General features: G+C 73.0%; 106 protein-coding genes and 1 pseudogene (2 of these 107 running past the window's edge). 53 read left to right on the top strand and 54 right to left on the bottom strand.

The genetic code is table 11. The annotated features are described in order from the left end of the window. Together AB0F89_RS19735 and AB0F89_RS19730 are read right to left on the bottom strand one after the other, a co-directional pair. A protein-coding gene (locus AB0F89_RS19735) for a TetR/AcrR family transcriptional regulator (RefSeq protein ID WP_367138249.1) crosses the window boundary here: on the bottom strand, nt 1-197 show its beginning. 391 nt of this gene lie to the left of the window's left edge; only the first 197 of its 588 coding nucleotides appear in the window; its start codon is at nt 195-197; its stop codon lies beyond the left edge, outside the window. A gap of 183 nt (nt 198-380) precedes the next feature. Beyond that, nucleotides 381-1,379, bottom strand: coding sequence for a carotenoid oxygenase family protein (locus AB0F89_RS19730; RefSeq protein ID WP_367138247.1), 999 nt, complete (start codon nt 1,377-1,379; stop codon nt 381-383). Between the two features lie 112 nt (nt 1,380-1,491). Here AB0F89_RS19730 and AB0F89_RS19725 point away from each other — a divergent pair, with 112 nt between their 5' ends. Both AB0F89_RS19725 and AB0F89_RS19720 read left to right on the top strand, forming a co-directional pair. Beyond that, nucleotides 1,492-2,592: a sensor histidine kinase gene (locus AB0F89_RS19725; RefSeq protein WP_367138245.1), complete on the top strand. Its 1,101-nt coding sequence runs from the start codon at nt 1,492-1,494 to the stop codon at nt 2,590-2,592. Further along, entirely contained in the window at nt 2,589-3,248 is a 660-nt protein-coding gene (locus tag AB0F89_RS19720) for a response regulator (protein WP_367138243.1), read from the top strand. Before AB0F89_RS19725 ends, AB0F89_RS19720 begins: the two co-directional genes overlap by 4 nt. A 30-nt stretch (nt 3,249-3,278) precedes the next feature. On the opposite strand, the gene AB0F89_RS19715 is transcribed toward AB0F89_RS19720, so the two are convergent. The 6 genes from AB0F89_RS19715 to AB0F89_RS19690 form a co-directional block, all read right to left on the bottom strand. Continuing rightward, nucleotides 3,279-3,614, bottom strand: a complete 336-nt coding sequence (locus AB0F89_RS19715; RefSeq protein ID WP_367138241.1) for a DUF6223 family protein — start codon at nt 3,612-3,614, stop codon at nt 3,279-3,281. Nucleotides 3,615-3,816: 202 nt separating this feature from the next. Then, entirely contained in the window at nt 3,817-5,355 is a 1,539-nt protein-coding gene (locus AB0F89_RS19710) for an acyl-CoA carboxylase subunit beta (RefSeq protein WP_367138934.1), read from the bottom strand. Between the two features lie 65 nt (nt 5,356-5,420). After that, nucleotides 5,421-6,443, bottom strand: a complete 1,023-nt coding sequence (locus AB0F89_RS19705) for an SDR family NAD(P)-dependent oxidoreductase (protein ID WP_367138239.1) — start codon at nt 6,441-6,443, stop codon at nt 5,421-5,423. Between the two features lie 34 nt (nt 6,444-6,477). Then, a complete protein-coding gene (locus AB0F89_RS19700) occupies nt 6,478-6,975 on the bottom strand; it encodes a flavin reductase family protein (protein WP_367138237.1) in 498 nt (165 codons plus the stop codon). Between the two features lie 5 nt (nt 6,976-6,980). Then, a complete protein-coding gene (locus tag AB0F89_RS19695) occupies nt 6,981-7,439 on the bottom strand; it encodes an acyl-CoA thioesterase (protein WP_367138235.1) in 459 nt (152 codons plus the stop codon). A 1-nt stretch (nt 7,440) separates the two neighbouring features. Beyond that, nucleotides 7,441-13,212: an SDR family NAD(P)-dependent oxidoreductase gene (locus AB0F89_RS19690; RefSeq protein WP_367138233.1), complete on the bottom strand. Its 5,772-nt coding sequence runs from the start codon at nt 13,210-13,212 to the stop codon at nt 7,441-7,443. Between the two features lie 449 nt (nt 13,213-13,661). Here AB0F89_RS19690 and AB0F89_RS19685 point away from each other — a divergent pair, with 449 nt between their 5' ends. The 5 genes from AB0F89_RS19685 to AB0F89_RS19665 all read left to right on the top strand — a co-directional run bounded on the left by AB0F89_RS19685 (nt 13,662) and on the right by AB0F89_RS19665 (nt 18,805). Continuing rightward, the gene (locus AB0F89_RS19685) at nt 13,662-14,645 is read left to right on the top strand and encodes a hypothetical protein (RefSeq protein WP_367138231.1); all 984 of its coding nucleotides are present in this window, start codon (nt 13,662-13,664) and stop codon (nt 14,643-14,645) included. 25 nt (nt 14,646-14,670) lie between these two features. Beyond that, complete coding sequence (locus tag AB0F89_RS19680) at nt 14,671-15,735, top strand: cobalamin-independent methionine synthase II family protein (RefSeq protein WP_367138229.1); 1,065 nt, start codon at nt 14,671-14,673, stop codon at nt 15,733-15,735. Nucleotides 15,736-16,005: 270 nt separating this feature from the next. Continuing rightward, nucleotides 16,006-17,325, top strand: a complete 1,320-nt coding sequence (locus AB0F89_RS19675; RefSeq protein ID WP_367138227.1) for an ABC1 kinase family protein — start codon at nt 16,006-16,008, stop codon at nt 17,323-17,325. Between the two features lie 8 nt (nt 17,326-17,333). Beyond that, on the top strand, nt 17,334-17,939 hold the full coding sequence (locus AB0F89_RS19670; RefSeq protein ID WP_367138225.1) for a carboxymuconolactone decarboxylase family protein: 606 nt from the start codon (nt 17,334-17,336) through the stop codon (nt 17,937-17,939). Beyond that, nucleotides 17,936-18,805, top strand: coding sequence for an SDR family oxidoreductase (locus AB0F89_RS19665; protein ID WP_367138223.1), 870 nt, complete (start codon nt 17,936-17,938; stop codon nt 18,803-18,805). The genes AB0F89_RS19670 and AB0F89_RS19665 overlap by 4 nt, the downstream gene beginning before the upstream one ends. Before the next feature lie 75 nt (nt 18,806-18,880). Here the strand turns inward: AB0F89_RS19665 and AB0F89_RS19660 are convergent, their stop codons facing one another. Then, on the bottom strand, nt 18,881-20,428 hold the full coding sequence (locus AB0F89_RS19660) for a GMC family oxidoreductase (RefSeq protein ID WP_367138220.1): 1,548 nt from the start codon (nt 20,426-20,428) through the stop codon (nt 18,881-18,883). Between the two features lie 261 nt (nt 20,429-20,689). Here AB0F89_RS19660 and AB0F89_RS19655 point away from each other — a divergent pair, with 261 nt between their 5' ends. The 3 genes from AB0F89_RS19655 (at nt 20,690) to AB0F89_RS19645 (ending at nt 24,363) form a co-directional block, all read left to right on the top strand. Continuing rightward, a complete protein-coding gene (locus AB0F89_RS19655) occupies nt 20,690-21,685 on the top strand; it encodes a DUF1702 family protein (RefSeq protein ID WP_367138218.1) in 996 nt (331 codons plus the stop codon). Next, nucleotides 21,682-23,049 (top strand): cytochrome P450, encoded by a 1,368-nt coding sequence (locus tag AB0F89_RS19650; RefSeq protein WP_367138216.1) that lies wholly within the window; start codon nt 21,682-21,684, stop codon nt 23,047-23,049. The genes AB0F89_RS19655 and AB0F89_RS19650 overlap by 4 nt, the downstream gene beginning before the upstream one ends. A 228-nt stretch (nt 23,050-23,277) precedes the next feature. After that, entirely contained in the window at nt 23,278-24,363 is a 1,086-nt protein-coding gene (locus AB0F89_RS19645) for a carboxymuconolactone decarboxylase family protein (protein ID WP_367138214.1), read from the top strand. Nucleotides 24,364-24,458: 95 nt separating this feature from the next. Here AB0F89_RS19645 and AB0F89_RS19640 read toward each other — a convergent pair whose 3' ends face one another. The 3 genes from AB0F89_RS19640 to AB0F89_RS19630 all read right to left on the bottom strand — a co-directional run bounded on the left by AB0F89_RS19640 (nt 24,459) and on the right by AB0F89_RS19630 (nt 26,398). Next, a complete protein-coding gene (locus tag AB0F89_RS19640; RefSeq protein ID WP_367138212.1) occupies nt 24,459-24,707 on the bottom strand; it encodes a hypothetical protein in 249 nt (82 codons plus the stop codon). After that, nucleotides 24,707-25,480, bottom strand: coding sequence for a helix-turn-helix transcriptional regulator (locus AB0F89_RS19635; RefSeq protein WP_367138210.1), 774 nt, complete (start codon nt 25,478-25,480; stop codon nt 24,707-24,709). The genes AB0F89_RS19640 and AB0F89_RS19635 overlap by 1 nt, the downstream gene beginning before the upstream one ends. Nucleotides 25,481-25,651: 171 nt before the next feature. Beyond that, a complete protein-coding gene (locus tag AB0F89_RS19630; RefSeq protein ID WP_367138208.1) occupies nt 25,652-26,398 on the bottom strand; it encodes a helix-turn-helix domain-containing protein in 747 nt (248 codons plus the stop codon). Between the two features lie 1,450 nt (nt 26,399-27,848). Here AB0F89_RS19630 and AB0F89_RS19625 point away from each other — a divergent pair. Next, on the top strand, nt 27,849-28,052 hold the full coding sequence (locus AB0F89_RS19625) for a hypothetical protein (RefSeq protein ID WP_367138206.1): 204 nt from the start codon (nt 27,849-27,851) through the stop codon (nt 28,050-28,052). A 384-nt stretch (nt 28,053-28,436) separates the two neighbouring features. Beyond that, on the top strand, nt 28,437-29,120 hold the full coding sequence (locus tag AB0F89_RS19620; protein ID WP_367138204.1) for a TetR/AcrR family transcriptional regulator: 684 nt from the start codon (nt 28,437-28,439) through the stop codon (nt 29,118-29,120). An 84-nt stretch (nt 29,121-29,204) separates the two neighbouring features. Here AB0F89_RS19620 and AB0F89_RS19615 read toward each other — a convergent pair whose 3' ends face one another. The 4 genes from AB0F89_RS19615 to AB0F89_RS19600 form a co-directional block, all read right to left on the bottom strand. Next, on the bottom strand, nt 29,205-29,945 hold the full coding sequence (locus AB0F89_RS19615; protein WP_367138202.1) for an SDR family NAD(P)-dependent oxidoreductase: 741 nt from the start codon (nt 29,943-29,945) through the stop codon (nt 29,205-29,207). A gap of 319 nt (nt 29,946-30,264) precedes the next feature. Continuing rightward, a complete protein-coding gene (locus tag AB0F89_RS19610; protein WP_367138200.1) occupies nt 30,265-30,966 on the bottom strand; it encodes a DUF899 domain-containing protein in 702 nt (233 codons plus the stop codon). Between the two features lie 197 nt (nt 30,967-31,163). Beyond that, nucleotides 31,164-32,705 (bottom strand): AMP-binding protein, encoded by a 1,542-nt coding sequence (locus tag AB0F89_RS19605; RefSeq protein WP_367138198.1) that lies wholly within the window; start codon nt 32,703-32,705, stop codon nt 31,164-31,166. Next, entirely contained in the window at nt 32,702-33,526 is an 825-nt protein-coding gene (locus tag AB0F89_RS19600) for a p-hydroxycinnamoyl CoA hydratase/lyase (RefSeq protein ID WP_367138196.1), read from the bottom strand. Before AB0F89_RS19600 ends, AB0F89_RS19605 begins: the two co-directional genes overlap by 4 nt. An 870-nt stretch (nt 33,527-34,396) precedes the next feature. Here AB0F89_RS19600 and AB0F89_RS19595 point away from each other — a divergent pair. Genes AB0F89_RS19595 through AB0F89_RS19585 form a run of 3 tightly spaced genes read left to right on the top strand, consistent with a single transcriptional unit; the run spans nt 34,397 to nt 37,649 of the window. Further along, nucleotides 34,397-34,669 carry a hypothetical protein gene (locus AB0F89_RS19595; protein ID WP_367138194.1) on the top strand — a complete coding sequence of 91 codons (273 nt, stop codon included), beginning with the start codon at nt 34,397-34,399 and terminating at the stop codon, nt 34,667-34,669. Then, nucleotides 34,666-36,624, top strand: a complete 1,959-nt coding sequence (locus tag AB0F89_RS19590; RefSeq protein WP_367138192.1) for a CRTAC1 family protein — start codon at nt 34,666-34,668, stop codon at nt 36,622-36,624. Before AB0F89_RS19595 ends, AB0F89_RS19590 begins: the two co-directional genes overlap by 4 nt. 5 nt (nt 36,625-36,629) lie before the next feature. Continuing rightward, complete coding sequence (locus AB0F89_RS19585) at nt 36,630-37,649, top strand: enediyne biosynthesis protein (protein ID WP_367138190.1); 1,020 nt, start codon at nt 36,630-36,632, stop codon at nt 37,647-37,649. A gap of 713 nt (nt 37,650-38,362) precedes the next feature. On the opposite strand, the gene AB0F89_RS19580 is transcribed toward AB0F89_RS19585, so the two are convergent. Continuing rightward, entirely contained in the window at nt 38,363-39,133 is a 771-nt protein-coding gene (locus tag AB0F89_RS19580) for a helix-turn-helix domain-containing protein (protein WP_367138932.1), read from the bottom strand. A gap of 1,080 nt (nt 39,134-40,213) precedes the next feature. On the opposite strand from AB0F89_RS19580, the gene AB0F89_RS19575 reads away from it, so the two are divergent. The 3 genes from AB0F89_RS19575 (at nt 40,214) to AB0F89_RS19565 (ending at nt 43,079) form a co-directional block, all read left to right on the top strand. Beyond that, nucleotides 40,214-40,861: a winged helix-turn-helix transcriptional regulator gene (locus tag AB0F89_RS19575; protein WP_367138188.1), complete on the top strand. Its 648-nt coding sequence runs from the start codon at nt 40,214-40,216 to the stop codon at nt 40,859-40,861. A 429-nt stretch (nt 40,862-41,290) separates the two neighbouring features. Next, nucleotides 41,291-41,854 (top strand): hypothetical protein, encoded by a 564-nt coding sequence (locus AB0F89_RS19570; RefSeq protein WP_367138186.1) that lies wholly within the window; start codon nt 41,291-41,293, stop codon nt 41,852-41,854. 4 nt (nt 41,855-41,858) lie between these two features. Then, nucleotides 41,859-43,079 carry a DUF6239 family natural product biosynthesis protein gene (locus AB0F89_RS19565; RefSeq protein ID WP_367138184.1) on the top strand — a complete coding sequence of 407 codons (1,221 nt, stop codon included), beginning with the start codon at nt 41,859-41,861 and terminating at the stop codon, nt 43,077-43,079. 41 nt (nt 43,080-43,120) lie between these two features. On the opposite strand, the gene AB0F89_RS19560 is transcribed toward AB0F89_RS19565, so the two are convergent. Further along, nucleotides 43,121-44,248, bottom strand: coding sequence for a winged helix DNA-binding domain-containing protein (locus AB0F89_RS19560; protein ID WP_367138182.1), 1,128 nt, complete (start codon nt 44,246-44,248; stop codon nt 43,121-43,123). Nucleotides 44,249-44,390: 142 nt separating this feature from the next. Between AB0F89_RS19560 and AB0F89_RS19555 the strand changes: the two genes are divergently transcribed. After that, nucleotides 44,391-44,729 carry a VOC family protein gene (locus tag AB0F89_RS19555; protein ID WP_367138180.1) on the top strand — a complete coding sequence of 113 codons (339 nt, stop codon included), beginning with the start codon at nt 44,391-44,393 and terminating at the stop codon, nt 44,727-44,729. Nucleotides 44,730-44,773: 44 nt separating this feature from the next. On the opposite strand, the gene AB0F89_RS19550 is transcribed toward AB0F89_RS19555, so the two are convergent. The 3 genes from AB0F89_RS19550 to AB0F89_RS19540 all read right to left on the bottom strand — a co-directional run bounded on the left by AB0F89_RS19550 (nt 44,774) and on the right by AB0F89_RS19540 (nt 47,336). Beyond that, nucleotides 44,774-45,190 carry an RbsD/FucU family protein gene (locus AB0F89_RS19550; RefSeq protein WP_367138178.1) on the bottom strand — a complete coding sequence of 139 codons (417 nt, stop codon included), beginning with the start codon at nt 45,188-45,190 and terminating at the stop codon, nt 44,774-44,776. Nucleotides 45,191-45,236: 46 nt separating this feature from the next. Continuing rightward, nucleotides 45,237-46,700, bottom strand: a complete 1,464-nt coding sequence (locus AB0F89_RS19545; protein ID WP_367138176.1) for a family 43 glycosylhydrolase — start codon at nt 46,698-46,700, stop codon at nt 45,237-45,239. 348 nt (nt 46,701-47,048) lie between these two features. Then, nucleotides 47,049-47,336, bottom strand: a complete 288-nt coding sequence (locus AB0F89_RS19540) for a hypothetical protein (RefSeq protein ID WP_367138174.1) — start codon at nt 47,334-47,336, stop codon at nt 47,049-47,051. 309 nt (nt 47,337-47,645) lie between these two features. Between AB0F89_RS19540 and AB0F89_RS19535 the strand changes: the two genes are divergently transcribed. From AB0F89_RS19535 to AB0F89_RS19515, 5 genes are all read left to right on the top strand, one after another. Next, entirely contained in the window at nt 47,646-48,566 is a 921-nt protein-coding gene (locus AB0F89_RS19535; RefSeq protein ID WP_367138930.1) for an arabinan endo-1,5-alpha-L-arabinosidase, read from the top strand. A gap of 198 nt (nt 48,567-48,764) precedes the next feature. Next, the gene (locus AB0F89_RS19530; protein ID WP_367138172.1) at nt 48,765-50,030 is read left to right on the top strand and encodes an ABC transporter substrate-binding protein; all 1,266 of its coding nucleotides are present in this window, start codon (nt 48,765-48,767) and stop codon (nt 50,028-50,030) included. Further along, entirely contained in the window at nt 50,027-50,998 is a 972-nt protein-coding gene (locus tag AB0F89_RS19525) for a carbohydrate ABC transporter permease (protein ID WP_367138170.1), read from the top strand. The genes AB0F89_RS19530 and AB0F89_RS19525 overlap by 4 nt, the downstream gene beginning before the upstream one ends. After that, nucleotides 50,995-51,819 carry a carbohydrate ABC transporter permease gene (locus AB0F89_RS19520; RefSeq protein WP_367138168.1) on the top strand — a complete coding sequence of 275 codons (825 nt, stop codon included), beginning with the start codon at nt 50,995-50,997 and terminating at the stop codon, nt 51,817-51,819. Before AB0F89_RS19525 ends, AB0F89_RS19520 begins: the two co-directional genes overlap by 4 nt. After that, complete coding sequence (locus AB0F89_RS19515) at nt 51,816-52,385, top strand: hypothetical protein (RefSeq protein WP_367138166.1); 570 nt, start codon at nt 51,816-51,818, stop codon at nt 52,383-52,385. Before AB0F89_RS19520 ends, AB0F89_RS19515 begins: the two co-directional genes overlap by 4 nt. A gap of 606 nt (nt 52,386-52,991) precedes the next feature. Here the strand turns inward: AB0F89_RS19515 and AB0F89_RS19510 are convergent. Continuing rightward, nucleotides 52,992-53,978, bottom strand: a complete 987-nt coding sequence (locus AB0F89_RS19510; RefSeq protein ID WP_367138164.1) for a LacI family DNA-binding transcriptional regulator — start codon at nt 53,976-53,978, stop codon at nt 52,992-52,994. 122 nt (nt 53,979-54,100) lie between these two features. Here AB0F89_RS19510 and AB0F89_RS19505 point away from each other — a divergent pair, with 122 nt between their 5' ends. Then, entirely contained in the window at nt 54,101-55,279 is a 1,179-nt protein-coding gene (locus tag AB0F89_RS19505; RefSeq protein ID WP_367138162.1) for an MFS transporter, read from the top strand. Here AB0F89_RS19505 and AB0F89_RS19500 read toward each other — a convergent pair. The 3 genes from AB0F89_RS19500 to AB0F89_RS19490 form a co-directional block, all read right to left on the bottom strand. Further along, complete coding sequence (locus AB0F89_RS19500; protein ID WP_367138160.1) at nt 55,240-55,425, bottom strand: hypothetical protein; 186 nt, start codon at nt 55,423-55,425, stop codon at nt 55,240-55,242. The two genes, AB0F89_RS19505 and AB0F89_RS19500, sit on opposite strands and share 40 nt — an antisense overlap. Nucleotides 55,426-55,432: 7 nt before the next feature. Beyond that, nucleotides 55,433-55,822, bottom strand: a complete 390-nt coding sequence (locus AB0F89_RS19495; protein WP_367138158.1) for a DoxX family protein — start codon at nt 55,820-55,822, stop codon at nt 55,433-55,435. Between the two features lie 79 nt (nt 55,823-55,901). Continuing rightward, entirely contained in the window at nt 55,902-59,114 is a 3,213-nt protein-coding gene (locus AB0F89_RS19490) for a BTAD domain-containing putative transcriptional regulator (protein ID WP_367138156.1), read from the bottom strand. A 117-nt stretch (nt 59,115-59,231) separates the two neighbouring features. On the opposite strand from AB0F89_RS19490, the gene AB0F89_RS19485 reads away from it, so the two are divergent. Continuing rightward, nucleotides 59,232-60,110, top strand: a complete 879-nt coding sequence (locus AB0F89_RS19485) for an alpha/beta fold hydrolase (protein WP_367138154.1) — start codon at nt 59,232-59,234, stop codon at nt 60,108-60,110. Nucleotides 60,111-60,198: 88 nt separating this feature from the next. Then, nucleotides 60,199-61,407: an FAD-binding protein gene (locus AB0F89_RS19480; protein WP_367138152.1), complete on the top strand. Its 1,209-nt coding sequence runs from the start codon at nt 60,199-60,201 to the stop codon at nt 61,405-61,407. Here the strand turns inward: AB0F89_RS19480 and AB0F89_RS19475 are convergent. Together AB0F89_RS19475 and AB0F89_RS19470 are read right to left on the bottom strand one after the other, a co-directional pair. Then, nucleotides 61,395-62,411, bottom strand: coding sequence for a TerC/Alx family metal homeostasis membrane protein (locus tag AB0F89_RS19475; protein WP_367138150.1), 1,017 nt, complete (start codon nt 62,409-62,411; stop codon nt 61,395-61,397). The two genes, AB0F89_RS19480 and AB0F89_RS19475, sit on opposite strands and share 13 nt — an antisense overlap. Nucleotides 62,412-62,413: 2 nt before the next feature. After that, nucleotides 62,414-62,641: a hypothetical protein gene (locus tag AB0F89_RS19470; protein WP_367138148.1), complete on the bottom strand. Its 228-nt coding sequence runs from the start codon at nt 62,639-62,641 to the stop codon at nt 62,414-62,416. Here AB0F89_RS19470 and AB0F89_RS19465 point away from each other — a divergent pair. Continuing rightward, nucleotides 62,640-63,008, top strand: coding sequence for an STAS domain-containing protein (locus AB0F89_RS19465; RefSeq protein WP_367138146.1), 369 nt, complete (start codon nt 62,640-62,642; stop codon nt 63,006-63,008). The two genes, AB0F89_RS19470 and AB0F89_RS19465, sit on opposite strands and share 2 nt — an antisense overlap. Before the next feature lie 531 nt (nt 63,009-63,539). Next, complete coding sequence (locus AB0F89_RS19460) at nt 63,540-64,076, top strand: hypothetical protein (RefSeq protein ID WP_367138144.1); 537 nt, start codon at nt 63,540-63,542, stop codon at nt 64,074-64,076. Nucleotides 64,077-64,128: 52 nt separating this feature from the next. Here the strand turns inward: AB0F89_RS19460 and AB0F89_RS19455 are convergent, their stop codons facing one another. From AB0F89_RS19455 to AB0F89_RS19435, 5 genes are all read right to left on the bottom strand, one after another. Further along, nucleotides 64,129-67,419, bottom strand: coding sequence for a discoidin domain-containing protein (locus tag AB0F89_RS19455; protein ID WP_367138142.1), 3,291 nt, complete (start codon nt 67,417-67,419; stop codon nt 64,129-64,131). Continuing rightward, entirely contained in the window at nt 67,398-68,828 is a 1,431-nt protein-coding gene (locus tag AB0F89_RS19450) for a glycoside hydrolase family 43 protein (protein ID WP_367138140.1), read from the bottom strand. Before AB0F89_RS19450 ends, AB0F89_RS19455 begins: the two co-directional genes overlap by 22 nt. A gap of 31 nt (nt 68,829-68,859) precedes the next feature. Further along, nucleotides 68,860-71,370, bottom strand: a complete 2,511-nt coding sequence (locus tag AB0F89_RS19445; protein ID WP_367138137.1) for a beta-L-arabinofuranosidase domain-containing protein — start codon at nt 71,368-71,370, stop codon at nt 68,860-68,862. A 68-nt stretch (nt 71,371-71,438) separates the two neighbouring features. Then, entirely contained in the window at nt 71,439-72,281 is an 843-nt protein-coding gene (locus AB0F89_RS19440; RefSeq protein ID WP_367138135.1) for a hypothetical protein, read from the bottom strand. Nucleotides 72,282-72,533: 252 nt separating this feature from the next. Next, nucleotides 72,534-74,471: a glycoside hydrolase family 127 protein gene (locus AB0F89_RS19435; RefSeq protein WP_367138133.1), complete on the bottom strand. Its 1,938-nt coding sequence runs from the start codon at nt 74,469-74,471 to the stop codon at nt 72,534-72,536. 170 nt (nt 74,472-74,641) lie between these two features. Between AB0F89_RS19435 and AB0F89_RS19430 the strand changes: the two genes are divergently transcribed. After that, nucleotides 74,642-75,649, top strand: coding sequence for a LacI family DNA-binding transcriptional regulator (locus tag AB0F89_RS19430; RefSeq protein WP_367138131.1), 1,008 nt, complete (start codon nt 74,642-74,644; stop codon nt 75,647-75,649). Nucleotides 75,650-75,765: 116 nt separating this feature from the next. On the opposite strand, the gene AB0F89_RS19425 is transcribed toward AB0F89_RS19430, so the two are convergent. From AB0F89_RS19425 to AB0F89_RS19405, 5 genes are all read right to left on the bottom strand, one after another. Further along, a complete protein-coding gene (locus AB0F89_RS19425; protein WP_367138129.1) occupies nt 75,766-78,060 on the bottom strand; it encodes a heavy metal translocating P-type ATPase in 2,295 nt (764 codons plus the stop codon). Continuing rightward, entirely contained in the window at nt 78,053-78,988 is a 936-nt protein-coding gene (locus AB0F89_RS19420) for a hypothetical protein (protein ID WP_367138127.1), read from the bottom strand. Before AB0F89_RS19420 ends, AB0F89_RS19425 begins: the two co-directional genes overlap by 8 nt. 110 nt (nt 78,989-79,098) lie before the next feature. Further along, complete coding sequence (locus AB0F89_RS19415) at nt 79,099-79,305, bottom strand: heavy-metal-associated domain-containing protein (RefSeq protein WP_367138125.1); 207 nt, start codon at nt 79,303-79,305, stop codon at nt 79,099-79,101. A 26-nt stretch (nt 79,306-79,331) separates the two neighbouring features. Continuing rightward, complete coding sequence (locus tag AB0F89_RS19410) at nt 79,332-79,613, bottom strand: metal-sensitive transcriptional regulator (RefSeq protein ID WP_367138123.1); 282 nt, start codon at nt 79,611-79,613, stop codon at nt 79,332-79,334. A 198-nt stretch (nt 79,614-79,811) separates the two neighbouring features. After that, nucleotides 79,812-80,003, bottom strand: coding sequence for a hypothetical protein (locus tag AB0F89_RS19405; RefSeq protein WP_367138121.1), 192 nt, complete (start codon nt 80,001-80,003; stop codon nt 79,812-79,814). A 206-nt stretch (nt 80,004-80,209) separates the two neighbouring features. Here AB0F89_RS19405 and AB0F89_RS19400 point away from each other — a divergent pair, with 206 nt between their 5' ends. The 5 genes from AB0F89_RS19400 to AB0F89_RS19380 all read left to right on the top strand — a co-directional run bounded on the left by AB0F89_RS19400 (nt 80,210) and on the right by AB0F89_RS19380 (nt 83,643). Next, nucleotides 80,210-80,887, top strand: a complete 678-nt coding sequence (locus AB0F89_RS19400; protein ID WP_367138119.1) for a response regulator — start codon at nt 80,210-80,212, stop codon at nt 80,885-80,887. Beyond that, nucleotides 80,887-82,284 carry an ATP-binding protein gene (locus AB0F89_RS19395; protein WP_367138117.1) on the top strand — a complete coding sequence of 466 codons (1,398 nt, stop codon included), beginning with the start codon at nt 80,887-80,889 and terminating at the stop codon, nt 82,282-82,284. Before AB0F89_RS19400 ends, AB0F89_RS19395 begins: the two co-directional genes overlap by 1 nt. Continuing rightward, entirely contained in the window at nt 82,281-82,493 is a 213-nt protein-coding gene (locus AB0F89_RS19390; protein ID WP_367138115.1) for a hypothetical protein, read from the top strand. The genes AB0F89_RS19395 and AB0F89_RS19390 overlap by 4 nt, the downstream gene beginning before the upstream one ends. 71 nt (nt 82,494-82,564) lie before the next feature. Beyond that, on the top strand, nt 82,565-82,789 hold the full coding sequence (locus tag AB0F89_RS19385) for a hypothetical protein (protein WP_367138113.1): 225 nt from the start codon (nt 82,565-82,567) through the stop codon (nt 82,787-82,789). A gap of 50 nt (nt 82,790-82,839) precedes the next feature. Further along, complete coding sequence (locus AB0F89_RS19380) at nt 82,840-83,643, top strand: alpha/beta hydrolase (RefSeq protein ID WP_367138111.1); 804 nt, start codon at nt 82,840-82,842, stop codon at nt 83,641-83,643. A 4-nt stretch (nt 83,644-83,647) separates the two neighbouring features. Here AB0F89_RS19380 and AB0F89_RS19375 read toward each other — a convergent pair whose 3' ends face one another. Continuing rightward, nucleotides 83,648-83,866: a hypothetical protein gene (locus AB0F89_RS19375; RefSeq protein WP_367138109.1), complete on the bottom strand. Its 219-nt coding sequence runs from the start codon at nt 83,864-83,866 to the stop codon at nt 83,648-83,650. Nucleotides 83,867-84,089: 223 nt separating this feature from the next. Here AB0F89_RS19375 and AB0F89_RS19370 point away from each other — a divergent pair, with 223 nt between their 5' ends. Continuing rightward, nucleotides 84,090-84,959 carry a cellulose-binding protein gene (locus AB0F89_RS19370; RefSeq protein ID WP_367138107.1) on the top strand — a complete coding sequence of 290 codons (870 nt, stop codon included), beginning with the start codon at nt 84,090-84,092 and terminating at the stop codon, nt 84,957-84,959. A 65-nt stretch (nt 84,960-85,024) separates the two neighbouring features. Here AB0F89_RS19370 and AB0F89_RS19365 read toward each other — a convergent pair whose 3' ends face one another. Next, entirely contained in the window at nt 85,025-85,411 is a 387-nt protein-coding gene (locus tag AB0F89_RS19365) for a VOC family protein (protein WP_367138105.1), read from the bottom strand. After that, the gene (locus AB0F89_RS19360; protein ID WP_367138104.1) at nt 85,408-85,710 is read right to left on the bottom strand and encodes an ArsR/SmtB family transcription factor; all 303 of its coding nucleotides are present in this window, start codon (nt 85,708-85,710) and stop codon (nt 85,408-85,410) included. Before AB0F89_RS19360 ends, AB0F89_RS19365 begins: the two co-directional genes overlap by 4 nt. Before the next feature lie 112 nt (nt 85,711-85,822). Here AB0F89_RS19360 and AB0F89_RS19355 point away from each other — a divergent pair, with 112 nt between their 5' ends. Together AB0F89_RS19355 and AB0F89_RS19350 are read left to right on the top strand one after the other, a co-directional pair. Next, nucleotides 85,823-86,983, top strand: a complete 1,161-nt coding sequence (locus AB0F89_RS19355; RefSeq protein ID WP_367138102.1) for a glycoside hydrolase family 6 protein — start codon at nt 85,823-85,825, stop codon at nt 86,981-86,983. Nucleotides 86,984-87,070: 87 nt separating this feature from the next. Next, nucleotides 87,071-87,433, top strand: a complete 363-nt coding sequence (locus tag AB0F89_RS19350; protein WP_367138100.1) for a DUF2203 domain-containing protein — start codon at nt 87,071-87,073, stop codon at nt 87,431-87,433. Nucleotides 87,434-87,684: 251 nt separating this feature from the next. Here the strand turns inward: AB0F89_RS19350 and AB0F89_RS19345 are convergent, their stop codons facing one another. The 5 genes from AB0F89_RS19345 to AB0F89_RS19325 form a co-directional block, all read right to left on the bottom strand. Next, nucleotides 87,685-89,256: a S8 family serine peptidase gene (locus AB0F89_RS19345; protein ID WP_367138098.1), complete on the bottom strand. Its 1,572-nt coding sequence runs from the start codon at nt 89,254-89,256 to the stop codon at nt 87,685-87,687. Nucleotides 89,257-89,453: 197 nt separating this feature from the next. Beyond that, complete coding sequence (locus tag AB0F89_RS19340) at nt 89,454-90,095, bottom strand: hypothetical protein (RefSeq protein ID WP_367138096.1); 642 nt, start codon at nt 90,093-90,095, stop codon at nt 89,454-89,456. Beyond that, complete coding sequence (locus tag AB0F89_RS19335) at nt 90,079-90,519, bottom strand: DUF4383 domain-containing protein (protein ID WP_367138094.1); 441 nt, start codon at nt 90,517-90,519, stop codon at nt 90,079-90,081. Before AB0F89_RS19335 ends, AB0F89_RS19340 begins: the two co-directional genes overlap by 17 nt. 4 nt (nt 90,520-90,523) lie before the next feature. Next, a complete protein-coding gene (locus AB0F89_RS19330) occupies nt 90,524-91,111 on the bottom strand; it encodes an STAS domain-containing protein (RefSeq protein WP_367138092.1) in 588 nt (195 codons plus the stop codon). A gap of 10 nt (nt 91,112-91,121) precedes the next feature. Then, nucleotides 91,122-92,081, bottom strand: a complete 960-nt coding sequence (locus tag AB0F89_RS19325) for a Ppx/GppA phosphatase family protein (RefSeq protein WP_367138090.1) — start codon at nt 92,079-92,081, stop codon at nt 91,122-91,124. 100 nt (nt 92,082-92,181) lie between these two features. Here AB0F89_RS19325 and AB0F89_RS19320 point away from each other — a divergent pair, with 100 nt between their 5' ends. Then, nucleotides 92,182-92,988: an SDR family NAD(P)-dependent oxidoreductase gene (locus AB0F89_RS19320; RefSeq protein WP_367138088.1), complete on the top strand. Its 807-nt coding sequence runs from the start codon at nt 92,182-92,184 to the stop codon at nt 92,986-92,988. A 72-nt stretch (nt 92,989-93,060) separates the two neighbouring features. Here AB0F89_RS19320 and AB0F89_RS19315 read toward each other — a convergent pair whose 3' ends face one another. Continuing rightward, entirely contained in the window at nt 93,061-93,246 is a 186-nt protein-coding gene (locus tag AB0F89_RS19315) for a hypothetical protein (RefSeq protein ID WP_367138086.1), read from the bottom strand. A 51-nt stretch (nt 93,247-93,297) separates the two neighbouring features. On the opposite strand from AB0F89_RS19315, the gene AB0F89_RS19310 reads away from it, so the two are divergent. From AB0F89_RS19310 to AB0F89_RS19285, 6 genes are all read left to right on the top strand, one after another. Next, nucleotides 93,298-93,669 (top strand): hypothetical protein, encoded by a 372-nt coding sequence (locus tag AB0F89_RS19310; protein ID WP_367138084.1) that lies wholly within the window; start codon nt 93,298-93,300, stop codon nt 93,667-93,669. Nucleotides 93,670-93,679: 10 nt separating this feature from the next. After that, nucleotides 93,680-94,186: a GNAT family N-acetyltransferase gene (locus tag AB0F89_RS19305; protein ID WP_367138082.1), complete on the top strand. Its 507-nt coding sequence runs from the start codon at nt 93,680-93,682 to the stop codon at nt 94,184-94,186. Nucleotides 94,187-94,219: 33 nt separating this feature from the next. After that, entirely contained in the window at nt 94,220-95,140 is a 921-nt protein-coding gene (locus AB0F89_RS19300; RefSeq protein WP_367138080.1) for an anti-sigma factor RsbA family regulatory protein, read from the top strand. Between the two features lie 82 nt (nt 95,141-95,222). Continuing rightward, entirely contained in the window at nt 95,223-95,963 is a 741-nt protein-coding gene (locus AB0F89_RS19295; RefSeq protein ID WP_367138078.1) for an alpha/beta fold hydrolase, read from the top strand. A 61-nt stretch (nt 95,964-96,024) separates the two neighbouring features. After that, a complete protein-coding gene (locus AB0F89_RS19290; RefSeq protein ID WP_367138076.1) occupies nt 96,025-96,675 on the top strand; it encodes an HAD family hydrolase in 651 nt (216 codons plus the stop codon). An 8-nt stretch (nt 96,676-96,683) separates the two neighbouring features. Continuing rightward, entirely contained in the window at nt 96,684-97,643 is a 960-nt protein-coding gene (locus AB0F89_RS19285; protein WP_367138074.1) for an LLM class F420-dependent oxidoreductase, read from the top strand. A 17-nt stretch (nt 97,644-97,660) separates the two neighbouring features. On the opposite strand, the gene AB0F89_RS19280 is transcribed toward AB0F89_RS19285, so the two are convergent. Beyond that, a complete protein-coding gene (locus AB0F89_RS19280; protein WP_367138073.1) occupies nt 97,661-99,079 on the bottom strand; it encodes a serine/threonine-protein kinase in 1,419 nt (472 codons plus the stop codon). 229 nt (nt 99,080-99,308) lie between these two features. Next, nucleotides 99,309-100,616 (bottom strand): PucR family transcriptional regulator, encoded by a 1,308-nt coding sequence (locus AB0F89_RS19275; RefSeq protein ID WP_367138071.1) that lies wholly within the window; start codon nt 100,614-100,616, stop codon nt 99,309-99,311. A 96-nt stretch (nt 100,617-100,712) separates the two neighbouring features. Between AB0F89_RS19275 and AB0F89_RS19270 the strand changes: the two are divergent. From AB0F89_RS19270 to AB0F89_RS19260, 3 genes and pseudogenes are all read left to right on the top strand, one after another. Beyond that, nucleotides 100,713-100,967, top strand: a pseudogene (locus AB0F89_RS19270) (aminotransferase class III-fold pyridoxal phosphate-dependent enzyme); the annotation flags it as partial. A 104-nt stretch (nt 100,968-101,071) separates the two neighbouring features. Beyond that, nucleotides 101,072-102,505 carry an aldehyde dehydrogenase family protein gene (locus AB0F89_RS19265; protein ID WP_367138069.1) on the top strand — a complete coding sequence of 478 codons (1,434 nt, stop codon included), beginning with the start codon at nt 101,072-101,074 and terminating at the stop codon, nt 102,503-102,505. Nucleotides 102,506-102,571: 66 nt separating this feature from the next. Continuing rightward, on the top strand, nt 102,572-103,222 hold the full coding sequence (locus tag AB0F89_RS19260; protein WP_367138067.1) for a hypothetical protein: 651 nt from the start codon (nt 102,572-102,574) through the stop codon (nt 103,220-103,222). Nucleotides 103,223-103,235: 13 nt separating this feature from the next. Here AB0F89_RS19260 and AB0F89_RS19255 read toward each other — a convergent pair whose 3' ends face one another. Then, a complete protein-coding gene (locus tag AB0F89_RS19255) occupies nt 103,236-103,820 on the bottom strand; it encodes a hypothetical protein (RefSeq protein ID WP_367138065.1) in 585 nt (194 codons plus the stop codon). A gap of 147 nt (nt 103,821-103,967) precedes the next feature. Between AB0F89_RS19255 and AB0F89_RS19250 the strand changes: the two genes are divergently transcribed. The 3 genes from AB0F89_RS19250 to AB0F89_RS19240 all read left to right on the top strand — a co-directional run bounded on the left by AB0F89_RS19250 (nt 103,968) and on the right by AB0F89_RS19240 (nt 106,551). Next, nucleotides 103,968-104,705, top strand: coding sequence for a hypothetical protein (locus AB0F89_RS19250; RefSeq protein WP_367138063.1), 738 nt, complete (start codon nt 103,968-103,970; stop codon nt 104,703-104,705). Nucleotides 104,706-105,034: 329 nt separating this feature from the next. Further along, nucleotides 105,035-105,694, top strand: coding sequence for a winged helix-turn-helix domain-containing protein (locus AB0F89_RS19245; protein ID WP_367138061.1), 660 nt, complete (start codon nt 105,035-105,037; stop codon nt 105,692-105,694). Between the two features lie 341 nt (nt 105,695-106,035). Continuing rightward, the gene (locus AB0F89_RS19240) at nt 106,036-106,551 is read left to right on the top strand and encodes a lytic polysaccharide monooxygenase auxiliary activity family 9 protein (protein WP_367138060.1); all 516 of its coding nucleotides are present in this window, start codon (nt 106,036-106,038) and stop codon (nt 106,549-106,551) included. Nucleotides 106,552-106,705: 154 nt separating this feature from the next. On the opposite strand, the gene AB0F89_RS19235 is transcribed toward AB0F89_RS19240, so the two are convergent. The 3 genes from AB0F89_RS19235 to AB0F89_RS19225 form a co-directional block, all read right to left on the bottom strand. Beyond that, entirely contained in the window at nt 106,706-107,434 is a 729-nt protein-coding gene (locus tag AB0F89_RS19235; protein WP_367138058.1) for an SDR family NAD(P)-dependent oxidoreductase, read from the bottom strand. A gap of 341 nt (nt 107,435-107,775) precedes the next feature. Beyond that, nucleotides 107,776-108,444, bottom strand: coding sequence for a UdgX family uracil-DNA binding protein (locus tag AB0F89_RS19230; RefSeq protein ID WP_367138056.1), 669 nt, complete (start codon nt 108,442-108,444; stop codon nt 107,776-107,778). Beyond that, on the bottom strand, nt 108,428-108,610 hold the full coding sequence (locus AB0F89_RS19225) for a CsbD family protein (RefSeq protein ID WP_367138054.1): 183 nt from the start codon (nt 108,608-108,610) through the stop codon (nt 108,428-108,430). The genes AB0F89_RS19230 and AB0F89_RS19225 overlap by 17 nt, the downstream gene beginning before the upstream one ends. A gap of 74 nt (nt 108,611-108,684) precedes the next feature. Between AB0F89_RS19225 and AB0F89_RS19220 the strand changes: the two genes are divergently transcribed. Next, a complete protein-coding gene (locus AB0F89_RS19220; RefSeq protein WP_367138053.1) occupies nt 108,685-109,044 on the top strand; it encodes a VOC family protein in 360 nt (119 codons plus the stop codon). Between the two features lie 241 nt (nt 109,045-109,285). Continuing rightward, nucleotides 109,286-109,789 carry an ANTAR domain-containing protein gene (locus AB0F89_RS19215; protein ID WP_367138051.1) on the top strand — a complete coding sequence of 168 codons (504 nt, stop codon included), beginning with the start codon at nt 109,286-109,288 and terminating at the stop codon, nt 109,787-109,789. Here AB0F89_RS19215 and treZ read toward each other — a convergent pair. Next, nucleotides 109,752-111,494, bottom strand: a complete 1,743-nt coding sequence (gene treZ, locus AB0F89_RS19210) for a malto-oligosyltrehalose trehalohydrolase (protein WP_367138049.1) — start codon at nt 111,492-111,494, stop codon at nt 109,752-109,754. The two genes, AB0F89_RS19215 and treZ, sit on opposite strands and share 38 nt — an antisense overlap. A 36-nt stretch (nt 111,495-111,530) precedes the next feature. Further along, nucleotides 111,531-112,231, bottom strand: partial view of a malto-oligosyltrehalose synthase gene (gene treY / locus AB0F89_RS19205; RefSeq protein ID WP_367138047.1) — the end only. Its footprint extends 1,546 nt past the window's final position; only the last 701 of its 2,247 coding nucleotides appear in the window; its start codon lies off the right edge, out of view; it ends in the stop codon at nt 111,531-111,533.

Below are 112,231 nucleotides of genomic sequence, written 5' to 3'. Positions count from 1 at the left end.
AAGTCGTAGTCGGCTTGCTCGATGTAGGCGCCGATCAGCTGGTCCTTGGAGGAGAACAGCCGGTAGAGGGTGGTCGGCGCGACACCGGCCTCGGCCGCGACGAGGTCGACACCCGTGGCTCGGATGCCCTTCTTGTAGAACAGGTCTCCGGCCACCTGGAGTACGTGGGACCGGGTCTCGGCAGCAGTTCGTTGCACGGTTCCCTCGTCGTTGCCATGTTAGGGGTGGTTCCCTATGGTACCCCTGCGGCGGAGTCCTCGCCATTGCCCGTTCACGCAGGTCAGAGGGGCCGAAGGGCGACGCGCCCGTCGAGGGCGGGTCGCTCGCCACCGGTCACCAAGGTAGGCGCGAGCGGGAACGGCCGGCAACCGGGCCCGGCCCTAGGCGGCGCGGTGGCCGGGGAGCCAGGCGGCCTGGCGCGAGGCGGGCACCGCGAACGGCAGCTCCACCACCGCGACCGGCCGGCCCGCCAGGTCGGCCGCGTCCAGCACCAGCACCCGGTCGCCGGCCGTGGCGACCACCCAGCCCTCGCCCTCCTCCTCGCCGCGCGGCACGAACACCGGCTGGCCGGGCACGACGCCGACCTCCCGCCGCCACGTGCAGCCGAACGCCACGTCGTGGCGGACGATCGCGGTGCCCGCCGCGCCGAAGACGTGGCGGTGCCGGCGGCCGGTCAGGCGGTCGTCCACGCGGGCGACGTCCATCGCGGGCAGGTCGATCCGGCGCACGCCGCCGGTGGCGAGGTCGAGCACGTGCCGGCGCAGCACGCCCGGCGCCCAGATGGCGTCCACGACCACGCGGCCGAGGTCTTCGTAGGCGTTGACCAGCGACAGGACCTCGCCCTCGCCGACCTCGAACCAGTGCGGCCGGCCGTAGGCGAGCAGGCCGATCCGGGCTGGGCCGGTGGCGGGACCGGAGTACGGGTCGCGCAGGCCGACCAGGTCGGCCGCGCGGCTGTAGCGGGGCGCCGAGTCGAAGACCACGACGAAGCGCTCCGTGACCCCGACCGCGCGCATCCGGGGCGCGCCGTCCAGCGGGAACGGCTCGGCGCGCAGCACCTCGCCGTCCGGGCCGAGCTGGACGTGCTCGGCGTACCCGAGGTCGGGGTGCGACATGGCCGTGTGCCAGACCTCGCCGTCGAACACCGGGCGGGCCATCGTGGCGCCGGCGGGCCGGTCGGCGGGCGCGAGCGCGGCCGGCCGGGCGCCGCGGTACCACCGCGCGCCGTCCGGCCCGAGCTGGACGCCCGAGACGCCGTACCTGCCGGACCATACGAGCGCACCGTCCACCGCGCCGGGCAGCGCACCCCGCACCACCAGCGCCTCCGCGACTTCCCGCACCGACGCGACCACGCCCATCACCCCGTCCAAGCGTTCCATAACACTGTCTTACTACTATTTATAGCGGCGTTATGGAACGCCGTCAAGGCGAGCCCCCCGGTGGTGGGGCGGCTCACGATCGACTCACCACCGGCGGGCTAGGCTGCGGCGCATGGCGAGGGGGCGGACCGCGGACGCGGCGCTGGCGCCCGGCGTCGGCCTGGTCGCCCTGGTCGGCCTGCTGGTGCAGTCGCACGGCGTCGACACGGCCGCCGAGTGGGCCGCGCTGCCGGTCGTGCTGCTCTCCTCCGCCGCGCTGTGGTGGCGGAGGCGGCGCCCGGTGCCGGTCGGCGTGCTGGCGCTGGCCGCCATCGCCGGGTACGGGGCGCTGCTGCACCAGCCCGGCCCGATCATGCTGGTCTTCGTCGTGGCGCTGTACACGCTGGTGGACGAGGGCCACCTGGCGGTCGCCATCGGGCTCGGCGCGGCGTCGGTGGTCGCGTTCGCCCTGGCCGACGACTTCGACCCGGCCGGCGACTCGATGAACGGGGCGACGCTGCTGCACGCGGGCTGGCTCGTCGCGGTGATCGTCGGCGTGACGCGCAACCGCCGCGCCTACCTCGCCGAGGCGCGGGCGCGGGCGGCGGCGGCCGAGCGGCGGGTGGAGGAGGAGGCGCGGCGGCGGGCCACCGAGGAGCGGTTGCGCATCGCCCGCGAGCTGCACGACGTGGTCGGGCACCACCTGTCGCTGATCAACGTGCAGGCCAGTGCCGCGCTGCACCGCCCGGACCCGGACCGGACCGAGCAGGCGCTGACCGCGATCAAGCAGACGAGCAAGGAGACGCTGCGCGAGTTGCGCACCGCGCTGGGCGTGCTGCGGCAGCAGGACGGTGCGAGGCCCGGCCTGGACCGCCTGGCCGACCTCGTCACGACGGCCGGGCGGTCCGGGCTGGCGATCCGCACCGAGCTGGCCGAGACCCGCCCCCTGCCGCCGGAGGTGGACCTGGCGGCGTACCGGATCGTGCAGGAGGCGCTGACCAACGTGGCGCGGCACGCCGGCGCGACCACCGCCGTGGTCCGGGTCCGACCCGAGCGGGAGGACGTCGTGGTGGAGGTCGAGGACGACGGCGCGGGCGAGCCGGGCGAGCCGGGCAACGGCATCCTCGGGATGCGCGAGCGGGCCCAGGCGCTGGGCGGCTCGCTGACCGCGGGCCGCGGCCCGGGCGGCGGCTTCCGGGTGCGGGCGCGGCTGCCGCTGGGGGCGCGGGCGTGATCCGGGTGCTGCTCGCCGACGACCAGAACCTGGTCCGCGCCGGCTTCCGCTCGATCCTGGACGGCGAGGACGGCATCGGCGTGGTCGGCGAGGCGGGTGACGGGGCGGAGGCCGTGCGGCTGGCCCGGCGGCTGCGGCCGGACGTCGTGCTGATGGACGTCCGGATGCCCGCGCTGGACGGCCTGGCCGCCACCAGGGAGATCACCGCGAGCACGGACGCCCGGGTCGTCATCCTGACCACGTTCGACCTGGACGACTACGTCCACGGCGCGCTGCGCGCGGGCGCGAGCGGGTTCCTGGTGAAGGACACCGAGCCGGCCGAGCTGATCCACGGCGTCCGGGTGGTGGCCCGCGGTGACGCGCTGATCGCGCCGGCGATCACCCGGCGCCTGATCGCCGAGTTCGCCGCACGGGCCGCCCACCCGGACCCGGGACCGCGGTTGAGCGCGCTCACCGAGCGGGAGCGCGAGGTGATGGCCCTGGTCGCGGCGGGCCTGTCGAACGACGAGATCGCGGCCCGGCTGGTGCTGAGCCCGGCCACCGCCAAGACCCACGTCAGCCGGATCATGACCAAGACCGGGGTCCGCGACCGGGCGCAGCTGGTGATCCTCGCCTACGAGTCGGGCCTGACCCTGCCGGGCTGGCTCGCCGGCTGACCGGGGCGGCCACCCGGCCACGCCACACCGTCAGCCCGCCACCCGGCGCGACCGGGTCAGCGCCAGCCCACCCAGGACCACCGCCACCAGGCCCACCACCAGCGCCACGTAAGCGCCGCCGCGACCGTTCCCCGTGCCGATCCCGCTGTCCGAAGTGGCCACGACCACCGCGCCGAGCGCCATGCCCACCACCCCCGCCCCCAGGGCCAGCACCGGCCCGAGCCGACCGGAGCCGAACCGGCCGCGGGGTCGGGCCAGGGCCAGCCCGCCGACCACGAGGCCGACCAGGCCCAGCACGCCGGCGGTGGTGGCCGTGGCCCGACCGGCGCTGAAGTAGAGGACGTCGACGGCGGCGAGTGCCTGCATGGGGGTTCCTTAGCTCGGAAACGGTTGCGGCCGCAGCGTAGGGACGCGACCGGCCCCGCGTCGTCATGCCGGAGTTGCCGCGATCCCCCGCCCGCCTACCACCGGGGTGGTACGCGCGCCGCCCGCCGTACCGCCCCGGTTGGCGCCGCACGACGAACGGCGCCCCGCCCGAGGAGGACGGAGCGCCGTTGTCCCGCGACGACTACAGCGGCACGTTGCCGTGCTTGCGCGCCGGCGCCGGGCGGCGCTTGTTGCGCAGCATCGCCAACCCCCGCGCCACCGCCGACCGGGTGTGCGACGGGTCGATCACGTCGTCGACCAGCCCCCGCTCGGCCGCGTAGTACGGGTGCACCAGCTGCTCCGAGTACTCGACCAGCAGCTCCGCCCGCAGCGCGTCCGGGTCCGCCGCCGCGGCCAGCTCCTTGCGGAAGATGACGTTCACCGCGCCCTCGGCGCCCATCACCGCGATCTCGTTCGTCGGCCACGCCAGCGACAGGTCCGTCCCGATGGAGCGGGAGTCCATCACGATGTACGCGCCGCCGTACGCCTTGCGCACGATCACCTGGATGCGGGGCACGGTCGCCTCGCAGTAGGCGTACAGCAGCTTCGCGCCGTGCCGGATCACGCCCGCGTGCTCCTGCGCCGTCCCCGGCAGGAAGCCGGGCACGTCCACCAGGGACACCAGCGGGATGCCGAACGCGTCGCAGAACCGCACGAACCGCGCGGCCTTCTGGGACGCCTCGATGTCCAGCACGCCCGCGGACACCACCGGCTGGTTGCCGACCAGACCGACGACCGCGCCGTCGATCCGGCCGAACGCCACCACGACGTTGCGCGCCCACCTCTCGTGGACCTCCAGGAACTCCCCGTCGTCCACCAACTCCTCGACCAGCCCGCGCATGTCGTAGGGCTTGTTCGGCTCCACGGGCACGATCGAGGCGAACTCGGGCCGCACGTCGTCCACCGCGCCCACGGGCTCGTGGGCGGGCGGCGGCTCCAGGTTGTTCGACGGCAGCATCGACACCAGGTAGCGGACGTCCTCCAGGCACGACTCCTCGTCGTCGTGCACGAACGACGCCACGCCCGACAGCTCGCCGTGCACCGACGCGCCGCCCAGCTCGTCGTGGCTGACCTTCTCCCCCGACACGGCCTGCACCACGTCCGGGCCGGTCAGGTACATCTGGGCGGTGCCGCGGACCATGAACGTGAAGTCCGCCAGCGCGGGCGAGTACGCGGCGCCGCCCGCGGACGGCCCGAGCACCACCGCGATCTGCGGGATGACGCCGGACGCGGCCACCTGGCGGCGGAAGATGCCGCCGTAGCCGTCCAGCGCCATCACGCCCTCCTGGATGCGCGCGCCGCCGCTGTCGTTGAGGGCGATGATGGGCGAGCCGGTGTCGACGGCCATGTCCATCACCTTGTGGATCTTCGCCGCGTGCGCCTGGCCGAGCGAGCCGCCGAAGATGGTGAAGTCCTGCGCGTAGACGTACACCCGCCGCCCGTCGATGGTGCCCGAGCCCGCCACCACGCCGTCGGTGTGCGGGCGGTGGTCGGACACCTTCAACCCGTGCGCCTGGTGCCGCCGGTACAGCTCGACCTCGGTGAAGGAACCCTTGTCCAGCAACAGGTCCAGCCGCTCGCGGGCGGTGCGCTTGCCCAGCGCCCGCTGCCGCGCTTCCGCCTCGGTGTTGGCCACCGCGCGGTCGCGCAGGTCGTCGTTGCGCTCCCGGAGCAGCGCCATGGTGCGGGCGGGCGGCTCGGGCCGGAAGCCCGGGCGCCCGTCGACGTGGTCGATCTCTGATGTGGTCACAGCCGGCCTGCCTGGCGTTCGGTCACCGCTCCGGTGTCGGCGAGCCACCGCACGGTGTCGGCCACCGTGTCGGTGAAGGGTCGGGGCTTGAGGTCGAGCGTGCTCGCGGCCGGGTCGACCCGGACCGCCGCGCCGACCGTGGCGATGGCCCCGTACTCGGCGGGGATGTGCCACGGCCAGGCGGGCTGCACCAGGTCGACGAACCGGCCGACGGGCGTCATCATCGCGGCGGGCAGGAAGACCGCCGGCAGCGAGCGCCCGGTGACCTCCCTGATCCCGTCCAGGTACTCCGAGGTGGTGAGGTAGTGCCCGGGGCCGAAGTGCCTGCCCTCAGAACCCGGCGCGGCGGCGTCCGGGGACAGCAGCGCCAGGTGCAGCGCCGCCGTGTCCCGCACGTCGCCGATCTGCAGGCCGCCGCTCGGCCACATCGGCATGATCCCGCGCAACGTGTTGCGCAGCCGCTCGTTCTGGTCGCCGAGCTTGGGGTCGTGCGGCCCGAGGAGGGCCGGCGGGTAGCTGACCACCACCGGCGCCCCCTCCTCCTGGTGCCGCCTCGCGATGGCTTCCGAGGCGGCCTTGGTGGCCGCGTACGGCTCGCGGGTCGTGCCGACCGGCGACTGCTCGCGGATCACCCGCACACCGGGCCCGAACAGGGCCGCGATGCTGGAGACGTGGACCACGCGCCCCGCCCCGGCACGGCGCGCGGCGCCGAGCACCACGTCCGTGCCGCGGGCGTTGGTGCGCAGCATCTCCGCCCGCCTGCGCCGGTCGAACGAGTACACCGAGGCGGCGTGGACCACGGCGTCCGCGCCGCGCACCGCCGCGGTGACCGACCGCTCGTCGGTCACGTCCCCGACGACGACGTCGATCGCGTCGGGCGGCACCTCCAGGGGTCGCGTGGCGGCTTCCACCGCGTTCGCGTCCCGGACCAGCAACCGGACCCGGTGGCCGGCGCGCACGATCTCCGCCACCGTGTGCGAGCCGACGAAACCGGTACCCCCGGTGACGGTGACCAGCATGTGCACTCCTTCCCAGAGCGAGCGGACTCGGACGTCAGACCCGGTGGAAGGCGCTGCCGTAGAACAACAACGCCTCCGTGCCCGCGCCCCGGCTGCAGCCGAGCACCTGACCGACGAAGATCGTGTGGTCCCCGCCGTCGTGCACCGACACCAGCTCGCACTCCAGCCACGCCAGCGAGCCGTTCAGCAGCGGCGCGCCGCTGCGCGGTCCCTCCAGCCAGTCCACCGCGTCGAACTGCTCCGGCCCGAGCGGCCTGCGCTTGTCGGCGAAGTACTTCGCGGTATCCCGCTGGTCGGCGCCCATGATCGACACGCCGAACCGCTTGGTGCTGCCGATCGCGTCGTGCATCACCGCCGAGCGGGCGATGCACACGAGCACGAGCGGCGGGTCGAGCGAAACCGACGTGAACGCGTTGGCCGTCATGCCGTGGGCGTGCTCGCCGCCGACCGTCAGCACCGTGACCCCGGTGGCGAACAGGGACATCGCGTCCCTCAGCGTGGTCTCCTCCATCGTGGGCGCCGCTTCGTACATGTCCGTCATCCCCCCAGCCCGGCGCGGGCGAGCACCGGGGCCTCGGCGTAGGGCGCGAGCGCCTTGCGCAGGTCGTCGGGCACCCGGGAGGGCACCGTGTTGGTGTTCGGGCCGCGCATGCACGCGATCCGCTGCCTGCCCTTGGCGACCAGGACCTCCTGACCGCCGGTGACCTTGACGTAGTCGAAGCTGAACTGGATCTGCGTCTGGGTCAGCTCCTCCAGCCGCATCCGCACCGACAGCTCGTCGAAGAGGGTGATCTCCGAGAAGAACTCGCACTCCACCTTGAGGGTGAACAGCTTGAGGTCGTCCTGGAGGTCGGCCAGCACGCTCGGCGCGTTCTCCTTGAGGAACATCTCGCGGCACCGGCCCTGCCAGCGCAGGTAGTTCACGTAGTACACGTTGCCGACGAGGTTGGTCTCCTCGAAACCGACGGTGTGGCGGATCTCGTAGTAGTCGGACACGTCAGGCCTCCTTGCCCACGAGCACCGCGAACACCACCGGCTCGGGCCGGTCGTTGACGGTGGTCACCCAGGTGGCGACCTTGGCGTCGCCGGTCGACAGCACCGCCCAGCCGTCCGGGTGGACCCGGTCGACCGTCAGCGCCTGCGAGGTGGAACCGGTCTTGCGCAGGCACTCCAGCGCGCTCCACACCCGGGTCCCGGCGATGGCCGCCGTTTCGCCCACCTCGGTGGTGAGCAGGTCCCGCACGGCGATCAGGTCGTCGCCGAGCAGGCCGGTCCAGTCGTCCTCGGAGCGGGCCACGGCCGACTCGACGTCCACGCCGATCGTGCCGCTGCCCGCGGCCACCGCGAACGTGACGCCGGCGCCGTGCGAGGCGGACACCTCGACGCCGTCGACCTCGGGCTTGCCGTCGGGCCGGTAGCGCACGTCGACCGGCCGGTCCAGCGCCCGGCTGAGCGCGAGCGCGGTCTGCGCCCGGCGCTCGGGCGTGACGTCGGTCGGGTCGGGCTCGACCACGACCGCGCGGCTGCCGCCCAGGACCCGCTCCAGCGAGCGCTCCAGGTAGGAGCCGAGCATGGTCGGCGTCCACGGCCCGGCGCCGTCCTTCTTGCGCACGGCCCGCAGCACCAGGCCCTCCCACCGCTCGACGAGCCGACCGTCGGGGTCGCGCACGTCGAGGTCGTAGGTGTAGCTGTCGCCGTCCTGGAACCGCTCGCGGGCGTCCAGCACCACGTACTCGGCGAGCTGGTCGACCGGCGCGGCCAGGTACAGCCGCTCCACGCTCTGCGGCAGCAGCGTGGCGTCGGGGACGCAGCACTGGATGGCGTGCATCATCACGTCCCGCGTGCCCGGGTCCGCCAGCACCCGGTCCTGCGGCAGGAACGGGGCGAACCAGGAGGCGACGGACGCCGTGGCGACCTCGGCCACCGCGTGCCGGGCGCTCGCCCGCCGGTAGCCCTGCAGCCGCTGGAACCGCTTGCCCTGGAACAGGACGCTGCCGTACAGCTCGGTCACCGGGTCGACCGGCACCAGCGGCAGCACCGGGGCGCCGTCGACCACGTCGCCGGGGATCTCCGGCCGCGGGAACCGCAGCCTGGCCCGGAAGTGGTCGGCGGAGAAGCCGGTGTCCTCGGCCCGGATCGCCACGTCCACGGTCTCGGCGTCGCGGGCCAGCGCGGCGATCCGCACGGTCAGCGAGCCGCCCGGCCGCACCACGACCGGCCGCAGGAACTCGACGTCCTCCAGCAGCGGCGGGCCGTCGTTGCCGGTGAGGGCGGTGGCCACCTGGGTCATCGCCTCCATGCCGATGACGGCCGGGAACAGCAGGTCGCCCTCCAGCAGGTGGTCGCCCAGGTACGGGTCGGCGCCGTCGGACAGGTCGGCCTCGGTGACCAGCTCGACCGCCGGGTAGTGGACCAGGACCCGGTCCACGAACCGGGCCAGCGGCAGCTCGGTGCGCGCCAGCTCCAGCGTCGGCAGGCCCGCGGCGCGGCCGGAGACCACCAGCACGGGGCCGACGGTCGGGTCGGCCAGCACCTCGCGGAGCACCGCGATGCCCGCATCGGTGGAGATCGGCGTGATGCCGTCGCGCATCAGCGCCTCGACCACGCCCAGCCGCTCGCCCATGCCCGCGCCGGACCAGACCGACCACTCCAGCGCCAGGACCCGCGCCCGCGGGTGCTTCACGCCGAAGTCGGCGGTGAGCTCCGACATCCAGTCGTTGGCGGTGGAGTAGTGCGCCTCGCCGCGCAGACCGGCCCGGCCGATGATGCTGCCGAACGTGACCAGCAGCTTGATCCGCTCCGGGTCGACGGCGTCGAGCACCGCGTTCAGCCCCTTGATCTTCGGCGCCAGCGTGGCCCGGAAGTCCTCTTCGGACAGACCGGTCAACGCCTTGGGCTCGTTGCGGCCCGCGCCGTGCAGCACGGCGGTCACCTCGCCCAGCTCGGCGCGGAACTTCGCCACCGCGACGGCGATCTGCTCGGCGGACGTCACGTCGGCCCGCTCGTAGCGGTGCTTGATGCCCGCCGCGGTCATCCGGGCCAGGTTGGCCGCCAGCTCGGGGTCGGCGGCCGGGTCGGCCCGGCCGATCAGCGCCAGGGACGCGCCCGAGTCGGTGGCCATCGCGATGGCGCACTCGGCCGTGATGCCCTTGCCGCCACCGGTCACCAGCAGCACGTCGCCCGCGTCCAGCGGGGCGCCGCCCGCGGAGTCGGGGTCGACCTGGCCGGACACCGCCCGCAGCACCGGCACGCTCCGGACGCCGTCGGCGTCGTAGCGGGCCTGCGAGAAGTCGGTGGTCGCCGCGACCTCGGCCGCGACCCGGCGCACCGCGTCGGTGTCGTCGGCCAGGTCGACCAGCGTCACCGGGATGTGCGGCGCCTCCAGGTGCAGCGTGCGGGCCAGGCCCGACGCGCCGAGCTTGTGCTGCACGACCGCGAGCCTGCGGCCGGACGCCAGCACGTCCCGCGCCGCCTCCAGGAACAGGCCGACGTGCGCGTCACCGCCCTCCGGGGGCAGCAGCAGGAGCACGCCGTCGCCGGGCAGGCCCGCCTTCAGCGGCTCGGCCAGCGGGTGGCCCTCGGGCGCGTGGACCGTCCACTCGCCCACCGGACCGGGCTTCGCGCCGACCAGCTCGCGCTCGACGTGCTCGACCTGGAACGGCCGCACCCACGGCGCCACACCCGGCACCTCGCCGTTGTCGCGCTCCTCGGCGTGCGCCGTGTCGGCCAGGCTGTCGATCAGGTCGGCCAGCTCGCCCATCCGCACGGTGGCGAAGTTGGTCGTGCCCTCCAGCGCCGGGCGGCCGAGCGTGCGGGTGACCTCGTTGACCAGCTGGCCGACCGTGATGGAGCTGAGGTGCAGGTCGTCCAGCGGGTGCGTGGTCGCGGTGATGGCCTCCAGCGGCAGCTCCACGCGCTGCGCGGCCAGCCGGCGCAGCAGTTCGAGCGTGGACTCGCCGTCGGCGCCCGCCGCGGGCCGGGCCTTCCCGGTGGACGCGGCCGGGCTGCCGGTCCCCTGCTCGGCGAGCAGGTTCGAGTCGAGGGCGGGAGCCGTCTCGCAGGGGCTGGCCAGGAACGTCATCGCGCCGTCCAGCGGCAGGTCGCGGGCGACCCGGTCGCCGAACAGGGCGTCCGTGCGGATCGGCGCGCCGAGCACGTGGGCGGCGGCGACGACGGTCAGCAGGGACGTGAGCGACGCGCTGTCGGTGTCGACGGACAGCACGGGCTTGTCCGGCGCGATCTCCTCCAGCAGGCCGGAGAGGACGCGGCCGGGGCCCACCTCGACCACCAGGTCGGTGGTGGCGGCGGCCTTGGCGGCGGCCTCGTGGAACCGGACCGGGAGGGTGATCTGGTCGCGCAGCAGCTCGCGCAGGTCGGCGCCCGCCTCCAGCACGTCACCGGTGACGGTGGAGTGCACCGGGCGGATCAGCCTGCCGAAGTCGAAGTCGACCAGCCGCTCGGCCATCGCCTCGCCCGCCGGCGACACCAGCGGCGAGTGGAACGCGTGCGAGACGTTGATGCGGGTGGCCTGCACGCCCTCGGCGCGCGCCACCGCGCACACCCGGTCGACGGCCTCGGCCGGGCCGGACAGCACGGTCTGCGCCGGGCCGTTGTAGCCGGCGATCACGACGTCCTCGCCCGCCGCCAGCTCCAGCGCCCGCCGCGGGTCGGTCGCCAGGCCGGCCATCGCGCCGCCGCCCTTGCTCGCGCTCGCCATGACGCGACCGCGCTCGGCTGCCAGCGACAGCACCCGGCTGGCGTTGATCGCGCCGCCCCAGTGCACCGCGGTCAGCTCGCCCAGGCTGTGCCCGACCGCCGTCTGCGCCTCGATGCCCAGCTCGCGCAGCACCTTCAGCGCGGCCAGCGAGCCGGCCACGATGCGCGGCTGCGCGACCTCGGTGGCGACCTGGTCGCCCTCGGTCGGCAGGCCGGCGCCGTCGAAGACCTCCTCGGCGACGGCGAACCGGCGGCGGATCGCGCCGACGCCGCCGCGCCCGGAGCCCTGGCCCGGGAACAGGAACGCCAACCGCGGCGCGTCGGCCCGGTCGTCCAGGAACACGCCGTCGGCGGCGTCGAAGGTGTTGACGCCCTCGGCCACCGCGGCGACCAGCTTCGCGACCTTGCGCTCGGCCTCCTCCGGGGTGCGGGCCACGACGGCGCCGCGCAGCGACGCGCCGGTGAGCCGGGCGGCCAGCGCCGAGGCCAGGTCGCCGAGCTCGGCGAACGCCAGCTTCGGCAGCAGCGCGGCCACCTCGGCCAGCCGGTCCTTCAGCGTCGTGCGGTCCGCCGCGTCGAACAGCAGCACCTCGGCGTCCTGGCGACCGGCGACCAGCGCCCTGGTCCGGACGTCGATCTCCTCGCGGCGGGAGGCGTCGGGCGCGGCCTCCAGCGCGATGTGGGTGTTGATGCCGCCGAAGCCCATCGCCGACACGCCGGCGCGGACCGGGCGGTCCTCCGGCCACAGCTCGGCCTCCAGCGGCACGTACATCACCGCGTCGTCGGAGGTCAGCTTCGGGTGCGGGTCGTAGTGGCCCGTGCCCGGCGGGATGACCTGGTGGTGCACGGCGAGGGCCGCCTTGATCAGACCGGCGACCCCCGCCGCTGCCTTGGTGTGCCCGAAGTTGCCCTTGACGGTGCTCAGCGCGGCGGGCCGGGCGTTCGGGTCGGCGGCGCGGCGGGCCGAGGACAGCGCCTCGATCTCGGTCTCGTCGCCCAGCGCCGTGCCGGTGCCGTGGCCCTCGAAGTAGGACACCGACTCCAGGCCGTAGCCCGCGCGGCCGTAGGCGCGGTGCAGGGCCAGGCGGTGGCCTTCGGCCTCGGGGCGGGTGATGCCGCCCTTGCCGTCGGACGAGACGCCCCAGCCGGCGATCGTCGCGTAGATGCGCAGGTTCTTCGCCAGCGCGTCCTCCTCGCGCATCAGCACCAGGGAGCCCGCGCCCTCGCCCGGCCAGAAGCCGTTCGAGTTCTTGTCGTAGACCTTCATCACGTCCTTGGCCAGCGCGCCGGTCTTGGCGAAGCCGATGACCTCGAACGGGTCGATCGAGAGGTCCACGCCGCCCGCGATGGCCACGTCCATGTCGCCCTCGACCAGCGACTTGGCGGCCGTGGCGACGGACAGCAGCGACGAGGAGCACGCGCCGTCGACGGTGTAGCCGCCGCCGCGCAGGTCGAAGTAGTTGCAGATGCGGCCCGCGATCGTGTTCGCCAGGCCACCGGCCAGGGTGTCCTCGTTGATCTCCGGGAACGGCGCCTTGTAGTCCACTTCCAGCTCGCGCAGGAAGCCCGCGATCTCGTCCTCGGGCCAGCCCTTGCCGGCCAGCGCCGCGGCCACCGTGCGCCGCACGTACGGCCAGCGCAGCCGCATCACGTTGGCGCGGGAGAACTCGCCGGTGAGGCTGTTGCCCAGCACCACGCCGGTGGTCCGCTTCGGCAGGCCCTCGCCGTCCGGGAAGCCCGCGTCGGCCAGCGCCTGGGCGGTCACGTCGAGCGCCAGCCAGTGCGTCATGTCCGTGGAGCGGAACGTGCTGCCGGCCACGCGGTAGCGCACCCGGTCGAACTCGAAGTCGCGCAGCACGGCCGCCTTCGTGGAGTAGAAGCGGTCCGGTGCTTCGGGGTCTGGGGAGTAGTAGTCCGCCTGGTTCATCCGCTCGTCGGGCAGCCTGCGGAAGGCCCGACGACCGGCCAGGACGTTTTCCCACAGTTCCCCGGTGGAACCGGCATCGGGGTAGCGCAGGCCGATGCCGACGATTGCGATCCGCTCACTGCTCATGCTTTCACCGTCTTTGAGGACATCGGGGGTTCGGGTCTCGTGCCACTGAAAACGCCGTTATGGAAAAGTGCGACAAATACTCGTGCGGCACCTTCCAAAAATGTGCGCAACGTAAGACTGCACGACCGTACGGCGACATTGCTTCTCCGATTTTGCCCTCTGACCTGCGCTTTTTCCATAACAGCGTGATTCGAATTCCCCCCGGTCACGACATCGCTCGGCACACCGACAGGGGTCGCGCGCTACGGGAAGCCGAAGGTCGTGGGCCGCCGCGCCGGGACCGGCACAACGCCCGGCGAATGACCTGACGACCGTTCGGCCCAACAACTCCGCACAGTCGAAGAAGTAATCCCGCGGGTGTCCTGGGATGCTTTGCAGGCCCCTCGGGAGCACGTGCTCGAAAAAGGGGCTGCACCCAGCCGACCTCCATTGCCCCGGAGAGGGATCAGATGGCGCGACCCGACACCACGCGGCTCCGGCGAGCGGAGCCCGCGACCGCCCTCGGTGGCACGTCCCTGTTCGTCAACGGCCACTTCCCGCGCCGGCGCGGGCTCATCGTCCTGATCGCCTCGATCGCCGGCTTCCTGCTGACCGTGGTGTGGTCGGCGCACTTCGTCGACTCCGTCATCGGCGACAACGTCGCCAACACGCTCCTGGGCCACAACGCCAAGGAGACGCCGATCGAGGGCATCGCGGCGGGCATCGCGTTCGCCTTCGCCAGCGGCATCGCGGGCACGTTCACCGCGTGCAACATCGCCGCGTTCGGCGCCGTCGCGCCGATGCTCGGCTCCGCCGGGTCGCGCTGGTCGCGGCTGGTGGCCGCGCTCAAGCCCATCGGGTGGCTGGCGGTCGGCATGATCCCGGTGTCCGCGCTGTACGGCGTGCTGGTCGGCGTCATCGGCACCCGGATGCCGCAGTTCTCCACCGCGGCGACCGTGCCGGGCACGCTGAACGGCCGCAGCATCCAGTCGCTGGTGGTGTTCGGCATCATCGGCCTGGTCATGTTCTACCTGGGCCTGGCCGCGCTCGGCCTGGTGCGCGACCCGTTCCGCAAGGTCTCCCAGCGGTTCCCCAACGCCCCCATGGTGTTCATGGGCGTGTTGATCGGCGGGTTCCTCATCGGTCGCCCGTTCGGGCTATTCCGGCAGATGTTCCGTGACGCGGCGGAGAGCCACAACCCCCTGTACGGGGCCGCCGCGTTCACCCTTCAGTCGGTAGGCAACATCGTGATCATCGCAATACTGTTCCTCGCACTGGCGTACTTCGCCGGGGGCCGTTTGCAGCGGTGGATCTCGGCCAACCCGACCCGGATCACCGTCGTGACGGCCGTCGCGCTGATCGTCGCCGGGGTCTTCACCTTCATGTACTGGGACATCAGGCTGCTGGCCCGGCGGGAGATCATCCCGTGGTACCCGACGGCGCCCTGGGCCTGATCGCGACGAGGGGAACAGGGACACCATGGGCATCCCGACCGAGCCGATCGGCAGCGTGCCACGTCCGGCGGAACTGGTGCAGGGCTTCCAGGACCACGCCGAGGGCCGCATCGACGCGGCCGAGCTGCGGGCGCTGACCGACCGGGCGCTGGCGGACACCGTCAGCCGGTTCGAGGCCACCGGCTCGCCGGTGGTCACCGACGGCGAGCAGGACAAGCCGAGCTTCCTCACCTACCCGGTGGCGGGCATCGCGGACCTCGCCGGCGGCGGGGCCGTGGTGCCGTTCGCCGACGGCCACACCCGGCAGCTGCCCGTGCTGACGAGCGGGCCGTTCCGCTACGCCGCGCACGCCGTCGACCTGCTGCGCACCGCGCAGGGGCTGACGTCGCTGCCGGTGAAGCAGCCGGTGATCGCGCCCTCGGCGCTGAGCCTGCTCTACCCGGCCGGCGGCATCGACGGCTACTCGCGGGACGAGTTCGTCGCCGACCTCGTCGACGAGACCGCCGCCGACATCCGCGCCTGCCTGGACGCGGGCGCGGCCGTGGTGCAGCTCGACTTCACCGAGGGCAGGCTGTCGCTCAAGCTCGACCCGTCGGGCGGGCTGCTGCGCGACTTCGTGGCGCTCAACAACGCGGTGCTGGAGCGCTTCTCCCCGGAGGAGCGCGCCCGCATCGGCCTGCACACCTGCCCCGGCGGCGACCAGGACTCCACGCACAGCGCCGACGTGGACTACGCCGACCTGCTGCCCGACCTGTTCCGGGTGCGGGTGGGCCGGTTCTACGTCCAGCTGGCCAGTGAGCCCGACCGCCGCCGGGTGCTCGGCATCATCAAGGAGCACCTGCCCGCCGACGCGCGGGTGTTCGTCGGGGTGACCGACCCGATCGACCCGCGGGTCGAGACGGCGGAGGAGGTGCGCGACCGGGTGCTGGAGGCGGCCGAGTTCATCCCCGTCGAGCGGTTGGGCACCTGCGACGACTGCGGGTTCGCGCCGTTCGCCGACGACACGTCCACCAGCCGGGACACGGCGTTCGCGAAGATCGCCGCCCGGGTCGAGGGCACGAAGCTCGCCTCGGCCGCCCTCGGGGTCTGACCCGCGATTCCCACGACGCCGGGACCGCCGCGACTCGCGGTGGTCCCGGCGTCGTCGTCCGTGCGCCGTCCACACCGGATTCCCGGTCGATCCCCGCGCGAACAGCAACGTGCGAGAAGAGAACGCAGTCACGTAACGGTGTAATGCACAAATGGAATTCCCTTCGCGCCGGCACGGCACGGAGGGAGTAGGCGACGCGCCGACGCCGCCGAGACGATCTGGGCGGGCGGCGCCGTGCCGCCCGGCCGAATCCCACGTCAGGGGGCGAGGTTGAAGAAGATCACTGGCCGCCTGGTCCGGTTGCCCGGCCTGGCGCTGCGCTGCGCCTGGGTCGGCGCCATCGTGCTCACCTACGGCCTGATCATCGCCGGTTCGGCGGTGGGCGCGCGCTTCCGGCGTTCGCGGGACGGCCGCGGCCTGCGCGACGGCGACCGGTGGGTCAGGATGCTGACCCGCCTCGGACCGTCCTACATCAAGATCGGTCAGCTGCTGAGCACGCGGCGGGACCTGCTGCCCGACGAGGTGACCACCCCGCTCGCCCGGCTCACCGACGGCGCCACGCCGCCGAGCAGGCGGCGGATCGAGCGCGCCGTCCGGGACGCCTACCGGGACCGGCCCTGGCCGTTCCGCGAGTTCGACTGGGTCCCGGTCGCCTGCGGCAGCATCGCGACCGTGCACGAGGCGGTGACGCTGGACGGCAGGCACGTGGCCGTCAAGGTGCGCCGACCGGGCATCGAGCGGGTGATGTGGCAGGACTTCACGCTGACCGCCACGGCGATGAGCGTGATGGGCCTGCTGCCGAAGCTGCGCAAGATGCCGTTCAAGCTCATGCACGGCCAGGTGGGCGGCGCGATCCTGCGGCAGCTCGACTTCGAGGCCGAGGCCGCGTCGCTGACCGCGCTGCGCGACAACCTGGTGCGCTCGGGCCGGAACGTGACCATCCCGGCGCCGCTGCCGGAGCTGTGCACGCCCGAGACCGTGGTGATGGACTTCATCAGCGACCTGCGGCGGTTCGAGCCGGGCGAGCTGGACCTCGACACCCGCCGCTCGGTGCAGCGCGCGGTGCTCGGCGCGGTCTACGAGATGCTGTTCATCGACGGGTACGTGCACTGCGACCTGCACCCCGGCAACCTCTACTTCGACCTCAACGCCGACCTGGTGATGCTGGACGCCGGTTTCGTCATCCAGCTGCCCGACCCGGTGCGCCGCTCGTTCGCGGACTTCTTCATCAACATGGCGATGGGCGACGGCTGGTCGTGCGCCCAGATCGTCATCGAGAGCGCGGCCGAGGTCGCGGACGACTGCGACCTGGAGGGCTTCCGCACCGCGCTCGGCGAGCTGGTGTCGGAGACCTCGGGCGCGAAGTCCGGCGAGTTCGACCTGGCCCGCTTCGCGGGCAGGCTGTTCGACCTGCAACGGCGGTTCGGCCTGTTCCCGGCGCCGGAGTTCGCCTTCCCCCTGCTCTCGCTGCTGGTCATCGAGGGCATGATCAAGGGTTTCGACTCCGACCTCGACTTCCAGGCCGAGGCCATGCCCGTCCTGCGCCGCCGCAACATCCCCCGTGACGCCCCAACCGCTGTCGAAAGGTGAGTCGAGCAATGGACGCAACCACGCACGTCCGGGTTCCGCTGGTCGAGGAGGGCCAGGCCGACGGCCGGCTCGCCGAGCTGTACGACAACATCAAGCAGTCCACCAACCTGCCGTTCGTGCCGGACATGTTCCGCCTGATGTCCACCCGGCCGGACCTGCTCGAAGCGGTGGTCGCCGGGTACAAGGGCATGTTCCTCGGCGGCGTCCTGCCGCGGCAGACGCGCGAGCTGATCTCGGCGTGGACGTCGAAGGTCAACGAGTGCCCCTACTGCGTCGGCACGCACAACTTCTTCTTCCAGGCGTTCGGCGGTCCGAAGGAGACCGCGGCGGCCGTGGAGTCCGCGCAGTCCGTCGAGGACCTGCCGGTGGACGAGCGCACCAAGGTGCTGCTGCGCCTGCTGACCAAGCTCAGCAAGGAGGCGTACAAGATCACCGACGCCGACTGGCGCACGGCGCTGGACGCGGGCTGGACGCAGGAGGAGCTGCTGGAGGGCTTCTTCATCGCCGGCATGTTCAACTTCATCACCCGCATGGTGGACGGTCTGGGCCTCGGCTTCTCGGTGGCGGCGAGCCGGGTGTCGCAGCAGGAGGTCCCGACCGGAGGTGAGGGATGAGCGCTTCCCGCGCCGTCCTGATCACGGGCGTCAACTCGTCCGGCGGGCTGTCGTCCGGCACCGGCCGGGCGACGGCGCTGCGACTGCACCACGCGGGCTGGCCGGTCTACGCCACCGGGCGCGACCTGGCGGGCCTCAAGGACCTCGCCGACGAGGGCATCACCACGCTCCAGGTGGACGTCACCGACGAGGAGTCGATGGCGGCCGCGGTCGAGCGGGTCACCGAGGACCACGGCGCCGTCGGCGTCCTGGTGAACAACGCCGCCTACAGCCTCAACGGCACGATCGGCGAGACGCCGATCGACCAGGTGCGCCGGCAGTTCGAGACGAACTTCTTCGGCCTGTCCCGGATGACGCAGCTGGTGCTGCCCGGCATGCGCGAGCAGCGGTCCGGGCGCATCGTCATGATGTCGTCGATCTTCGGCCTGTTCGCCACCCCCGGCCGCGGCTACTACCAGGCCACCAAGCACGCCCTGGAGGCCATCAGCGACTCGCTGCGGCTGGAGGTGAAGCCCTGGGGCATCAAGGTGGTCCTGATCGAGCCGTCGCCGATCCTCGGCTCGTTCGTCCCGACCACGGTCGGCGACCTGGGGCTGTCCACCGACAGCGACCTGTACGCCGACTTCTGGGAGCGGTTCGTGGTGTGGCACGGCGCCTACCGCGAGGTCGACCACCCGAAGGGCCGCGGGCGGACGGCGGTGCGGTCGGGCACGGTCGCGGAGACCATCGAGAAGGCCATCACCGCGCCCAACCCGAAGATCCGCTACCGGCTCGGCCTGCCGACCCACCTGCTCAAGCCCCAGCGGGCGATCTTCGGTGACAGAGCGTGGGAGTTCTTCGTGACGAAGTTCTTCCCCCAGCCCTGAACCGCGTTCCGCGGCGCACGGCGAAGCGGCTCCGGACCCTCTCGGTCCGGAGCCGCTTCGCCGTGGTCGGCCGGTTCAGCCCTCGCGCAGCCAGTCCGCCACCCGCTCACCGATCATGATCGAGGAGAGGTTGGTGTTGGCGCGCACCGTGCTCGGCATGATGGACGAGTCCGCGACGTACAGGGACTCGGTGCCGTGCACCGCGCCCTTCGCGTCCACGACCGACTCCGGGTCCGAGGCCGGGCCCATCCGGACCGTGCCGACCGGGTGGTAGGCGCTCTCCAGGCTGGTCTTCACGAACTGCCGCACCATGTCGTCGTTGTCGATCATGGCGTCCCGCAGCACCACGAAGCCCTGGCCGAGCTTCATGATGTCCGGGTGGTGCGCCAGCTTCCACGCCGTGCGGACGCCGTCGACGAGGATGTCCATCTCGCGCTCGTCGTCGAGGAAGTTCAGCACGATGTTGGGCTGCGCCGACGGGTCGGTGGAGGGCAGCGTGATCCGACCGCGGGAGCCGGGGCGCTGCGCCACCACCATCACGCCCAGGATCTCGGTCGTGCCCGCCAGCATCTGCAGCTCGGGGAACTGCGCCAGCGAGAAGTGGTTGACCATGTAGTACTGGAGGTCGTTGAACTCGCCCGAGACCGGCGACGTGGTCCGCAGGATCTCCTGCAGGAACGCCTCGCTCGGGTTCGTCGCACCGGGCTGCGGCACCAGGAAGGCGCCGGTGCGCTGGTGGTCGACCAGGTTGCCGCCGACGCCGGGCAGGTCCGACCGGACGTCGACGCCCAGCCGGCGCAGGTCCTCGGCGGGACCGATGCCGGAGCGCAGCAGGATCGCGGGCGACGCGACCGCGCCGGCGGCCAGGACGATCCGGCGGCCCTCGACCAGCTCGTAGGCGCCGCCCTCGGCCGCCGCCATCACGCCGATCGCCCTGGCGCCGTCGAACACGACCCGGTCGACCGTGGTGCGCGACCTGATCTCCAGGTTCGCCCGGCCGCGGACCATCCGCAGGTACGTCGTGCCGGTCGTGGCCCGGTGCTCGGCGTCGTGCCGGGTGGACGGGATCGAGCCGACGCCGGTCGCCTCCGGGTGGTTGTGGTCCTTGACCTCCGGGAAGCCGTTCTGCAGGCAGGACTCGATGAACGCCGTCTGCGCCGGCGACAGCTCCTCCGGCTTCCACCGGCGGATCGGCATGGGGCCGCCGCCGCCGTGGAACTCGCTCTCGCCGAAGTCCTGGTCGTTCTCCAGCTTGCGGAAGTAGGGCAGCACGTCCGCGTAGGACCAGCCCGGGTTGCCGGCGGCGGCCCAGTCGTCGTAGTCCTCCGCGACGCCGCGCAGGCCGACCGTCGCGCCGACCGCCGACGAGCCGCCGGCGAGCTTGCCGCGGGGGTAGCGGATGCGGCGGCCGTCGTGGACGTCCGCCCGGAAGGTCCAGTCGTTGCCGACGAACGACATCGAGCGACCGTAGAAGATCTCCTCGGGCAGCTCTTCCGGCTCGGCGTAGTCCGGGCCGCCTTCCAAGAGCAGCACGCGCCGCGCGGGATCCTCGGTCAGCCGGGCCGCGAGCGCCGCACCGGCCGATCCGGCGCCGACGATGATGTCGTCATATTGAGCCGTCATAAGCAGTCCTCGAAGAAGATTGGGCGCTTCGGGCGCAGGGTTCTGCGACCCACCCGCCGAGCGTCGCACCGGCCGCGATGACCTTGCTACTCGCGCGTTGCCCGGCGTGCCGGACCACCGCCGGCAGAGGAATCCTCGGTTTTCGCCGGGTCGGCGGCCTGATGAGCACGGGAGGAGTAGGCAACGGGCACACCCCCGACCGACCATTTCCCTTGAGTCCCAATCGCTGCGGCCACCGTGGCGGGACGAAGGGAGCGAACATTGTCCAGCCCGTGGGGGGCGCTCAGACGCCGCGTCCTGACTCCCAACATCTCCGCGACCAAGCTGTCGGTGCGCGGCTTCCACTACAAGGACGAGACCGCCAAGGAGCTGCTGGAGGCGGTCGGCCGGTCCTTCCTGGAAGGCTACGGCTACGCCGCGGAATCGCGCACGCCCGACGAGGCCGAGCGCAAGCTGGAGGAGATGCCCTACAAGTTCCGCGGTTTCGCCTACGAGGGCGCCGGGATGGGCTTCGCCGTGCGCGACGCGCTCCCGTTCGGCCGGGGCGGGCGGACCGGGCGGTTCCTCCAGGGCCGGGCCAAGGCCCACGACTACATGGTCTACGTGGGCGTCGGCTGGGCCATGGCCAGGGTGCCGAGGGCGCGCTGGTCCAAGCTCGGCCTCGACGCCGACCCGCTGCTGCGCTGGCTGGCGCTCGACGGCTACGGGTTCCACCAGGCGTACTTCCACACCGACAAGTACGTGCGGCAGCAGTACGTCGAAGTGGACTTCCCGTGGCCCGAGGACGGGTCCAGCTGGTACTCGCCGCGCGGCATCGACCAGGGCATCGGCCGGGCCCTGTGGTTCGTCGGCGGCGCCGACCCGAAGGTCGTGGCGGACCTGATCGAGGAGTTCCCCGAGGAGCGCCACGCCGACCTGTACGCGGGCTCCGGCCTGGCGGCCACCTACGCGGGCGGCCTGCCCGAGGAGGAGCTGCGGTGGTACGCCGACCGCGTCGGCCCGTACCTGCCCAACGTCGCGCAGGGCAGCGCGTTCGCCGCCACCGCGCGCGTCGACCAGGGGCTGGTCGTCGAGCACACCGGCGTGGCCGCCGGGGTCTTCTGCGACATGACGCCCGAGGAAGCGGCGAAGCTGTGCCACGACACCCGGCCGCCCGCGGTGGCCGAGCTGCCGGAGCACCCCGGCGTCCCGGCCTTCGAGGTGTGGCGCAAGCGGATCACCGCGGCCTTCACCAGTGACGCGGACGTGTCGGCATGACCGCGACGGACACGGCGGGCGCGCGCCGGGCGGTGCCCGGCCCGCCGCGCAGCGAGACGTTGAGCCTGCTGGCCAGGATGGCCCGCGACCGGCTCTCGGTGATGACGTCGGTGTCGCGGCAGTACGGCGACGCGGTGCGGTTGCGATTAGGTCCGAAGTCGATGTACTTCTTCAACCACCCCGACCACGCCAAGTACGTGCTGGCCGACAACCCGGGCAACTTCCTCAAGGGCATCGGCCTGGTGCACGCCAGGCGCGCGCTCGGCGACGGCCTGCTGACCAGCGAGGGCGAGTTGTGGAAGGCGCAGCGCAAGACGATCCAGCCGGTCTTCCAGGCCAAGCGGATCGCGGGCAAGGCCGAGGTCATCGCGCAGGAGGCGGCGGGGCTGGTGCGCAAGCTGCGCGAGCACCGCGGCGGTGGGCCGATCGACATCAGCGAGGAGATGACCGGGCTGACGCTCGGCGTCCTCGGCCGGGCGCTGCTGGACGCCGACCTCGGCGCGTTCGAGTCCATCGGGCACTCGTTCGAGGCGGTCCAGAACCAGGCGATGTTCGAGATGATGTCGTTGAGCACGGTGCCGCACTGGGTGCCGCTGCCGATCCAGCGGCGCTTCCACCGCGCCCGGGCCGACCTGGACCGCATCGTCGCCCAGCTGGCCGAGGAGCGCCGGAGGAACCCGACCGGGGCGGGCGACGACATCCTGTCGCGGTTGGTCGAGGCGGTCGAGCAGGAGTCCGACCCGGTGGCCGGGCACCAGCGGATGCGCGACGAGATGGTGACGCTGCTGCTGGCCGGGCACGAGACCACGGCGAGCACGCTCAGCTGGACGTTCTACCTGGCCGACAAGCACCCCGAGGTGTGGGAGCGGCTGCACGCCGAGGCGGTCGAGGTGCTGGGCGACCGGCAGCCGACGTTCCAGGACATCCCGCGGTTGAAGTTCACCACGCAGGTGATCCAGGAGGTCATGCGGCTGTACCCGCCGGTCTGGATCCTGCCGCGGGTGACCAAGGAGGCCGACGAGATCGGCGGTTACCACGTGCCGGCCGGCGCGGACGTGCTGATCTGCCCGTACACGCTGCACCGGCACCCCGGGTTCTGGGAGGACCCGGACCGGTTCGACCCGGACCGGTTCGAGGCGGGCCGCTCGGCCGGGCGGTCGCGCTACGCCTACATCCCGTTCGGCGCGGGTCCGCGGGTCTGCGTCGGCAGCGGCCTCGGGATGATGGAGGCGACGATCGTGACCGCCAGCGTGGTGCGGGAGCTGCGGCTCGCCACCGCGCCGGGTTACGAGGCCCGCGGTGAGCCGATGTTGACGCTGCGGGTGCGCGGCGGGCTGCCGATGACGGTGCGCTCGGCGGCGTGAGCGCGTGCCGGTGGACGCCGGCCCGGGGTTCACCGGCACGCGTCGACGGCCGGTGGGGTGCGCCCTGATCGGTGGAGGGCGGAATGCGGCGGCCGGTGGCCCCGGGGCGCGTGCCCCGGAGCCGTCGGCCGTCGGTCCGTGAAGCCCTTACGGCCGGCGGAGGTCGTCAGTACGCTGGAGTTTCTTCTTCCCGATCACCTTTGAGCGCCGGCGGAGGAACCGATTTCGATGCGAACAACAGTGCAGGCCGGCTTACGCGGGCTGTCGACCTCCCAGGTGCGCCAGGTGCGCCCGGTGCGGTACGGCAAGGGCGACCCGGTCGTGGCCCGCGTCTACCGGGAGCTGGAGCGCGACTTCGGCGTGCTCGCGCCGCCGATCGCGCTGCACGCGTCCTCACCGGACGTGCTGGCGGCGAGCTGGTTGATGCTGCGCGAGACGCTGCTGGTGCCGGGATCGGTGCCGCGGGCGCAGAAGGAGGCGGTGTCGACCGCCGTCTCGGAGACCAACAACTGTCCCTTCTGCATCTCGATGCACTCCTCGATGCTGATCGACCTGGTCGGCTACCGGGGCGGCACGATCCCCGAGCCGGCGGCGCGGGCCGCCGGGGAGTGGGCCACCGCGAACGCGAGCCCCGACACGGGCGCCGCGCACCCGGTGCCGTTCCCGGTCGGGCAGGCGCCGGAGATGGTCGGCACGGCGGTGATCCTGCAGTACCTCAACCGGATGGTGAACATCTTCCTGGGCGAGCTGCCGCTGCCGCCCGGCGCGCCGGCGGCGTCGATGACCGTGGTGCGCCGGGTGCTGGTGTGGCTGATCAAGTCGGCCGAGCGCCGCGGTCCCCTGCCGGGCACGTCGTTCGACCTGCTGCCCGACGCGCCGCTGCCCGAGGACATGCGCTGGGCGGAGGGCCACCCGGCCATCGCCGGGGCCTACGCGCGGGGTGCGGCCACCATCGAGGGAGCCGGTCGCCGCACGGTGCCCGCCGAGGTGCGGCAGCTGGTGCTGGAGCACCTGGAGCGCTGGGACGGCCGTCCACCGGGGATCAGCCGCGGGTGGGTCGAGGAGTCGATCGCCGTGCTGCCGGAGGGTCAGCGGGACGCCGGTCGGCTGGCCCTGCTGACGGCGCTGGCGTCCTACCAGATCGACCAGCCGGTGCTCGACCGCTACCGCGCCGGGCAGCCGGACGACCGGTCGCTGATCGACCTGACGTCCTGGTCCAGCCTCGCCGCGGCCCGGCGGGTGGGCAGCTGGATGAGGATCCGCGAGGGCGAGCCCGATCCCCTGCCGCCGACGGCGCACACCGCGCACGAGTGACGGTACGACGGCAGCTCCGGTCCACTCGGGCCGGAGCTGTCCCCCTTCGCGCCCCGGTGGTTTCAGCGGCGGTCGTCGCCCGGCGCCCGGCGATCTCAGCGGCGGTCGTCGCCCGGTCGACGGCGGTCGGGCGGTCGGGCGACCAGCGCGGAGGTGAGGCGGTCCGCCGCGAGCACGAGCAGCGCGGCGACCAGCAGGCCCGCGCCCGCGCCGACCGCCACCCCGGTCAGGCCGCCCACCCGCCAGCCGATCGCGGCGCCCGCGGTGGCCAGCACCAGCACCGCCGCGAGCACCGCGGACTGGGCCAGCCACCGCCAGGAACCCGCCCGCCGCCGCTCGGGCACTAGCGGTGGGCCGGCGACGGCGCGGCGAGCTCGACGTCGGTCGCGCGGCGGCTGTCGAGTTCCGGCAGGGCCAGCAGGATCGGCAGGTCCAGCGCGCACGCCGACCTGGTCTCGATGTCCGCCTCGGCGATGCGGCCCGCGCGCACGGGCACCGACTCGGCCGCGCCGACGAACAGCGGGCGGCGCTTCGCCGGGCTCGGGTCGAGGTCGTCCACGGCCACCACGGCGGCGCGGAGGTAGAACTGGCCCTCCGGCATGGCCTCCAGCCGGTACGGCCCCGAGCCGGCGCGGAGGTCGCACGCGACCGGCACGCCCTGGGCGATCGGGTCCCTGAACGCGCCCACGTACACCCGCACCGGCGTCCCGGTCTCCGGCACGCCGATCCAGCCCGTCACCGCGCCGGCCTGGTTGCCGCGCGCCGGACCGGGGTAGGACGACGGCGCGGGCGCGCCACCGCGGGACAGCGCCCGGTACCGGGCCGGCGGCACGCCGACGCTGCGGGTGAAGCGGCTGGTGAACGTGCCGAGGCTGTTGTAGCCCACCATGTAGGAGATCTCGGTGACGCTCAACGACGTCTCCAGCAGCAGCTGCTTGGCCTTGGTCAGGCGGATGGCGGTGAGGAACCGGCCGGGCGAGGTGCCGGTCAGCGTCCGGAAGACCCTGGAGAAGTAGAACTTGCTCAGGATCGCGGTGTCCGCCATGTCGGCCAGTGAGAGCGGTTCGTGGTAGCGGCTCCACATCGTGTCGATCGCACGTTCTACCGCAGACTGCACGACAGTCCCTCCATTCCACTCGCTGAAGCGGTCATGACACCGTCGAGCCACCTGGCCGAAACCCGTGGTGGACATTCGTCCGGCCATTTCGGCAGTGCGTCCGAGAATGCCTCGCCGGGCTCGTCCGGTCTACTCCGGCCTTGCGGTGCGGACAATCCGCACGAATACCTGCTACCGCCTGCCGGCCACCGCGGGCGCCGGCGCCCGCACGTGGTCGCGCAGCCGGACCGCGACACCCAGGCGCTGCCCCGCGCCGATCGCGAGCGGGTGCCCCAGGCCGCCCGCGAACCGCACGCCCGCCGCCGACGGGCCCCGCCGCGTCACGACCGCGACGCAGCGCGCCGCCGGGCCGCCGACCACCAGCTCGAAGTCCGAGGGCCGCCGCACGAGCGCGGTCGACAGGGTCGCGCTGCGCGGGATCAGGTCGTCGATGAGGCCGACGACGACCTCGGAGCCCTCGTCCCGCTCGGGGACGTCGAGCGTGCCGACGAACGAGCCACCGCCGCCGTGGCGGGGCAGCGGGACCGGGTCGAACACCGTCGAGGCGGTCTCCAGCGGGTTGTCGAAGTCGGGCAGCGCGACGGCCGCGAGCAGGCCGCTGACCTCCGGGTTGCGGTACTGGGTCGGCGAGAGGCCGACCGCGCGGGTGAACCTCGTGGTGAACGTGCCGACGCTGCTGTACCCGATGGTGGCGACGATGTCCGCGACGTTCATCCACGTGGTCAGCAGCAACCGTTTCGCCTCGAATAATCGGACCGCGGTCAAGTACCGCCCCGGCGGCACGCCGACGGCCGCGTGGAACAGCCGCGAGAAGTGGAAGGGACTGACCAGCGCCGCACCCGCGACATCGCGCAGGGTCAGGGGCTCGTAGTAGTTCGCACGCATCATCTTGATGGCGCGCTGAACGGCATCGTGCACGGTCGTTCACCTTTCGGCCGATATCGCGACCGGTTCGGTCCCACGCGCGGCGCCACCGACGTCCGGTTTCCGCGAAGAACCGGCGGGTAGCAGTCCGAGAAAGCCGCCTCGGTGCGGCGCGGACCTTTCGATCGCTATTACGTGAATACGGCTGGTCCTACTGGATTGCCGATCTCCACCACCCCAGATGGCCTTTTTGTGCGGAGCCCCCATAACTCCGTACCGTGCAGGACGCTAGCAGGACGTGCGGCCCCAGGTAATTGCCGCCGAGCAGGACCGCAATCTGTGAGACGGCTGTCCTGCTTCTCGCGCAACCGGTACGGCCGTTCGGTGGCGTCCGGGCACACCCGAGCGCGCGGCCGAGGTGTCGACCCCTCACGATTGGTGACTATGAGTGATCGGGCTGGAATGGTCGACCCCGGCCCCGCCGGACCGGTCCCCCCGCCTCCGACGAATACGAGCCGGACAGGGGCAGGTAGTAGACGCCCACCGGCCCGACGCCGCCGCCCACGACCCTCCCGGCGGGCCGTCCCGGGATCGGCCGACCGGGTGGCCCGCTCGCTACAACCCTTGCTACTTGGGACAACGTGTACAGCGGATCGGTGCCGCACCTCACACACCGGCGGGGTGGCGCGCCGCCCGGCGTCACCGAACGTCGTCGCGGGAAGGGCCCTCCCGGCGGTCCCGCCCACCCGTTCGGCGGTGGCGGCGAGCCCGTCGGCGTGGTCGGCCTGAGGTCGGCCGAACCCTTGCGCGACCGGGTGACTGCTACGGCGAGTCATGATCACGGACGGGTCACCGGAGGCCGTCCGACGGAAACGGAGCACCGCAATTCCACGGTGGTGGTAAATCATTTCCGACCACCGCATTAACGGCTCCGAGCGCGTTCCCGAACCCGACCGCGCCCGTCCCGGGGTCGCTCGTGCCCGCCCCGGCCGCCCGCGCCCGCCTGGCCGCTCCGACCCGGGGCCATCCGGCGGCCGGAGGTCGGACCGCCACGAGACCCGGACGGCCCGCCCCCCGGAGCTGCGCCACCCGCACAAGCCGGCGGACCAGGCGGCCGACGCTCGTCAGATCGTCCACAAAAGACTTTCTCCTCGCCGATGCCCTACGTCAGTCCTATGGGGACGAAGCCGGAAAACCAGCAACAACAAGGACTCTCTGCATTCCGCCCAACTCTCCCTCGTCCATACAGGACCTGGCGGTCACGCGCGCGCCCAGGCGATCGGCCACCGGCCCCACCGGGGAGGAGGGCCGGCGATTCCCCCTGCGCACAAGGGGAACACCACCCTCCCGGCGGGCGGTCGAGGGTGCTCCGGAGACCCCCTTGCCCCCGTGATCCGACTGCATTACTGTTGCCGACACGACGCTAGGGATCGTTCCCTTACACGTAGGAAGGCAGCCGGACGACAGGTCGCCGCAGCCCGTGGCCGAGCCCAGGAGGGTGCAGATGAGCTCAGACGTGCGACCTGGCCCGAGGCGGCCGCGCACCCACCCGGCGCCGACCACGACGCCCCCCGGCCCGAACCCGACCGCCACGGCCGGTGTCGTCCCCGCCGGGGCGACCAGCTTCCTCGAGCCCACATCGGAACCGGCACCCCAGGCCGACTCCACTGTGGTGCCCGCGGTGGTGGAGGAGATGTCGGCCGGCTGAGTCGCCGCTCCCACCACGGGCGAGGCAGCGGCAATCCCCCCGACCGCTGCCTCGCCCCACCGCGCCGCTCAAGGTCGTCCCACGGGTTCGGTTGTCCGAATCGCACATCGCACGAAAGCGTGAACCCACCGCACTCGCGACGCCTTCGGGCACACCGGCCGACCACCGTTGACGACGTTGACGGGGGAACCCGCCCCACCGCACCGGCGCGCCCGCCCGAACGGGCCGCTGACCCGTCGGATCAGGGTTTCCGCGCTCCGAACCGCGCCCGCGGCGCACCGGCCGTTCCAGGCGATCTCACGGGATCCCGGTGCGAGGCAGACATCGCACCGGTAGCATAACAACGTTAGACAAAGAATAACGGCGTTGTGCAACACTGTCAAGGTGAGTCCACGGAAACTGGATCCGGAAACCCGCGCCGCGCTCGTCGACATCGCCGCGAGGCTCCTGGCCGAGCACGGCGCCGAGGCGCTGTCCACCAGGAAGATAGCCGCCGAGGCCGGCACGTCCACCATGGCCGTCTACACGCACTTCGGCAGCATGAGCGGCCTGGTCCGGGAGATGGTGCACGAGGGCTTCGCCCGGCTGGAGCGCCAGTTCGCCGGCGTCCGCCGGACCGACGACCCGGTCGCCGACATGGCCGTGCTCGGCCACGCCTACCGGCAGAACGCCAAGGCGAACTCGCACCTGTACGCGGTGATGTTCGGCGGGCAGTCGCTGGCCGGGTTCTCGCTGACCGACGAGGACCGCCAGTACGGCCGGTACACGCTGATCACGGTCGTGGACTGCGCCACCCGCTGCATCGAGGCGGGCCGGTTCCGCGACGGCGACCCGCTGCTGGTCGCGCACGAGATGTGGATCGCCACGCACGGCCTGGTCAACCTGGAGCTGGGCGGCTACCTGATCGACCCGGTCGACGCCGACCGCTGCTACGAGACGATCCTGAACAGCCTGCTGATCGGCGTCGGCGACGACAGCACGGCCGCGGCGGCGTCGATGGCGACGGCGAGGGAGCGCAGGCGGCACGAGGTCGAGGCCGAGGTGGAACCGGCCGCGAGCCGGTCCTGAGCACGCCGCCCGGCCCGACCGCGCGCGAACGGGGGCGGGCCGCGTCGCGGCCCGCCCCCGCTCCCGGGACGCGGTGGAACCCGATCAGGGCAGCTTCTTCAGCCCGGCGCCGTTGAGCACGTAACCGGGCGCGAGGTCGGCGACCTCGGCGCGGGCCAGCTCGACCACGGCGGCGCCGGCGATCTCCGGGTCGAGCACGGGGCCGATCTGCTTGACGAACTCCTCGACGGGACGGCCCGCGCGCGCCGCGTACGCCGCGACCGCGGGCGCGCCGACACCGGTCATCGGCGCGAACCTGGGGTGCACCGACGTGAAGGCGATGTCCAGCCCCTCGCGCTCGGCCTCGCCCTGGGCGTAGCCCGCGATGAAGCGCTGGGTGGCCTTGGCCCCGGCGTACCCGCCGCTCAGCGGCGACCCGTTCAGCGCCGCGCCGCTGCTGATCACGATCACCCGGCCGCCCCTGCCCAGCGGCGTGAGCAGGATGTCGCGCAGCCAGTGGAACGTGATCCGGACGTCGGACTCCCAGTTGGTGGAGAACGACTCCCACGTCTGGTCCTGCAGCGGGACCATGTGCGGGCTCGCGCCGGCCACCAGGACGACGGTCCGGGGGCGGTGGCGCTCGATGAGGGCGCGCGCCACCCCGTCCTCGCCCGCGTCGGCGACCTCCGCGGTGATGCGGCCGTTGGCCGGTTCGGCGAACTTCGCCTCGGTGCGGGACACGGCGACCACCGACGCGCCCGCCTCGGCGAAGGCCGTGGCGATGCCGTGGCCGAGGCCGCGGCTGGCGCCGACGACGATCGTGGTGCTGCCGGACAGGTCGCTCATGGGTCCTCCAGGTCGTGGTGTCTTGCGGAACGGGGTCGTCGCGGGGTCGTCGCGGACCGGTCCCCGCGCGGTCACGACGGTCCGAGTCTGCCGGGGAACGACCGCGACGTCACCGCGATCGGGGGACCCGGGCCGGAAAAGCCGAAGGCCGGCGCGGCGGACCACGCCGGGCCGGCTGTCGGGGGGTGTGCGCGGCGCCCGGCGGTGGACCGCCCGCTCGCCGCGCCGGCGATGCGTGGCCACCGGGGGCCGCGCCGACACCCCCTCGCCGGCCGCCCGCCGAGGTGGTCGGCGGGCGGCCGGACGGGGTCGGGCTCGACTACGACTTGTACCTGGTGCCGTTCCACCAGTTGTCGCCGGGGCCGGTGGACTCCTCCAGGTCGTAGGTGTCCTTGAAGCGCCACCAGTCCCACGGGTGCTCCAGGACGTCTTCCTGACGCCCCAGGTGGGTGATGTCGAGGTAGTTGTAGAAGTTCTTGAAGATGTCACCGCCGCGATCGAAGATCGAGTAGGTGAAGAACACGTCGTCGCCGTCGCGGTAGAACGCGCTGACGCCGGGCGACTCGCCCTTGTCGGTCGAGACTTCGTAGTCGTAGTTGAAGTCGCTGCCGAACGACGAGTACCACGGGATCGTCCAGCCCATGCGCTGCTTGAACGGCGTGAAGTCCGCCACCGGCGCACGGGAGACCAGGACGAAGGTGGTGTCGCGGGCCCACATGTGCGCCAGCTCGCCGACGCTGTCGGTCTGCATCGAGCAGCCGATGCAGCCCTCGGTCGCGCCCGGCGCGAACATGTAGTGCCGGACGATGAGCTGGCGGCGGCCCTCGAACAGGTCGAGCAGCGACAGCCTGCTGCCGTTCGGCCCCTCGAAGACGTAGTCCTTCTCCACCTTCACCATCGGCAGCTTGCGCCGCTCCTCCGCGATCATGTCGCGCGCGCGGGTGACTTCCTTCTCCTTCTCCAGCAGCGCTTTTCTGGCCTCCAGCCACTCTTCGCGGGAGACAACCTTGGGTTGCGTCATCAGATCTCCTCAGGACTGTCGGGGAAAGCACTCCACCGAGACCCGGACACGACGGATGACCAGTGGCGCCACCCCGGTTCCGGCCGGGAACTATCCCCTATCAGGTTATTGCGCACGGCTTCAGCGGAACTTCTTCGAGGTTGACGTCTTGTCGTCGCACGACTTCCGCCGTCGCCGCGCGCGTTCCCGGCGCGAGGTCAGGCGGCTTGGGCGCGTTCCTTCAGCGTGCGGCGCTCGATCTTGCCGACCGGCGTGCGCGGGATCTGGTCGACGAACTCGACCTGCCGGATCTTCTTGTACGGCGCGACGCGCTCGGCGACGAACGCCATCAGCTCCTCCGGCGTGATCGGCTCCCGGGCCACCACGAAGGCCTTCGGCACCTCGCTGGCCTCCTCGTCGGCCACGCCGATGACGGCCGCGTCGGCGACCTTCGGGTGCGTCATGACGACCGCTTCCAGCTCGACCGGGGACACCTGCTGCCCCTTGTACTTGATGAGCTCCTTGATCCGGTCGACGATGAACAGCTCGCCGTTGGCGTCGACGTGGCCGAGGTCGCCGGTGCGCAGGAAGCCGTCCGGCTCCAGCGCCGCGGCGGTGGCCTCCGCGGCGTTGAGGTAGCCCTTCATCACCTGGGGGCCGCGGATCAGGATCTCGCCGTCCTGGTCCGGGCCCAGCTCGGCGCCGGTGGTGACGTCCACGATCTTGCACTCGACGCCGGGCGCGGTGCGGCCGACCGAGGCGGGCGTCTCCGGGTCGAGGTCCTGCATGAACGACACCATCGACTCGGTGAGGCCGTAGCCCTGGCTGATGTCGCAGCCGATGCGCTCCCGGACGGCCCGCGCGGTGGCCGGGTCGAGGGTGGCGCCGCCGGAGACGATCGAGCGCAGCGACGACATGTCGTACCGGTCGACCAGCGGGCTCTTGGCCAGCAGCACCGCGATCGTCGGCACGACGTACAGCCGCGCGATGCGGTGGTCGTCGATGGCCTTGAGGAACGCCTCGGGCTCGAAGCGCGGCATGGTGACCAGGGTCGTGCCCTGGAGCAGGCTCGCGTTCATCATCATCGACAGGCCGAAGGCGTGGTGGAAGGGCGGCATGGCCAGCGCCTTCTCGCCCCGCCCGGTCGGCGCGACCAGGCTGGTCAGCAGCGCCTTGGCGATCATGTTGCGGTGCGTCAGCATGACGCCCTTGGGCGAGCCGGTGCTGCCGCTGGAGTGCAGCAGCGTGACGACGTCCTCGGCGGGGTCCACGTCCGGGTCCGGCACCGGGCCGTCGGAGGCCAGCGCGGCGAACGGCGTCGCGCCCTCCGCCTCGCCGAACACCACGACCTCCTCGACCTTCGTGCGGCCGACCAGGGCCGTCGCCTTGGCCACCTCGGACGGCGCGGTGACGAGCAGCCGCGCGCCGGACTCGTTCAGCCGGTCGGCCAGGTCGTCCGCCGTGTCCAGCGGGTTGAGGGCCACGACCGTGCAGCCCACCAGGGCGGCGGCGTGGAAGGCGATCGGGTACTCGGGCACGTTCGGCGACAGCATCGCGACCACGTCGCCCTTGCCGAAGCCGCGGGCATGCAACCCGGCGGCGGTGCGGCGGACCTCGGCGACCAGCTCGGTGAAGGTGCGCTCGCCCTTGCCCAGGTGGTCGACCACGGCCACGGTGTCGCCGTGCTGCTCCGCGCGCTCCAGCACGAACGCCGTCAGGGTGCGGTCGGGGATCTCGACGCTCGGGCCGGCGACGATCACGACTTCACCCCTTCCCGGTCGTAGGTGGACAGACCGGGCTGGTAGGCGCGCTTCTCGAACTGCTTGAGCGCCACGTTGATCCACTCGTTGCCGCTGAGCCGGGACAGCTCCCAGAGCTTCGCCTGGTCGTAGTCGATGGCGGCGGGCAGCTCCTGCCGGCGGTTGGTCTCGTAGACCTGCTTGGCCAGGGCCAGCGTGACCGGGTTCTTCTTCACGATCTTGCGGACGAGCTTGTCGGTCACCTCGTCCAGCTGGTCGGCGGGCACCGCCTTGTTCACCAGGCCGTGCTGGGCCGCCTCGGCGCCGGTCATCGTGTCGCCGGTGAGGATGTAGTAGAGCGCCTGCTTGCGCGGCAGGTTGTGGGCCGCCGCCCAGGTCGCGCCGCCGGCCGGGAAGATGCCGAAGTTGATCTCGGAGAGGCCGAACAGCACCTCCTCGTCCGCGATGGCCAGGTCGCACAGGCCCGCCACCAGGAAACCGCCGCCGAACGCGAAGCCGTTCACCTTGGCGATGGTCACCGCCGGGAATGCCTTCAGCCGCTGGAACCACTTCAGCGCGATCAGGTTCGTCTTGTAGAACAACTGCGGGTCGTCGAACGGCTGGAGGAAGCACTCCTCCAGGTCCATGCCGGAGCTGAAACTGTCGCCGACACCGGTCACCACGACCGCCTTGACGGTGCCCGCGGCCTCGATCTCGTCCAGGGCCTGGTTCATATCGCGATGCATCTGCGGATTCATCGCGTTCTTCTTGTCCGGCCGGTTCAGGTAAATAGTCGCCTTCGGTCCGTCGATCTCGAGGTTCACAGTTTCCAGCGTGATCATGTATTGACCCTTCTTTCCGCTCTCCGAAGTGAACACGAGTAGCCGCTCACGGCACCGACCGCGTGACCGGAGGATTGTGGCCCGGCGCGGACCCGTCTTCGCCGGGGTGGCGAGACGCTATGAGCATCACCGATCCGCCGGGGCCTGGCTTCTTTCACCTTGCCGTGCTGGGCGCCGGCGCGACCGGGTGGCGCGCGGTCCGCCGGTGGGCGGGCAGGGGCGTGGCCGGCGGCACGGCGGACGGTGCCCGCAACGGCTCGGTAGCACGTCCGGCGGGGTGCGCGGTGCGTCGGACGGTCCAGGATGCGGCACCGGACGGGTGCCGCGCTGCAGGATTCGTGCGCTGTTGGGGCAAGCCGGAAGAATCAACCGGGCGGCCCGTCGCGGACAATGCCCGCGCGGACCACCGCCGGGATTTGCCGGTCCGAATGCGCCCGCGCCGGCCGGTTCGGATCACACTGAAATGCGCTCACGACGAGTCCGCGTCACCCGGACAGCGCACCCGCCAACTCGACGGTTTGTCGGTAGCTAAATACAACCGGCCGACCGGAGCGCGATCACGGCGGGCGCCGGCGAAACGCCCGGCGCACCACCGCTGAGCTGCGCGCACCGCGCCCGGAGAGCGCACGCCCGAGACCGTTCCAGGGCGCGTGTCGTGGAACAGCAAATGCCCGTGCTCGCGCACCGGCCGGTGAGCAAGCCTGAAGTAGCAACCGCTGTGAAGCCTCTGCAACTCTTTTCTCGTTCGCTTGTCCGGTCCGCGTCACTTGAGCTGGGGGGACGAGGTTGAGCGCACTGCACGCTTCGCGTCGCAATTCGTCCGACACCGCAAAGGGATTCGGCGCCGGTCGCGGCGGGCGGCCGGGTCGGTTGTCCGACAAGACCCGGACCGCACACCACCTCGACGTGGTGTGCGTCGGCATCGGGTGGGCGATGGCCCGCATGCCGTGGCACGGGGGAGGGCCGCGGGACGACGTCCCGCGCGCCCCGCACCGGGACACCGGCCGTGCCACGTGGTTCGTCGGCGACGCCGACGCCCAACGCCCCGCGCCGCCGGTCCCCGACGGCGCCGTGCCCGCGTTCGAGACGTGGCGGCGACGCATCGCCGAGGAATTCGTCCACCAGGAAGGAGTCAGCTTGTGACCTCCACAGCCAGTTGGCTGCGCAGGCAACTACCCGGCGTCATGGCACTCGTGCTCGTCGCGGCCACGTTCTTGGTGGCCCGGCTGCCGGAGGTGTCGGCCGACGAGAAGCAGGAGATCGCGGCCCAGTTCGGGTTCCAGCCCGAGACCATCGCCCTGCCCGGTGGCTTCACCCAGCAGACCATCCGCCAGGTGAACCAGCGCTACCAGCACATCAACGCCTGGATCTCCTCGGTCGGCTCGGCGGTCGCGCTGAACGACCTCGACGGCGACGGCCTGTCCAACGACCTCTGCTACGTCGACGTGCGGATCGACCAGGTGGTCATCTCGCCCGCGCCGGAGTCGGGCGAGGAGCCCCGCTACGAGCCGTTCGCGCTGTCGACCGGCTCGCTGCCGGTGAACGACGTGATGGCGCCGATGGGTTGCGTCCCCGGCGACTTCAACGAGGACGGCCGGGTCGACCTGCTCGTCTACATGTGGGGCCGCACCCCGATCCTGCACCTGGCCAGGACCGACGCCACCGGCATGGCGGACGACACCTACGAGCCGACCGAGCTGGTGCCGGGCAAGTCGTCCGGCGCCTACGACGGCCCGCAGTGGAACTCCAACTCCGCGACCGTCGCCGACTTCGACGGCGACGGCCACGACGACATCTTCATCGGGAACTACTTCCCCGAGGGCCCGGTGCTGGACCCGTCCAAGAGCACCGGCGTGGAGATGAACCACTCGATGTCCGCCGGCTTCAACGGCGGCGAGGACTACATCTTCCTGTTCAAGGGGGCCACGGCGGGCTCGGAGCCGAGCACGGAGTGGGAGAAGTCCGACCCGTTCGCCCGGGACGTGTCGAAGGGCTGGGCCCTGGCGTCCAGCGCCAACGACGTCAACGGCGACCTGCTGCCCGAGCTGTACGTCGGCAACGACTTCGGCCCGGACCGCTTCCTGTACAACGAGTCCACCCCCGGCAACCTGAGCTTCAGGCTGGTCGAGGGCAGCAAGGGGCCGATGGAGCCGAAGTCCAAGAACGTCGGCATCGACTCGTTCAAGGGCATGGGCGTCGACTTCGGCGACCTGAACGACGACCAGGTGTACGACATGTACGTCAGCAACATCACGACGTCGTTCGGCATCGAGGAGTCGCACTTCGCCTTCATGAGCACCGAGAGCGACGTGAACCAGGTCACCTCCTACCTGAAGGACGGCGAAGCGGTCTGGGAGGACGAGAGCGCCCCGCTGCAGCTGGCCTGGTCCGGCTGGGGCTGGGACGTGAAGATCGCCGACCTGGACAACAACAGCGAGTCGGAGGTCCTGCAGGCCACCGGCTTCGTCAAGGGCGACGTCAACCGCTGGCCCCAGCTGCAGGAGCTGGCCACGGCCAACGACGCGCTGCTGGACAACCCCCTGTGGTGGCCGATCGTCGGCCCCGGCGACGACGTCGGCGGCAACCAGCACTTCCACTTCTTCGCCAAGAACCGGGAAGACTTCTACAGCGACCTGTCCCACCAGCTCGGCCTGGCCGCCCCGATCCCGACCCGCGGCATCGCCACCGGCGACATCGACGGCGACGGCAAGCTGGACATGGCGATCTCCCGGCAGTGGGCCGACCCGGTCCTCTACCGCAACACCGGTGGCACCGGCAACGGCTTCGTCGGCCTGCGCCTGACCCACGACGAGGAGAGCGCCGACGGCGCGTTCCCCGCCGCGGGCTCGCCGGTCATCGGCGCCCAGGTGACGATCACCACGGCGTCCGGCAAGAAGCTGATCAACCGCGTCGACGGTGGCAGCGGCCACTCCGGCAAGCGCAGCCACGAGGTCCACTTCGGCCTCGGTTCCGAAGACCGGGCCGTCGAGGCGCACGTCAAGTGGCGCGACCGCGACGGTGACATCCACGAGCAGGACATGACACTGACCCCGGGTTGGCACGACATCCAGCTCGGCGACCAGGCCAAGGAGAAGTGACGGACATGGCCGAGACCACGACGGCACCCAGCCCGCCGCGGCACGACCCCAAGGTCATCACCGCGCTCAGGCGCTTCGCGATCTCCATCTCGATCTTCAACATCCTCGGCTACACCGTCCTCGGCTTCGAGCAGGCGTGGCTGTGGCCGTTCATCGCCCTCGCCACCGCCTACGCCGTCGAGCTGGGCCTGGAGTGGATCGGCGCCCGGCAGGAGGGGCGCGCGCCCCGCTACGCGGGCAACGGTTTCCGGGGCTTGATGGAGTTCCTGTACCCGGCGCACATCACCGCGCTCGCGGTGAACATGCTGACCTACGTCAACGACCAGATCTGGGTGATGATCTTCGGCGTGGTCGTCGCGGTCGGCGCGAAGTGGGTCCTGCGGGCGCCGGTGAAGGGCCGGATGCGGCACTACATGAACCCGTCGAACTTCGGCATCGCGATCGTGCTGCTGGTGTTCCCCTGGGCGTCGGTCGCGCCGCCGTACCACTTCAGCGAGCACGTGGGCACGTTCTTCGACTGGTTGATCCCGCTGATCATCGTCACCGCGGGCACCATGCTGAACGGCATGCTCACCGGCCGGCTGTGGCTGATCATGGCCTGGCTCGTCGGGTTCGTCCTCCAGGCCGTGATCCGCGGCATGCTGCTGGACGTCTCGATCCCGTCGGGGCTCGGCATGATGACCGGCATCGCGTTCGTGCTCTACACCAACTACATGGTGACGGACCCGGGCACGTCGCCCTCCAAGCCGGCCGCGCAGGTCGCGTTCGGCGGCGGTGTGGCGGCGGTGTACGGGATCCTGATGGGCATGAGCATCCCCTACGGCCTGTTCTTCGCCACCGCGATCGTCTGCCTGATCCGCGGCGGCTTCCACTGGGCGCTGCACTTCGTGGACAAGAACCGGGCCGAGGCGGAGAAGCTGAAGGCCGCCGCGGCCGAGCAGGTCGTCCCGATCGAGGCGTCCACTGTGGACCCGAAGCTCAACGGCGCGCCGAAGCAGGGCGCGGTGGTGCCCACCACGGCCTGACCGGGTCGCGGCCGGCCCTCCCGGCCGCCGACCCGCACCGCCGAGGAGAACCAGCCGGCAGCCCGTCGCGAACACCGCGGCGGGCTGCCGGCTTTTCGGGGCGCCTGCGGCGGGCTTTGCGGAACGGCGGTGGTGGGCCTTGTGGAGCGCAGTGGTCCGCCCGCCTTTCGGAGGCGTCTCAGCGGGCCTTTCGGAGCACCGGCGGCGGGTTGCCCGGCTCCCGGAGGTGACTACGGCGTGTGGCGAGCGCCGCGGGCCGCGGCCGCGGGCCGACGCGAAAGGGCGAGCCAGGCTGGTCCGTTCGCTCACTCCGGTGACGGGTGTGATCAGAGGGGCTGTTCGGGCGAGGCGTTCGGCTCAGCCGGGTGGCGGCGGGCCCGAGGGCCGTTCCGGGTGGGTGAACGGTTACCCAGCGTGCGGGCGGCGGTGTGGACGGCGCGCCGCCGGCCGACGTCGTGGAGCGCCGGCGCCTTCGTGGTGACTTCGGTTCGGCGTAGCCCGCGCGGTGCGGAGGAGCGCGGAGAGCTTCAGCGCCCGGCCTTCGACCGGCGGCAGCTCGGCGCCGCGCGGGAGGCGGAGGGGCGTTCTTCGCACACGTGCCGGGGCGGTGTCGCGGCGGCAATAGCGGCAATGGTCCCGAAAACGGTCCGCAAAACGGCGAAGACCCGCCGTCCGAGGGGAACGGCGGGTTCTCCTATCGGGGGTGTCGCTGGTCAGCTCGCGTCGGCATCCATGGCGACGGTGCGGATGTAGGGCAGTGCGAGCAGGACCGGTGGGTCGAGCGTGCCGATCGGGCGCAGGCTCAGGTCGACGTCCTTGACCTGGTCCCCCGCCCGGACCGAGATCGGACCGTGCGACGCCACGTTCAGCGCCTGGTCCTTTCCGAACGGCGCCTCGCCGAGCATCGCACCGCGCCCCAGTGCCACGGAGTGAGCCAGCAGGTGCCAGGTGCCCGCGGGCACGTTGGTCAGGACGTACGGTCCCGGCCGGTGGAGCATCGAGCACCGGACCGGCTCTCCCTGCGGAATGCGGTCCGGGAACAGGCCCAGGAAGATGATTCCGGGCGCACCCCCCAGAGGTGCGTTGATCTCGCCTTGCACAGTGGACGTCCGCGCGTCCGGACTCCTGCGCGCCATCGGGATCGGCGGAGTGAGTCCCCCCAGTTGGCGATACGTCGTCGGCGAGACGCCGACACTGCTGCGGAACCTGGAGCTGAACGTGCCCACGCTGGTGTAACCGACCCGATGGCTGATGTCGGTCACGGCCAACGAGGTGCACACCAGCAGCCGTTTGGCCTCCTGGAGGCGGATGGCTGCCAGGAATCGGCCGGGCGAGACACCGGTGACCCGCTGAAATGCCCGGGAGAAGTGGAACTTGCTGTACATGGCGGTACGGGCCATGTCATCTATGGTGAACTGCTCACCAAGATTCTCGTGCATGAAGTCGATGACACGGCCTACCGCCCGTTCTATTACGTCCTCCACTACGACCCCCAATTCGCAGATGTAATGAAAGGTGGAACACGCCCGCCCCGGCGCGCCGGGTGGCTTCGAGCGGTGCTGAACTGACGCAGCTTCGCGCCACAACCCCCAGTGACCCCCCGGACCTTCATTACGAACCCCCCAGTCCCCCATTATCCCCGATTTTTGCAAGCTACCAGGGGCGCAACAGCCTGCGCAAGGAGCGCAGATGTCCCGTACCAGCACATCCCATGATCGCGACGGGCCCCTCTCGTTGATCTTGCAAACGACCTTCGAGGCGCATTTCCGACATGCGTGCAACGGAAAGTGATAATTCGGTTACCCACCGAATACTGCGCCTTTCGGGTGATCCCGCGTAACGCCGGCGCCACCACCTCCGACAGGCCGCGCCACCCGCCGCGACGGTCCGTCACGCCGACCTCCCCCGTATATCGACAGCGGATGGACGCCCGTTTTACGCGGAGATAGGGCAACCACGAAGATGCGACACCAGCGGCCCCCGGGGGAGGATGGTGCAACTCCAGGACGCGTCGACAACGGGTATTCCCACCGCCGTCGACCACCGGCTCGAAGACCCCGCCCCGGCACATTTGCGAATGGGCGGCGACGGCGCGCGGGCTGGACCGGCGGGTCCCTCGGGCCGGCCGGCGGGGGACGGCGACCGCCCACTCCGGACACCAGCCGCGGCGCGGCGCGCGCACGGCGGCGCGGCGTCGATCGAGGGTCCGATGTGGACCGGACCGGCGGATGCGTTGCCCTTCCGGGCATGGGGCCGCGCGGATGGGCCGGTACCAGCCCATCCGCGCGGGTGGCGGTCGTCAGTCCCGGTAGGACGTGGACGCCGCCCGAGCGTCCCGCCCGGGCGGGCTGGGGGTCCCGCCGCGGGGCCGGAACGCGGCATCGTGAGCGGGGTCCGACGCCCGTCGGACGCGCCGCGACCCGGCCCGGGGGCCGCGATCACCGGCGTCCCCGGAACCTCGGCCCGCTTCGACGTCGTGATCCGGCAGCCTAGGGGTCGTTGGTCCTAAAAAGCAACCATGTGGTGTGGATCCCGTAGCGTTCTTCCGCTTAGACTGCTCGCCCGTGGCGACCAAGCGGAGGTACGTCGACGGGTGCTCGACGGCCCACGCGCTCGACCTGGTCGGGGAGCGCTGGGCGCTGCTGGTCGTGCGCGAGCTGCTGTACGGCCCGAAGCGGTTCACCGACCTGCGCACGGGACTGCCCGGCGCGAGCCCGAACGTGCTGTCGCAGCGCCTGCGCGAGCTGGACGAGGCGGGCGTGCTGCGCCGCACGAGGCTCGCCCCGCCGGCCGCCGCGTGGGTGTACGAGCTGACGCCGTGGGGCCACGAGCTCCGCCCGGTGGTCGCCGCGCTCGGCGTGTGGGGCGCGCGGGCGCCCGAGCCGCCCGGCGAGGGGCCGATCAGCGTCGACTCGATGATGCTCGCGCTGCAGGCGTTGTACGACCCGGCGCTGGCCGAGGGCATGGTCGTCGACGTGGTGTTCCGGATGGGCGAGGACGGCTTCCTCGCCGAGATCACGCCCGCCGGCCTGCGGCTGGCGCGGGAGCCGGTCGCCGAACCGGACGCGATCATCCGGACGGACGCGCTCACGTTGAACGGCATCCTGAGCGGTCGCCTCACGATGGCCGACGCGCACGCTTCCGGCGACTTCGAGGTGCACGGCGACGAAAGCGTCGCATCCCGGTTCCTGACGCTCTTCCCCACGCCGTAACGCCCGGGCAACGGCCCGGTCACGAGCGGACTTCCCGGCCCGACGAGCCGTTCGACCCATAACAAATCACGATCACAGCTCCGGCATGCGCCCGAATGGGCGCACGGCTTGTAACACGGCGCCCCCGCTGCGCGCTTGTTCGAGATTGCTCCGTTCTCCGGACAGCCGCAAGAGCATTCGGCACACCGAAGCAGACATCCCCCGAACGGACCGCAATCCAGAAGAGGAAAAGCGCATCGGAGCGCTATACAGTCGGCCTGCGGGCTCCCGCGCGGTGATCGAGGACGACCACCGTACCGATGCGTGCACAACCCGACTTCTCCGTGTTTGCGCTGTCCGCGCGGAAGCGTTCTTCACGAGCCGGGAACCCGATATCGTCGCAGGTCACGGGGAATTGACCCGGTCGAGCGATCCGCAGCAGGAGGAACCATGGTCGACACACATGCCCACACCCACGCGTCGGGGGGTGCGCTCAACACCCTCCGGCACAAGCCGGCGCTCTACCTCTTCATGCTGATAGTCATCGGCCACTGGGCCGAGCACATCGCGCAGGCGGTCCAGATCTACGCGCTGGGCTGGCCGCTGCCGCAGGCCAAGGGCGTGCTCGGCCTGGTCTGGCCGTGGCTCGTGACGTCCGAGATCATGCACTACGGCTACGCGCTGGTCATGCTCGGGTTCCTGTTCGCGCTGCGCAAGGGCTTCGTCGGCCGCTCGAAGAAGTGGTGGACGATCGCGCTCGGGCTGCAGTTCTGGCACCACATCGAGCACCTGCTGCTGATCATCCAGGCGTCGGTCGGCACGAACCTGCTCGGCAAGCCGGCGCCGACGAGCATCATCCAGCTGATCATCCCGCGGGTGGAGCTGCACCTCTTCTACAACACGGTGGTGTTCATCCCGATGGTGATCGCGATGGTGATGCACCTGCGACCGACCCCGGCGGAGCGCTCCGAGATGCAGTGCACGTGCGCCCTCCCGGTCGGCGCGTCGGCCTGATCCCGTGCACAACCACGGCGCCGTCGGCCTGCCGATCGGCTTCACCCTCCTCCGACTGGTCCTGCTCGGCGCGGTGACCGTGGTCGCGGGCTGGGCCCTGGTCCGGCCGTTCTTCCCCGCCGCGTCGGGACTGCTGACCCGGCGCGTCGTCACCGGGTCGGCGGGTCTCGGCGGCGTCGTGGTGCTGCTCATCGCGGAGGCGACCTGGATGCCCGGGTTCGCCGCGGTGGCGTTGATCGGCTCGCTGGCGGCGCCACCGGCGCTGCGGCGGGTGCCACCGGTCGCCGCCGGGCTCGTGGTGGTGGCTGCCGCCCTGGCGACGGCAGCCGCCGGCACGTGGTTCACCGGGCCGCCGATGTCGTTCGCCTACATCACGCTGATGGCGGCGTTCGTCGGCGTGTCCTGGCTCTCGCTGTGCCCGCCGAACGCGGTGGTGCGGATCGTCGGCGCGGCGCTGGGCATGACGTTGCTGGCCGGTCTCGGCCAGGTGACCATCGCGGGCCAGCTCGCCACACCGGCCACCGGCGACCCGCTGCTGACCAGGGTGGCGCTCGGCGCGGGCCCGGTCGACCTGCTCGTCGTGCCGCACATGCCCGGCTGGAACATCGTGCACACCACCGACACCCCGGTGTCGGTGGGCAACGCGCCGAACGCGCTCGTGCCCGCGCGGCAGCGGGAGGGCGCGACGGGCCGGTGGGCGCTGGTGTGGCTGCCCGAGGGTCGCAGCGACCTGTGGCTGGACCGCGAGGGCGCCCGGACCACCGTCCCGGTGAACACCGGCCGGGTGGCGTGGACCGGACCGGACGTGCGCGGCCCGGAGGGTCCGGACTACGCGTCGGCGGTGCTGGCGGCGAAGCTGACCGGCAAGCGCGGCGACCTGCCGTGGCCGGGGCTGACCGATGCCGACGCGGCGGCGCTGCGGGCGGCGGTCACGTCGATCGGCGGGCCGTTCGACGTCGTGGCGGACGACTCGGGACGCGCGGCCGAGGCGGCCGGGGTCGTGCGCGAGGAGGCCGCGCGCCGGGGCTTCGCCATCACGCCCGGAGCGCCGGACGTCCTGGTGCTGGGCGGCTCCCCTCCCCCGGACCGGCGGTCCCACCTGGCCCCGTGGCTGAGCCCACCCGACCTGACGACGCCGGGGGCGCGCCGGTACGCGCAGGTCCTGTCGGACGCCTTCCCCGGCGAAGCGCCGTCCCGCTCCGGCCTGGCGGCCTGGCAGGGCTGACCGCCCGGTCGCACGCGCACTACGGCGGCGGGTAGGGCCGATCAGCCGGGCAGCAAGCGGACCTCGGCGGCGGGCAGGGCGGTCCACCAGTGGTCGTGGCGGCGGTAGGGCCGCGGCTCGCGGTCGGCCAGGAACGCCACCAGCGAGCGGGCTTCGGCGGCCAGGCCGTCCCACGCGTCCTCCGGCAGCGGGTGGAACGCGGTCGCCTCGACCCCGCCCTCCACCGGCCGCCAGACCCCGGCCACGAGGCCGTCCACCAGGAGGGTCGGCAGCACGTCGCCGTTGGCGCGGATGACCGCTTTCCGGTACTCCGGCGGGATCACGCGGGTGCGGTCGGCGTGCGCGAGCAAGGTGCTGTCCCACATGGCCATCAGCCGCGGCGGGGCCGGGGTGTCCTCGTGCGGCAGCAGCGCGCCGGGGACGTCGAACAGCTCCACACCGCCCGGTCCCTCGTGCCGTTCCACCGCGTCGGCGAGCGCCAGGAGGGCGGCGCGCACCCGGGACCGCTGCACCAGGGCGAACTGCGCCACGTCCGCCACCGACGCGGGCCCGAAGCCCTCCAGGTACCGCCGCACCAGCGTCGGCAGGCACTCGTCCGGCGTGGCCGAGGCGATCGGACCAACGGTGGCGTAGGACGGCCGGTGCCCGAACGACCACGGCCCGCCCGTCGGCACGTGCGCCAGCGGCGCGTACGTGCGCAGCGCCCACCACACGCCCTTCGGCGGGACGCCGAGCCGTTCGCCGAGCCACGCCTCGAACTCCGCCACCGCGCGCGGTCGGGCGGCGAACTCCAGCAGGGGCGGCACGAGCGCGTCCGCGTCCGCGGCGGACAGCCCGCTCGACGTGAACCGGCGGTCGCCGAGCCGGGAGCCGCGCAACGTCGGCCGCAGGGCCGTGTGCAGGACCTGCCGCTCCGAGCCGTGCACCACGTGCAGCGTGATCCGCATCAGCGTGGCCTTCACCAGCGTGCCGTCGGCGAAGGCCGCGTCCAGCGCGGCCGGGTCGAAGCCCGCGACCCGGTTCCACAGCGCGACGTACGGCGAGGCGGGGTGCTGGGCCTGGATCGCGACCACGCGGCGGACCGCGTCACCGACGGCCAGCGCCTCGCGGCGCAGGAGCGCCTGCCTGCCGAGGGTGGCGCGGTTGAGGCCGCGGGCACTGATGCGCATGCCGCGCAGTCTGCCCCAGCGCGGCGGCCGACCGCGAACCACCAACCTGCGGTCCACAGAGGACTTACTCGATATTGCCCGATCCGCCGCCGGGCGGCCGGAACGATTGACGCCCACCGGGGCGCTCGTTAGCGTCGATCGCGTGACAGCCGAACGCATCGCCCCCGTTGTCCCGACCGACGACCTCGCCGCCGCCGTCGGGCGGTGGTCGGCGCTGCTCGGCGTCGACCCGACCTTTGTGGACGGTGACCGGTGGGCGCAGTTCGACCTGGCGGGCGGGCGGTTGGCGCTGTCCGGCGCGGACCGCGTGCACGACGGCCCGGCGGTGCTGGTGAAGGTGCCCGACCTGGACGAGGCCCACGCGCGCGCGGCGGCGCTGGGCTTCACCGTCGGCGAGATCACCACCGGCCCGCACGAGCGGCGGTGCGTGGCGGTCGGGCCCGACGGGTACGCGGTCATCCTGCACAGCCCGCTGCGCTGAGCCCCGGCCCGCACACCGCGACGGGGTGCGGGCCGGGGCTCGGGTCAGGCGACGAAACCCACCGTCAGCAGCAGGTTCGCGTACAGCCGACCGTCACCGGTGGCCACGCAGACCGCCAGCTCGGGCGCCCGGCACGCCGCGTAGAAGTCCTGCCGGGCCAGCGGTCGCAGCGGCAGGTCCGGGCCGAGGACCCGTTCGTACTCCGCCCACGCCGCCGGCGTGCCCGGCTCGTCCGGGCGCATCGTGTGCACCGCCTCGACCGGGATCGCCGACAGCACCGGCTCCAGCACCTGGTCGACCGAGAGCAGGCCGGGGCGCAGGTTGAGGTGGATCACCTCGGCCCGGTGGTGGACGTTGGTCCGGTGCGCGTAGTTCGCGTCGGCGAGCAGGACCTTCGACCCGTGGCCCGCCGTGGCCAGCGCGTTGAGCAGCGGCGGGTGCAACAAGGGGTAGCGCAACAATTCCGGTGACCTCTCGGTGTGGCGGCGGGTGGTGCTTTCGGGGGTGCTACTCCAGGACGAACGTGGCGTCGGCCCGCGCGACGGTGTCGGTCGCGGTGGTCAGGTTGACGTACGTGCCGTTGTGCCGGATGAACTGGCCGGGGAAGTTCTGCGACTCGAACGACACCGCGGAGCCGGAGGCCAGGCCCGCCCGGCGGAAGAACGACGCGTCGGCCTTGAACGTCGCGCTGCCGTCGTTGCGCTCGACCCACAGCTCGTAGTTGCGGTGCCGCAGGTAGTAGCCCGGGAAGTTGGTCGACTCCAGCGACACCGTGCCCGAGCCGTTCAGGCCGGTGACGACCCGGAACTGCGAGTCGGCCAGCGGGTTCGCGTTCGCCTCGACCCTGGCCCGGTACTCCCAGTGCCGGACGAACCGGTCCGGGTAGTTGTGCGACTTGAGCCGCACCGGCGTGACGCCGTCGGCCACCGGGATGCCGAAGTTCGGCGTGCCGTCGGCGTTCCAGTAGACCTTCTGCACCCTGGTGCGCCGGTTCGGGTCGCGCAGCGGGTCGCCGGAGATGTCGCGGTAGCTGCGGTCGTGGTAGACGAGGATGTCGCTCTGGCCGTCCTCGGACACCGTGAACGAGTTGTGGCCGGGCCCGTACTGGCTGGTGGCGGCGTTGCTGGCGAACACCGGGCTGGAGCTCTTGGTCCACGACGAGGGGTTGAGCAGGTTCGCCGAAGCGCTCGCGGTCAGCATGCCGAGGCAGTAGTTGGCGTCGGTCGCGCTGGCCGAGTAGGTCAGGAACACCCGGCCGTCGCGCTGGATCACCGACGGCCCCTCCGCGACCTTCACGCCGCCGCGGGTCTCCCAGTCCAGCGTCGGCACGGTCAGCCGGGCGACCGTGCCGGTGACCTGCCACGGGTTGGCGCCCATCCGGGCGAGGTAGAGGTTCGAGTTGGTGGAGATGCCCGGCTCGCTCTGCGCCCACGTCAGGTAGCGCACGCCGTTGACCACGAACGTCGACATGTCCAGGGAGAAGGTGTCCCAGGGGACGTTGACCTTGCCGCGCTCGGTCCAGCTGCCGGTCAGCGGGTTGGCCGAGGAGTTCTCCAGCACGTAGGGCCGGATGCGCCAGACGTCGTCGGTGCGGCCGGCGGCGAAGTAGACGTACCACTTGCCGTTGATGAAGTGGATCTCCGGCGCCCAGATGTGCGCGCCCATCTCCCCCGACGAGTGCCTGCGCCAGATCACCGACTCCGACGCGCTCGCCAGGCCCTGGATCGTGGTGGCGCGGCGCAGCACGATCCGGTCGTACTCCGGCGCGGTCGCGGTGAAGTAGTAGTAGCCGTCGGTGTGCTTGAAGATGTGCGGGTCGGCGCGCTGGTTGGCCAACGGGTTCGCGTACTGCACGGCGGGCGTGGCCCGCGCCGCGGGCGTCACCACCACCAGACCCGCCAGAAGGGTCGCGGCCGCCACCGCGACCACCGCCAACCTGCGGGGAATCCACCGGGGAACAGCACTGTCCATCGGTTCCACTCCATCGTGGCGTCGGGATGCGGCTGTTAACGCTAACAGCGGGCGACCGACCAGCTCAAGACCCAGTTACGAGACCTTTGAGGCTCCACGAACGCTCGGAGATCCGACATTCACCGCCGCACCCCATGACGGCGGACGGCCGGCCGGGTTCTCACACAGCACTGGTGTTAACGATAACAATGCGCTACCTTGCTCGACAACGCGCCGGTGGCGACACCCGGCGGTCGACTCGCCGGGTGGGCGGACCAGACTCTCCCCTGGTCCGCCCACCCGGTCCCCAAGCCAGCCGAGCGCCACTCAGGACGCGGGCCAGGTGGCCCGGTGAGCGGTTCGCCGGCCTCACTCGCCCGATTCGCGCCGCTCCGCCATCGTGTCCGGCGCCGACTCCGGGATCTCGGTCCGCACGTCGGAGTCGCGCAGCACTTCGCGGGCCTGCGCCTCGGGGTCGGCGCTGCCGGCCTCCCGCTCCTCGGGCAGCAGGTCGGCCCGGGTCCGCGCCCGCCGGTCGACGTCGTTGCGCCGGTCGAACACCTCCGGCCGGTCGAGGTCGTGCTCGCGCCGGACGCGCTCCTCTTCGGCCTCCGACAGCTCGGTCGCGCCGAGGTCCAGCGGTTCCTGATGCGTCATGCGCTTGCAGTACCCCGCCGACGGTCGGTTGACGCCCATTACTGACGCCTACGTCTGTGAGCGCTAACAGCGCTGGCCCTGCCAGGTTTTCGACCAGCCTGTTAGCGATAACAGGCAGTCTTGCCCACCGCTGCGGGGCTGCGCTACGGTGCCGGGAGCGTTCCCGGTCCGGCTGACCCGGCAGGCGACCGGAAGCGCTTCGCGCTCCACTCAGGACACCCCGCCGCCGCGTCCAGTCCCCTCCGAGAGATCGAGGAAATCGTGGCCGCATCGAGGAAACGCGCCCTGACCGCGCTCGCCGTGATCGCCATGACCGCCGTGTCGGTCGTGAGCGCGCCGCAGGCGTCGGCCTACCCGGGCCCCGGCCGGGTCACCGGTGACATCGGGGTGCACGACCCGAGCGCCGTCAAGCGCTCGGACGGCACCTACCTGATCGCGCACACCGGCAACGGCATCTCGCTGAAGACCTCCACCGACCGCACCGCGTTCCGCAACGCCGGAGCGGCCTTCCCCAACGGCACGTCGTGGGCCAACACCTACACCGACAACAGCCGCAACCTGTGGGCGCCGGACATCTCCTACCGCAACGGGCAGCACTACCTGTACTACTCGGCCTCCACGTTCGGCTCGAACCGCTCGGCGATCTTCCTGGCCACCAGCCCCAGCGGCAACTCCGGCACCTGGACCCACCGCGGCCTGGTCATCGAGTCCCGCACCAGCGACAACTTCAACGCCATCGACCCCGACCTGGTCGTCGACGACCAGGGCCGCTGGTGGCTGAGCTTCGGCTCGTTCTGGTCCGGCATCAAGATGATCGCGCTCAACCCGTCCACCGGCCTGCGGTCCGACACCTCGCTGCGCTCCATCGCGGGTCGCAACGGCGGCGCGATCGAGGCGCCGAACATCGTCAAGCGCGGCAGCTACTACTACCTGTTCGTCTCGTTCGACCGCTGCTGCCAGGGCGCCGCGAGCACCTACCGGGTGATGGTCGGCCGCTCCACCAGCGTCACCGGCCCGTACGTCGCCCGCAACGGCGCCGCCCTGACCTCGGGCGGCGGCACCGAGATCCTGGCCGGTCAGGGCAGCGTCCACGGCCCCGGCCACCAGGACGTGCTCGCCGACGTCGACAGCGACGTCCTGATCTACCACTACTACGCCGACAACGGCGCGTCGCTGCTCGGCATCAACCTGCTCTCCTTCGACTCCGCCGGATGGCCCTACCTGCGATGAGCCCCGCCCGGTCCACCGAGCCCGGTCGCCGCGGTCCGCGGTGGCCGGGCTCGGCCGCGCGACGAGACGCGCGACCACCGGTCGCGGAGGCGCCGAAGTGGGCATTGACGTCGGCGCGACGTGCTCGTAGCCTCCCGGAAAGCGCTTTCCGCCGTGCCGGGTGTCACACTGGGGAGCGGTCGAGACCGGAGGGTTCGAATGGGTGCACTGAAACGTTTCAGAGTCCTGGCGACGTCACTGGTCGCACTGCTGGCCGTCGCGTGCGGCGGTGGCGGTGGCAGCGGTGACGAGACCCAGGCCGGACCCGCCACCCTGCGGTTCTCGTGGTGGGGGAACGCCGAGCGCGCCGAGCTGATGCAGCAGGCGATCGACCTGTTCCAGAGCAGGAACCCGGACATCAAGGTCACGCCGAGCTTCCAGGAGTTCGAGGCGTACTGGCAGAAGATGGCCACCGAGACCGCCGGTGGCAACGCGCCCGACGTGCTGCAGATGGACTTCGCCTACCTCCGCGAGTACTCCGACCGCAACGCGCTCTACGACCTGAAGAAGCAGGAGGGCGAGAACCTCGAACTCGGGGACCTGCTGGACGGCCTCAAGGGCGCCGGCGAGATCGACGGCAAGCTGTACGGCGTGCCGACCGGCGGCAACACCTGGGGCTACATCTACAACCCGGCGCTGTTCACCGAGGCCGGCGTCGAGCTGCCGAAGGACGGCTGGACCTGGGACGACTACCGCGAGGCCATGGCCTCGATCGTGGCGAAGACCGGGGTGCACGGCGGCGGCAACTACATCGGCAGCTACTACAACCTGGAGCTGCAGCTGCGCCAGGAGGACAAGCTGCTCTACACCGAGGACGGCAAGCTCGGTTTCGACAAGGCGCGGCTGAAGGAGTTCTTCGAGGAGGGCAAGGCGCTGGCCGACGCGGGCGCCGTGCTGCCGATCGAGAAGGGCGTGCAGATCAAGCCGTCGTTCGCGCTGGAGCTGGACCTGGTCGCGGGCGACCTCGGCTGGGACAACTTCATGGCCCGCTACGACAAGGGCGCCAAGGCCGAGCTTCAGCTCGGGCCGGTGCCGACCGCGAAGGCCGGGACGTCCGGCCAGTACCTGAAGCCGTCGATGCTGCTGAGCGTGTCGCAGAAGAGCGAGCACCCGGCGGCGGCGGCCAAGCTGGTCTCGTTCATGGTCAACGACCCGGAGGTCGGCAGGATCTTCGGCGCGAACCGGGGCCTGCCGCCGACCAAGGCGCAGCGCGCCGCCGCCCAGCTCGAAGGCCCGCTGGCCGCCGTCGCCGCCTACGAGGAGGGCTTGGAGTTCGGCCCGACGCCGCCCGCGCCGCCGAAGGGCGCCGGCACCCTGGAGCAGGCGTTCATCCGGATCACCGAGGAGCTGCAGTACGGCCGCATCCCGGTGGACGAGGCCGTCGACCAGTTCTTCACCGAAGCCGAAGAGACCCTGGGGTCGTGAGCCGGGCGACGATCGCGCCCGAGCGCGAGTCCCGCGAGGTCGCGGCGGGGCAGGCGGGTCCGGCCAAGCGGACCCGCCTGCCCGGCGACGGCCTGGCGGGTTACCTGTTCCTGTCACCGTGGATCATCGGGATCGTCCTGCTGACCCTCGGGCCGATGGTGACCTCGCTGTACCTGTCGTTCACCGACTACGACCTGTTCAACAGCCCGAACTGGGTCGGGCTGGAGAACTACCAGCGGATGTTCACCGACGCGCGCTGGCTGCGATCGGTGCAGGTCACGGCGCTGTACGTGCTGCTGGCCGTGCCGATCAAGCTGGCCGCCGCGCTCGGGGTGGCGATCCTGCTCAACGGCAAGCGCGCGGGCCAGGGCTTCTACCGGGCGGCGTTCTACGGGCCGTCGCTGATCGGCGGCAGCGTCGGCGTCGCGATCGTGTGGAAGATGATGTTCAGCGACGACTCGGTGGTGGACCAGCTGCTGCTGCGGGTCGGCGTCGACACCGGCGGGTGGGCGGGCAACCCCGACTTCTCGCTGATGATGCTGGTGCTGCTGGCGACGTGGCAGCTCGGCGCGCCGATGGTGATCTTCCTGGCGGGCCTCAAGCAGGTGCCGCGCGAGCTGTACGAGGCGGCCGAGGTCGACGGCGCGGGCCGCGCGCGGCGGTTCTGGTCGATCACGCTGCCGATGATCTCGCCGGTGCTGTTCTTCAACCTGCTGCTGGAGACGATCAACGCGTTCCAGGTGTTCACGTCGGCGTACGTGGTCGGCGGTCCGAACGGGCAGCCGGCCGGGAGCACCCTGTTCTACACGATCTACCTGTTCGACCGGGGCTTCGGCGACTACCGGATGGGTTACGCGTCGGCGATGGCGTGGATGCTGCTGCTCGGCGTGGGCCTGGTGACGGTGTTCCTGTTCCGCACCGCGCGCGGGTGGGTCTTCTACTCCGGGGATTCGGGGGACCGGAAGTGAAGCGGGTGATCTGGCACGTCGGCGCGCTGGCGCTGCTGGCGGTCGTGCTGTACCCGATCGTGTGGGTGGCGGCGGCGACGTTCAAGCCGTCCGAGGCGATCGTGGGCAGCCTGCGGCTGCTGCCGACCGAACCGACGTTCGCGAACTACGAGCGGGTGTTCGAGGGCGTGGTCGGGATCGGCGTGGGCCGGTTCTTCTGGAACTCGGCGGTGCTGGCGGTGCTGTCGGTGGTCGGCACGGTGGCGTCGTCGGCGCTGGCCGCCTACGCGTTCGCCCGCCTGCGCTTCCGCGGTCGGACGGTGCTGTTCTCGGTGATGATCGGCACCCTGCTGCTGCCGTTCCACGTGTTGATCATCCCGCAGTACGTGGTGTTCCAGAACCTCGACCTGGTCGACACCTACGTGCCGCTGCTGGCGGGGAAGTTCCTGGCGTCGGAGGCGTTCTTCGTCTTCCTGATCGTCCAGTTCATCCGCCAGCTGCCGCGCGAGCTGGACGAGTCGGCGAAGATCGACGGGGCGAACCACTGGAGCGTGTTCTGGCACGTCATCCTGCCGCTGTGCCGGCCGGCGCTGATCACGACGGCGATCTTCACGTTCATCTGGAGCTGGAACGACTTCTTCGGGCCGCTGATCTACCTGAGCACCCCGGACAAGTACCCGCTGCCGCTGGCGCTGCAGCTGTTCATCGACGAGTCGACGGGGTCGGACTTCGGGGCGCTGATGGCGATGTCGATGCTGGCGCTGGTGCCGGTGATCCTGTTCTTCCTGTTCTTCCAGCGGTTCCTGGTGGAAGGTGTGTCGACGTCGGGGCTGAAGGGGTGAGGCGGTTCGCGCTGTTCGGCGAGTGCCTGACGGCGGGGCTGCTGGTGCTGCTGGCAGCCCTGCCGGTGGTGACGCTGGTGCCCGCGTTGGCGGCGGGGTGCGCGCACATCAAGGCGCACGTCGACGGGGAGACCACTTCGCTGCGGGCGTTCTTCGAGCGGGTGCGCGCGGGGCTGCCGGGCGGATGGGTCGTGTCGGTGGGGGTGGTCGTCGCGTTCGCGGTGCTGGCGGTGGACGTCGTGCTGCTGCGGGACCGGGTGGCCGGTGGTGGTGTCGTGGCCGTGGTGTGCGGGGTGGCGGCCGTGGGGTTGGCGGTGGTGGTGCTGCGCGCGGCGGCCGTGTGGACGCCGGGGTCGCGGTGGTGGGCGGTGCTGCGGGAGGCTTCGCGTCGGTCGGGGGGTGACCTGGGAGGGTCCGCCCTGCTGGTGATGGCGCTGGCCATGGTCTTCCTGATCACCTGGCAACTCCCGCCGTTGCTGCTGCCGATGGTGGGGTGCGTGCTGATGGCGGCGGTCGCGGTGGACCGGCGGGGGTCCGGAGTCGCGCGGGAGTCCAGTTCTCGCTAATGTGCCTCTGAGCAGCAGGTTTGCTCCGTGAGCAGCTTCACGATCGAGTGAATCTGCCCGCCCGACTTCGCTGTAACGCTGTTTCCATCGCCCTGAAACGTCGGTTAAAACAACGAGGCCGCCCCAACCACCCCTCCCCCCGACCACCCCAGACCGATCACAACCCAGCCCACTGGAACCCCCCGCCCAGCCCCACCCAGCTCGCCCACTCAAGCCCCATCCAGTCCGCACCCACACCCGCCCAGCCCAGCCCAGCCGCATACCCAATCGCCCAGCCCACACCGGCCCGGCCCGGCCCGCACCGGCCCACTCCACACCAGTCGATCAGCCCGGTCGGCCAGCCCTGGCTGATCAGTCGAGCCGGACCGGCCAGTCGGACCTCAGCCAAGTCCCGCCGATCACCTGCAGTCGGTCAGCGCAGTCGGTCAGCGCAGTCGGTCAGCGCAGTCGGTCAGCGCAGTCGGTCACTGAGCGTCGGGCAGCGGGGAACTGGCACCGGGCAGCGAGAGGTGACTGGCGAGTAGCGGGAGGTGGACGGCAGGAAGCGGGCGGCGAGCAGTGGTCGGTCGTCGATCAGCCGTCGGCCGTCGGGTCGTCAGTCGGCCGTCAGGCGCTGTCGCGCAGCACCAGCGTGGACGGGTAGAAGGTCAGCGGGGGCGTGGGGCGGCGGTCGAGCAGGCTGGTGGTCGCGGCGGTGGCGAGGGTTTCGACGGGGTTGGTCGTGGTGGTCAGGGTGGGGTGGCTCAGGGTGGCGTAGGGGATGTCGTCGAAGCCGGCTACGGCGATGTCGCCCGGGACGTCGACGCCCGCGCGGCGGAGGGCGGTCAGGGTGCCGAGGGCGGAGAGGTCGCCCAGGGCGAACACGGCGTCGGTGTCCGGCCAGCGGGCCAGGAGGTCGGTGGTGGCGGATTCGGCGCGGGTGGCGGTGAAGTTGCCCTCGATCGGTCTGGCGGGCAGGCCGGCGGCGGACAGGGTGCGCTGGTACGCCGTCAGGGCGCGGTGGGTGCACGGGAGCCACGAGGGGCCGGTGATCATGGCGATCCGGCGGCGGCCGGTGGTCAGCAGGTGTTCGATGACGCGCGTGGTGGCGGTGGCGTTGTCCACGTCGAACGACGGCACGTCGCGGGAGCCCTGGCCGATGGCGGTGACGCGGCCCCGGGCCGCGCGGGGCACCACGGCGAGCAGTGACGGCGTCGGGTTGACGACCACGATGCCGCCGATGCCCCGGTTCTCCACCAGCCGCCCCAGTTCGGCCGGGTCGTCCAGCGGCAGCCAGTGGAGGGATGCGCCGACCTCGCGAGTGGCAGCGGTGGCGGCGGTGGCGGCTAGGACGCGGGCGACGTAGGGGTCGTTCAGCACGTCGGCGGTTCGGCCGCCGACGGCGACGGCGATCCGGGGTCCGCGGCGGGTGGCCAGGGCGCGGGCGGCGGCGTTCGGGACGTAGGCGAGGGCGCGGGCGGCGGCGGTGACGCGGTGGCGGGCGGACGGTGAGGCCGGTCCCTGGCCGCTGAGCACGCGGGACGCGGTCGCCGGGGACACCTCGGCCCGTCGCGCCACGTCCGCCAACGTCGCCTCACGCCGCTTCGCCGCCACCCGCGCGAGTCTGCCGGCACTTGTGGTGGAAGCGCTTCCACGAGTGGGGTTGAGGCCAACGAGGTCTGAGCAACGAGGCCCAAGCGAGGCCGAGGGCACCAACACCCAGGAGGGGCGGCGGCATGACGGGGGCAGCACGAGGGGTGGCGGTGGCGTTCGGCCTCAACGGTGTCGCGGTGGCCTCCTGGTTCGCCCGCGTCCCGGCCGCCCGCGACGCGCTCGACCTCGACCCCGGCGCGCTCGGCCTGCTCCTGCTGGCCATGTCGGCGGGCGCGACGCTCGCCATGCTGACCGCCGGCGAGGTCACCCACCGGCTCGGCACCCGCCGCGCGGTCCGCGCGTCGGCCACCGGCGTCGCGCTCGGCCTCGTGCTCGCGGGCGCGGCGATCGGGGTCTGGCCCTCCCCCACCGCGGCGGCGGTCGGCCTGTTCCTGCTCGGTTGCGGCTCGGGCACCTGCAACGTCGCCATGAACGTCGAAGCGGCGGCGGTCGAGCGGTTGGTGGGGCGCACCGTCATGCCCCGCTTCCACGCCGTCTGGAGCCTGGGCACGGTCGCCGCCGCCGGGTCGGCCGCCCTGGCCGCCTGGGCGGGTCTGTCGGTGACCGCGCACCTGGCGACCGTCGCCGTCGTGACGCTGGCGGGCACGGTCGCCGCCGCACGCGGTTTCCGCCACGGCGACACCGCGGGCAACAGCAGGAGCGGTGTGCTGCGGGCCTGGCGCGAGCCGCGCACCCTGCTGATCGGGTTGCTGGTGCTGGTGCTGGCGTTCACCGAGGGCGCCGCGAACGACTGGGTGGCGGTGGCGTTCGTGGACGGTCACGCGTTCGGCCCGGCGGCGGGCGCGGCGGTGTTCGGGGTGTTCGTGACCACGATGACGTTCGGGCGGGTGGTGGGCACGGTCGCGCTGGACCGCTGGGGGCGAACGCCGGTGCTGGTGGCGACCATGCTGCTGGCGGCCGTCGGCGCGGCGGTGGCGGTGCTGGGCGGTTCGCCGGTGGTCGCCGTGGCCGGGGTGGCGCTGTGGGGGTTGGGCACGTCGCTGGGTTTCCCGGTGGGCATGAGCGCGGCGGCCGACGAGGAGGGCCGGGCGGCGGCCAGGGTGAGCGTGGTGGCGGTGATCGGGTACACCGCGTTCCTGGCCGGGCCGCCGGTGGTCGGTCTGCTGGGTGACGAGGTCGGTGTGCTGCGGGCGTTGCTGGTCGTGCCGCTGCTGCTGGTGCCCGCCCTCGCCCTGGTCCCGGTCCTCCGGTCACGACCGGGTCAGCCCGCGGCGGCCGGCGGCGCGACGACGTCCGGGTAGCGGTCGGACGGCCCGTCGAACAGGCGTTGCGGCCGGTGGCGCAGGTGCTGGTCGAGCGTGGCGATCCGGCCTCCGGGGAACTCGACGGCCGGTGTCTCGTGGGTGTGGTCCAAGGCGACGCCGATGAGCAGGGCGAGGCGGACCACCAGGCGGTCACCCGGTGGTGAAGGGCGCCGGTCCGAGGCGGCCCCACGCCACGAACGCGGCCAGCGCGAGGTAGACCAGGTCCACCGCCAGCAGCGTGAACTCCCGGCGGCGGAAGCGGACGACCGAGGCGCCGATCATGATCAGCACGAGGCCGAGGGCGGCCAGCGGCACCAGGACCGGCGCTGTTCCGAGGACGGCGGGGAGGACCAGGCCGAGCGCGGCCAGGACTTCGAGCGCCCCGATGGTCTTGACGCCGGCGCTGCTGAAGCCCTCGGCCCACCGGGCGCCGCGGCCGGTGGCGACGATCTTCGCCTTCGGGATGACGAGCTTGCCCGCGCCGCCGAGGAAGTAGGCGGCCGCGAGCAGTCCGGTGACGATCCACAGTGCGGTGTTCATGGCGTTCCCCCTTGGACGGTGGTCGGCCACAAGACGCTTGCGGCTCGACGCCCGTGACAGCGGGAGCGGGTGATCGCGGTCACAGCTTCAGTCTGTTGTGGACGGTCTGCGCCTGGCGGTGGTGGGCTTCGGCGCGGTCGTGCCTGCCCAGAGCGGTGGCGAGGTCGGCCAGGTGGCGGGCGGTGGGACCGAAGGAGACCAGGCCGCTGCCCGCGCCGGCCAGTTCGGCGGCGGCCGGGAGCAGGCGGGTGTAGAGGCGTTGCGCGGTCGCCCGGTCGCCGGCCCGGACGGCGGCCACGGCGTGCAGGCAGGTCCTGGCTTCGAGCAGCAGGTCGTGCGGCGAGTCCGGGATCCCGGCGGGGTCGCCCCCGGTGAGCGCCCACGGTTCGTACGGGCCCCAGTCGGCGTCGCGCAGCTCGACGTCGGGCCGGTCGCCGAGGCTCAGCAGCGCGAGCGGCAGGATTCCCCGCTCCACCCCGGGCATCCCGGCCCCGGCGAGCCTCGTCGCGGCGGCGCGGTAGGCGGTCCGCGCCTCGTCCCGGCGTCCCGTGACGGCCAGTCGCAGCGCGCCGTACCAGGCGGTGAACACGCCGACCAGCGGCAGGTCGTGGCGTTCGGCGAGCGCGTCGGCCGCCGCCGCGTGCCGGTCCGCGACGGCCAGGTCGGCCAGCGCGGCCCCGGCCTGGACCCCGATCAGGTGGCCCAGCACCTCGAACGTCACCAGGCCGTGCCGTTGGGCGAGGTCCAGCAGCTCCGCCCCGATCCGGGCCCGGTCGGGCGCCAGGCCCGCCCGGTGGAACGCCTGCAGGAACCGGCCGTTGAGGGCCATCGCGAGCAGCGCCGGGTCGTCCAGGTCGCGGGCGATCGCCTCGGCTTCCCGGGCCGCCGCCAGTCCGCGCCGGCCCGCGTCGGCCCGGCGCTCCATCGCGATGGTGATCAGCAGCCGGGCGCGTTCGGCCGGGTGGTCGGGCGGCAGGTCGGCGAGCGCGTGCTCGGCGGCGGCGACGAGGCCGGCGGACAGGTCCTCGTCGTCGTTGGTGGTCCAGATGGCGGGCACGTCGAAGGCCCCGATCGTGCGGGCGGTGAGCACCGGGTCGCCGGCGGTCGCGACGATCGCCTCCGCCCGGCGCCGCCGCGCCTGGTCCAGGTCGCCGGTCACGGCCAGGGCCCGCACCAGGCCGGTCACGGCTTCGAGGCGTTCGCGCGGCCCCACGTGCTCGGACCGGGCCAGCACCTCCCGCCACAGCGCCGCCGCCCGGTGCGGCGCGAACCGCTGTTCGGCCCGTTCGGCGGCGAGGCGGGCGTGGTGCGCGGCGCGGGCGGGTGGCGCCAGGGCGCCGGAGCTCAGGAGGTGGTGGGCGATCGCGTCGACGTCGTCGGGACGGGTGCGCTCGATGACGTCGGCGGCGGCTGCGTGCCACCGGGCGCGGCGGGCCTGGGCGATGTCCTCGTACAGCGCTTCGTGGACGAGCGCGTGGGCGAACCGCGCGCGGTTCGGCTCCGGTTCGACCAGGAAGCCCGCGCGCAGGGCCGACTCGACGGAGTCCAGCACGGCGTCCTCGTCGCCGACGAGCCGGATCAGCACGTCGAGGTCGACGTCCTGGCCGAGCACGGACGCTTGGCGCAGGTGCGCCCTGGCGGGTTCGGGGAGCTGCGCCAGGCGGTGGCGGATGACGTCGCGGACGCCGGCGGGGACGGTGCGCAGCGCCGGGTCGGTCTCCCAGAGCCGGGTCAGCTCGCGGACGAAGAACGGGTTGCCGGCGCTGCGGGCGTGGATCGCGCGCGCGTCGGCGGACGTCGGCCGCCGGTCGGTGACGGCCTCGACCAGCTGCCGCACCTCGGGTTCGGACAGGCCGGCGAGGTGGACGCGGGCCGGTTCGGCGCGGGCGGCCCGGCCGAGGGCTTCGGTGAGGGTCGCGGACAGCTCGGTCGAGCGGTAGGTGGCGACGACCAGCAGCCGGCCCGCGTCCGGGTCGACGGCCAGGGAGGTGAGTAGGGCCAGGGTTTCCTCGTCGGCCCAGTGCACGTCGTCGAGGACCAGCAGGAGCGGCGCGCGGGTGGCCAGCTGGGCGCCGATCGCCCGGCGCCGGTGGAACCGGGCCGCGACGGGGTCGTCCGGGGGCGGCTCGGGGGCGGGTGGCAGGCGGAGCGCTTCGCGGACCTGGTCCCACGGCCAGGCGGACGGCGCGCCGGGCAGTTCGGGGCACGCGGCGAGGGCGGTGGTCCACCCGGCGGTCGCGAGCCGGTCGGCCAGGGCGCCGACCAGTGCCGTCTTGCCCGCGCCGGCGGCGCCGGAGACCAGCGCCAGCCGGGGCCGCCCGGCCGACGCCGACCCGGCCGCCCGCTCCAGCTCGGCCAGCTCCCGCGCGCGGCCGACGAACGGGTGCGCGGCGGTTGGCCGGGGCGGCGGGGCGTCCAGGCCTGGCAGGGGTGAGGTGCCGAGGCTCGGCGGCGATGGGGTGTCGCGGCCCGGAGGCAGGGCGGCGAGGTCCGGCGGCGGCGAAGTCCCGAGGCCCGGTGGCGAAGTCCCGAGGCCCGGCAGCGGGGCGTCGAGGTCCGGCGACTGGGCGAGGACGTCCGCTTCCAGCCGCCGCAGGCCGGGTCCGGGATCGACGCCGAGTTCCGCCCGCAGCACCTCGCGCGCCTGCCGCAACGTCGCCAGCGCCTCGCCCTGCCGCCCGGTCCGGTACAGCGCCAGCGCCAGCAGCCGGTGGCCGTCCTCCCGCAGCGGGTGCGCCGCCACGTGGGCCCGCAGGTCCGGCGCCGACTCGGCCGCCCGCCCCACCTCCAGCGCCGCGCCGGCCCGCCGCTCCACGGCCAGCAGCCGCGCCTCCTCCAGCCGGGCCGCCTCGGCCCGCGCCCAGGGCAGGTCGGCGAACTCCGCGAACGCCGGACCGCGCCACCGGCCCAGCGCCTCGTCCAGCAGCGCGTGCGCCGCCCCGGCGGGCAGCCGGGCCGCTTCCGCCACCGCCGCCTCGAACCGCCAGGCGTCCACCTCGTCGGCCCGCAGCGCGTACCCCGGCGGCACGGTCACCAGCAGCCGGGACGGCGTCCGGGGCGGGCGGTCCGGTTCGAGCGCCTTGCGGACCGCGCCGACGAACGTCCGCACCGCGCCGAGCGCGCTGGCCGGCGCTTCCTCCCACAGGTCGTCGACCAGCCGCTCGACCGGCACGACCCGGCCCCTGGCGACCAGCAGCCGCGCCAGCACGGCCCGGTGCCGCGCACCCCTGAGGTCGACCGGCCCGCGCTCGTCCACGACCTCCAGCGGCCCCAGCACACCGAAACGCACCATCGCCGCCAACGTAGCCGACCCGCGCGCCGGTCGCCCCGGCGCTGATCGGCTGCTGATCGGGCGCTGATCGGCGCCGCGCACCCTCGGTCGCACACCACCGCCGACCAGGAGCAGGCCATGACCCCGGAGATCCCCTCGTTCACCCGCCAGCGCGTCACCGTCGCCGACGGCGTGGCGCTCAACGCCGCCGTCGGCGGCTCGGGCAGCCCCGTCGTCCTGCTGCACGGCTTCCCGCAGACCCACCTGATGTGGCGGCACGTCGCCGCCGACCTGGCCGCCGACCACACCGTCATCTGCCCCGACCTGCGCGGCTACGGCGACAGCGACAAGCCGGTCGACGCCGACGGCCGCGCCTACGCCAAGCGCGCCATGGCCGCCGACGTGGTCGCCCTGGCCCGCGCCCTCGGGCACGACCGCTTCGCGCTGGCGGGCCACGACCGGGGCGCGCTGGTCGCCGTCCGCGCCGGCCTCGACCACCCGGACGCGGTCACCCACCTGGCCTCGTTGGACGTCCTGCCGACGCTGGACATGTGGGACGTCATGCACGGCGTCACGGCCGCCGTGGGCTTCCACCTCTACCTGATGGCCCAGCCGCCCGGCCTGCCCGAAGCGGTGATCGGCGCCTCGGCGGACGCGTTCTTCGGCCACTTCCTCGACCGCTGGGCCGTGGACCCGGCCGCGATCCCGGCCGACGTCCGCGCCGAGTACCTGCGGGCGTCCCGCGAGGCGGTCCCCTCGATCGTCGCCGACTACCGGGCGTCGGCCACCGTGGACGTCGAGCACGACCTGGTCGACCGGGAGGCCGGGAACCGGCTGCGGATGCCGGTGACCGTGCTCCAGCAGGACTGGGGCGCGGCCCTCGGCTTCGACGCCGCCGCCCGGTGGCGGGAGTGGGCGCCCGACCTGGAGCACCGCACCGTCACGTGCGGCCACTTCATGGCCGAGGAGTCGCCCGCCGAGGTGGTGGGGGCGCTGCGCGACCTGCTCGCCCGGTGACCTCGGGGGCGGCCGGGTGCGGCCTTGATCGGGCGAACCTCGGCTCCGGGACCGCGCACGCGGGCCGGACCGGTGGCAGGCTCGGCGCGTGCCCCACCTCCCGCTGGTGACCGACCTGCCGCTGGTGACCGACGACGACGCGCTGGACTGGGCCGCCGACGACTTCGGGCACGTCGTGCGCGGCCGTCCGGTCGGCGTGCTGCGGGCCACCCGCGCCGACGACGTGGTGGCCGCCGTCCGGTTCGGCCGGGCGCGCGGGCTCGCCGTCGTGCCGCGGGCGGAGGGGCACTCGACGGGCGGGCAGGCGCAGGCGCCCGGCGGCGTCGTGCTGGACCTGCGCGGGCTCGCCGCCGTGCACGAGGTGACGTCGGAGCGCGTCGTCGTGGACGCGGGGGCGCGGTGGCGGGACGTGCTGACGGCGACGGCGGCGCTCGGCGCGACGCCGCCGGTGCTGACCGACTACCTCGACCTGTCGGTGGGCGGGACGCTGTCCGTCGGCGGCATCGGCGGCGCGAGCCACCACTTCGGCGCGCAGACCGACAACGTGCTCGAACTCGACGCCGTCACCCCGGACGGCACGCGGGTGACGTGCTCGCCGACCCGGCATCGCGAGCTGTTCGACGCGCTGCGCGCGGGTCGCGGCCGGCACGGCGTCATCGTGCGCGCCACGCTGCGGCTGGCGCCCGCGCCCACCCACGCCCGCTGCTTCCGGCTCCGGTACGACAGCCTGGCGGACTTCCTGCACGACCAGCGCGTGCTCGTGCGCGAACGCCGGTTCGACCACCTGGAGGGGCGGGCCAGGCCGGACGGGGCGGGCCGGTGGGCGTTCCGGGTGGACGGCGTCGCCCACTTCACCGGGTCGCCGCCGGACGAGCGGCTGCTGGTCGGCCTGCGCGACCGGCGGTCGGCCGCCGAGGTCTGCACGTCGACGTACCGGCGCTTCGCCAACCGGATGGCCGACGACGTCGCGCAGCTGCGCGCGCTCGGCCCGTGGGGGCGCCCGCACCCCTGGCTCACCGTGCTGCTGCCCGACGACGCCGCCGAGGCGGTGCTGGCCGGGACGTTCGCCGAGCTGACCCCGGAGGCGATCGGCGGGACCGGCGTGGTGCTCGTCTACCCCCTGGCGCGCGACCGCTTCCGCACGCCCGCGCTGCGCCTGCCCGACAGCCCGGTCTCGTTCCTGCTCGGCCTGTTGCGCACCGCCGACTCGGCCGCGGCCCTGTCCGGCGCGCTGGCCCACAACCGCGTCGTCCGGCGACGTGCCCTGGCCGCCGGCGGCGTCCACTACCTGCCCTGATCGCGGGGGCGGTCGACGCGGGGGCGGTAGAGGCGCAGCGAGCCCGGTCGGGCCTTCGCGGACGGGTCGCGCCGGGTCTTGAGCAGGCTGGCGACCGTCACCGCGGTCAGGACCACGACGATCACGCCCAGGCTGAGGAACGTCGGCACCTCCGGCACGTTCGGGTCCACGTCCTCGTGCGCCCAGTGCAGGATCAGCTTCACGCCGATGAACGCGAGGATGACCGACAGCCCGAGCGACAGGTACACCAACCGGTCCAGCAGGCCCTTGACCAGGAAGAACAACGCCCGCAGGCCGAGCAGCGCGAACGCGTTGGCGACGAACACCACGTACGGCTCGGAGGTGATGCCGAAGACCGCCGGGATCGAGTCCAGCGCGAACAGCACGTCGATGCTGCCGATCGCCAGCAGCACCACGAACAGCGGCGTGGCCATCGCCTTGCCCGAGCCGCGGGTGAACAGCTTCCCGCCGTCGTAGTCGTCGGCGACCGGCAGGACCCGGCGCGCGGTCCTGACCACGACGTTGTCCTCGACGTCCGGCTCCTCGTCGCGGTGCCGGTACAGCTGCACGGCCGTGTAGATCAGCAGCAGGCCGAACAGCAGGAACACGAACGAGAACAGCGCCAGCAGCGTCGCGCCCACCGCGATGAACGCCCCGCGCAGGGCCAGCGCGAGCACGATGCCGAACGTGAGCACCTTGTGCTGGTGGTCCTCGGGCACGGCGAACGTGGACATGATGATCACGAACACGAACAGGTTGTCGACCGACAGGCTCTTCTCCACCAGGTAGCCGACGAAGTACTCGGTGCCCGCCTCACCGCCGTGCCGCAGCGTGAACCACACGCCGAACAGCACCGCGAACAGCACGTAGAACACCGACCACGCGGTCGCCTCCCGGATGCCGACGCGGTGCGGCCGCACGACCGCGAGCACCAGGTCCACCGCGAGCAGCAGGAGGACCAGGCCGATGGTGAGCACCCAGGTGAGGGCCCCGATGTCGGCCACGGTCAGCAGCCGGGCGGCGTCGACGGGACCCGGTCCGGGACCACCGGGCCGATGGGCGCCACGCCGCTGTCACGTGGTCCGGGCACGCCACCACCTCCGCTGTCGTCGGCGCCCGGCGGGTACCCGGCGCGCCGGACGGGCAACCGCCCCGGCCGGGGGCGTAACGCCGGGCCGCGCCGGGACGACGCCACGGGCACACGAAACCGGCCCAGCGGGGAGGCGTCGTCCATGACCGGTCGACCGGAGGTCGGAGGTCTCGCCATCGACACGATCGAGGTCGACGGCCGCCCGGTCACCCGGATCAGCGGCGAGGTCGACCTCGTCGGCGTCGCCCTGGTGCGCGCCGAGCTGGCCGGCCGGCTCGCCCTGCGGCCGCCGGCGCTGGTGGTCGACCTGACCGCGGTGACGATCCTGGGCTCGCTCGGCATCGCCGCCCTCCTCGACGCCCACCACCGCGCCGCCGCGACAGGGGTGGGGTTCGCCGTCGTGGCGAGCCACCGCTCCGTCCTGCGCCCGCTGCGGCTGACCGAGGTGGACCGGCTGCTCACGGTGGCGCCGACCCTGGAGCACGCCCTCGCGGCCACCGGCGCGGGCTGAACCGCCCGCGCGGGACACCCTCGACGAGTCGTGCGACGTGTCCACCAGCCTGGAAGCCGCCCGTTCCGGGAGTCGCGCGGCCTGGCACGGGGCAGCGCACCAGGGCACGGGTGCTCCCCGTGCCCGGTGCGCCAACCGGCCCCCGCTCCCCTCGGGCGTGAACCGCTCCCCCGTTTCCCCCTATCCCCCTTACCCCCCGGTCCCCGCCACCGCCCGTCCAAGCGGACCCCCTGCGAGGCGTTGACCTGCAATAATGATGATCCTTCCAAGCCACCCGGACAACGCCCCGGTCCGGCCACCCCGAACCTCCTTCTTTGCCGGATGTCGGCAATCACCACGACAGAACCGGACAAACGGAACAAGCCCACCGGGTGCCATACCACGGCTTGTACAGTCAGAAAATCTCCCACTTGGGCGCTGTGCGGTGACAAGCCGGCACCTAAGCTCGGCGTCGCGACCCCTGCCGCACCCCTGCCACCGCCCCGGTCACCACCGGGTCGACGCGGGCTGCCCATCGAAAGGACAGTTCCCATGCGTACCGGTCGATTCCGCGCCGCCGTCGTGGCCGCCGCCACGGCACTGCTCACCATCACCGGCGCCACCGCGGCCTCGGCCGCCCCCGTCGAGGACACCGTCTTCCAGCCCGCGGCCGGCACCCCGGTCACCGCGCTGGTCACCAAGCTGACCCACTCGCAGGCCACCGCCCGCTTCAGCGCGGCGGGCATCTCGTGGACATCCAGCGGCGGGTGCAGCGACCGCAACAACCCGACCTGCACGTCGTTCACCTCGATCAACCTGACCACGGTGCAGGGCGCGGAAACGCTCAAGCGCGCCACCGGCTGCGCGCTGACCATCACCGGCGGCACCGAGACCGGCCACGCCAGCGGCACCTACAGCCACTGGAACGGCTACAAGCTGGACTTCCGCCTCACCACCTGCCTCACCAACTACGTCAAGGGCACCTTCACCTCCATCGGTGGCAACAAGTGGCGCTCGGCCTCCGGGAACGTCTACTACCTGGAGAGCAACCACTGGGACGTCACCTACTACAACTGCGGCGGCTGCTGACACCGTCGCGGCGAAGGGGGGACCGGCCACCGGCCGGTCCCCCCTCGTCGCCTCAGCCGAAAGCCTTGACCTCCAACAACCCCACGGAGTCCGCGCCGCTCTGCAGCAGCACCCGCAACCGGGTCGTGCTCACGGCGGGGAACGTCACCTCGTGGTACCGGTCCACGCCGACCGGGTAACCGCTCGCGCCCGGCACGTCGATGTACGCCGAGCCGTTCCAGTGCTGCAGCTTCCACGACGCGGGCACGCGCACTCCCCCGTTGTCGTCGAAGAAGTACACCTGCGCCGACCGCACCGACCGCGCCGAGGCCCACGTCAGCTCGGCCCACTGCTCACCGGTGTTCGGCCACGTGCCCCACCGGGGGTTGGCGGCGTCGTCGGACGACGTCGGGTCGACGCCGTCGTTGATCGCCGCCACCGACTCCCACGGCGAGGTGTACGACGCGGACGGCGTCGCCGCGACCGCCAGGTTCGCCGGCGGCGGCTCGCCACCACCGCCCCGCTGGTACAGCTTCACCTCGGTCAACGCGGTCCTGAACCCGGACGCGTGGGTCACCTGGACCCGGATCCACTGGGTGGACACCGGCGTGAACCGCACCCGGTTGTAGTTCGCCCTCGGCGTCGTCGGCGTCTTCACCTGCGCCGCCGCGGCCACCCAGGCCGAGCCGTTCCAGTACTGGACCGCGTACGACGACGGCGCGCGGTAGCGGTTGCCCGCCCGGTCGTCGCGGAAGTGCAGCCGCGCCTCGTCCACCGTGCGCTGCTGCCGGAAGTCGACCTCGTACCAGTCCGTCGAGTTGGGCGACCCCGAGGTGCCCCACAGGGGCTCGTTGGTCGGGAACCCGTCGACCGCGGCCCCGGTGGACGTGCCGGAGGCGGTGTAGGACGCGGAGACGGCCGCGCCCTGCGCCAGGTTCGGCGCGGTGGAGGTCAGGTCCACGCCCGCCTTGGCGAACATGTCCACCATGCGCGCGCTGCCGTGCGCCACGTTCTGCGGCGCCTGCAACCCGCCGATCGTCGCGCTGTAGGTCACCGTGCCCGCGCCCGAGGGGAACGTGACCTCGCCGGTGGCCGGGTTGTAGAGGACCCTGGTGAGCCGGTCGACGGTGAACGCGCGGGCGCCGTTCAGGTAGACCGAGTACCCCTGCGGCACACCGCTGTAGCGGGTCACGCCGTCGGCCGGGTCGTCCCACACCACGCTCAGGTCCATGTTGCGGTAGCGCAGGTTGTTGACCGCGAAGTGGGACCAGCCGATGTCGATGGGCGACAGCTCGACCCGGCTGTCGGTGCGCGGGCGCAGCCCGGCCACGTCCTCGACCACGGTCCAGTTGCTGCTGCCGAGGATGTTGTGGTGGATCCACGACCGGTAGTCGATGGTCTTGGCGCCCGCGTTCCAGTTCGCCCAGAACTCGTTGGCGTCGGGCCACTGCGTGTTGCCGCCGACGTACTGCGCCCAGGTGTTCCAGTAGAGCAGCTTCTTGTAGTCCTCGGCGGTCATCCACTGGTTCGGGTAGTTGCGCAGCACCGACGAGTACAGCCGGAACTGCACGGTCGAGTTGATGGTGGAGAAGTTGTTCGAGCCGGGGTGGCCCGCCTGCGCCGCCTCCGCCTTGTCCCGCTGGTTGGCCGTGTAGAACGGGAACACCGGGTACTCGGCCGGGTCGGCGAACAGCCGCAGCGCCTGCTTGTACTGGTCGGTGCTCGGCATCAGGCCGACCGAGTACGGGTAGTAGTTGTTGATCTCCTTCCACGGCACGTGCGCGTTCGTGGCCACGTGCTTGTGCTCCAGGAGCTGCCGCGACGGGTTCCACAGCGTGTTCACCACGCCGTTGCGGATGCGGTCGGCAAGCGTTTGCATCTCGCTCGCCTTGGCCGTGTTCCCGATCAGCGAGTACGCCTGCTGCGCGGCCATCGCGCCGCTCCACACGTACGCCGTCTCGGCCCGGTCCAGGTTGCCGGCCCGCCAGTCGAACGACACCGCGTCGGCGTCGTTGCCGGTCATCGCGCCCCAGTCGTACTCGATGACGCCGTTGTCGTTGGTGTCGTAGGTGGCCAGTTGGCCCTTGACGTCACCCTCGGCGTACTTGGCCAGGTTGCCCGCGACGGCCGGCTGGCCGCCGTGGACCTGGTAGCTGCGCCACGCGGCCTCGGAGATGTACTGGGTGTAGGAGTTGGACCAGTTCTCCGGGTCGCCCGGGTTGTCCATGAACCGGCCGCCCTTGGACGACTGGCCGGCCGACAGCCACGGCCCGTACGAGTAGACCGGGTCGCGCAGGTACTTCAGGTCGTCGATGTGCATCGGCTGGGTCAGCGCGATGGCGTTGTTGTAGCCGGTGACGCCCTCGATCGACACCGGGAACTGGAAGTCCTGGCCCGGGATGTCGACGTCGAGGTGGTTGAAGCGCATCAGCCACCAGCGGTAGTAGATGTTCTTCTTGATCGCCGGGTCCGGCACGTCGATGTACGGGATCGTGTCGGCCCACCACCGGTTGTACTCGCGCACGTGGGTGGCGAACGCGACCGACGGCGAGTGGCCCCGGTAGGCGTTGTACTCGGTCAGCGACTCCGGGATCTCGTCGGTGACGAAGCCCATCACCACCTTCGTGGTGACCGACTGGCCCGCGCCCAGCGCGACCGACCGGGTCAGCGCGCCGCTCGCGGCGGTGAACCCGTCACCGGCCAGCCTCGGCCGGATGGTGGTGAGGTTGTTCTTCACCTGCCGCGACCCGGTCAGCTCGGCGCCGCTCACGGTGGTGGCGTAGGGCGAGGTGACGCGCAGCGGCACGGTGGCGGACCCCGAGCCGGTGTTGGTGACGGTCAGGTTGGTGACGGCGACGTTGTTGTGCGTGACGAACTTCGCCACCTCCACCCGCAGGCCGGTGCCGGTGTAGACGCCCTTCCAGTGGCTCGGGGCCTGCCACCGGCTCGACACCTGCTCGGTCAGCGCCCCCGAGCCGACGGTGACCGCGTAGGCGTTCTGGCTGCTGATGTTGTCCCAGTAGGCCGCGTTGCCGCCGAACCCGATCACCGCGGGGTTGTGGGTGTGCATGAACATGCCGCGACCGCGGGTCATCAGCCACGGCCCGGCCGGGTCGTTGCCGGGCCGCGCGAGCAGCCGGTCCACCCAGAAGTCGGCGCCGCCGCTCTCGGCGTCGTAGATGGCCCGCATGGTGCTGCCGGTGCTGTAGCCGACCGGCGGCGCGGGGATCGACGGCCCGCTGAACGTCGGGTAGCCGATCGTCTGCGCGGCCGAGGCGGGCGACGCGGGCGTCGTCGGCACGAGGAGCGCGCCGAGCACCACGACGGCCGCCAACCGCCGGCTCACGCCTGGAAAGCCTGCCATTCCAACACCCCCGTCGAGAAGTCGGGCTTCGAGGTGATCGACAACCGCAGCCGCGTGGTGCTCACGGCGGTGAACGTGGTCGTGTTGAACGCGTTGCCCACGACGCCGCACGCCGACTGGCCGGGCACGTCGACGTAGGCGCTGCCGTTCCAGTGCTGCACCTTGCACGACGCGGGCAGGTCGATGCCCTGGTCGTCGTCGAACCAGTACGTGGCCACCTCGTTCACCGACTTCGCGGTCGGCCACTGGTACTCGACCCACTGCGTGCCCCGCTCCGGCCAGTTGCCGTAGACGAGGTTGGAGCGGTCCGCGGAGTTCGCGGGCGCGCCGCCGTTGTTCAGCGCGGCCAACGACTCCCAGGCCGAGACGTGCGAGGCGGAGGCGGTCGCGGACGGGGCCAGGTTCGTGCCCGGACCCGGGTTGCCGCCGGGATTGGGCGGCGGCCCGGTGGTGGTCTGGGTGACCTTGCGCATCGTGCCGTCGGCGTTGAAGTGCAGCAGGTCCACCGCGACGGAACGGCGGAAGTTGCCGCCGCCGGGCGCGTTGGCGTTGTGGTAGACGATGTACCACTGACCGTTGAACTGCACGACGCCCGCGTGGTTCGTGGTCGAGGACACCTGGTCGAGCACGACGCCGCGGTGCGTCCACGGCCCCAGCGGGCTGGTGGCGGTGGCGTAGCGCTGGCAGGCGTAGCTGGAGCTGGTCACGCAGCCGTTGGTGTCGTTGGCCGCGTACACCATGTAGTACAGGCCGTTGCGCTTGAACATCCAGGGCGCTTCCCAGTAGTTCGCCAGGCCCTGCGGCGTGACGACCGCGCCGTCCAGCTCGATCATGTTGGCCTTGAGCTTCGCGGCGCGCACGCCCCAGTAGCCGCCCCAGTAGAGGTAGCTCTGGCCGTCATCGTCGGTGAACACCGTCGGGTCGATGTTCAGGCCGGACGAGTTGGGGGTGCTGTCGCTGACCAGCGGCCCGCCCTTGGCGTCGCGGAACGGGCCGAGCGGGCTGTCGCCGACCGCGACGCCGATGTCCATCCACCCGGCGCCGTTGCCGTTGACCGAGGTGTACCAGTAGTACTTGCCGTTCTTCGGCTCGACCTCGCTGGCCCACGCGTCCGCGCCGGCCCACGGGAACGTGCCGATGTTCGCCTTCGCGCCGTGGTCGGTCCACGTGGCGGCGTCCGTCGAGGACAGCACCCGCCACTCGCGCATCACGAAGTTGTTGTTGCCCTGGGCGGCCTCGTCGCGGCCCGCGTAGATGTACATCGTGTTGCCGACGACCAGCGGGGCGGGGTCGGCGGTGTAGTAGCTCGTGATGATCGGGTTGGCCGCGAACGCGGCCGGGCTGACGGCGGCGGAGGCGACGAGCGCGAGTGCCGCGCCCAGCTTCACCGCCCGGTGTCGGGTGCGCATGGGTGGGGGTCCTAACGGTGGGGGATGTCGGTCAGCGGCCGGTGGAGTGCAGGTCGGCCACCTCGGCGGCGGTGAGGGCGCGGCCGTAGACCCGGAACGAGTCCACGGCGCCGTCCAGGTACGGGTCGCCCGAGTACTGGGAGCGCCCGATCCAGTTCTGCGTGGTGCTGCCCAGCGCGGACGGCCGCACGGTCAGCGCCGTGTTCCGGGCCGCCTCGACGCCGTTGACGTAGAGCACGCCGAGGTTGCCGGTCTGGGTCACGGCGACGTGCGTCCACACGCCCGCGGGCAGCGGCGACGGGGCGTCGACGCGCTGCTCGGCGCCCGAGCCGCCGGTGGTGATGGCGAACCGCGCCCCGCCCGCCGAGCTGCGCGGGGTGAGGAACAGGCACGCGCTCGGCCCGGAGCCGAAGTCGAACACGCGCGCCCACGTGGTCACCGCGCCCAGCCACACCCAGGTGGCCACGCTGAACGCCGTCGCGCCCGCCAGCAGGCCCGAGGGCAGCAGCACGTGCTCGCCCGCGCCGCCCAGGTCGACCGCCGAGCCCGAGCGGCCCGTGGTCCACCGCGCGGTGCCGGCGAGGGTGGCGGTGCGGCCGTTGCCGGTGGCGTCCGCCGCCACCGAGCCCGCCGCCTCGTCGAACGGGTAGTACGCGATGAACGGCGGCGGCGCGGGCGTGTCGGCGACGTTCCAGTAGACCGTGTAGCGCTGCCCGTGCGTCTGGTAGAACGGCTGCAGCGCCACCTGGCCCGTGCTCGCCGTCGCCGTGTACCGCAGCGGGGTGGACGTCGCGCGCAGCGTCCCCGGCTGGAGCGTCGGCATCGACGTCAGGTCGGTCGTGCCGTAACCGCCCGCGAGCACGATCGGCCCGTGCTTGACGGCCTGCACCGCCGGGTTGTCCGGCGCCGGCTCGCGGGTCAGCGCCATCGGCAGGGCGAGGTCGACCACGTCGCCGCTGCTCCACGTGCGGTCCAGGCGGGCGTAGGTGCCCGGCACGGTCGGCACGTCCTGCACCGCGCCGTTCAGCCGGAGCTGCGCGCCCGCCGCCCAGGACGGGACGCGCACCCGCAGGTCGACGTGGCCGGAGCCGGTCACGGTGAGCCTGGTGGCGGCCGACTCCGGGAAGCCGGTGTCCTGCCGCACCGAGATCCCCCGGCCCGGCCAGGTGAGCGCGGAGGCGATGAACAGGTTGACGTACAGCGTCTCGCCGGAGTGGAAGTAGATGCTGTCGCCGTGCTTGGTGTTGGTCTCCATCCCGGTGCCGTGGCAGCAGGTGAAGTCCTGGTAGTCGTTGCTGTAGGTGCGCCGGCCGCCGGGTCGCAGCGGCACGTAGTAGCTGTGGTGGCCGTGCGCGGACGCCGGGTTCTGCGCGCCGAGCAGGTGGTTGTACAGGGCCTTCTCGTGGAAGTCGAAGTAGTGCGCCCGCGGGTCGGTGCGGAACAGCTGGCGGGTCAGCTTCAGCATGTTGTAGGTGTTGCAGCACTCGCACGTGTGGTCCGACAGCTCCGACGCGATCCGGCCGGGCGGCTTGAAGTACTCGCCGTTGGAGTTGCCGCCGATGGCGTAGGTGTGCGCGCCGACCACGATGTTCCAGAAGTTGGTCGCGATGTCGCGGTACCGGGTCAGGCCGGTGGCGTGGTACTCGCGGATCGCGCCGAGCGCCTTCGGGATCTGGGTGTTGGCGTGGTAGCCGTTGAGCGCGTCGGTGTTGGCGGCCAGGGGGTCGAAGACCTCGGCGTGGTCGAAGTGCTGCGCGGCCATCAGGTGCGCCGGGTCGCCGGTGAGCTGGTACAGGTTGGCCAGCACCTCGTTCATGCCGCCGAACTCGGTCTTGAGCATGTTCTGCCGCTGGGCGAGCGTCAGCCGGCCGTTGCGCCGGCCCACCCAGGCGGCCATCCGGGTCAGCACGGTCAACGCCTGCGCGTTGCCCGCCAGCAGGTGCATGTCCAGCAGCCCGGCGAAGACCTTGTGCAGGGTGTAGTAGGGCGCCCAGACCTGCTGGCGCGCTTCGACGCGGTCGATGAAGCTCTCCGGGAACGCCGACAGGTAGCCGGTGTTGTACCCGGCGGCCTGCGCCCGGTCCTGGCAGATCGCCAGCTGGGCGACCAGGTGGTCGCCCTTGGCGCGGAACGCGGTGTCGCCGGTGCTCGCGAACGCCTGGGCGAGCGCGGTCAGCACGTGGCCGGTGGAGTGGCCGCGCAGCTCGGTGGTCGGCGACTCCCACCCGCCGCACGGGGTGGCCGAGGACGGCAGGCCGACGTTGAGCCGGAACGTGTGCAGCAGGCGTTCCGGGTCGAGGAACTTCAGGTAGGCGTGCGTGCGGGCGGTGTTGGACTGGAACGGACCGGCCAGCAGCGTCACCGCGCCGAGCGGGAACGGGTGCGCCGACACACCGGTGTCCGGCCTGGCGGCGGCGACAGCGGCGGTGTCGGTGGCGGCGTTCGCGGTGGTCGTCGTGGACAGGGCGGGCAGGGCGGTGGCCGAGGCGACCACCGCGCCCGCGCGCAGCACGGCACGGCGGGAGGGGGTTGGCAGGGACATGCGCGTCACCTTCCGTGACAGGGGGCCGACGCCCCCGGGTGCGGGGACCGGGGGCGTCGGCGCTTCGCTCAGCGGCCGTAGCGGCTCTTCAGGTGACGCCACCAGTCGCGGAACATCCAGGCGTCGAACTCGGTGATCGTGGACGCGCTGCCCGCCTTCATCAGGAAGCCGCCCACGCCGGACGGCGTCCAGTCGTAGAAGTCGTCCAGCCCGAAGGTGTGGCCGATCTCGTGCAGCAGGATGTGCACGTTGGGCGAGTTGAGGTTGTTGACGAAGTACTCGCTGCCGATCCGCTGGCCCCAGTCGCCGCCCGCGCCGCCGCCCATGCCCGCGGTCAGCCACAGCGACTGGTCGTAGTGCCGGGCCACCCCGCCGGGGCAGTTGCGGTACTGGCCGTCGCGGACGAAGAACCGGCCGCACGGCTCGGCGCACTGCGGCGCGTTCTCGCGGATGTTGTCGACGTAGATGTCGACCGAGTTGTCGCTCCACTGCAGCGTGTTGCGGTCGCGCACCGCCCAGCCGACGACCTTGACCGGCACCTGCGCGTACGGCCAGTTGTTGTGGCCCACCACCAGGTCGGTCCACTTCTTGTACTGCTCGGCGAGCTTGGCGTGGATGCGGTCCCGCAGCGCCGCGCTCACCGGGGCCGACGAGTCCCACCGCACGCAGAAGTTCAGGTAGCCGCCGTTGGCGAAGACCTGGTCCCAGCCGTAGTTGCGGAACCCGTACAGGTTGCCGTACGTGCTCTCCTGGTGCGACCAGACCTGGTTCAGCGGGGTGACCAGGTTCGACGGCGGGCTCCAGGTCGCCGGGTTCGCGGCGACCGCGACGTCACGCGCGTCCTCCGCCTGCGCGACGCCCGCGCCGCTCAGGGCCAGGGCCAGGGTCACCGCGCCGAGCAGCGTTCTCATCCATGGTCGTGACACGACGATCTTCCTTCCGGTTGCCGAAGCAGCGTCGGTTCGGCCGGTCCACGCGTGCACGGGTCAGCCCTTGGCGGCCCCTGACGCGAACCCGCGGACGTAGCTGCGTTGCGTGGCGGCGGAGAACGTGGGGCAGGGCACTGCCGTGGACGCCATCCCCGCTCCGCGCGCGTCGGGAGCGGCGGTGGACTCGTCGGTCGTCACCGGTCCTCCTTCGGGCGCGGTCGGGGTTCGAGCGGGTCAGGTGGTCGGCAGCCAGACCCTCATGGTCGACGGGCCGCCGCGGGCCCAGCGGTGGTAGGGCACCAGGCGCAGCGGGGCGGTCGCGGTGGTGGCGGGTGGCCGCGGGCCGGACGGGGTCGGATCGGCCGGGGCGTAGGGCCACGCGTCCGCGCCCGGCGCGTCGAACCGGGCGCGGACCTCGACGCCCGCCGCCGCGTCGACCGGCGGCGCCGAGTCGTCCACGCGCAGGGTGTCGAGGTCGACCGCGTCCGCGCCGACCGACTCGGCGCAGTACACCAGCGGACCGCGTTCGACGGCCACGCAGCCGCGCGTCGCGTCGATCCGCGGGTCGGGGGTGGTGAAGCGGGGCCGCACCGGCAGCTCCAACCGGATCTCCTCGCCGACCGCGAACGTCCGGTACACCACGATGTCGCCCACCGGCACCCGGCGGCGGCCGTGCGTGGTGACCAGCTCCGCGCCCACCGCCCACTGCGGCACCCGCAGGGTGATCGACCACGGCTGGTCGTCGGTCCTGGTCACCCGCACCGCCACCGAACCGCCGTCCGGCAGGCCGGAGCGCACCCGCAGGCCCACCTCGCGGCCGTCGGCCAGCCGGGTGGCGATCTCCGAGTCGACGTACTGGTGCAGCCGCAGGCCGGTGTCGTCGGCGGTGACCAGGTAGCAGGACAGCGCGGCCAGCAGGCGGGCCGTGTTCCCCAGGCAGCAGGACACCTCGAACCACGGCGCCCGCGGCCCGCCGCCGAACCCCAGCTGCTCCTCGTCCGAGGGCGCCGCGGCGGTGGGCGTGCGCTGGTGCAGGGTGTGCGCGTAGAAGAACGACCGGCCGTCGTCGCCGATCGCGGTGGCGACGACGTTGTACAGGACGCGCTCGATCACCTCGTCGTAGCGCCCGTCGCCGGTGGCCAGCAGCAACCGCCAGGCGAGCATGATCGCCGCCACCCCGGCGCACGTCTCGGAGTACGCGCGGTCGGACGGCAGCACGAAGTCGTCGCCGAACGCCTCGTCCTGGTGCCGCGAGCCCATGCCGCCGGTCAGGTAGGTGCGCCGCGCCAGCGCCCGGTCGAACTGGGCCGCGACGGCCTGCAGCAGCTCGTCGTCGCCGGTCTCCACCGCGACGTCCACCGCGCCCGCCGCCAGGTAGAGCGCGCGCACCGCGTGGCCGCGCAGCACGGTCGCCTCCCGCACCGGCTGGTCGTCGCCCGCGTAGGACCAGCCGAGGTGGTTGCGCGGCAGCGTCCGGTGGCCGCGCCGGTCGACGAACAGCGCGGCCTGGTCCAGGTAGCGCTGCTCGCCGGTGACCCGGAACAGCTCCACCAGGGCCGGTTCGACCTCCGGGTGGCCGCAGATCGCCGGCAGGCCGTCCGGGCCGAACACCTCGCACACGTGGTCGGCGGCGCGCCGGGCCACCGCGAGCAGCGGGTCCGCGTCACCGCCGCCCGTCCGGGCGCGGGCCACGGCCGACTGGAGCAGGTGGCCGGTGCAGTACAGCTCGTGGCCCCACAGCAGGTCGCTGTACCTGGCCGGCTGGCCGGGCCGGCCGAAGGCGGTGTGCAGGTAGCCGTCCGGCGCCTGGGCCGACGCGATGGCGTCGGTCAGCTCGGCGATCCGGGCCTCCAGCGGCCCCCGCTCGGTGACGCCCCGGCCGACCTCCCAGGACATCGCCTCCAGCAGCTTGTAGACCTCGGAGTCGGTGAACTCCCGGCCGCGGCGGTGCGCGGCGGCGGCGTCCGGCGCGGTGAAGTTGCCGGTCCAGCCGAGCCGGTCCATCCACGACCGGGCGTGCGGCAGGCTCGCGGCGGCGTTGACGTCCTGGCGGACCCGCCAGAAACCGCCGGTGACGCGGACCTCGTCCTGGCCGAGCGGTCGCAGCGGGCCGCGCGACGGCACGACCGGGCGTCCCCCGACGGCAGTGGTGTCCGGTGACGTCACTGTCATCCCAACCTCCCGCGGTCCGCGTGCCCCCCGTCCTGACTCTGGCAGCCGAAAACCTTTTCGGCAATGGTCCTTGTGGCCACCCGGAAACGTGCCCCACCATGACCAGTCACGGTGGTGAAGTGCACCTACAACCAGTTCGGCGTTCGACAAACTCTTTCGAAAGGCTTTCGATGGGTAGACGGCGGTCCGACGCGGTGACCCTCAGCGACGTGGCGCGGCTGGCCGGCGTCTCGATCTCCACCGCGTCCAAGGCCATCAACGCCAGGGACGAGGTCGCGCCCGCCACCCGCGACCGCGTGCTGCGGGCCGCCGCCGAGCTGTCGTTCCAGCCGAACGCGTTGGCCAGGGGCCTGATCTCGGGGCGGACCCGCACGATCGGGCTGCTCACCGACGAGCTGGGCGGCCGGTTCGCCATCCCGATCCTGCTGGGCGTGGAGAACGCGCTGGCGAACGAGCAGATGTCGGTGCTGCTGTGCGACGCGCGCGGCGACGCGATCCGGCGTCGGCACTACATCAGCACGCTGCTGGCCCGGCAGGTCGACGGGTTCATCGTGCTGGGCGACGACAACGACATCCGGCCGTCGCTGACCGAGGACATCCCGGTGCCGGTGGTGTACGTCTACTGCGAGTCCAGCGACCCGCGGGACCTGTCGGTGATCGCCGACGACGAGGGCGGCGCCCGGCTCGCCGTCGAGCACCTGGTGTCGTTGCGGCGCGGGCGCATCGGCCACATCACCGGCCCGCAGACCTACCGCGCCGCGCGCGACCGGGTCACCGCGCTGCGCCGGGTGCTGGCCGAGCACGGCCTGCCGCTGGCGGGCGGCGCGCCGCTGTACGGCGAGTGGTCGCAGCGCTGGGGCAGGCACGCGGCCGGGTCGCTGCTGGCCACCGACCCGGCGGTGGACGCGGTGTTCTGCGGCAACGACCAGATCGCGACCGGTGTCGCGGACGCGCTCACCGACCTGGGCAAGCGCGTCCCGCACGACGTGGCGATCGTCGGCTACGACAACTGGGAGGAGTTCGCCGCCGACTGCCGCCCGCCGCTGACCACGGTGGACCTGGACCTGGAACGCCTCGGCACCGCCGCCGCGCGCCACCTCTTCACCGCCCTGGACGGCCGACGCCCGACCGGCGTCGTCCGCCACCCCTGCCGCCTGGTCATCCGCGAATCCACCTGACCGCGCGACTCACCACCCCCGAACGCAGGACTCTCGCGCGTGTCCTACGTCCAGCACGCGAGAGTCCTACGTCCACGGCGCGAGAGTCCTACGTCCAGGACCCCTGAGTTCAACGCTCAGGACACCCCGGCGGGCACCTTGTCCCGAGTGGACCCGGCCGGGCGCGTCGGCCGGCCCTCGCCGTCGGCCGTGCCGCGGAACCCGCGCAACCGCAGGCTGTTCGACACCACGAACACCGACGAGAACGCCATCGCCGCACCCGCGATCATCGGGTTCAGCAACCCCGCCGCCGCCAGCGGCAGCGCCGCGACGTTGTACGCGAACGCCCAGAACAGGTTGCCCTTGATCGTCCCCAACGTCCGCCGCGACAACCGGATCGCGTCCACCGCCGAACGCAGGTCGCCGCGCACCAGCGTGAGGTCACTGGCCTCGATCGCCGCGTCCGTGCCGGTGCCCATCGCCAGCCCCAGGTCGGCCTTGGCCAACGCCGCCGCGTCGTTCACCCCGTCACCGACCATCGCCACGACCCTGCCCTCGCCCTGCAACCGGGCGACGACGTCGACCTTGCCCTCCGGCAGCACCTCGGCGACGACCCGCTCGATGCCGACCTCGGCCGCCACCGCCCGCGCCGCCGCCTCGTTGTCACCGGTCAGCAGCACCGGCGTCAACCCGAGCCCCCGCAACTGCCGCACGGCCTGCGCGGACGTCGGCTTCACGGTGTCCGACACCACCAGCACGGCACGCGCCGCGCCGTCCCACGCGACCAGCACGGCCGTGCGGCCACCCCGCTCGGCGGCCCGCTTCGCCTCGGCCAGCGGACCGTCCAGGCGCACGCCCCACTCGGCCAGCAGCCGCTCGCGCCCGACGACCACCGCGTGCCCGTCGACCACGCCCTGCACGCCGAGACCTTCGAAGCTGCGGAAGTCCTCCACCTCGGGCAGGTCGCCGACCCGCTCCGCCGCGCCCACCGCGACGGCCCTCGCGACGGGGTGCTCGGACGCGTGCTCCAGCGCACCGGCCAGCCGCAGCGCTTCGTCCTCCCGAACGCCCTCCGCCGCGTGCACGGCCACCAGGCTCATCCGCCCCGTGGTGATGGTGCCGGTCTTGTCCAGCACCACCGTGTCCACCCGGCGGGTCGACTCCAGCACCTCCGGTCCCTTGATCAGGATGCCGAGCTGCGCGCCACGCCCGGTGCCGACCAGCAGCGCCGTCGGCGTGGCCAGGCCCAACGCGCACGGGCACGCGATGATCAGCACCGCGACCGCCGCCGTGAACGCCGCCGCCGAGCCGCCACCCGCGCCCAGCCAGAACGCCAGCGTCCCCACCGCGATCGCGATCACCACCGGCACGAACACCGCCGAGATCCGGTCCGCCAGCCGCTGCGCCTCGGCCTTGCCGGTCTGCGCGTCCTCGACCAGCTTCGCCATCTGCGCCAACTGCGTGTCCGACCCGATCCGGGTGGCCCGCACGACCAGCCGGCCGCCCGCGTTGACCGTCCCGCCGACCACCGCGGCGCCGGGCCCGACCTCGACCGGCACGGACTCGCCGGTCAGCATGCTCGCGTCGACCGCCGAGCTGCCCTCGACCACGACGCCGTCGGTGGCGATCTTCTCGCCGGGCCGCACCACGAACCGGTCGCCGACGGCCAGCTCGCCGACCGGGACGCGCACCTCGCGCCCGTCCCGCAGCACGGCGACGTCCTTCGCGCCCAGCTCCAGCAACGCCCGCAGCGCCGCGCCCGCCCGCCGCTTGGACCGCGCCTCGAAATAACGACCCGCCAGGATGAACACCGTCACCCCGGCCGCGACCTCCAGGTAGATCGCGCCCGCGCCGTCGGTGCGGGAGATGGTCAGCTCGAACGGGTGCGTCATGCCGGGCGTGCCCGCCGTGCCGAACAGCAGCGCGTACAACGACCAGGCGAACGCCGCGACGGTGCCCATCGAGACCAGCGTGTCCATGGTGGCCGCGCCGTGCCGCAGGTTCGTCCACGCGGCCCGGTGGAACGGCCACGCGCCCCACACCAGCACCGGCGCGGCCAGCGTCAGCGAGATCCACTGCCAGTGGGTGAACTGCAGGGCCGGGACCATCGCCAGCAGCACCACCGGCGCCGCCAGCGCCGTCGAGACGACGAGCCGCTGCCGCAACGCCCCGGTCGGGTCGTCCTCTTCTTCGACGGCCTGCCCGGTCCCGGTCTCGACGACCGGCAGCGTCGCCTGGTAGCCCGCCGCCTCGACCGTCTCGACCAGCAGCCGCGGGTCGACGTCGGCGGGGAACGTGACGCGGGCCTTCTCGGTGGCGTAGTTCACCGTCGCGGTCACGCCGTCCAGCTTGTTCAGCTTGCGCTCGATCCGCGCCGCGCACGACGCGCAGGTCATGCCGGTGATGGCCAGTTCGACGTCGGTGTCAGCCATGGCTGTGCCCGTCCTCCTCGTGCCCGTCCGCCGCCGCCGCGGTGACGGTGAACTCCGCGGTGCGGACCACCCCGTCGTGCCGGAAGTCCAGGAACAGCCGGTAGCGACCGGCCGACGGCACCTCCGCCACGAACGCGACCCGCGGCCCCGCGGCCGTCCGGCCGTCACCGGGCGCGCCCTCGGGGTGCACGTGCAGGTAGGCGAGGTCGCCCTCGCGCAACGCCACCAGGTGGCCGTACGCCGCCAGGTGGGGCTGGAGGTCGGTGACCGGCGCGCCGTCCCGGCTGACGGTCAGCTGCACGGGTGACGCCCTGCCCGCCACCAGGACGCCGTCCAGGCGCACCCGGTAGCCGTCGACCTCGGACACCCGGGACGGCGGGTAGGCGCGCGGCTCGTAGACGCCGGGCGCGGAGACGTCGACGCCGAGCGTGGTCGCCTCGCCGCCGGTCGGCTTGAAGTCGGCGAACACCCGGTAGGAGCCCGCACCGGCGACGTCCAGCGGCGCGGTCCACGTGCCGTCGGCCGCCATCTCGGGGTGGACGTGCCGGAAGCCGGACGTGTCGCGCCGGACCACGATGAGGTGCATCCGCTTGTCGTGCTCGACGTCGAAGGCGGTGACCGCCGCGCCGTCGGGCCCCAGCACGCGGAACGAGAAGGAGTCGGATCCCGTGGTCAGCGTCGTGTCGGTGGGCGTGAGGGTGTAGCCGCCCCTGGACGACGCCAGCCCGGCGGGCTGGTCCGCGGCCTCCGCGACGGTGCCGCCGTGGTCGTCCCCGTGCCCGGCGCCCTCAGCGCCGGACGTCCCGTCGTGGCCGCGCGGGGCGGCTTCGACGGCGAAGGGACCGACAGCGCTGCCGGCCGCCCAGGCGCCACCGGCGACCAGGGCGAGCACCGCACCGTAGGCGGAGAGCTTCGCTGCTGTGTTCATCTCTCAGTCCTCGAGACTGGTGGAGCCCGCCTCCCGGCGGGCTCCGGATCGGCCGTCGTGCCGTTCGTGCCTGTGGTGGTCCCCACCGGGGTACCACCGGTGGCCGGTCCTCAGCCGGCGAGCGCGTAACCCGCCTCTTCGACGGCGGTGCGCACGTCCGCCTCCGCGACCGGGGCCTCGCTGGTCACCTTGACCGCGCCGGTCGGCAGGTCGACGTCCACGGCGGTCACGCCGTCGATCCTGGCGACCTCCTCGGTCACGGACGCCACGCAGTGACCGCAGGTCATGCCGGTGACGGTGAAAGTGGACTCGGCCATGTCGTGCTCCTCGTTGTCGTTTCGGTTCAGGACCGCACCAGGCGGGCGATCGCCTCGCTCGCCTCGCGGACCTTGGCGTCGGCGCCGTCGCCGCCCTGTGCCAGCGCGTCGGCGACGCAGTGCTTCAGGTGCTCGTCGAGCAGGTTCAGGGAGACGGCCTGCAGGGCCTTGGTGGCCGCCGCGACCTGGGTCAGGACGTCGATGCAGTACTCGTCGCCCTCCACCATCCGCTGCAGGCCCCGGACCTGGCCCTCCACCCGGCGCAAGCGCTTGAGGACGGCGTCCTTGTCCGAGCTGCGACCCCGCATGCCCCACTCCCCTCGGCCACCCGTCGGGTTCGGCGGCGCGCCTGGGACATTCATACCCCTGGGGGGTATCGCGGTCAACCCGGGAACCCGGAGCGGTGACCACGCTCACCCTACCCCCGTACTGTATCGGGAGGCGGGCGCGCGGAGCACCGGCGGGTCGTCCCAAGAGGACGGCGTCGGGTGCGCGGTCCGGCGGGATCAGCCGGTGCAGCGGAAGCAGAAGTGCGGGCCGACCGGGCGGTCGAGGCCGTGCCAACCCTCCGTGACGGCCTGCGCCCAGAGCGGCTTCCAGGTGGCGGCGGCCTCGCCGGGCCGGTGGTGGGCACGTCCGCAGTGGTCGCAGATCAGGACGAGCTGGGACGTGTCGTGGTCACCGGGGATGGCGGTCACAGTACCGGTATCCACTTCCGAGTCGGGTGCGGGGCGGGCTCCGACCGCCTCGCGGCCGACGCTGGGTCGTGCACCCGGATTGTCGTGCGGACCCGGACCGCCGCAGCCGGAAACGCCCGTGCGCAACCTTGCGATCAGCTTGCGATCAGTGCACGGAGAGTGGTCGTGCGGCACTATGGTGGCCCCTAGCACGAGGATCCAGTGCCATGGAGTTGTCCGTACTGCTGGTCGAGGACGACGAGCACATCCGCCAGGCGCTGGGGCTCGCCCTCGCCGACGAGGGCTTCGCGGTCAGCGACGCGGTGTCCGGCGAGGAAGCGCTCGACCTGCTGGAGGGCGCCGCGTTCGACGTCGTGCTGCTGGACCTGATGCTGCCCGGGGTGGACGGCCTGGAGGTGTGCCGGCTGCTGCGGTCCCGCGGCGACCTGCCGATCATCATCGTGACCGCGCGCGCCGACGCCGCCGACGTGATCGCCGGGCTGGAGGCGGGCGCGGACGACTACGTGACGAAACCACTGGTGGCGAGCGTGCTGGCGGCCCGCATCCGGGCGCTGCTGCGGCGGCGCGGCGGCGGCCGGCAGGACGAGGTGATCCGCGTCGGCGACCTGGAGATCCGGCCGGACGTCGGCACCGTGCAGCGCTCCGGGCACGAGGTGCACGTGACGCGGACGGAGTTCCGGCTGCTGGTGGAGCTGGCGTCGGCGGGCGGCCGGATCGTGACCCGCGAACAGCTCCTGCAGCGCGTCTGGGGCTACGACTACTTCGGCGACACCCGGCTGCTCGACGTGCACATCCGCCGGCTGCGCCGCAAGGTCGAGGCGAACCCGGACGAGCCGACGCTGGTCGTGACGGTGCGCGGCGCGGGCTACCGGGTGGACGCCTGATGCCGCGGTTCCCCCCGCGCCGGCCGTTCCCGCTGCGCCGGCGGTTCTCCCTGCGCTGGCGGGTCGCGCTCGCCCTCGGGCTCGGCTCGGTGCTGCTGACCAGCGCGGTGGCGGTGGCGGTGTGGAACCTCACCTCCGGCTACATGCTGCGCCAGCGCGAGCAGAGCGCGGTCCGGCAGGCCGAGGTCAACGTGCGGCTGGTCGACGAGGCGCTGCGCACCGGCTCCGGCGGGCTGACCGGGCTGCTCACCGGGCTGACCACCGGCCCGGACTCCACCATCCTGCTGTTCCACGACGGCCAGGTGCTGACCAGCGGGCGGCAGGTGGACGCGCGCGGCCTGCCCCGGCGGCTGGTCGACCTGGCCCGCGCGGGCACGCCCGCCGCGCAGCGGATCGTCGCGGACGGCGTCCCGGTGCTGGCCGTGTCGCTGCCGATCGAGTCGACCGACGCCGCCTACGTCGAGCTGGCGCCGCTGGTGCAGCTGGACCGGACGTTCCGGTTCCTCAGCGCCCTGCTGGTGGCCGTCACCGTGGCCAGCGGCCTGCTGGGGGTGGCGCTGGGCTCGTGGGCGAGCAGGCGGGCGCTGCGCCCGCTGACCGAGCTGACCAGGGCCGCCTCCCGGATCGCGGGCGGCGACCTGCGGTCCCGGCTGCCGACCCAGACCGACCCCGACCTGACGTCGCTGGCCGGGACGTTCAACGCGACCGCCGAGGCGCTGGAGCAGCGGGTGCGGCGCGACGCGCGGTTCGCGGGCGACGTGAGCCACGAGCTGCGGTCGCCGTTGACGACCATGGTCAACGCCGCCGAGGTGCTGCGCCGCCGCCGGGTCGAGGTGCCCGGCACCGCGGGCAAGGCGCTGGACCTGCTGACGTCGGAGGTGGACCGGTTCGCCCGGCTGGTGGTGGACCTGCTGGAGATCTCCCGGGCCGACCAGCAGGACGAGGACCCCACGCTGGAGACCATCGACCTGGTCACCCTGGTCGGCAACGTCGTCGCGGCCCGACCGGGCGGCCCGGTGCCGGTGGACACCGGCTCACCGCCGCCGCAGGTGCTCGGCGACCGCCGCCGGCTGGACCGGGCCGTCGACAACCTGCTCGACAACGCCGAGCGGCACGCGGGCGGCGTGGTGCGGATCGGCGTGTTCTCCCGGTCGGGGCGGGCCCGGATCGAGGTGGACGACGCCGGGCCGGGCGTGCCGCCGGAACTGCGGGACCGCATCTTCGACCGGTTCGACCGGGGCGCGCGGGCGGGCAGCCGCGGCGCGGACACCGGCAGCGGCCTGGGCCTGGCGCTGGTCGCGCAGCACGTGCACCGGCACGGTGGCACGGTGCGGGTGGAGGACCGGCCGGGCGGCGGCGCCCGGTTCGTGGTGGAACTGCCGGAAGGTGGGAGATGAGGCTCGCAGCGCTCTTGCTGGCCGTGGCGGCCCTGGTCACGTCGTGCGGCGTCACCACCCAGGACGAACCGGAACCGCTGGTCACCTCCACCGCGAACCCCGTGCCGACGCCGACGCTCACCCAGCGGCCGGACCCGACCACCTCCACGACCACCGCGCCGCCCACCACCACCGGCTCGACGCCGACCACCACGGCGGCGGGGTTGTAAGCCAGTTGTCAGGTCCCCACCAGGCGGTTCGGCGCACCATGGGTTCATCCGGGACGAAGGCGGGGGCAGCCGTGGACCACGACCAGTACCAGACCGACCGGCACTACCGGGAAGCCGTGCGCAAGCTGTCCGCCGAGTTCGCCGGCAGGCTGTCGCGCGGCGTGGTGGCGAGCACCGTGCTGGACGCCCGCCGCGACCTTCAGGGCCAGATCACCCCCGAGGCCATGGCCGAGATGCTGCACCGCCTCGCCCACCACCGGCTGGGCACGCTCGTCGGCGAGGCCGCCTCCCGCTGAGCGCGGCCGACCGCGTCGAGCCGCCACTCGTCGCCCCGCATGATGGTGAGGTGCGCAAGCGGTTGTTGTCCGTGCTCGCGGTCGTCGCCATCATCGTGACCGTGGTGTTCGGCGGTGTGTTCGCGTTCCAGCGCGAGCTCGTCTACCTGCCGTCCGGCGGACCGCTGCCGGACGCGGCCGAGGTGCTGCCCGGCGGGCGTGACGTCACCCTCCGCACCGCCGACGACCTGCGGCTGACCGCGTGGCACTTCCCGGTCGACGCGGCCCGCGCCACCGTGCTCGTCGCGCCGGGCAACGCCGGGAACCGGGGCCTGCGCGTCCCGCTCGCCCGCGCCCTCACCGCCCGCGGCCTGTCCGTGCTGCTCCTGGACTACCGCGGCTACGGCGGCAACCCCGGCGACCCGACCGAGGCCGGGTTGGCGCTGGACGCGCGCGCCGCCCGCGACTTCCTGGTGCGCGAGGCGGGCGTGCCGCCGGAGCGGCTGCTGTACTTCGGCGAGAGCCTGGGGTCGGCGGTGGTCGCCGAACTCGCCACCGAGCACCCGCCCGCCGCGCTGGTGCTGCGCTCGCCGTTCACCGACCTGGCGGCGGTCGGCGCGCGGCACTACCCGTTCCTGCCGGTCCGGTGGCTGCTGCGGGACGCGTTCCGCACCGCCGAGCACGTGGCGCGGGTCGACGCGCCGGTCACCGTCGTCCTCGGCACGGCGGACGCGGTCGTGCCGCCCGAGCAGAGCCGCGCGGTCGCGACGGCGGCCGGCGCCCGGGCGGTCGAGGTGACGGGCGCCGACCACAACGACCGCGTGCTGCTGGACGGCCCGCAGCTGGTCGACGCGATCGCCGGTCAGGCGCCCTGAGGGGCTACCAGCCCCCGTCCGGCACGGGCCCGTCGTCGGGCAGCGGCACGTCCCGGTGCTGGTCGGCGACGTCGGCCGGGTCGGCCTCGGGCACCTCCGGCGGCTCCGCCGGGGTCTGCGGCCTGCCGACCGACGCCTCCTCGTCCACGGTCCCGGAGTCGTTGTCCTGGTCGACCGCGCGCAGTTGGTCGGGCACGTCGTTCCACGGCTTTTCCACGCTCATCGGTGATCCTCCACAGCGGCTGCGGACAACAGGACGCCCGCTGCTGCCAAGCGTCGCAGCGGGCGGTCGGTCACGAGTGGGTTCACACCCCATCGGGTTACCAAACCCCGCTCGCCGATCGACCCGGGCCGGCCGATTGGCCTCCACGCCCGGGAGTGCTAACAAGATCATGGGCGGCTCGCGGCGGGACGCGGGCGATCACGGTGAGGAAGGTGTGGCGCTGATGGCGGTGGACGGGGACCTGGTCCCGTTGCGGGCGGACTTCGACGTGGTGTGGCGCGGCTACGACCGCCGCCAGGTGCGGCGCCACGTGGAGGCCGCGGAAGCGGAGCTGAAGGTGCTCGCGGCCGACCGGGACGCGGCCGAGGCCAGGGCCGACGACCTGGCCCGCCAGCTGGAGACCGCGCGGGCGGAGATCCGCGCGCTGCGCGAGCACGTCGACCGGATCTCCCGGACGCCGATCAGCCCGGCCGCCCTGACCGAGCGGCTGCGGCGGATGGCCGAGCTGGCGCACGAGGAGGCGGCGGAGGTCGTCACCCGGGCGCGGGCCGTCGCCGAGGGTCACTGGAGCACCGCCGAGCGGGCCGCGGCCAGGGTGCGCGACCGGTCGGAACGCCTGGTCGCCGAGCTGGACGCCCAGCGCCGGCGGGCCGAGGCCGAGCACCGGGCCCTGATGGAGGAGGCCGCCGAGCGGATCCGGCTGGCGACCGGCGAGGCCGAGCGGCGGCGGCGCGAGCTGGACGACCTGGCGGCGGCGGCCCGCGAGGAGGTCCGGGTCGACTTCGAGCTGGCCATGAGCGCCCGCCGCGCCGAAGCCGCCGCCACCGTCGCCGAACAGCGGGCCGCCGCTCAGGCGCGGGCCGAACAACTGGTCCGCGACGCCGAGGACCACGCGCGCCGCATCCTCGCCGAGGCCGGGCAGCGGGTGGACGAACTGCGCGCCCGCCGCGACCACATCGCCGCCGGCCTGCGCGACGCCCGCCGCCTGCTGGCCGAGGCCACTCCCCTGCTGCACGCCCCGCTCGACGAGATCCCGACCCAGCGCACCGAAGCCGTCCCCACCGACCCCGTCCGGCACGCGAAGGCGAGCTGACCCGACCGCCCTACCGGAACCGTCCTACTGGGACGGTCCCGGCCGGACGGTCCGGTGACCGGCGATCACTTGTACTGGGCGATCTGGATCAGGTTGCCGCACGTGTCGTCCAGCACCGCGGTGACGACGGGACCCATCTCGGCCGGCTCCTGGGTGAACCGCACCCCGAGGCCGCGCAGCCGGTCGAACTCGGCGGGCACGTCGTCGACGGCGAAGGAGGTGACCGGGATGCCGTCCTCGACCAGGGCCGTCTTGAAGGGCTTGGCGGCCGGGTGCTCGTCCGGCTCCAGCACCAGCTCGGCGCCGTCGGGGTTGTCCGGTGAGACCACGGTCAGCCACCGGTGGACGCCGAGCGGGACGTCGTTCTTCTTCACGAAGCCCAGCACGTCGGTGTAGAAGCGGAGGGCCTTCTCCTGGTCGTCGACGAAGACGCTGGACAGGTGGATCCTCATGAGGTGCGCTCCGGTGCGTTCGGTTTGAGCCATCGAGTCGCGATGCGCTCAAGCGGTTCGGTGTTCAGGTCGTGGAACTTGTAGCGGCCCTCGCGCCGGGTGCGGACCAGGTCCGCGGCCTCCAGCACGGCCAGGTGCTGGCTGACCGCCTGGCGGGTGAGCCCCAGGCCGTGCTTGGCCGACAGCCGCGCGCAGATCTCGAACAAGGACTGGCCGCCCCGCTCCGCCAACTCGTCGAGGATGCGCCGGCGGGTCGGGTCGGCCAGCGCCTTGAAGACATCGTCAGCCACGGACCCCATGATAGGCAAGTGAATACTTGCCTATCAAGTCGGGGTTGTGATCCAGCTCATGAGGAAGCATGCTGGCGGCTCGTTGGGAGCGCTCCCAGGAAGCGATGTGAGGAGCAGGCGAGTGGAGAACGCAGCGAGACGACGGCGGATCGGGTTGACCCTGGCCGCGGCCGTGGTGTGCGCGCTGGTCGGCGCGGGCGGAGCCGGAGCGGAGGTCGGACAGGTGACAGCTTCAGGACCGCCGCACCTGCCCAAGGGCACCAAGTTCTACGTCGAACCGGAGTCCAACGCCAAGCGCCAGGCCGCGCAGTGGCGGGCGGAGGGCCGCACCGCGGACGCCGACCTGATGGCCGCCGTGGCCGCGCAGCCGACCGCGATCTGGTTCACCACCGCGGGCGCCGAGCAGGTCCGGCGGGACGTGCGCGACGTCGTGCGCAACGCGCGCGCCAAGGGCCAGGTGCCCGTGCTCGTGGCGTACTTCGTGCCGTACCGGGACTGCTCGCAGTGGTCGGCGGGCGGCGCGCGCAGCGAGCAGGAGTACAAGGAGTGGATCGACGCCTTCGCCGCCGGCATCGGTGACGAGAAGGCGGTCGTCGTGGTCGAGCCGGACGGCCTGGCCCTGCTGACCAGCGAGCCGTGGTGCACGATCGGCCCGGACGAGGAGCTGGTGCCGCAGCGGTTCCGCGAGATCAACCACGCGGTGGACGCGCTCAAGCGCGGCAAGCACACCAGGGTCTACCTCGACGCCGGGCACTCGGCGTGGCAGGCGCTCAACGACTACGACGCGGGCTACGGCGAGCCGCGGCAGCAGCTGGGCATCGTCAACCGGCTGCTGCGGGGCGGTGTCGAGCGGGCCGACGGGTTCGCGCTGAACACGTCGAACTACCGCTTCACCGAGGACCTGGTCCAGTACGGCACGCGCATCTCCAAGTGCCTCTACCTGCGCACCGAGGAAGGCGCCGCCGACTGCCCCGCCGAGGCGGAGCTGGACGCGATGCCGGTGCGCAAGTCGAAGATGACGCACTTCGTGCTGGACACCAGCCGCAACGGCCGGGGCCACTACACGCCCGGCGAGGGCGAGACCGACTGGTGCAACCCGCCCGGCCGCGGCCTGGGCGAACGCCCGACGGCGAACACCGGCATCCCGCTGGTGGACGCGTTCCTGTGGGTCAAGCGGCCCGGTGAGTCGGACGGCGAGTGCCAGGGCGGGCCGGCGGCCGGCCGCTGGTGGCCGGAGCAGGCGCTGGAGCTGGCGAAGCTCGCCTCACCGCCGCTGCGCTGAGACCGGGCGGGGGTCGCCGGACCGACACCGGCGACCCCCGCCGCGGGTAACCTGTGCCGCGTACGGCAGGCCCGAGCGGACCGGGGGATGGCCTTGTTCACAGTGCCCGAGGCGCGCGCGGAGCTGGCCGGCCTGCTGCCGGTGCTGACCGAGATCGTCGAGGTCCGCGCCGACGCCGCCGAGCTGGCCGCGTCGCTGAACGGCGACGGGGCGCCGACCGACCTCGGCGGCCTGCCCGAGCTGAAGGCCGCGCAGGCCAGGCTGGACGACCTGATGACGACGGTGCAGGCGACGGGCGCGGAGCTGAAGGGCTTCGCGCCGCTGCTGGTCGACTTCCCGGCCGAGCTGGCCGGCGTGCCGGTGCTGCTGTGCTGGCTCGAAGGCGACGAGGGCCTGCACTGGTACCACCGCGCCGACGTGGGCTTCGCCGGACGCCGCCCGCTGGCCTGACCCCGGCCTGACGCCTGGCCCGAAGCCCTGCCCCGACGACGAAACGGGTGGGTGGGGACCGGGTCCGGCCCCCACCCACCCGCACCCTCGCGGACAGTTGGTCACTGCGTCGGAGGGGGGTCGCGTCGCGGCGGCCGTCGGCCGGTGAGCCGTCGGACTTCCTCCACGAGCGCAGGGTGGAAGCACCCGCGGCGCGTGGGGTCGCCGCGCGCCGCGGGTGTCGTTCGGGTGCAGGGAACCTGAGCAGGGAATCAGAACGCGATGGACCAGGCGTCGATGGTGCCGGTGTCGTAGGTGTAGACGTCCTTGACCTGCAACTTCCACGTGCCGTTCTTGGTCTCCGCCGACGTGTCGACCTTGAACGTCTCGTGGATGCCGTCCGGCGAGCTCTCGCCGCCCGAGGGCCGCAGCGGGATCGCCTTGCCGCTCGGGCCGATCAGGTCCACCGCGAGGTCGGCGGTGTACGGGTGCACGATGTCGACCTTGACCGACGTCGTCGCCGTGCCCGCCCCGTCGCAACCGGACACCTCGATGCCGGACGTGACCGCTTCGCCGGCGTCCGGGATCGCCACGTCCTCGGTGGACGAGCCGCCCGGGCAGGTCGGGCCGGGCTCGCCGCCGCCGATGAAGCCGGTGAACAGCAGCTTGTTCGGCGTGCTCGCGCCGGGGTTCTGGATCACGTCGGGCGTGGCGTTGTCGATCAGCGCCTTGGCCACGTCGGCCGGGGCGGCGGCCTTCGCGGCGCTCAGGTGCAGCGCCGCCGCGCCCGCCACGTGCGGCGCCGCCATCGACGTGCCGCTGATCGTGCGCTCGGCGCCGTTGTTCCAGGTGGAGGTGATGTTCGCGCCGGGCGCGAAGAGGTCGGTGCAGCGGCCGAAGTTGGAGAACGTGGCGCGGTTGTCGGCCTTGTCCGACGCGTTGGCCGTGATCGCCTCGGGGACGCGCGCCGGCGACGTGTTGCAGGCGTCGCGGCCGTCGTTGCCGGAGGCCACCGCGACGGTGACGCCCGCCGCGACGATCTTCTGGACCGCCTCGTCGATGGAGGTGTTGCCGGAGCCGCCCAGGCTCATGTTGGCGACCGCGGGCTTGGCCTGCTGCTGCGCCACCCAGTCCAGCCCGGCGATGATCTGCGACCACTGCCCGGAACCCTGGCAGTTGAGCACCCGGACGCCGACCAGCTTCACGGCCTTCGCCACGCCGTAGGTGGTGGAGCCGATGGTGCCCGCGACGTGCGTGCCGTGGCCGTGGCAGTCCTGCGCCTCGGCGTCGTCGTCGATGAAGTCGTGGCCGTCGACGGCCCGGCCGCCGAAGTCCGGGTGCGCCTTCTGCACGCCGGTGTCGATCACGTACGCCGTGACGTCGGCGCCGGTCGCGGTGTAGGTGTACTTGGAGTCCAGCGGCAGGGCCTTCTGGTCCACCCGGTCCAGGCCCCAGGTCGGGTTCTCCTGGGTCTCGGTGGCGTGCGCGACGCCGTCCTGCTCGACGTACTCGACCACCGGGTCGGCGGCGAGCCGGCGCGCCTGCGCCTCGGTCATCGCGGCCGAGAAGCCGCGCAGCACGGCGCGGTAGGTCTGCCGCACCTCGCCGCCGTACCGGCCGATCAACGAGACGGCCAGGTCGGGCGCCTGCTCCATGGTGACCGCGGACTCCCGCAGCGCGACGATGTAGCTCCCGTCGACCGCACCGGGCTGACCCACGCCGATGATCTCGCCCTCGGGTTGTCGCCCGGCCCCGTAGCCGTAGCCGGCCCCGGTCAGCAGCAGGGCCGCCGTCGCCAGGCAGGCGGTGACGACCCTCCGCCGGGTCGAGCGATGGTGTCGCATCGGTCGTTCTCCGTTCCACTAGGCCGCCCAGCACGGGTGTCGGTCGAGACCGGCGGCCACGTGGACCCACCTTCTGGTGACCAGGGGTGTCTAACAATCCGGGTAGCGGTACGTAGGTCTACGCGAACAAAGCCGTGGCGACCCGTCGGGTCTCGACGGGAACGCCGTGGCGTTCGGCTACCCGGAGCAGTGGACGCTCATGCGTCCGGAGCAGTCACCGGATCGGGCGATCGTCCGCGACGGCTCCCCCGGTACGCCCGCTCCCGCGCCCTCGCGAGCACGGCGGGCGCGAGGTCGAGGCCCGCGGGCCGGTGCCGGAGGGGGTCGAGCGCGGGCAGGTCCCGGTCGGCGGAGAGCGGCCGGACCACGAGCCTGCCGACCGGCCGCCAGGTCCCGCCGACCTCCAGCGTGAACCCCAGCTCGGGCGGCAGGTCGTCCAGCGCCGCCGAGCGGACGCGGTGGTCGGCGTCGGGCACGGCGGACAGCCACGCCAGGCGGTCGCGCCAGCGGAACGGGGTGATGGAGCCGTAGCGGGCGCTGGTCCAGGTCCGCGCGGGCCGGGGCAGCACGCGGGCGAACGACGTGGACAGCAGCACGTCCCACGGGCCGGGCAGCCGGAACGCCAGCCCGAGCACGTCGGGCGCGCCGCCGGGCGTGCCCGCGCCCTTGGACAGCCGGCCGACCACCTCCGTCGCGCCGGTCGGCAGCGGCAGCGCGCCGTCGAACGTCGTGGTCAGCGTGCCCTCGAACCACCGGCCGCGCGGGTGGAACGCCCTGGCGTCGCGCGCGCTCGCCAGCAGCCGGAACGCGGACTCCACCACGTCAGGCACTGCGCGCATTCGGGTTGCCCTTCAGCGCCAGGCCCAGGGCGACCATGCCGAGGCCCAAGCCCAGGTGCAGCCAGTCGTCGGCGGCGTTGAGCGGCACGAAGTTCGCCGCGCTCGCCTCGTCCACGAGCAGGCCGTAGAGCCACAGCACGAGGTACACCGCGCCGCCGCCGACCAGGAACGCCCGCGCGCTCGACGCCGCGCGCGCCATCGCCAGGCCGACCGCGCCGAACAGCAGGTGCACCAGGTTGTGCAGCACGGACACGTGGAACACGCCGAGCAGGTGCGCGCCGGAGTCCGGGCCGGCGAACGTGATGTCGCCGAGGTGGGCGGTGACACCCGGGACGAAGCCGAGCACGCCGACCAGCAGGAACACGACCGCGACCGCCATGGCCGCGCCGCGGACCGGGTGCGGCACCCCCGTGGTGGCGCTCATCGGATCACCTCGCCTGTGACGGTGGTTCGCGCTCGGCTACCCCGCGGTCACCGCTCGAAACGGATCGACCGTCCGGGGCCGGCACACCACCTGGAAGCGCACGCCGCTCGTTGCGGGAGACCGTCCGGCGCGCCGGGGCCCCCGTCCCGCCGTCGGGACCGGCTCCCGGTTCCGCCGCCGGCACCGCCCGCGGCCCACCCGCCGCCGCCCGCGGCCCAGCGCCCGGCACCGCGCGCGGTTCACCGGCCGGGACCGCGCGGCCGGTCGCCGCCGAGGCCACGTCCGGGTAGCGCGGGAACAGCCGGTCCAGGTCCGTGCGCTCGAACACCCGCCGCACGTGCGGCGGCACGGCGGCCAGCCGCAGCCAGCCGCCCGACCGCTGGGCCCGCGCCCTGGTGCGGACCAGCGCGCTCATCGCCTGGGCGCCGCAGAACGCGACCCCCGCCATGTCGAGCACGACCCGGTCACGCCCCTCGGTGATCAGGCGGTCCATCCGGTCCAGCACCCGGCGCGCGCCCGCCAGGTCCAACTCCCCGGTCGCCACGACCACCGCGCACCCGGTCCGGTGGGCCTCGACCGACAGCGCCAGCATCCCGATCCCTTCACGCCACCCGGCAGTGCTCGTCGTCGTCATCGCCCGCCCCCAGCAGGGAGAGCAGCAGCCCCTCCCTGGTGGACCAGGGGCATATCTCCACCTCGTCCTGCCCGGTGGCCACCATCAACGCCTCCGCGACCAGGGCTCCCGCCAACGACTGCTCCGCGCGGTGCCGGGAGATGCCGGGCAGCCGGGCGCGCTTGGGCGCGGGCATCCGGGCCAGCCGGGGTATCCAGCCGCGCAGGTCCTCCAACCGCAGCACGCGCGGCACGAACGGCCCTTCGTGCTGCGGACGCGCGCCGGCCAGCCGCGCCAGCTGCTGGAACACCTTCGAGCAGCCGACGGCCCGGTGGCCGGCGGTGGACGTCCCCTCCAGCGCGGCGATCACCCGGTCGTGCACCAGGACCTGCTCGCGGGCCAGGCCGCGGTGGTCGCGGGCGACGGTCCCGGCCACCGCCAGCCGCCGGGTCGTCGTGCGGGCGCCGAACGGCAGCGAGCGCGTCAGCGACGGCTCGGCGTCCTCGCCCGCCGCCAGCTCCACCGTCCCGCCGCCGACGTCGAGCACCAGCAGCGGGCCGGCGTGCCAGCCGAACCACTGGCGCGCGGCCCGGTAGGCGAGCCGGGCCTCCTCCTTGCCGGGCAGCACGCGCAGCCGCGTGCCGGTGCGGCGGGCGACCTCGGCGATCACCTGGTCGGCGTTGGGCGCGTCGCGGATGACGGAGGTGGCGAACGGGACGATCCCGGCGACCCCCGCCTTCTCGGCGGCGCGGTGCGCGGTGCGGACGGCGGTCACCACCTGGTCGACGCCTTCGGGGCGCAGCCGGTTGTGCCGGTCGAGCGCCCGGTCCAGGCGGAGGCGGGTCTTGTGCGAGACCACCGGGTGCAGGGGAGAGCCCGCCACGACGACGAGGTGGGCGCTGAAGCAGCCGACGTCGAGCACACCGACCAGACCGGGTCTTCCGGACATACGTCACCACCATCCGCGGAAGAGAGTTACCTGACAGGATGCCCCCGGGCACATCGGGTGAAACCGGATTGGGTGATCCGACTCCGGGTAGTTCACCTCCATGACTGCTTCGGAAAGGCCCCTGGCGGTGGTGACCGGCGCGTCGAGCGGGATCGGGCTCGAACTGGCCCGGGTGTTCGTCGAGCACGGGTACGACCTGGTCGTGGCGGCGGAGAACGACGCGGTGCACGACGTGGCGCGGGAACTGGCCACCGGCGGCGCGCGGGTCGACCCGGTGCGGGCGGACCTGGCCACGTTCGCGGGCAACGAGGACCTGGTCGCGGTGGTCGAGGGGTTCGGGCGGCCGGTGGACGCGCTGGCGGTCAACGCCGGGATCGGCATCGGCGGCGACTTCGTGGACGACAGCGACCTGCGGACGCACCTGCGGGTGGTGGACCTGAACATCGGCTCCGCGGTGCACCTGGCGAAGCGGCTGGTGCCCGCGATGGTGGACCGGGGCGCCGGGCGGGTGCTGTTCACGTCGTCGGTGGCGGCGACCGCGCCGGGGCCGTTCCACTCGGTGTACGCGGCGTCGAAGGCGTTCCTGGCGTCGTTCTCGCAGGCGTTGCGGGAGGAGCTGCGGGACAGCGGGGTGACCGTGACGGCGTTGATGCCGGGACCGACGGACACCGACTTCTTCCGCCGGGCGGGCATGACCGACACCAAGGTCGCCACCGGCCCGAAGGACGACCCGGCCGAGGTCGCGCGGGCGGGGTTCGAGGCGCTGATGGACGGCGACGACCACGTGGTGGCCGGTTCGCTGCGCAACAAGGCCCAGGCGGTCGCGGGCCGCGCCCTGCCGGACCCGGTGAAGGCGCGGGCGATGCGGGCGATGACCGAACCCGGTTCGGCCGACTCCGGCTCGTAGGAGCGGGGCGGGTGTCGGACGGAGGTCCGTAGGAGCGGGTGGGGACCGGCGGACCGGTCCCCACCCGCCCGCTCACGACCGCGGCGGCTCCGGCTCGACGCGGGGCTCCGGCTCGGGCGTCCCCTCGGGGTCGGGCGTCTCGTCGCCGATCAGCGCGCGGTACTCGTCGACCTCCTGCGGGGTGGGGTCGATCGGGGCCTCCTCGGCCACCTCGTCCGGGTCTACCGGCTGGTCCGCTGGGTCCTGTGCTGCCGTCATGCCCGCCGGTTACCCGGTGTGCGCCTGCTCGAACGGGGTAACCGTGAGGCCGTGACCATCCACGTCAGAAGAGCTGTCCCCGCCCTGCCCGACCTGGTGTTCGCCGCCGCCGCCGACCCCTCCCGGCTGGCCTCCTGGTTGCCCGAGCCGTACCGGGTCGTCGGCCGGGCAGACGACGTGCTGATCCTGCGCGCGCACGACGAGCCGCGCCAGGTCAGCCTGGCCGCCGACTACGACCGGCTGCTCCTGACCTGGGAACCGCTGGCCGCGCACGGCTGCCGGGGCGCGCTGCGGGTCTCGCTGGCGGGGGTCGCGGGCAGCGTCGCCGAGCTGGAGGTGGACGACTGCCCGGACGAAGGGCTCCCGGCGCGCCTGCTCGAAGCGCTCGGGACCGAGGTTGAGCGGGACCTCGCCGCCGGCTGACCATGGGCCGGTGGAGATCCGCCCGGCCCGACCCGCCGAACTGCCCCTGCTGCCCCTGATCGAACGCGCCTCCGGCGAACCGTTCCGCGACTTCGGCATGCCGGAGATCGCCGACGACGACCCGATGCCGCTGCACACCTTGGAACACCTGCGCGTCTGGGTGGCGGTCGACCCGCGCCCGGTGGCCTGGGTCGCGGTCGAGGTGGTCGACGGCGCCGCCCACGTCGAGCAGATCAGCGTGCACCCCGACCACGCCCGGCGCGGTGTCGGCGCGGCGCTGCTCGACCACGTCGAGCTCTGGGCGGGCGCCGAGGGGCTGGACGCGCTGACCCTCACCACGTTCCGCGAGATCCCGTGGAACGCGCCTTATTACCTCCGACTTGGATTCCACGAGGTCGCGGACCTGTCGCCGGGGCTGGCCGCCGTCGTCGCGGACGAAGCGGCGCGCGGCCTGGACCCGGCGACGCGCGTCGTGCTGAGCAGGCCGCTGCGCCGCGGCGCGCGGGCGCGATACTGAGGGCGTCCGCGGACTGTTCGGAGGTTCCCCAAGGTGGTCGATTTCGTGCACGAGGCGTTGCTCTACCGCGACGACGAGCAGTACCTCGCGGGAACAGTGCCGTTCGTGCGCGACGGTCTCACAGCGGGCGAACCGGTGCTGGTGGCCGTGCCGCAGCGGGGCATCGACCTGCTGCGGCCGGCGCTGGGCCGGCAGGCCGAGCAGGTCGAGTTCCTGGACATGCGGCGGGCCGGGCGCAACCCGGGCCGCATCATCCCCGGCGTGCTGGCCGCGTTCACCGACAACGCGACGGCCGCCGGCGGTCGGGTGCGGATCGTCGCCGAGCCGATCTGGCCGGACCGCACCGACCTGGAGTACCCGGCGTGCGTGCAGCACGAGGCGCTGGTCAACACCGCGTTCGAGGACCGGCCCGCCTGGATCCTCTGCCCGTACGACGCGGCGAACCTCACCCCCGAAGCGGTGCGCGACGCCGAGTTCACCCACTCGACCGTCGTGGCGGCGGAGCAGCGCAGGCCCAGCACCGGCTACCGCGAACCGTTCCTGGTCGCCGAGGAGTTCAACCTCCCGCTGCCACCGCCGCCGCCGGGCGCGCTCACCCGCCGGTTCGACCTCGACGCCCTGGGCGGCGCCCGGCGGCTGGTGGCCGAGTTCGCCACCGGCGCCGGCCTGACCGCGGACCAGGTGGAGGACTTGGTGCTCGCGGTCAACGAGCTGACCACGAACAGCGTCGTGCACGCGGGCGGCACGGGCACGCTGCTGCTGTGGCGCGAGGGCGGCACGGTGGTGTGCGAGGTGCGCGACCGGGGCCGCATCGCCAACCCGATGATGGGCAGGCGCAACCCCGGCGTGAGCGCGCACGGCGGGTACGGCGTGATGCTGGTGAACCTGCTGTGCGACCTGGTCCGGGTGCACACGCGCGAGGACGGCACGGTCATCCGGGTGTACGTCGGCTGACGCGGCGGGTGTGGGCTTGAACACGAACCACCCTCGGTTCAACCGGCGCGCCCGAGCCCCGTCTCCCGGCAGAATCGGCGGCGTGACTCCCGCTCTCCTGCTCGCCCACGGCGCCGGCGGCACGGTCCGCGCCAACTTCAGCCCGGTCATCCCGCAGCTGTCGCGCAAGCGCAAGGTGCACGCGGTGGACTTCCCGGGCTCCGGCACGACACCGCGCGCGTCCGCGCCCCTGGAGCTGGACGACCTGGCCGACCGGCTGGTCGCCGCCGCCGACGGCGAGGAGCGGTTCGCGGTCGTCGGCTACTCCATGGGGTGCGCGGTGGCGGTGCGCGCGGCGCTGCGGCACCCGGAGCGGGTGACGGCGCTGGTGCTCACCGCCGGGTTCGCCCGCCTCGACGACGGGACCGCGGAGCGGATGCGCGAGTGGCGCCGGCGGCTGGACGGCGACCGCGCCGCGCTGGCCCGCTACCTGATCTCGACCGCGCTGGGCGAGCCGTACCTGCGGCGGATGACCGCCGAGCAGACCGACGGGCTGCTGGAGCTGATCGCGCTCACCGTGCCGCCCGGCTCGCCGGAGCAGGTGGACCTGGTGCAGCGCGTCGACCTGCGCGCCGAACTGCCCTCGGTGGCCGTGCCGACGCTGGTGATCGGCGCCAGGCACGACCGGTTGATCGCGGCCGCCACCACCCGCGAGCTGGCCGACCTGATCCCCGGCGCGCGGTGGGCCGAGCTGGACAGCGGCCACTCCCCCGCCGCCGAGGCGCCCGCCGAGTGGGTCCGGCTGATCGAGGAGTTCCTGGACGGCGTCGACGGCCGCGGCTGACCGCGCCCCGGCCGGGGGGCCGCCCGGTTTGCCGGTCCTCCGGCCGGGTTAACCAGGCCGCATGACCAACACGCTCGTCCTCGACGTGGACGGCACGCTGGTGGACACCAACTACCACCACGCCGTGGCCTGGTTCCGCGCGTTCCGCCGCTTCGACATCACCGTGCCGACCTGGCGGCTGCACCGCGCGATCGGGATGGGCGGCGACAAGCTCGTCGCCGCCGTCGCGGGCGACCACGCGGAGCGGGAGCACGGCGACGACCTGCGCGCCGCCTGGGAGGCGGAGTTCGAGCCGATGCTGGCCGAGGTCCGGCCGCTGGAGGGCGCGCACCGCCTGGTCTCGGCGGCCCTGGAGCAGGACTTCGCCGTGGTGCTGGCCAGTTCCGGCAAGCGCAAGCACGTGGACCACTACCTCGAGCTGATCGACGCCGTCGACACCCCCTCGACCTCGTCGGACGACGTCGAGGAGAGCAAGCCCGCGCCGGACCTGGTCGAGACCGCCCTGCGGCAGGTCGACCGCGACGGCGGTCGCGCGGTCGTCATCGGCGACTCGGTGTGGGACTGCGAGGCCGCCCAGCGGGCCGGGCTGCCGGTCGTCTGCCTTCGCACGGGTGGTTTCGGCGAGGCCGAGTTGCGCGACGCGGGCGCGTCGGCGGTCTACGAAGAACTCGACCAGTTGCGGGCGGACCTGACCGACCTGCCGATGGCGTAGGAGGAACCGTGCGGATCGGTTACACCCTCATGACCGAGCAGGCCGGCCCGCGCGAGCTGGTCGAGCACGCCGCGCTCGCCGAGCAGGCCGGGTTCGACTTCGAGGTGATGAGCGACCACTACTCGCCCTGGCTGGACGAGCAGGGGCACGCGCCGTACGCGTGGAGCGTGCTGGGCGCGGTCACCCAGGCCACCGAGCGGGTCGAGCTGATGACCTACGTGACGTGCCCGACCGTGCGGTACCACCCGGCGGTGGTGGCGCAGAAGGCGGCGACCGTGCAGCTGCTGTCCGGCAACCGGTTCACGCTCGGCCTCGGCGCGGGCGAGAACCTGAACGAGCACGTGGTGGGGCGTGGGTGGCCGCCGGTGAACGTGCGGCACGAGCTGCTGCGCGAGGCCGTGGAGATCATCTCGCAGTTGTTCGACGGCGGGTACGTCAACTACTCGGGCCGGCACTTCCGGGTCGACTCGGCGAAGCTGTGGGACCTGCCCGAGCAGCGGGTGCCGATCGCGGTGGCGGTGTCCGGCGGGCAGTCGGTGCGCACGTTCGCGCCGCTGGCCGACGCGATGGTGGCGACCGAGCCGGACGCGTCGCTGGGCCAGGAGTGGGACGTCTTCCAGGGCGGGCCGTCGCGCAAGATCGGGCAGCTGCCGATCTGCTGGGACCGCGACCGGGACGAGGCGGTCCGGCGGGCGCACGAGCAGTTCCGGTGGTTCGCGGGCGGGTGGAAGGTCAACGCCGAGCTGCCCGGGACGGCCGGGTTCGCCGGTGCGACGCAGTTCGTGCGGCCGGAGGACGTGGCCGGGAAGATCCCGTGCGGTCCCGAGGTCGGGCCGGTGGTGGAGGCGGTGGCGCGGTTCCGCGAGGCCGGGTTCACCGACCTGGCGCTGGTGCAGATCGGCGGCGGCCACCAGTCGGGGTTCCTGGAGTTCGCCAAGGGCGAGCTGCTGCCCGCGCTGCGCTCCTGAGCGGCCGGGCCCGGTCGTCAGCCCCGCCCGTTCTCGCTGCCGCGGGTCTTCGAAGGCGGTCCGGTGCGCGTCGGCTGCTGCCCGGAGTTGGGCGCGATCACCACCGGCGCGTTCGTCGGGACCTCGACCGGCGGCTGGCGGACGGTCTTGTCGGTCGTCGTGGGCGCCTCGGTCGTGCCGGTCGAGGTGGTCGTCGTGGTGGTCGTGCTCGGGCCGCCCGCGTCGTCGGCGCCGTCCGGCGACCGCTCGGCCGGGACGGCGTCGACCGCGGTCGACGTGGCGCCCGCCGGGTCGCCCGGCACGACCGCGCCGGTGTCCTTCACCTGCTCGGCGACCGGGTCGCCGACCGTGCTGGTGACCGTCCGCTCGGACCGCTCGCCGGGCGTCGGCTCGTACGTGTCGCCCCACAGCAGGAACCCGACCAGCGTCAACGCCCCGGCCGCGACGACCGCACCGGCCAGCGCCGCCCGGCTGTCCGGCCTGAGCCCCCGACCACCCGCCCCGCCGACGCCTGTCCCGCCGACGTCCGCCGCACCGCCGTCCGCCCGACCACGGCCGGCCTTGAGCGCGTGCCTCGGCTCCTCGGACCGGTCCGCCACGGCCGCGCCGACCAGCGGCGCGAGCCCGGCACTGGCCTGCCGCGCCCGCTCCAGCAGCCGCTCGCACTCCGCCGCCGACGGCCGCCCGTCCGGGTTCGACGCGGTCATCGCGGTCAGCACCTCGGCCCACGGCGCGGGCAGGTCGACCGGCACCCGGGGCTCCCGGTGCAGCCGCGCCAGCGCCGCCTCCGTGTCGCCGCCCGGGTACTCGGGCCGCCCGGTCAGGCACTCCAGCAGCACCAGCCCCAGCGCGTAGACGTCGGCCGAGGGCCGCACGTCGGCGCCCCGCACCTGCTCGGGCGCGAGGTAGCCCGCGGTGCCGACCAGGATGCCGGACCTGGTCACCCTGGTGACCTGGCCCTGCAGCGCCAGCCCGAAGTCGGCCAGGTAGGCGCGCCGCCCGGCGGTGTCGAGCAGGATGTTCGACGGCTTCACGTCCCGGTGCACCACGTCGTTGGCGTGCACGTGGGCCAGCACGCCGGCGACCTGCGCCCCGATCGCGGCCACCGCCTCGGGCGCCATGGCGCCGCGCATCCGGCGGCGCAGCGTGCCGCCGTCGACCGCCTGCATCACGTAGAAGGGCCGGCCGCGGAAGACTCCGGTGCCGTACACCTCGACCAGTCCCGGGCAGCGCAGCGCGGCCAGCACCTCCGCCTCGCGGTCGAGCCTGATCCGGTCCTCGCCCGCCTCCGCGCCGAGGAAGAACTTGATCGCGACCCGGCGGTCCGCCCGGGTGTCCAGCGCCCGGTAGACCTCGGCCATCCCGCCCGACCCGTACAGGGTGCCCAGGGCGTACCTGCCGTCGACCACCTCGCCGGTGAGGTCACCGTCCCACATCCGGTTGAACCTCCGCTGTGTCGACGACGTCGGCCCGGACGCCGGAAGCTACCCGCCCGCCGGCCCGGCCGGCCACCCGGTCCGACCGTTCGGGGAGGCGTACCCACATCCCGGCACCGCAAACCACCACCTCCTTCGGATCACCGAAGCACCAGCGGCAGCCTGACCAGCCGATCGTTGAAGTTCACTCGGTCGAGTGATCTTCGGCCCGCGGTCGCTCCGGGCCCGGTCAGGCGTGCAGGGCGAACCAGAGCTCCGCTCGCGTCCCCGCGGGCTCCAGCGAGCGCCCGAGCAGCTGCTCCACCCGCAGGAGGCGGTTGCGCACCGTGTGGCGGTGCACGCCGAGGCGCGCGGCGGCCGGCTCCGCCTGGCCGTGGCACGACAGCCAGACCCGCACCGTCTCCCGCAGCACGTCGTCCAGCGGCGCGAGGAGGGCGGCGGCGAACCGCGCCGCGTCCGGCGCGAGCAGCCCGGCCCCGGCCACCTCCTCGAAGGTGTCCACGCCCTCCTCCAACGCCCGCAGCGCCTCCCGGTGGCCGCGGGCGACGCTGTGCGCGTCCACCGGGCCGGACGCGGCGGCGGGCACGTCCAGCTCGCGGGCGAGCACGACCACCTGCCCGTCCACCTCGGCCCAGAACCCGGTCGGCTCGGCCCACTCGCCGCGCAGCACGAACACCCGGAACGGCCCCTCGGGCACCCCGTCCACCGGCACGCCCGCCAGCGCCAACCGGAACCGCGCCTCCCGCAGCTCCTTGCGCACCGCCTCGACGTCGTCCGACCCGGGCCGGGACGACGCCTCCGCCCCCTCGTCGGACCGGGCCAGCGCCAGCGTGAGCAGCGACGCGGCGGTGTTCACCACGCCCGCCTCCAGCGGCCGGTCGGCGGCGACGGCCAGGTAGCCCTGCCGCCCCAGCACCTGCATCGCGACGCGCCGCCGCCCCACCTGCCACGCCGCGCCCGCCGGACCGCCCGACGCCGCCAACCGGCGCAGGTGGCCGGTGAGGTCGGGCAGGTCGCCGACGACGTGCGCCGGCGAGCCGTGCGGGTCCAGCAGCGCCACGCCGCCGTCGATGAGCCGGGCCAGCCGCCGCACGACCCCCCGCGGCCCGTCGTTCACCGCCGCGCGGGTCAACGCGCGCTGCGCCGCGCCGGCCTGCGCCACGGCCGCGTACTCGTCCGCCGCGACGGCCCGCGAGACCGCCTTGGTGATCGCGATGAACGGCGTGGCCCGCGGCACCTCCAGCAACGCCAACCCGGCGTCGCGGGCGGCCCGGACCAGGTCCTCGGGCACCCGGTCGTGGCTCAGCCCGGTGCCGAACCCGAGGCCGACCGCGCCCGCGGCCACCAGCCGCCGCACGTAGTCCTCGTGCGGCCCGAGCGCGATGCCGGTGGTCAGCAGCAGCTCGCCGCCCTCCAGGAACGGCGTCGGGTCGGCCAGCTCGGTGCTGTGCACCCACGCCACGACCCGGTCCAGCCCGGCGTCCACGAGCACCGTCAACCCGATCTCGCGGGCCAACGCCCCGACCGTCACCGCCATGGACACTGTGTACAACACCCGAGGGGCGAATCGCCACTATGGACACTGTCGCTCGCTGGTGGAACGGCCGATGCTGAAGCCATGGCCCGGCTGCGCGCGGAGGCGGTGGAGAACGCGGTCAAGATCGCCCGGCACGCCACCGGCCGGCCGGGCGTCGTCGTGCTCGACCACGCCTACCACGGCCGCACCAACCTCACGATGGCGATGACGGCCCGCGAGCTGCCCCACGAGCACGGCTTCGGCCCGTTCACGCCCGGCGTCCAGCGGGTCCCCGGCTCCTACCCCCTGCGCGACGGCCTCACCGGCGAGGAGGCGGCCCGGCGCGCGGTCGCCGCCGTCGACCGGCCGGAGCTGGTGGTCACGGCGAAGGGCATCGCGGGCGGCCTGCTGCCACCGCTCACCATCCCGGACGACCTGCCGGCCGAGGACCTGGACGTGCTTGAAGGAGCCATCGAGTGACGACGACAACCCCGTACTGGGTCGCCGGGCGACCCGCCACCGGCGACGACGTGGTCGAGATCCGCGCACCGCACGACGGCGCGGTGGCGGGCGTGACGTCGAACGCCACCGCCGAGGACGTGGAGCGGGCCGTCGCCGCCGCGCACGCCGTCGCCGCCGAGTTCGCCGACCTGCCCGCGCACGCCCGCGCGGCGGCGCTGGACCACGTGTCGCGCCGGCTCGCCGAACGCGCCGACGAGGTCGCCGCGCTGATCACCGCCGAGTCCGGCAAACCGCTGAAGTGGGCGCGGGTCGAGGTCGCCCGCGCGGTGTCGACGTTCCGCTGGGCCGCCGAGGAGGCGCGCCGGTTCTCCGGCGAGCTGCAACGCCTCGACACCGACCCGGCGGCGAACGGCAGGCTGGCGCTGGTCCGCCGGGCGCCGCGCGGACCGGTGCTGGGCATCGCGCCGTTCAACTTCCCGCTGAACCTGGTGGCGCACAAGGTCGCGCCCGCGCTGGCGGTCGGCGCGCCGATCGTCGTCAAGCCCGCGCCGGCGACACCGCTGGTGGCGCTGCTGCTCGGCGAGCTGCTGGCCGAGGCGGACCTGCCCGCGGGCTCGTGGTCGGTGCTGCCGGTGCCCAACGAGGTGGCGGGCGCGCTGGCCGAGGACCCCCGGCTGCCGGTGGTGTCGTTCACCGGGTCCGGCCCGGTCGGCTACTCGATCCTGGACCGGGTGCCGCGCAAGCACGTGGTGCTGGAGCTGGGCGGCAACGCGGCGGCCGTCGTCTGTCCCGATTGGACGGACCTGGACCGGGCCGCGCAGCGCGTCGCGACCTTTTCCATGTACCAGGGCGGGCAGTCGTGCATCTCGGTGCAGCGCGTGTACGTCCACGAGGACGTGTACCCGGCGTTCGCCGAGGCCGTGGTGTCGCACGTGCGCGGGCTCGGGACCGGCGACCCGACCGACCCGGCCACCGACGTCGGCCCGCTGATCAACGAGGCCGCCGCGCGGCGGGTCGAGGCGTGGGTGGACGAGGCCGTGGCGGCGGGGGCGCGGGTGCTCACCGGCGGCAAGCGCTCCGGCGCGACCTACGAGCCGACCGTGCTGGCCGACGTGCCGCCGGGGTGCAAGGTGGTGGACGAGGAGGTGTTCGGCCCGGTCGTGGTGCTGGACGCCGTCCCGTCGACCGAGGAGGCGTTCGACCGGGTGAACGCCTCCCGCTTCGGCCTGCAGGCGGGCGTGTTCACGCACGACGTCCGGTTGGCGTTCCGCGCCGCCAAGCGCTTGGCGGTCGGCGGCGTGATCGTCGGCGACGTGCCGAGCTTCCGCGCCGACCAGATGCCGTACGGCGGGGTCAAGGAGTCCGGCACGGGCCGGGAGGGCGTCGCCGCGGCCATGGCCGACCTGACCGAGCAGCGGGTCCTCGTGCTCACCGGGTTGGACCTGTAGGGCCGATCCCCGGATACCCCCGTGGCATGGCGACCGGCCGGGGTCGCGGCGGTACGGTCGCCTGTCGTGGAGCGGGTGCGGGTCACGTCGAAGGCCGAGCTGCGCGACGCGGGGCTGCCCCCGGACCGCCCGGTCCTGGTGCTGGTCGGCGGGGCCGCCGGGATGGGCGCGGCCGACCTGGAGTCGTTGGGCCACGCGCTCCGCGCCCTCGTGCCGCTGCTGGACGAGTGCCGTGCGGTCGTGGTCGACGGCGGCACGGACACCGGCGTCATGCGCGCCATCGGCCGGGCGCGCGCGGCGGCGGGCGGCGCGTTCCCGCTGGTCGGCGTGGCCGCCGAGGTCGCCGTCGACGCGGCCGCGTTCGAACCGAACCACACCCACCTGGTCGTGGTCCCCGGTGGCGGGTGGGGCGACGAGTCGCCGTGGCTCGCCGACGTCGCCGACCTGGTCGCGGGCCGGCAGCCGTCGCTGACCGTGCTGGCCAACGGCGGCCCGATCGCCTACGACGACGCCGAGCACAGCCTGCGCCACCGCCGACCGCTGGCCGTCCTGCGCGGCACCGGGCGCACCGCGGACGCCATCGCCGACCGCGCCGACCCCCGCGCCACCGCGATAGCCACCTCGCCGCTGACGACCGTGCTCGACCACACCGGACTGCGCGCCCACGTCGAGCGCGCCCTCCGCCCTCCGGGTCACGTCAAGGTGCCCGCCCGGTGATCCTCGGGCGGCGTCAGCTCGGGTCGTCCCGCCCCGGCTCGATCTCCAGCCGCGCCTCGGCTCCCCCGGCGAGCTGCGCCCGTCCGCTGGTGACGACCTGGTCGAGCTGCTCGGCCAGCACGGGGATGGTGCTCGACATCAGGTAGGTCCGCGCGCCCGCGTCCAGCATGCGCCGGACCGGGCCCCGGTAGCTGATCCCGAGCTCCCGGTCCTCGATCTCGGCGACGACGACGCGCGCCTTCGGGTACAGCGCCTGGAGGCTCCCGATCAGCTGCGGGCTGGCCGGCGGCACCAGCAGCACGTCCGCCGTCGTGGGCGCGGAGTGCATGTCGAGCACGATGTAGTCGGGGCCGAGCTGTTCGGACAGCGCCGCCCGCGCCGACGCGGACAGCTTCATCGCCGTGGCGACGACCGTCACGTCGCCGAAGTCCGCGGTCGGCGTCCGGGAACCCCCGCCCCCGCCGCCCGAGATCGTCGCGATCACGCCGCCGTCGCGCGTGATGGCCAGGTCCTCCCCCGGCCCGAGGCGGTCGATCAGCGCCACGAGTTCGGCGGGCAGGCGCGTCACGTCGATCCGCGCGGCGCGCTCGTCGGTCATCGTGCCCGCCGCGCGCGGGAATCGGCTCTCCCGGGCGGTTTCCTCATCGCGACACCATCCTCCCACAACCCGCCGCGCGGCCCGGGCGCCTCGGCGTCGTGCGGGTGCGAGACTGCTCCGAGACGTGACGACCTGAGGGAGTTCGGCGTGGAGCCTGACGCCATCGGAGGATCAGCCCCGGAATCCGGTGGGCGGGGCCGGACCATCCTCGACCTGCTGGACAAGGCCATCGGCCTGCAGGCGCCGCTGGTCCGCAAGAACATCGCCCGGGCCCGGCAGCGCAACCCGGAGGCGACACCGGCGGAGGTCGTCCGCACCCTGGAGCGGATGTACGTCAGCGCCCTGGCGAGCACGGGGGCCGCGGTCGGGGGCGTCGCCGCCGCACCCGCCGTCGGCACCGGGGCCGCGCTGGCGCTGTCGGCGGGCGAGTTCTTCTCCTCGCTCGAACTGAGCGCCCTGTTCGTGCTCTCGGTCGCCGAGGTCCACGGGGTCCGGATCGACGAGGTCGAACGCCGCCGGACGCTCGTCATGGGGATCATGCTCGGCGAGTCCGGCTCCAAGACCATCGGCAAGATCGCCGAGCGCACCGGTCAGCACTGGGGTCGTCAACTGGTCGGCAAGGTGCCCGTGGCGACGCTGCGCCGGATCAACGGCGTCCTGGGCAAGCACTTCATCACCAAGTACGGCACCAAGCAGGGGATCATCGTGCTCGGCCGGGCGGTCCCGTTCGGCATCGGCGCGGTGATCGGCGGCGGCGCCAACGCCGCCGTCGCCGCCCTGACCGTCCGAACCGCCCGACGCGCGTTCGGCCCGGCCCCGGAGTCGTGGCCCGACACCGCGCCGGAACTCGAACCGGAGCCGGGGTCGGGGCCGCAGACCGGCTGAGATCCCACCGGCGGTCCGCCGAGCAGATCCGGGCGGCAGGTCGCCCAGTCGTCCGGATCTGCTCGGCAACACCACTCAACCCCGCGCGGGCCTGGGACCGGAAAGCATTCGAACCGGCTCGAATCCACCGCGACGACTGCTAGCGCGGGCGCGGTGCTCACGCTGCGCGCAGACGCCGACACGGTGGCCGGGACGCGGTTGACCCCTTCCCCGCGTCGGAGTCCCTGGCGTGGCTGACGCTCACCGCCGCGTCGGGCCGGCACCCGGTGTTCGGGGATCCCGGACCACTCGCCCGCGCGTCACTCGCCCACCCGGACGTCGCCCTGCTTGTGGACCTGTTGCCGCACAACGGCGACACCTACACGCCCGACCTGCTCACCCCGCAACCGGGGACGGGCGCGCGCCGCCGCGACCCGCTCGCCGAGCAGGTCGCGCAGATCGAGGCCGCGACGCAGGAGGACCTGGAAACCCAGGTCCTCACCTACACGCGCACCCACTGGAGCAGGCCGCTGCGGGCCACCACCCGCCGGGTCGCGGAGTCGGGGCGGATGCAACGACGCCTCGCCAACGGCCTCGCCCGGTTCTGGCGGGACGCCCTCTCCGACGGCCGGCCCGAACTGCGCTCGATCACCGACCAGGACATCGCCCAGCGCGCGACGTCGTCATCCAGGTCGACACCCCCGGGCAGTTCGTCCTCTACTACCCCGCCCAACGGGTCGGAGCCGGCCGTGACCACGGGCCCGGGGGGCATCGCGCAGGTGGTCGGCGACGTCCGGGCGGCCCTGCCGGCCGACCTCGGAACCGCCCGGTCCACCGCGGAACTCGCCGCCCGGGTCGGTTACGCCCCGAGCACCGTCTCCTACCACCTCGGCGCACCGCACCGCGCACGCCTCGTCACCAAGGTCGGGGCCGGGCGCTACGTGGTGTACCAACGGACCGCGCAGGCGGCACACCTGCCGGAAGAAGCCCACGCGCTTCACCGACCGTAGGCCGTTCCCGCGCGGGGCGCCTGTTGTCCTCAACGGCCGCCGGGTGATCGACTTTCATGCGGAAGTGAGCCGATGCGGCTGTCCGACGCCGTTGATCACGGCCTGCCACACCTCGCCGACCGTCGTCCTGGCCGCCTGCTCGGCCAAGGTCATTCCCACCACCCGCTTCCGGGCCCACCGGGACGAGACAGGACAACCGGACAACTGCCGGGTGAACTGTTGTCACAGGCCAGTCACAGAGAGTATGGTCTAGACCTGCCGCCGCGTTTGGGTGAACGCCCAGCGCACTCGGGTTGGCGTTCGCCACAAGCGTTTCCGCCCATCCGATCAGAGGAGTCCACATGTCACTCCGCCGAAGGATCGCCGCGGTGGCGGCAGGCGTGCTCGTCGCCCCGCTCGTGTCGGTCGCCCTGCCCTCGGCGCCCGCGTTCGCGCACGGGTACGTGTCGTCACCGGCCAGTCGTCAGGCCCAGTGCGCCCGCGGCCTGGTGCCGTGCGGCGACATCAAGTACGAGCCGCAGAGCGTCGAAGGCCCGAAGGGGTTGCGCAGCTGCAACGGCGGCGTCGCCCGGTTCGCCGAGTTGAACGACAACAACAAGGGCTGGCAGGTCGCGAGCACCGGCCGGTCCGTCACGTTCAACTGGACCTTCACCGCGCGCCACCGCACCGCGAACTACGAGTACTACGTCGCCGGCCGGCGGGTCGGCTTCTTCGACGGCGGCAACCAGCAGCCCCCGGCCACCGTGTCGCACACGGTGAACCTGGGCGCCTCCGGCCGCCAGACCGTGCTCGCCATCTGGAACATCGGTGACACCTCCAACGCGTTCTACGCCTGCATCGACGTGAACGCCAGCTAACCAACCGCGAGAGTCCAACCCCCAGCCCGCGAGAGTCCAACGCTCACGCACCCCGAGTTCAACGCTCAGGCGCGCCCGCTCCGGCCCTGAGCGTTGAACTCAGGTGCGCTGGACGTTGGACTCTCGCGGCGTGGACGTTGGACTCTCGCGGGGGTCAGGCGGTGAAGCCGCCGTCGACGTGCAGTTGGGCGCCGGTCACGTAGCGGGCCTCGTCGGAGGCGAGGAACGCGACGGCGGCGGCCACCTCCGCCGGCACGGCGTACCGGCCGAGCGCGGTGAACCCGCGGATGACGTCGGCCGCCGGGCCGTCCGCCGGGTTCGAGTCGGTGTCGGTCGCACCGGGGTGCACCAGGTTCACCGTGATCCCCCGCGGCCCCAGCTCGCGCGCCAACGCCTTCGTCAGCCCCACCAGCGCCGCCTTGCTCGCCGAGTACAGCGAGAACCCCGGGAACACCGCCCGCGACGCCACGTTGCTGCCGATCCCGATCACCCGCCCGCCGGCGCCGAGGTGCGGCAGCGCCGCCTTCACCGCCACGAACGCCGCCCGCACGTTCACGTCGAACGTCCGGTCGAACTCCGCCACCCCCAGCTCCGCCACCGGCCCGACGATGAACTCACCCGCGTTGTTCACCAGCACGTCCAGCCGCCCCAGCACCGCCACGGCCTCCTCGACCGCCGCCACCACCGCGTCCGCGTCACCGCTGTCCGCCCGGACCGCCACCGCCCGCCGCCCCAGCGCCTCGATCCGCTCGACCACGTCGCCCGGACCGTTCCGGCACGTGATCGCGACGTCCGCGCCCGCCTCCGCCAACCGCACCGCGACCGCCGCCCCGATGCCCCTGCTGCCGCCGGTGACCAGGGCGACCCTGCCTTCGAGTTCCATGCCGGGAATCCTGCGCCACCAGGCGATTCCGGTCCGGCGGGAATCAGACCCGGCGCTACCGCCGCCGACCGGGGCGGACGCGGAGCCGGATCGAGCAGGAAAAGCCGTTGCGAGCCCGTCGGGGCTCGCATAGCGTTCGCGGTACACGAGGAAGGAGGTGGTCCGAAGTTGAATAGCTATAGGACTCGTCGTGAGGTGGCTGTCCGCTAGGACCGACCTTCAGGTGGTCTGGGCGAATCCCAGGCAGCCACCCGGCCCCCGTGACCCCGAGCCCAGTCCAGCTCGGCCCGCACCTGGTGCGGGAAGCGGTCCGGGGGCCGTTTCACACCCTCGGCAGGTGGTCAGCGAGCGCTCAGCGAGTCGAAGTGGGCGCGCACGGCCTTCAGGTCGGCCAGGAAGCCCCGGTACGCCTCGTCGCGGTCGGGCGCGCGCAGCACCGCCGACGGGTGCACGGTCGCGATCACGTCGTGGTCCCCGACCCGCTCGACCTGCCCGCGCCGCTCGGTGACCTTGAACGACGTGCCCAGCACGGCCTTGGCCGCCGTCGCGCCCAGGCACACCACCAGCGCGGGCCGCACCCGGGCCAGTTCCGCCTCCAGCCACGGCAGGCAGGCGACGACCTCGCCGCGCGTCGGCGACTTGTGGACGCGCCGCTTCCCGCGCTCGGCGGGCACGAACTTGAAGTGCTTGACCGCGTTGGTCAGGTAGACGCCCTCACGGGCCAGGTCGGCCTCCTCCAGCGCCTTGTCCAGCAACCGGCCGGCAGGCCCGACGAACGGCTCGCCCTGCCGGTCCTCGACGTCGCCCGGCTGCTCGCCGACCAGCACCAGGCGGGCGGCCTCCGGTCCCTGACCGAACACCACCTGCGTGGCGGGCTCGTACAGCTCGCAGCCCCGGCAACCGGCGGCAGCACGGCGGAGCGCCGCCAAGTCGGCCCCCTCGGGCACGAACTCGGCGGCGCTCGACGTCTGCTTGGCGGTCTTGGCGGCCGTCCTACCGGTCGTCGCCACGGAAGGCGTCCTTGACCTTCTCCCCCGCCTGCTTGAGCGAGCCCTTGGCCTGCTCGGCGCGGCCCTCGGCCTGCCACTGCTCGTTGTCGGTGGCGTCGCCGACCGCTTCCTTGGCCTTGCCCTTGAGCTCTTCGGCCTTGTTGCTGACCTTGTCGTCGGTCCCCATGACCGTTCCTCTCGTCGGGACTTTTTCCGTCACCCGACGGATACCCCTCGCCCGGACGGGGAAACTACCGGCGCATGACCGCACACATCATCGCCATCACCGTGGACTGCCCAGCGGACCAGGTCAGCGCCCTGGAGGAGTTCTGGTGCGCCGCGCTCGGGCACCGGGTGGCACGCCGGTGGAGAGACCCGAAAGGGGTCGAGTACACCGAGTTGACCGGTTCCGGGCCGATGCTGCTGCTGCAGCCGGTCGCCGAGCCGAAGCAGGTCAAGAACCGGCTGCACCTCGACCTCGCGGCGGACGGCGACCGGGACGCCGAGGTGACCAGGCTGACCGGGCTCGGCGCGCGGGTCGTGGACGCCGACCCGACCCTGCCGTGGGTGGTGTGCGCCGACCCGGCGGGCAACGAGTTCTGCGTGCTCCCGCCGCGCTAGCGGACGCCCCGGAGGCGGCGCGACCAGCCGCAGAACCCCTCCAGTTGCACCTGACCACCCATCCTCTACTACGGTGATCGTCTACGCGGTTGAAAAGCCAGCCGCAAGCCACCCGGCACCCGTGAGGGCACCAGGGTCAGCGAGAGCTGTGGGCTTGCCGGTGCTGGCACCCGCGTGTCCGGACGCTCTCGCACTGCTGGCCTGGCTGACCGGTACCTACGTGCGAGAGAGGAGCCCGACCGTGGTCGGGGACAACGGGCGCGACGATTCGCTGACCGCGCGGATCGCCAGCCTCGAGGCCGAGATAGTCGGACTGCGCAAGGCGGTGCAGACGCGCACCGTCATCGGGCAGGCCACCGGCTTGATATCCGCCGTGCAGGGCTGCACGCCCCAGGAGGGCTTCCAGCTGCTCGTGCGGATGTCTCAGCACCACAACGTGAAGCTGCACACGATAGCGCTGAAGCTGCTCGACCTGTCCGCCGAGCTGGGGCCGCGCCAGGCCGTGCGGGCCGTGCACACCACCGCCGAACCGCCGCCGGACGAGCCGGTGGCCCTGCCCGAGTGGCCGGGGGTGGAGGTGGTGCACGCGGCACGCAGGCTGGTCGCGGCCTACGACGCGGCCCAGGACTCCGGCGACGACCGGCCGGAGGTGCGAAGACAGCTGGCCGACCAGGTCGAGCTGGCCGGTCGGCTGCTGGCCGAGAAGCTCACCGAGGTGGGGTGGCTCGCCTCGGACGGGGCGTGACCGCCGCGCGGTCGACGATCGCGAAGGAGTCGGCGGGCAGGTGCAAGACCTGCCCGTCCACCTCCACCCCGGCCGAGGCGAGCAGCACCTCGCCCACCTCGACGTCCAGGCGCGCCTCGGCCTGGTCACCGAGGTTGCACACCACCCGCAGCGCGCCGCGGTGCAGCACCAGCACCCGGCCCTGCTCGCGCACCGCGAACCGGTCCAGCCGCGGGTCCGCCAGCTCCGGGCGGGACCGGCGCAGCGCGATCAGCGCCCGGTAGAGCTCGAACAGCTCCCGGTGGCCCGGCTCGCCCACCTCGTCCCAGCGCAGCGTCGACCGCCGCGGGGTCTCCGGGTCGATCGGGTCGGGCACCTCGGACTCGCCCCACCCGTGCCTGCCGAACTCCCGCCGCCGCCCGGTGCGGACCGCCTCGGCCAGCTCCGGGTCCGGGAACGACGCGAAGAACTGCCACGGCGTGCTCGCCGCCCACTCCTCGCCCATGAAGATCATCGGCGTGTACGGGGAGCAGAGGACGATCGCCGCGCCCACCGCCTGCCGCTGCCACGGCACCGTCGCGGACAGCCGGTCGCCGGTGGCGCGGTTGCCGACCTGGTCGTGGTTCTGCAGGTAGGCGAGGAACCGGTAGCCGGGCAGCCGGTCGCGGTCCACCGGGCGGCCGTGGCTGCGACCCCGGAACGACGACCAGGTGCCCGTGTGCAGGAACACCTCGCGCAGGGTCCTGGCCAGCTCGCCCTCGAAGTCCGGGTAGTAGCCGGACGTCTCCCCGCTCAGCGCCACGTGCAGCGCGTGGTGCAGGTCGTCGGCCCACTGGGCGTGCAGGCCGTGCCCGCCGCCCTCCCGCGCGGTGACCAGCCGGGCGTCGTTGAGGTCCGACTCGGCGATCAGCGTGAGCGGGCGCCCCACGGCGGCCGACAGCGCGTCCACCTCGACGGCCAGCTGCTCCAGCACGTGCAGCGCGCTGCGGTCCACGAGAGCGTGCACGGCGTCCAGGCGCAGCCCGTCCACGTGGAAGTCGCGCAGCCAGCCCAGCGCGTTGTCCACGACGTACCGCCGCACCTCGTCGGCGCCCTCGCCGTCGAGGTTGAGGCCGGGTCCCCAGTCGTTGCTGCCCGCGAAGTACGGGCCGAACCGGTCGAGGTACGCGCCGGACGGCCCGAGGTGGTTGTAGACCACGTCCAGCAGCACGGCCAGCCCGCGGGCGTGGCACGCGTCCACGAACCGCTTGAACCCGTCCGGCCCGCCGTACGGCTCGTGCACCGCGCCCCACAGCACGCCGTCGTAGCCCCAGCCGGCGACGCCGTCGAACGAGTTGACCGGCATCACCTCGACGTGCGTGACGCCCAGCTCGACCAGGTGGTCCAGCCGGGTCGCCGCGCCGTCGAACGTGCCCTCCGGCGTGAACGTGCCGATGTGCAGCTCGTAGATCACCGCGCCGGGCAGCGCGCGCCCGGTCCACGCTTGGTCGGTCCACTCGAACGTGTCGTGGTCGTACACCCGTGACGCCCCGTGCACCCCGGCCGGCTGCCACCGCGACCGCGGGTCGGGCAGCGCGTCGTCGGAGTCGCCGAGCAGGAACGCGTAGTCGGTCCCGGACGCGTCCGAGTGCCACCACCCGCCCTCGCCCGCGGTCATCCCGTGGTCCCGGCCGTCGACCCGGACCCGGACGCGCTCGTGCGCCGGCGCCCACACCGAAAAAGTCACTGATCTCCTCGGTCCGATTGTCAGCCCTGCCGGTGGTCAGCCCCGCCGGCGGTCGACCAGCAGCGCCACCGGGTAGCGGTCCAGCAGGTCCGCCAGCCGGGTGGCGGCCGGTCGGGACGTGAGCACGTCGGTCCACTCGCCCGGCGGCAGCGGCAGCACCGCGTCGCCCCAGCCGCCCGCGGCCGCCAGCCCCAGCGGGAGCCGGGTGGCCACCGCCACCAGCCCGGTCCGCTCGAACGCGACCACGTGCGGCGCGGTGTCCCCGGACGCCTCCAGCGGCCGGTAGCCGCGGAACAGCTCGGGCCGTTCCCGGCGCAACCGCAGCGCGCGCTGCACGACGAGCATCTTGGCCGCGCCCGAGTCGTCCACGTCCGGCAGCCAGCCGTCCTCGATCCGGTCGAGCAGCCGCCGCCGCACCTCGTAGTCGACCGGCCTGCGGTTGTCCGGGTCGACCAGCGACAGGTCCCACAGCTCGGTGCCCTGGTAGACGTCCGGCACGCCGGGCGCGGTGAGCTGCACCAGCTTCTGCCCCAGCGCGTTGGACCAGCCCGCCGCGACGATCCGGTCCACGAACGACGCGACCTCGGCGGCCACCGGCCCGGCCAGCACCTGCTCCGGCCACGCCGCCACGGCCTCCTCGAACGCCTCGTCGTGGTCGGTCCAGGTGGTGCGGACCTTCGACTCCTTGGCCGCCTTGTCCAGGTAGGCGCGCATCCGGTCGGCGGTGATCGGCCAGG

It is taken from the genome of Saccharothrix sp. HUAS TT1 (genome assembly GCF_040744945.1).
GTDB lineage: Bacteria > Actinomycetota > Actinomycetes > Mycobacteriales > Pseudonocardiaceae > Actinosynnema.
This window is presented reverse-complemented; position numbering and strand designations above follow the sequence as displayed.

Coding starts and splice junctions, on each gene's coding strand:
- AB0F89_RS19445 (WP_367138137.1), bottom strand. CDS start 71,370: ATGTCCCTGCCAACCCCCTCCCGCCGTGCCGTGCTGCGCGCGGGCGCG.
- AB0F89_RS19495 (WP_367138158.1), bottom strand. CDS start 55,822: ATGAACACCGCACTGTGGATCGTCACCGGACTGCTCGCGGCCGCCTAC.
- AB0F89_RS19450 (WP_367138140.1), bottom strand. CDS start 68,828: ATGCGCACCCGACACCGGGCGGTGAAGCTGGGCGCGGCACTCGCGCTC.
- AB0F89_RS19530 (WP_367138172.1), top strand. CDS start 48,765: ATGGGTGCACTGAAACGTTTCAGAGTCCTGGCGACGTCACTGGTCGCA.
- AB0F89_RS19325 (WP_367138090.1), bottom strand. CDS start 92,081: ATGTCCGGAAGACCCGGTCTGGTCGGTGTGCTCGACGTCGGCTGCTTC.
- AB0F89_RS19430 (WP_367138131.1), top strand. CDS start 74,642: ATGGGTAGACGGCGGTCCGACGCGGTGACCCTCAGCGACGTGGCGCGG.
- AB0F89_RS19395 (WP_367138117.1), top strand. CDS start 80,887: ATGCCGCGGTTCCCCCCGCGCCGGCCGTTCCCGCTGCGCCGGCGGTTC.
- AB0F89_RS19320 (WP_367138088.1), top strand. CDS start 92,182: ATGACTGCTTCGGAAAGGCCCCTGGCGGTGGTGACCGGCGCGTCGAGC.
- AB0F89_RS19490 (WP_367138156.1), bottom strand. CDS start 59,114: ATGGTGCGTTTCGGTGTGCTGGGGCCGCTGGAGGTCGTGGACGAGCGC.
- AB0F89_RS19435 (WP_367138133.1), bottom strand. CDS start 74,471: ATGACAGTGACGTCACCGGACACCACTGCCGTCGGGGGACGCCCGGTC.
- AB0F89_RS19330 (WP_367138092.1), bottom strand. CDS start 91,111: ATGCTGGCGCTGTCGGTCGAGGCCCACCGGACCGGGTGCGCGGTGGTC.
- AB0F89_RS19220 (WP_367138053.1), top strand. CDS start 108,685: ATGACCGCACACATCATCGCCATCACCGTGGACTGCCCAGCGGACCAG.
- AB0F89_RS19240 (WP_367138060.1), top strand. CDS start 106,036: ATGTCACTCCGCCGAAGGATCGCCGCGGTGGCGGCAGGCGTGCTCGTC.
- AB0F89_RS19315 (WP_367138086.1), bottom strand. CDS start 93,246: ATGACGGCAGCACAGGACCCAGCGGACCAGCCGGTAGACCCGGACGAG.
- AB0F89_RS19470 (WP_367138148.1), bottom strand. CDS start 62,641: ATGGACGACGCCTCCCCGCTGGGCCGGTTTCGTGTGCCCGTGGCGTCG.
- AB0F89_RS19370 (WP_367138107.1), top strand. CDS start 84,090: ATGGCGGTGGACGGGGACCTGGTCCCGTTGCGGGCGGACTTCGACGTG.
- AB0F89_RS19625 (WP_367138206.1), top strand. CDS start 27,849: ATGAGCTCAGACGTGCGACCTGGCCCGAGGCGGCCGCGCACCCACCCG.
- AB0F89_RS19440 (WP_367138135.1), bottom strand. CDS start 72,281: ATGAGAACGCTGCTCGGCGCGGTGACCCTGGCCCTGGCCCTGAGCGGC.
- AB0F89_RS19365 (WP_367138105.1), bottom strand. CDS start 85,411: ATGAGGATCCACCTGTCCAGCGTCTTCGTCGACGACCAGGAGAAGGCC.
- AB0F89_RS19485 (WP_367138154.1), top strand. CDS start 59,232: ATGACCCCGGAGATCCCCTCGTTCACCCGCCAGCGCGTCACCGTCGCC.
- AB0F89_RS19350 (WP_367138100.1), top strand. CDS start 87,071: ATGGCCTTGTTCACAGTGCCCGAGGCGCGCGCGGAGCTGGCCGGCCTG.
- AB0F89_RS19225 (WP_367138054.1), bottom strand. CDS start 108,610: ATGGGGACCGACGACAAGGTCAGCAACAAGGCCGAAGAGCTCAAGGGC.
- AB0F89_RS19420 (WP_367138127.1), bottom strand. CDS start 78,988: ATGAACACAGCAGCGAAGCTCTCCGCCTACGGTGCGGTGCTCGCCCTG.
- AB0F89_RS19410 (WP_367138123.1), bottom strand. CDS start 79,613: ATGCGGGGTCGCAGCTCGGACAAGGACGCCGTCCTCAAGCGCTTGCGC.
- AB0F89_RS19710 (WP_367138934.1), bottom strand. CDS start 5,355: ATGGCGCTGCTCCGGGAGCGCAACGACGACCTGCGCGACCGCGCGGTG.
- AB0F89_RS19715 (WP_367138241.1), bottom strand. CDS start 3,614: ATGCAGGCACTCGCCGCCGTCGACGTCCTCTACTTCAGCGCCGGTCGG.
- AB0F89_RS19600 (WP_367138196.1), bottom strand. CDS start 33,526: ATGATCACGCTGGAAACTGTGAACCTCGAGATCGACGGACCGAAGGCG.
- AB0F89_RS19685 (WP_367138231.1), top strand. CDS start 13,662: ATGGCGCGACCCGACACCACGCGGCTCCGGCGAGCGGAGCCCGCGACC.
- AB0F89_RS19255 (WP_367138065.1), bottom strand. CDS start 103,820: ATGACCGACGAGCGCGCCGCGCGGATCGACGTGACGCGCCTGCCCGCC.
- AB0F89_RS19570 (WP_367138186.1), top strand. CDS start 41,291: ATGGTCGACACACATGCCCACACCCACGCGTCGGGGGGTGCGCTCAAC.
- AB0F89_RS19535 (WP_367138930.1), top strand. CDS start 47,646: ATGACCGCCGTGTCGGTCGTGAGCGCGCCGCAGGCGTCGGCCTACCCG.
- AB0F89_RS19415 (WP_367138125.1), bottom strand. CDS start 79,305: ATGGCCGAGTCCACTTTCACCGTCACCGGCATGACCTGCGGTCACTGC.
- AB0F89_RS19540 (WP_367138174.1), bottom strand. CDS start 47,336: ATGACGCATCAGGAACCGCTGGACCTCGGCGCGACCGAGCTGTCGGAG.
- AB0F89_RS19375 (WP_367138109.1), bottom strand. CDS start 83,866: ATGAGCGTGGAAAAGCCGTGGAACGACGTGCCCGACCAACTGCGCGCG.
- AB0F89_RS19400 (WP_367138119.1), top strand. CDS start 80,210: ATGGAGTTGTCCGTACTGCTGGTCGAGGACGACGAGCACATCCGCCAG.
- AB0F89_RS19660 (WP_367138220.1), bottom strand. CDS start 20,428: ATGACGGCTCAATATGACGACATCATCGTCGGCGCCGGATCGGCCGGT.
- AB0F89_RS19275 (WP_367138071.1), bottom strand. CDS start 100,616: ATGGCGGTGACGGTCGGGGCGTTGGCCCGCGAGATCGGGTTGACGGTG.
- AB0F89_RS19665 (WP_367138223.1), top strand. CDS start 17,936: ATGAGCGCTTCCCGCGCCGTCCTGATCACGGGCGTCAACTCGTCCGGC.
- AB0F89_RS19585 (WP_367138190.1), top strand. CDS start 36,630: ATGGCCGAGACCACGACGGCACCCAGCCCGCCGCGGCACGACCCCAAG.
- AB0F89_RS19455 (WP_367138142.1), bottom strand. CDS start 67,419: ATGGCAGGCTTTCCAGGCGTGAGCCGGCGGTTGGCGGCCGTCGTGGTG.
- AB0F89_RS19650 (WP_367138216.1), top strand. CDS start 21,682: ATGACCGCGACGGACACGGCGGGCGCGCGCCGGGCGGTGCCCGGCCCG.
- AB0F89_RS19645 (WP_367138214.1), top strand. CDS start 23,278: ATGCGAACAACAGTGCAGGCCGGCTTACGCGGGCTGTCGACCTCCCAG.
- AB0F89_RS19235 (WP_367138058.1), bottom strand. CDS start 107,434: ATGGAACTCGAAGGCAGGGTCGCCCTGGTCACCGGCGGCAGCAGGGGC.
- AB0F89_RS19670 (WP_367138225.1), top strand. CDS start 17,334: ATGGACGCAACCACGCACGTCCGGGTTCCGCTGGTCGAGGAGGGCCAG.
- AB0F89_RS19545 (WP_367138176.1), bottom strand. CDS start 46,700: ATGGACAGTGCTGTTCCCCGGTGGATTCCCCGCAGGTTGGCGGTGGTC.
- AB0F89_RS19290 (WP_367138076.1), top strand. CDS start 96,025: ATGACCAACACGCTCGTCCTCGACGTGGACGGCACGCTGGTGGACACC.
- AB0F89_RS19615 (WP_367138202.1), bottom strand. CDS start 29,945: ATGAGCGACCTGTCCGGCAGCACCACGATCGTCGTCGGCGCCAGCCGC.
- AB0F89_RS19425 (WP_367138129.1), bottom strand. CDS start 78,060: ATGGCTGACACCGACGTCGAACTGGCCATCACCGGCATGACCTGCGCG.
- AB0F89_RS19335 (WP_367138094.1), bottom strand. CDS start 90,519: ATGAGCGCCACCACGGGGGTGCCGCACCCGGTCCGCGGCGCGGCCATG.
- AB0F89_RS19560 (WP_367138182.1), bottom strand. CDS start 44,248: ATGCGCATCAGTGCCCGCGGCCTCAACCGCGCCACCCTCGGCAGGCAG.
- AB0F89_RS19360 (WP_367138104.1), bottom strand. CDS start 85,710: ATGGGGTCCGTGGCTGACGATGTCTTCAAGGCGCTGGCCGACCCGACC.
- AB0F89_RS19730 (WP_367138247.1), bottom strand. CDS start 1,379: ATGGAACGCTTGGACGGGGTGATGGGCGTGGTCGCGTCGGTGCGGGAA.
- AB0F89_RS19465 (WP_367138146.1), top strand. CDS start 62,640: ATGACCGGTCGACCGGAGGTCGGAGGTCTCGCCATCGACACGATCGAG.
- AB0F89_RS19680 (WP_367138229.1), top strand. CDS start 14,671: ATGGGCATCCCGACCGAGCCGATCGGCAGCGTGCCACGTCCGGCGGAA.
- AB0F89_RS19505 (WP_367138162.1), top strand. CDS start 54,101: ATGACGGGGGCAGCACGAGGGGTGGCGGTGGCGTTCGGCCTCAACGGT.
- AB0F89_RS19690 (WP_367138233.1), bottom strand. CDS start 13,212: ATGAGCAGTGAGCGGATCGCAATCGTCGGCATCGGCCTGCGCTACCCC.
- AB0F89_RS19340 (WP_367138096.1), bottom strand. CDS start 90,095: ATGCGCGCAGTGCCTGACGTGGTGGAGTCCGCGTTCCGGCTGCTGGCG.
- AB0F89_RS19610 (WP_367138200.1), bottom strand. CDS start 30,966: ATGACGCAACCCAAGGTTGTCTCCCGCGAAGAGTGGCTGGAGGCCAGA.
- AB0F89_RS19280 (WP_367138073.1), bottom strand. CDS start 99,079: ATGTGGGACGGTGACCTCACCGGCGAGGTGGTCGACGGCAGGTACGCC.
- AB0F89_RS19390 (WP_367138115.1), top strand. CDS start 82,281: ATGAGGCTCGCAGCGCTCTTGCTGGCCGTGGCGGCCCTGGTCACGTCG.
- AB0F89_RS19345 (WP_367138098.1), bottom strand. CDS start 89,256: ATGCGACACCATCGCTCGACCCGGCGGAGGGTCGTCACCGCCTGCCTG.
- AB0F89_RS19725 (WP_367138245.1), top strand. CDS start 1,492: ATGGCGAGGGGGCGGACCGCGGACGCGGCGCTGGCGCCCGGCGTCGGC.
- AB0F89_RS19700 (WP_367138237.1), bottom strand. CDS start 6,975: ATGTACGAAGCGGCGCCCACGATGGAGGAGACCACGCTGAGGGACGCG.
- AB0F89_RS19460 (WP_367138144.1), top strand. CDS start 63,540: ATGCGTACCGGTCGATTCCGCGCCGCCGTCGTGGCCGCCGCCACGGCA.
- AB0F89_RS19705 (WP_367138239.1), bottom strand. CDS start 6,443: ATGCTGGTCACCGTCACCGGGGGTACCGGTTTCGTCGGCTCGCACACG.